We start from the raw sequence: 115,343 nt of genomic DNA, 5'->3' as shown, positions 1-115,343 counted from the left end.
CCTGAATCACCCAGTTCAGACAGTCGGCCTTGCAGGTCGGCCCCGCGTGCGGCACTTCCACCCGATGCAATTGTTTGTAGCGCCGACGCATGCGCTCGACTTCATCGATGGTGCGCTGATCGTTGACGTAGGTGCCGACGAAGACCACGTAATTCTGGTAGTCCAGGGTCGAGACCATGTTCTCGATCATCGGCGCGATGACGTCGTATTCCAGCCAGGCCGGGACCATGATCGCCAACGGCTGCTCATCGCGCGCCATCAGTTGCTCGGCAGTCAACGGGCGGTAGCGCCGCTCCGCCGTGAACTTGCGGTACAGGCGCCGCGCCCAATACCACAGGTCGATGAACAGATCGTCAAGGCTCGACACCAGGATGATCGCCGCGACCACGATGGTCGCGACTTCGAGCGCGCTGTAGTAATGGGCCAGCCAGTAAGGCCAGTAAAGCGAGGTCATCGCCGCTCCTTACTGTCGATTGCGGCGGGCGCGACGGCCAGCCAGCAACAGCACGAGGAAGGCAATGATCGCGGCCGGAATCAGCCACAGCGCCGACGGTTTGCGCCAGGCATCCAGGCCTTTGGGTGCCTCATCGTCGATCATCTGACTGCCGGTCGGGTCCTTGGCGTCGAAGGTGGTCAGCGGCCCGCTGTCGCCCAGAATCGTGACGTTGCCACGCTCCAGCAATACCGGACGGGCGAAATTCGGCGCCTGACCGCCCAGGGTGTGATAGACCATGCCGTGCTGGCTGCCGGACTCGATCACCTGTAAGGCCGCAAGATGATTGAGCGACGCCAGATCCAGCAGCGTCTGCTCCTTGTGATGAATCAGCAGATGACCTTCGTAGTCCACCTGCACCGACTCGTTGCTGTCCTTGACCGGCACTTCGAAGGCGAGGAACGCCTTGTCCGGCGCAATCGCTGCCTTGGCGTCTGCACTGACCTTGAGCTCTGCACGCAACGGCGACACCCCGCTGGCACTGGCGATACGGATCAGCTGCGGCAGGCTGCTGGCCGGGCGATCCAGATAGCCCTGCGGCACCAGCAGTTCGGTGCCGGTGGCGAAACGCGCGGCCATGCCGGAGAAGTCGTCGTCCAGCGCGCTTTTCTCCAGGGTCAGATGGCTGCTGGGCAGTACCGCAACCGGAAACGCCTGCGGGGTTTCCCGACACAAGTCACTCACCGGCTGGCGCTGGAACGACACGCGCAAGGTGTTCTGCGCGGCCAACGCGTAACGCGGGATGCGCGCTTCGATGCGTTCTTTCTGGCCGTCGGCGTCCAGTTGTTTCGCGCCGATCAGGTAATCGTTGAGGAACAGGCTGGCCACCGGCGCGGTACCTGAAGCGCCCGGCGAGGCGGAGACATCGACCGCGGCGTGAGTCGGGATGCGGCCGTCATAGGCCACGCTGCCCAACGGAAAACTCGCGCTCCAGTCGGCCTTGGCCAGCACGTCGACGCTGCCGGGCTTGCCGCCCAGTCGAGTTAACGCCACGCGACCGTCATCGCTGATCGGCATGTTGGCTTCTTCGCCCACGGTCAGCTGGCGGGTACGAGCGAGTTTGTTCCAGGCCGCGCTGAACAGGCCAATAGCCTTGCCCGCGGCGTCCTGATTAATCATCAAAAGCGGATGCGCGCCGAGCAACGCCAGGCGCACATTGTCTTTGCCCGACGCATTGAGCGCTGGGTTGACGTGGCGTTCGCGCCACTGCGAGAACGCATTGCCGGCCGCAGGATCGACGCTCTGCACCTGCTGTTGCAACGCATCCAGCGAATCGTTGATCGCCTTGAGCAGTTGCGGATCACTCACCGCCAGATCAGCGTTCAACGCCGGGGTCTGCCCGAGCATCAACAGCGCGCCGATCTGCGCCGGATCGTCGAGGGTGTGCAGGCCTTTGCCGTCAAGGCTGGCGAACGCCGGAATCTGCTTGAGCTCGGCGGGAATCTTGAGATCGCCCAGATCGATGCTGTCCTTTACAGAGGGGAACGGCACGATTCGCGCCTGTTTGCCGATGCGTTCAAGCGCCACGCCCAGCCGCCAGGCCGCGTCGTAACTGGCGCTGGACAGCGGCCCGGGAGCGATGAGGATTCCAGGTTTGCCGGGCAGTGCATTCCACGCCGCGCCGACGTCCTGCAACTGGCTGGCGTCGTAGCTGTAACTCAGGCGACTGTGAGGATCGATGCGCAACACGTTGCCGATGGCACGCTCGTCTTCACACTGCACGCGGGAAATGATCGACGACCAGGCGATACCCAGGCGAACCGAGCCGCTGTCTCGCGCCGCCTTGTCCACGCCCAGTACCGCGCTGGCATCGCCCTCTTCTTCATTGAGCCCCAAGGCCCGCACCGGGTACCCGTCCAGCGACAGCAACAGGGTGTTTCGGCCGGCATCGCCGTTGAGGTAACTGGCATCGAAATGCAATGTGGCATCTGTCAGCGGTACGTCTGCAGGCACCGGCAGATACAGTTCACGTCGGGCATCACTGGCGTTGAGAATGATCGGTCGATCAATGCCCAGATCCTGCAATTCAACGGTACGTTGCTGACGCGTATCGGCATTCAGACGGCTGATCGCCTGGCTCAGAGGGCTCTCGGCGGCGGAGGCAAAGGCAGGCACAACGGCCATCAGACTCAGGCCGCAGGCAAGGACGTGCAGCGTGCCCGAGGGAACGGAAACAGAAGACTTCATTCAGTCAGATCTCTTCAATACGAATGTTGCGTGGGAGACTGGCGAACGGCTAGCGCGACCAGCGCGTGGCTCGCGCCTGTCCAGGATGGATCCGCTCCCACGGGGATTTCAGCGGGCCGCCATGGTGATGGCGGGCCAGGGTGCGCAGCGGTCACTAATGCAGACTGGAGACCGACCGCAGTTGCGCCGGCAGGCGTTGCGCCTCACTCGGCTCAGAACGTTTGGCAGGGAGTTCGACCACGAACTCATCCACCGGACGCCCCATCAAGGCATCGACGATGCGCGCACACGCCTTGCCGTCGCCGTAAGGGTTGGCCGATTGCGAGGCCATGCGCCACAGTTGTTCGTCATCGAACAAGGCGCAGACGCCGCGCACGATGGCGTTGGGATCGGTGCCCACCAGGCGCACCGTGCCGGCGGCTACGGCTTCCGGGCGCTCGGTAACATCGCGCATGACCAGCACCGGTTTGCCCAGCGAAGGGGCTTCTTCCTGCACACCGCCAGAATCGGTCAGCACGACATGCGCCAACTGCATCAGGCGCACAAACGACAGATAGTCCAGTGGCTTGATCAGGTGAACGTTTGCGAGGTCACCCAGTTGCTCGGTCACCGGCCCCAACACATTGGGGTTCAGGTGCACCGGATAGACGATCTGAATGTCATCGCGGCTGGCAAGGGTTCGCAGCGCCTTGCAGATGTCGAGGAAGCCCTCGCCGAAGTTTTCCCGACGATGGCCGGTGACCAGCAGCAGCTTGCGCGACGTGTCCAGAAAGCCGAACTGGCGATCGAGGGCCACGCGCAACTGACGGTTGTTGTCGATGCGTTCGGCGGTCATCTTCAGCGCATCGATCACCGTGTTGCCGGTGACGAACGAGGTGCCCTGTAAACGCTCGCCGAGCACATTGCGCCGGGACTGCGCCGTGGGCGTGAACAGGTGGTCGGCGATCAGATCGATGCTGCGCCGGTTCATTTCTTCCGGCCACGGCTGATGAATGTCGCCGGTGCGCAAACCGGCCTCGATGTGCGCCACGGGAATGCGCCGATGGAACGCCGACATGGCCGCGACCATCGCCGACGTGGTGTCGCCATGCACCAGCACCTTGTCCGGCTGCGCCTGTTCCAGCACCGGGTCGATGGCGGCGTAGAGCGCGGCGGTCAGGGTATTGAGCGTCTGACCCGGGGTCATGACGTCGAGGGTGTAATCGGCCTTGAGGTCAAACATGTCCAGCACTTGCTGCAGCATGCTCTGGTGCTGCCCGGTGATGCAGATTTGCGAATCGATACCCGGTTCCGCAGCCAGCGCTTTTACCAGCGGAGCCATCTTGATGGCTTCAGGGCGTGTACCAAAAATCGAAAGGACTTTCAGCTTGGGGTGAGCTCGAGCCATTCATATTCCTCCCGCGCATTTGCATGCGCCGCACGACAGCGTACTTGCACCGCAGCCGGCCAAGTCGCTCGAAAGTGTCAGTAATGGTCGGACGGCAACAATCGGAGAGTCGATTCGATGTTCACTTCATTGTGAAATTGAGGCGTCCCTAGTGCCCGAAACAGCGAAGATTATTAGCAGATAAAAACACCAATGCAAAAGGTTTTATAACCTGCTTAACAACATTGGTTGTTTTTTAAACTTTTATAAAAGAGGGAGGTCAATCTCAGATTTTGCGACGCTTAACCAGCTGGTAAATCCCGCCGTAGAGCGTTAAAGAGTGTGCACCAGCCCACATCAAAGTGTAAAGCGTTGAACTTCTGAATAGAGCCTGCTGTCCGCGAGCCGCGACCGCTCAACGGGTGCGAATTACAATTGACTGTAGCAGCGATATCCCTCAACAGGATCCAAAACTAGACGAGAGGGAGTAATAAAATCAACTTATTGACGCCACATTTGTGACATTGGCAAAACTGTATACAGATGCAGAAATAATTAAGAACCCTTCGAATCGCGAAGACGAAACAATGCGCGATTCAATCGGTCATGCACATAAGCACAACTTTCTAGTTGCGCGAAAAGTTAACGGACAGTTCCAGTTCTCCGGTGGATTGATCGCGGCCTTGCACGGTCGATGGACCGTGCATTTTCGCCAAGTGAGAGAGGGCATGCTGCAAACGTGACCTGGCAACCGCTTCAGACCAGGTATTTGTTGAACCAGGCCAGCGTGCGGTCCCACGCCAGCCTTGCCGCCGCATCGTCGTAGCGCGGTGTCGAGTCGTTATGAAAACCGTGGTTGACGCCCGGATAGATGTGCGCCTCGTAAGTCTTGCCAGCGGCCTTGAGCGCCTGCTCATAGGCCGGCCAGCCGTCGGTGATCGGTTTGTCCAGTTCAGCATAGTGCAACAACAGTGGCGCCTTGATGCGGGCCACATCCTCAGCCTTGGGTTGCCGTCCGTAGAACGGGACCGCAGCAGCGAGTTCCGGATACGCCACCGCTGCCGCATTGGCCACACCGCCGCCGTAGCAGAAACCGGTGATGCCGACCTTGCCGGTGGATGCGTGATGCGCCATCAGCCATTCGATGGCGGCGAAGAAGTCATTCATCAGTTTTTCAGGGTCGACCTTCTGCTGCAGCTCGCGGCCCTTGTCATCGTTGCCGGGATAACCGCCGACCGAGGACAACCCGTCAGGTGCCAGCGCTACAAAGCCGGCCTTGGCCACGCGGCGGGCGACGTCTTCTATATATGGGTTCAGGCCACGGTTTTCGTGCACCACCAATACCGCAGGCACCTTTGCGCTGGCTTTCGCGGGGCGCACCAGATAGCCGCGGACCTGGCCATGGCCCTTGGGAGACGGATAGGAAATGTATTCGGCGGCGATGTCAGGGTCGGTGAACTCCACCTGCTCGGCCAGCGCGTAATTGGGGCTCAGCGACGCTAGAATCGCCGTAGCGGTCAGGCCACCCAGGGTGAACACCGCAGCCCGGTCGAGAAACTCCCGACGGTTGATCTTGCCGTGAACGTAGAAGTCGTAAAGCTCGAGCAATTCAGGGGCGAAATCCTTGGCAGTGAGACGGGTCATCTGTGCACTTCCTCATCGATTGACGGCTTGCCACCGAGCCTGATTGCCAAGATTCGGTGGCGCGAGCGGGAACCCTTATTAAAGCAGCGTTTGATGACTTTGGCAGCCGCGCGAGTGAATGGGCTGGCTGGGCTCAACAGGCGCAACTTGGTTATTCAACAACCTCATCAATAGCCGCTATAAAAACAATAGCGGTCGCAGTGTGCAACCACACAAACGCTACTTTCTTACTTGCGCGCCCCGTCCAAAACAAACAACTCAACTCTGCTGTTGCAGCGTGACCTTCGTTAGCCCATAACGCCTCTTTATGCTTCGAACTGATCACGACATACGGTACTTAGCAATTTGTCTGCCAATCCTCCACCGACAAATCTCCACTCCATCAACCCCTTGATTGAGATGAGAATTCGCCTTTCATCCTTACGGCAGTAGCGGACCTATCCCCCAAAAGCGGGGAAGCAACACACCCACTTTTCCGGTTTTAACCGCGCACTTCCCCACCCTGGAACCCAATAACTAAACTCACCATCGACCCGATAAAAATATTTAGAAATATATCTTCCAATTTTTTCTGGCAGCGCTATTGTCATTCTCAGCAGCCTCTGTCCTCGCGACAGCACTTGAATCGGCAACCGTAAACGCCAACGTGTCGTCTGCACCCTGCCATCTAACTTCCAGTCGACGTGTTCAACACGCGGGCCGCAGTTTCTTTGGCCGGAATTTCATAAAAGAACAAGAACAGCTCCGCGAGCCTTCACTCATCGAGAGTGCCGACACCATGAATGACCTGATCAGTTTTAGAAGCCTGCGTCTGACCTGCGCCCTGGCGGCAAGTCTGGTGGCGGGTTCTGTATCCGGGCCCGGCGTCTTCGCCGCCACGCCAGTAGAAGTGGTGGATCCAGCGCTGGACATTCCGACCCTGGCATCCATGCGCGGCCTGACGCCCCCCGACCCGTCCGGTACAGAAGGCGGTCGCAAGGTCGATCTGATGGGCGACTTCGTCCTCAACCGCGATGCCGCGATCCGCCTCGGCAAGGCCATGTTCTGGGATCAGGATTTTGGCAGCGACGGCTTCACCGCCTGTGCCTCATGCCACTACCACGCGGGGGTCGACCATCGCATCACCAACCAGCTCAACCCCGGCCAGGCCCACACCAATGCCAACTCGGCGTCGTTGTTCAACAAGCCGTTCATTGCGCCGAACATTCCGGGGGATACGCCCTCCTACGCCACGCTCTCCGGCGGCAAGGGCGGCCCGAACTACACGCTGAAAAAAACCGACTTCCCGAACCATGTGCTGGCAGACCCGCTGGATCGCAACTCGCCGATCGTCTATTCCAGCGACGATGTGGTCGGCTCTCAAGGCGTGTTCGAGGCCAACTACGTGCGCCCGCGCCAGCCGCGTTTCGACCGCTGCACCCCGGTGACTGACGCGTTATTCGCGGTCAACAGGATCAGCGTGCGGCGCAGCACCGCACGCAACGCGCCTACGGTGATCAACGCTGCGTTCAACGTGCGCAACTTCTGGGATGGCCGAGCGAACAACGTGTTCAACGGTTTCTCGCCGTTCGGTAACCGCGACCCTGATGCCGCAATTTTCGTGACCACTGAACGCAACCCAGTGGCAATCAAGGTCAGGCTGGCGCTCAACGACGCGTCGGCGGCGTCTCAAGCGGTGGGACCTCCCGGCAGCCCGGTCGAGATGTCCTGTGGCGGGCGCACCTTCGCCGACATCGGTCGGCGCATGCTCGATTCGCTGGTGCTCAGCCATCAACGCATCGCCTCCAATGATTCGGTGCTGTCATCGATCGCCGTTCGCCGCCCCAGCTACCGCGACCTGATCAAGGCCGCGTTCCACCCACGGCTGTGGAATGCCTCACAACCGGTGTCACTGGGCGGTGTGGATTACGCGCAGATCGAGGCCAACTTCCCGCTGTTCTTCGGGCTGGCGATTCAGCTGTACGAGTCGACTCTGGTCTCCGACCAGACCCCGCTGGACGCCTATCTGCAAGGTAACGCCCAGGCCATGGATGCGCAGGCCGTTCAGGGCATGAACCTGTTCACCGGCAAGGGCAAATGCGTGGCTTGTCACGCCGGTCCCGAGCTGACCAACGCCGCCACCCGCCTGCGCCTGGAGCCCCGTGAACGCATCGAGCGGATGGTCATGGCCGACAATCTGATCACGCTTTACGACAACGGTTTCTATAACACCGGCGTGCGGCCCACCGAGGAAGATCTGGCGCTGGGCGGCAGCGACGCCTGGGGCAATCCGCTGTCGTTCACCCGTCAGTACAACACGCTGCTGCAAGGCCTGAGCGTTCCAGACCCGTTCGAGGTCGATGTGTGCAAATTCGAAGCGCCGCTGAGCCCGGCGATCCCTTGCGATGCCACGCTCAGACCCAACGTCGGTTTCCGCGACTCGGTGGACGGCGCGTTCAAGACGCCGACCCTGCGCAACATCGCGCTGACCGGCCCGTACTTCCACAACGGCAGCCGCTCGACGCTCAAGCAGGTGGTGGAGTTCTATAACCGTGGCGGCGACCGCCGAGGCGAAGATGCGAGCAACACCAGCGGCTTCGATCATCCGAGCGTGAACCAGCACAACGCCTCCAACCTGGACCCGGACATGACCGCGTTGAACCTGACGCCGAGCGAGATCGACGCGCTGGTCCGCTTCATGGAGGTCGGCCTCACCGATCCGCGCGTGGCCTGGGAACAGGCACCGTTCGATCACCCGTCGCTGACCCTCGCGCAGGGTGAAGTCGGCGACGAGAATTCGGTGGTCGTGCGGCCGGTGGACGCGAAATCCACCACCCCACGGGCCAAGGATGTGGAGATCCTGCTCAACGCCATCGGCGCTACCGGACGCAGGCCAAGCGATGGGCCGCTGATGCCGTTTGCCAGTGATTTGCAATAACCACGTCCTGTATCAGCACAGCTTGCCGGCGGTGGCGTATTCAAAAACGCCACCGCCGGCTAACGGCTCGTCAGAATGAAATTTTTGTCACGCCTGCAACTAGTCCTCAAACCCACAGTCCTATCCGCGCCCTGACGTTCGCAGCCAGTTTCATACTGGCCGCGCACGCCTCAGCTCCCGACCCGCACCCTCCCGTTATGATCATTCGAGCTGTTCGCCTCATGCGCCCACCTGTTCGTCGTTCCCGCCTCGCCCTGCTCTGCCTTGCCTGTTCGCTGTACATCATCGCTGCGCCGGCCCATGCCGACGGCGAGCGGCAATTGGTGCAGGCAATCAACAGCTACCGGGCGCATCCGCAACGCTGTGAAGGCCGGGTTGTTTCGGCGCTGGCACCGCTGTCGCTCAAGGCCAGCGTTGCCTTGCCGGTTGGCTATGGCGGGAGTTTGCGGGAGGGCTTGAAAGCCGCCGGTTATCAGGCTGCCAGCGTGCAAAGCATTCAACTGGTCGGCGCGTGGGACGCCACCGCGGCGTTCGCCATGCTGCAACGGGAATACTGCGATTCGATGCTCGACACGCAGGCCGCAGACATCGGCGTCAGTCACGCAGGCGGTCACTGGCAACTGGTGTTGGCCAAGCCATTGCTCGATACACACCTGACCGATGTGCGCAGCGCAGACAACGCCTTGCTGGCACAAGTCAACGCGGCTCGCGCTCAACCGAGAATGTGCGGCTACCGCCGCTTCGCCGCCGCGCGTCCACTCAGTTGGAGCAATGCATTGGGAACGGCCGCCCAAGGCCACAGCAAGGCGATGGCCAACGACAACTATTTCGCTCATCAGGACCCCGACGGCGACACTCCTGCTGACCGGGCACGAGTCGCTGGTTACCGGGGGCGGCAGATAGGCGAGAACATCGCCGCCGGCCAGGGCTCGCCCACTCAGGCGATGCAAAGCTGGCTGGCCAGCCCCGGTCATTGCGCCAATCTGATGAACCCGATGTTCACCCAGGTCGGCGCGGCTTATGCGACCAATACACGCAGCGATCTGGGCATCTACTGGACCATGCTGTTCGGGGCGCCCTGAAATTTCCCTACAACGCCTCCAACCCCCACAACACCTCCAGCACGTGCTCAGTCGAGCGTTCGACTGCTCCGCCACGATGGGCGATGCCCAGTTCTCGCCATAAGGTCGGTTGTAACGGGCGCATGGCGATCCGGTTTTCCGGCAAGGGCGTCGATGCTTCATGGGGGAGTAATGTCGCGCCATACCCCGCTGCCACCAGGCTCTTGATCGCATCGTTGTAATTGAGCTGAATGCGCGGCGTCGGCTGCGGCCCTTCGCTGGCGAACCACTCCCCGACCTGACGTGACAGCCGCGTGCTGTTGTCGTTGAGAATCAGCGGCTGCCCCGCGAGCCAGCTCGGTGTGATCACGGGCGGGCAATCCCAGCGCGCCGGCAGGAACGCCATGACCGGATCCCGTCGCCACGGCTTGATCTGCAAGCCCTTGACCGGTGCCTGAGGCAACGCGATCACGCCGATGTCGAGACTGCCATCGGCCAGCTTCTGCAAGGTCTGCTGCGAGGTGAGCACAGCCACTTGAACGTCGATGTCCTCATGGTCCCGAGTCAGGGTTTCCAGCGCATGGGGAATCAGTTGCGCGATGACGCCGGTTGATGCGCCCAGACGCACACGCCCCGCCAGCCCCTGCACTTGCCGCTGCACATCTTCCAGCGCTTGATCGGCATCGCTCAGCAGCCGACGGGCGCGCTCGATCAGGGTTTCGCCAATGGCCGAGGGCTGCACCCGACCTCGAGTACGCGACAGCAGGCTGGCGCCCACCCGCTCCTCCAGATCGGCGATGTGCAGGCTCACCGTCGGTGGCGCCAGGTTCAGCACCCGCGCCGCTTCGGCGAACGAGCCAAGGTCGGCAATCGCCACCAGGGTGCGCAGACGGTCCAGGCTGATTTCACGCATGGTATTTTCTCTTCAGAAAAACTGAATCTGACGGTTATTAAATTCAACTTTTCCTATCTTACGCCCTGCTCGAAGATGATCGCCATTGATGACTTCTTCGAGAGCACTTGCATGTCCATTCCAGTTGTTTTCATCGACGGCGACCAAGGCACCACCGGCCTGCAGATCCACCAACGGCTGCAAGGCCGCCGCGACCTGAAACTGGTAACGCTGCCGGCCGATCAGCGCAAGAACGCCAAGAGCCGTGCGGTGGCGATCAACGCCTGCGACATTGCCGTGTTGTGCCTGCCGGACGACGCCGCCCGCGCCGCCGCGCAGAGCATTGAAAACCCGGACGTGCGGGTGATCGACGCCAGCTCGGCCCACCGCACCGAGCCGGATTGGGTGTACGGTTTCGCGCAGATGAGTCAGCAGCAGAAAGCCACCATCGCCAGCGCCAGCCGGGTCAGCAACCCAGGCTGCTACCCGACCGGCGCAATCGGCTTGCTGCGCCCGTTGCTGGATGCAGGACTGATTCCCCATGACTACCCGATCAGCATCAACGCCGTGTCGGGCTATTCAGGCAAGGGGCGTGCCGGTGTCGATGAGTTCGAAGGCCCGGACGCTGCGCAGGCAACGCCGTTTCAGGTGTATGGCCTGGGTCTGGCGCACAAGCACATTCCGGAAATCCAGCAATACAGCGGCCTCAGCGAGCGGCCGGTGTTCATTCCGGCCTACGGCTCGTTTCGTCAGGGCATCGTGCTGACCATCCCGTTGCAACTGCGCCTGCTGGCACCGGGTGTAACCGGTGCGAAACTGCACGCCTGCCTGGAACAGCATTACGCGGGCAGCGGGTTTGTCGAGGTCATGAAGCTGGATGAGTCGAAAGCGCTCGGCGGTCTGGACCCTCGGGTGCTGAACGACACCGATAAACTGCGGCTGATGGTGTTCGAAAACGCCGGGCACGTGTTGCTGGCGGCGGTGTTCGACAACCTCGGCAAAGGCGCCGCAGGGGCAGCGGTGCAGAACCTCGACCTGATGATCGCTGGCGCCTGAATCACGCCAGTTCGGTACGCAACCACTCCACCAGCAGGTTCGCCTCTTCCCGGCGCGCCTGCCCGTGGCGACGGTAGACCGACAACGCCTCGGTCAGATGCACGGTCTCGCGCAATGGCGCCACCAGCACGCCGCTGTCGAGCATGCGCTGTGAGGTCCGCCGCCACCCCATCGCCAGCCCGTGACCTTCGACCGCCGCGTGCAGCATCAGCGAGTAGTTGTCGAACGATAACCCGCGTGCACTGCGCGGGACCTCATGCCCGAATGTCGCCAGCCACGTATCCCACTCCAGTTGATAGGCTGGCAGCGCGTCGTGATACAGCAACGTGTGGCCGGCCAGATCTTCGAACGTGCTCAACGGTGCGCGACTTTGCAGGTAACGCGGGCTGCACACCGGAAAGACCTCGTCCGCCGCGGTGAACAGCAATGGATGCAGGCCGTGATCACGGTTGCTGCTCTGCATCGCTACATCGAAATAGCCCTGGAAGTCGGTCAGCGGATTGGCCCAGGTGACCATCTTTAGCTCGATTTCCGGGTACCGCTGGTGGAAGTCAGACAACCTCGGCATCAACCAGTGAAAGGCCTCGCAGGGCTGACACAGCAACACCACCTCATTGTTCCCCGCCACTCCGCGCAGGCGATCTGCGGTGCTGGCGACATCGCGCAGTGCATTACCCAGCGTAAGGCTGAACTCCCGACCGGCATCGGTGAGGAAGACCGCCCGGTTGCGTCGTTGAAAAAGCGCGATGCCGAGGTTTTCCTCCAGGGCTCGTATCTGCCGGCTGACCGCCGCCTGCGTCAGGTTCAGCTCCTCGGCGGCACGGGAAAAACTCAGCAAGCGGGCCGCGGCCTCGAACGGCAACAGACTGGCCAGCGGTGGTAGCGATTTACCGAGCTTATTCATAATTTCCAGTAATGCATGGTGACGAAGACATCATTTGTAGCACAGCCGGAGTGGTCGGCAAGATGAGCGCCAGTCTCGTGGCATATCACGCGACCAGAAACCCTTGGCAAGGCCTGGATCCCGCCCCTTTATCAGGAGTCCACATGCGCTCATCGCGTTCGATCATCTGGCAAGGCGTGGGTTTCGCGGTACTGGCGACCTTGAGCTGGGCCTGCAATTTCATCGCGCCCTACGTGCTGCAGGGCTACAGCATTGCGGACTTCATGCTGGTGCGCTTCATGATGGCCGGTGTGCTTGGCGTCCTGTTGCTGCCGCTGTACCGCTCACAATTGCGCGGCCTGCGTCCACGGCAGTGGCTCATCGGCATGGCCCTCGGCGTGCTGGGGTATCTGGCCTACAGCAGTTGTATTGCAGGCGGCGTGATTTACGGCGGGCCGCTGATGATCGCCGCGTTCATCGGCGCCGTTCCGGTGTTGCAGGCACTGCTGGGTAACGCCACCCACCGCGCGCTGCGCTGGGGTCAGTTGCTCCTGCCGATCTCGCTGCTGTGCCTGGGGCTGGTGATGATCAACGTGCAGGTGCTACGCGATCCCCCCGGCGCGGGAACGGTGTTGTGGGCCGGGCTGGTTTTCTCTCTGGGCGCAGTGTTGATCTGGCTGTCGTTCAGCGTGATCAACCAGATGGCGATGGAGCATCTGCACACAGGCGCTACCAGCGCCTGGACCTGCCTGATGATGATCGGCGCAGGCCTCGCCGCGCTGATGCTGACGCCACTGGCCTGGGCCATGGACTTGTTACGCCTGCCAACACTGGGCTTCGCCACGCCCGAGGCCTGGCACCTCTATGGCTGGGCGCTATTGATCGCGCTGTTGTCTTCGGTGATGGGTGCCGGGGCCTGGAACCTGGCGTCACGGCGCCTGCCGATGGTGCTGTCAGGCCAGTTGATCGCGCTGGAATCCTTCTTCGCCACGGTCTTGGGGCTGGCCTTTCACGGTCGCTTGCCGAACATGGCCGAAGTCATCGGGCTGGTGCTGATTCTGTTCGGCACCGCGTACTCGGTGCGCATCATCCTCGCCCCGGCCCGCGACGATACCCAGTGCCCTTCAATCCTCTGAACCGCGAGTTTTCTGCCCAAGGAGCATCGCCCATGAACGCCATCGCCGACTACCGAACCTATCCGTTGATCAGCCCACTGCTCAGCGCGCAGCTGGCCCCGGACCTCATCGAAGTCACCTGGGCGGACCAGCGCCGCAGCCCCTTTCATCACCTGTGGCTGCGTGACAACTGTCCATGCTCGCAGTGCGTGTACAGCGTGACCCGCGAGCAGGTGTTCGAAATCGCCGACGTGCCCGAGCATCTTGAGCCGCTGAGTGTCGAGGTCGATGATCAGGGCGCGCTGCGGGTGCAATGGGAAGACGGTCATGACAGCCGCTACGACCCGGGCTGGTTGCGGGCACACGCCTACGACGATGCGTCACGCGCAGAACGACAGGCAACACGTGCGCGCAAACAGCGGTGGGTCGCAGGGCTGACGCTGCCCGTCTTCGAATACTCGGCGGTGATGAATGACGACAGCGCCCTGCTCGACTGGCTGCTGGCTGTGCGCGACATCGGCCTGTCTCAGGTGCGCGGCGTGCCGACAGAGCCGGGCTCGTTGAGCCTGCTGGCCCAGCGCATTTCATTCATCCGCGAGAGCAACTTCGGCGTGCTGTTCAACGTGCAATCCAAGGTCGACGCCGACAGCAACGCCTACACCGCTTTCAACCTGCCACTGCACACCGACCTGCCGACTCGCGAGCTGCAGCCGGGTTTGCAGTTTCTGCATTGCCTGATCAATGACGCGGAAGGTGGCGACAGCCGTTTTGTCGATGGTTTTGCGATTGCACAAACCCTGCGTCAGGAAGACCCGCAGGCTTACCGTCTGTTGTGCGAAGTGCCTGTGGAGTTTCGCAACAAGGATCGGCGCAGTGACTATCGCTGCCTGGCACCGGTCATCGCGCTGGATGTCACAGGGGAAGTTGCCGAGATTCGCATGGCCAACTTCCTGCGCGGGGCGTTCAACATCGAGCCGGATGTGATGCTGCCGTATTACCGGGCGTATCGGCACTTCATTGCCATGACCCGCGAGCCACGCTTTCAGTTTCGTCAGCGCCTGGAAGCCGGGCAGCTGTGGTGCTTCGACAACCGCCGCACCCTGCACGCCCGCGACGCCTTCGACCCCACCAGCGGCGCCCGGCATTTTCAGGGGTGTTATGTGGATCGGGATGAGTTGCTGTCGCGGATATTGGTGTTGCAGCGATGAGTTGCCAATCGACAGTGGCGAAGCGGTGGGTCAGGCAGTTCGATGCTGACTGACACGCCGCCTTCGCTGCCGTCGTGACCTCCGGCGTCTCCCACAGGATGTGCTGCGTTTGCATGAACAGCGCCCGACTCGAAACATCCCGCATGCACAGCGCCCGACCTCAAGACACCCCGGACCCTGTGGGAGCTGCTGGAGGTTACGACAGTGGCGAAGCGGTGGTTCAGGCAGTTCGATGCTGGCTGACACGCCGCCTTCGCTGCCGTCGTGCTGGAGGTTACGACAGTGGCGAAGCGGTGGTTCAGGCAGTTCGATGCTGGCTGACACGCCGCCTTCGCTGCCGTCGTGACCTCCGGCGTCTCCCACAGGATGTGCTGCGTTTGCCTGAACAGCGCCCGACTCAAAACATCCTGCATGCACTACGGCCGACCTCCAGACACCCCGGACCCTGTGGGAGCTGCTGTGAACTGGAGGTTACGACAGTTGCGAAGCGGTGGGTCAGGCAATTCGATGCTGACTGCCACGCCGCCTTCGCTGCCGTCGTGACCTCCGGCGTGTCCCACAGGATGTGCTGCGTTTGCACGAACAGCGCCCGACTCAAAACATCCTGCATGCACAGCGCCCGACCTCAAGACACCCCGGACCCTTTGGGAGCTGCTGGAGGTTACGACAGTGGCGAAGCGGTGGGTCAGGCAATTCGATGCTGACTGCCACGCCGCCTTTGCTGCCGTCGTGACCTCCGGAGTGTCCCACAGGATGTGCTGCGTTTGCCTGAACAGCGCCCGACTCAAAACATCCCGCCGAGCTCCAGACACCCCGGACCCTGTGGGAGCGGCTGGAGGTTACGACAGTGGCGAAGGCGGCGCCGGATCAATCCAGGGTCTACCCACCCATCAAAAAATTCCCCGGCCGCACGCCTTGGCCTTCTTCCAGCACCGGCACCTGGGCGTCGTCCTTGAGGTTCACCCCGGACAACTGCCGACGCCACGCCTCGCGCATCAAATAGAGCAACTTGTGCGCGGCCATGGCGTAGCTCATGCCTTCGAGTCGCACATTGGAAATGCAATTGCGTGACGCGTCGTTCAGGCCGACCCGAGGTGCGTAGGTGAAATACAGGCCCAGGCTGTCCGGAGAACTGAGGCCCGGGCGCTCGCCGATCAAAATCACCACCATCCGCGCCTTGAGCAGTTCGGCCACTTCATCGGCCACCGCGACGCGACCCTGCTCAACCAGCACCACCGGCGCCACGCTCCAGCCTTCTGCCGCGGCCAGTTCGTCGATGCGTTCGAGCATCAACGGGCTGTGGCGCTGAACCGCCAGTGAGGACAAACCGTCCGCCACCACCACTGCCAGATCGAAGCCCTCGGGATGTGCCTCACCATAGCTGCGCAGCTGCTCGACCGAATCGGCCGACAGCCTGCGCCCCAGATCAGGCCGCTGTAGATAGATGTTGCGATCCGTCGCCGAGCTGTGAACGGCCAGGCTATCACGCTGACGGCCAGCGAGCTGTTCACTCAAGGCAGCGTGATCGAACGGCAGATGCACGGCGTCCCGGGCCTGGGCGTGGGCGAACTGGAAATCCAGTTGCGCGGAAGTCGGCAGACTGGTGCCAGCATGGCCAAGGGCAATGCGCGCGGAGGTCAGCGAACGCAGCTGTCGCCATGCATCGACGTGCGCGGGCGATTTGTTGTCATCACTCATGACCGATGTCCTTCTTCAACGGCTGTTTCAACGGCTATTTCAGCTGCGCCAGCGCTTTGCGGAATAACGGCGGAACACCCTGCCCCAGCCGCACGCTGTTGTCGTCCTGACGCAGGATATCCATGCGCGTCAGCCACTCTTCGAACTCCGGCGCCGGGCGCAAGCCAATGGTCTTGCGCGCGTACAACGCGTCATGGAACGAGGTGGTCTGGTAGTTCAGCATCACGTCGTCGGAACCGGGAATGCCCATGATGAAGTTGATGCCCGCAACCCCGAGCAGGGTCAGCAACATGTCCATGTCGTCCTGATCGGCTTCGGCATGGTTGGTGTAGCAGATATCGCAACCCATGGGCACGCCCAACAACTTGCCGCAGAAGTGGTCTTCCAGGCCGGCGCGAATGATCTGCTTGCCGTTGTACAGGTATTCCGGGCCGATGAAGCCGACCACGGTATTGACCAGAAACGGATTGAAATGCCGGGCGACGGCATAGGCGCGGGCTTCGCAGGTCTGCTGGTCGACGCCGTGATGGGCATTGGCCGACAGCGCGCTGCCCTGCCCGGTTTCGAAATACATCAGGTTGTTGCCCAACGTGCCGCGATTGAGGCTCAAGCCCGCTTCGTAGCCTTCCTGGAGAATATCCAGGCTGATACCGAAGCTGCTGTTGGCCGCCTCGGTGCCGGTGATGGACTGAAACACTAGATCAACCGGCACGCCCTTTTCAATGGCCGCCACCGACGAGGTGACGTGGGTCAGCACGCAGGATTGAGTGGGAATCTCGTAATGACGAATCACGCCGTCGAGCATCTTAAGCAGCTCGGTGATGGCGCTGATGCTGTCGGTGGCCGGGTTAATGCCGATCATGGCATCGCCGTTACCATACAACAGACCGTCGAGCACGCTGGCGGCGATGCCTGCGGGGTCGTCGGTCGGATGATTGGGTTGCAGCCGGGTGGACATCCGCCCGCGCAATCCTACGGTATTGCGGAACCGCGTGACCACGCGGATCTTCTGCGCCACCAGCACCAGATCCTGCACACGCATGATCTTTGACACCGCCGCCGCCATTTCCGGCGTCAGCCCCGGCGCCAATGCCTTGAGGCTGGCTTCGGTGGCGTCGTCGCCCAGCAGCCAGTCGCGAAAGCCGCCGACGGTCAGGTGACTCACCACCGAGAAGGCGGCCTGATCGTGACTGTCCACAATCAGGCGCGTGACTTCGTCCTGCTCGTAAGGGATCAACGCTTCGGTAAGAAACCGCTTGAGCGGCACGTCGGCCAGGGCCATTTGCGCCGCCGCGCGCTCGGCGTCGCTGCTGGCGGCGATTTCCGCGAGGAAGTCACCGGAGCGCGCGGGGCTAGCCTTGGCCATGAGTTCGCGCAGGCTGTCGAAGCGCCAGACCATGCCACCGATGCTGTGGGAAAAACTCATAAGCCCTCATCCTTATCGATCCACCACGTATTGACCAGCAACTACAGCCTAACTCGCGACTGCAACAACCGCGCCGCGACTGCGGACCACTTTGCAGAACAGCGCGCCCGCTGCCATCAGACAGAGGAAGATGCCGCAAATCACCAGATTGAACCAGACCATCGCCACCAGGCAGACCACCGCCAGCACCAGCGCGATGCCCGGGACGATCGGGTAACCCGGAGCGCGGAAGCTGCGTTCCAGATTCGGTTCGCTGCGACGCAGTTTGAACAGGCTGAGCATGCTGACGATGTACATCACGATAGCGCCAAACACCGACATGGTGATCATCGCAGCGGTCAGCGTCATGCCTTGCAGGTTGACCAGGCCGTCACTGAGGATGGCCAGAATACCCACGACGCCGCCCGCGAGAATCGCACGGTGCGGGGTCTGAAAGCGCGACAGCTTGGCCAGGCTTGGAGGCAGAAAACCTGCGCGGGCCAAGGCAAAGAACTGACGGGAATAGCCAAGAATGATGCCGTGAAAACTGGCGACCAGACCGAACAGGCCGATCCACACCAGCATGTGCATCCAGTTGGAGTTGTTGCCGACCACTGCTTTCATTGCCTGCGGCAGTGGGTCGTTGATGTTCGACAGTGCGCGCCAGTCGCCCACGCCGCCCGCAAAAATCATCACGCCGATGGCCAACACCACGAGGGTCAGGATGCCTGCGACATAAGCGCGAGGGATCGTGCGTTTCGGGTCTTTCGCCTCTTCGGCGGCCATGGCCGCGCCCTCGATGGCGAGGAAAAACCAGATGGCGAACGGGATGGCCGCGAAGATGCCGCTGATCGCAGGCAGGCTGAAGGTGTCGGAACCGGCCCAGCCGCCCAGCACGAAGTTGCTGAAGCTGAAGCCGGGTGCGACCACGCCCATGAACACCAGCAGTTCGGCCACGGCCAATACCGTCACCACCAGCTCGAAGGTCGCGGCAATGCTGACGCCAAGGATGTTCAGAGTCATGAATACGATGTACGCGCCGATGGCCGCGACTCGCGGGTCAAGGGACGGGTACTGCACGTTGAGGTACGCGCCGATCGCCATGGCGATCGCCGGCGGCGCGAAGACGAACTCGATCAGCGTTGCCAGCCCGGCGATCATCCCGCCAGTCACGCCAAAGGCGCGCAGGCTGTAGGCGAACGGCCCCCCGGCGTTGGGGATGGCGGTGGTCAGCTCGGTGAAACTGAAGATGAAGCAGGTGTACATCACCGCCACCATCAGCGTGGTGACGAGGAAACCCAGGGTGCCTGCGGTGCCCCAGCCGTAACTCCAGCCGAAGTACTCGCCGGAAATCACCAGGCCCACGGCCAGTCCCCACAGATGCAGGGTTCCCAATGTCGGTTTGAGTTGTGTAACAGTCATGAGTGTGCACCCCGGTAGCCAAGCGACGGTATTTGCCTGACGTCGAGCATAGCCACAGGTTTACCGGCAAGGCTTGACCGCACAGGACGCGCGGTGTCGTGTGCGGTCAAGTTTTGCGACTGATTGGCGGTGGTGCGCCAACCCGGCGCGCGATCGGGGGCCTGTGCTTCATTTCGAGTCAGGGATGGATGGGGTCGTGCAACCTCAGTTCCCAGATCGATTCTCACGTGATGGGTCGTCAGGTAGCAAATCCTCGACATGCCCGCAAAGGTCCGCCTCGACATACTGGGTGGGAGGGAGCTTGCTTGCGAAGAAGCCGGTACATTCGGCACATCCATAGGGCCCGCACCCAAGCTTTCGCGAGCAAGCTCCCTCCCGCAAATGGGTGCGCTCGCGTTTCGCGAACTTTCTCCAACCCGTAACAAGGTATGACATTTGCTTGAATAAAATTCATACACACCCTGACGGCCCTTCATTTCAATGCTGCAGACCATGCTTCCCACAACGGCTTCCACCCCTTCCGCCGCCAGCAATCGCGGCGTGTTGTCGGCTGCCGCCAATGGGCTGGATGGCTTTATCGTGCAGCAAGGTGGTGATCTGGACCGCGTGTTCGGCTGCGCCGGCATCGACCCTGAACAATTGCTGCATCCGACCCTCAGCCTGCCGCTGACCAACTACTGCAAGGTGCTGGAAGAAGCGGCACGGCAGACCGGTTGCGACAACTTCGGCCTGCGTTACGGTCAGCAGTTTCAGCCTCAGGCGCTGGGCCTGCTGGGCTACATCGGCTTGTGTTCGGCCACGCTGGAAGACGCGCTGGTCAACTTTTCTCAGGCCTTTCCCTTCCATCAGCACAGTACGTTGATCGAACTGGTGGACCAGGGCGAGTGTTACCGCTTCGACTATCAAGTGCGACACGGCGCGATCCATGAACGCCGCCAGGACGCCGAATTGACCATGGGCATGGCGATGAATCTGGTTCGCCATGTGCTCGGCCCCGACTGGGCACCTCGGCAGGTGGCGTTCGAGCACGCAAGGCCTGAAGACTGGCATGAACACCGCGAGGCCTTTCACGCCGACGTGAGGTTCGAGCAAGGCTGCAATTCCCTGCTCATCCCCAAACGTGAATTGATCGGCAAGGCCATGCCCGGCAGCGACCCGATTCTGCTGATGCTGATCAAGGACGCCATTCGCCAACTGGGTGATACCGGCGGCGAAACCAGCGTGCTGGATCGCGCTCGTCAGACCATTCTCGCCACCCTCCATCTGGGCGAACCGGCCCTCGACGAAATCGCCCACAACCTCGGCCTGTCGGAATGGGCCCTGCAACGCAAACTCCGCGAATATGGCCTGAGCTTCACGCAACTGGTGGATCAGATCCGCCAAGAGTCGGCGATGGCCCACCTTAAGCAACAGCACCTCAGCGTCACGCAATTGGCCTCGATGCTTGGATACTCAGAGACCAGCGCCTTCTCCCGCGCCTTCAAGCGCTGGTTCGGACTGAGTCCAAAGCAGTGGCGCAGCGCGTCCGTCACCGCTCAGTAAGCACGCCTACGGAATGCACCTCTAGCAGAACGGCTTGCGGCCGGGAGCGCCTGTGAAATTGCTTCCGTCGGCAAGCCGGACTGCTACAAGGGTCAGCCCCGGCCTGCCGATCTCGATTACCGACAATAAAGACCACTGGTCAGACCGGTAAGATCTTTCTTTCACTCCCCTCTTGTTCTGTGTGTTTTTTCGGGCCTAAACTGCATGGGCATTGGACATACCGGTAAGACCACAATAATTAAGTCCGGGCATCAGGCCACCGCGTCTGGGTCAGGACACCGACTAGAGATCCTCATCATGCTCAAATGGTGCTCCCGTTCGATATTCCTTCAGGTCGTCATTGGATTGATGCTCGGCATCATCTGCGGCCTGGCCCTTCCCGAATTCTCTTCGCAACTCAAACCGCTGGGTGACGGCTTCATCAAGCTGATCAAGATGCTCATCGGCGTGATTGTGTTCTGCGTGGTGGTCAGCGGCATTTCCGGCGCTGGCGACCTGAAAAAAGTCGGCCGCATCGGCCTCAAATCCGTGCTGTATTTCGAAGTCCTGACCACCATTGCGCTGGTCATCGGCCTGATCGTCGCCTACGGCACGGGGCTTGGCAACGGCGCCAACATCCATCTGGACCAACTCTCGGTCGCCGACATGGGCGACCTCACCGAGCGCACCAAGCAGATTCACGGCGCGTCGACCTTTCTCATGGATCTGATCCCCACCTCGGTGATCGGCGCGTTCGCCGATAACAACATCTTGCAGGTGCTGCTGTTCGCCGTGCTGTTTGGCAGCGCCCTGAATCTGGTGGGTGAATCGGCCAGCGGCATCTCGCGGCTGATCAACGAACTGAGCCATGTGATCTTCCGCATCATGGGCATGATCGTGCGCCTGGCGCCCATCGGCGTGTTCGGCGCCATCGCGTTCACCACCAGCAAATACGGGGTGCAGTCGCTGCAGCATCTGGGCAGCCTGGTGGCGTTGTTCTACCTGACCTGCTCGGCCTTCGTGCTGCTGATTCTGGGCGGCGTAATGCGCGCTTCGGGGCTGAAGATCCTGCCGTTTTTGAAGTACCTGCGTGAAGAACTGCTGATCGTTTTGGGCACGGCATCTTCTGACGCAGTACTGCCGCAGATCATGCGCAAACTGGAGCACATGGGCATCGGCAGTTCGACGGTCGGCCTGGTGATTCCCACCGGCTATTCGTTCAACCTCGACGGCTTTTCGATCTACCTGACCCTGGCCATCGTGTTCATCGCCAACGCCACCGGCACGCCGCTGGCCTTCACCGATCTGCTGACCATTCTGCTGGTGTCTCTGATTACCTCAAAAGGTGCCCATGGCATTCCGGGGTCGGCACTGGTTATCCTCGCCGCAACCCTGACCGCGGTGCCGGCAATCCCGGTGGTCGGTCTGGTATTGGTGCTGGCGGTGGACTGGTTCATGGGCATCGGGCGGGCGCTGACCAACCTGATCGGCAACTGCGTCGCCACTGTCGCCATTGCCCGCTGGGAAAGAGACATCGACGTGAAACGCGCCAACAACGTATTGGCCAGCAAACAGGGGTTTATCTTTCAAGCGAAGAAAAACGCCACACCCGTTCACCACCAGGAATTCTGAAGCCGCCTCCCCGGGCGCTCACGAGGCGCCCTCCCCGGTTTCATTGACCACTCAGGAAAAACAGGATGATCAGCTCATCGACCGTCGTTAACTCCGTGGTAGAAAAACTGCGGGCAGCGCTTGCCCGTGGGCAATGGCGCTCCGGCGACATGCTGCCAGGCCAGCGCGAACTCGCCGAGCAACTGGGCATCAGTCGTCCCAGCTTGCGTGAAGCCGTGATCGTGCTGGAAACACTGGGGCTGGTGCGTTCGATGCCGGGCAAAGGCGTGGTGGTGCTGGACGAACCGTCTGCATCATCCAGCGCATCGGTGGCTTCCGTTGGCGTGGCCAATGCCACCCTCGCCGACGTCATGCAACTGCGCTATACCCTGGAGCCGTTCATTGTCGGCCTGCTCGCGCAATCGATCAGCCAGAAGGAAATCGCCGAACTGCGCCTGACCCTGATGGACATGCGCGAGGCCCTGGAGGATCACGACAGCGAGTCGGGCAGCAACGCTTACATCGCTTTCCATGAACAGTTGTTCGCCCTGACCTCGAACCCGATCTTCAGCAGCATGGTGCAGCAGACCAGCCAGGCCCTGAAACAATGCGCGCCGACTCTGCGCAACACCCCCGAGCACCTCGCCGCAAGGCTCAAAGAGACCGAAGCGCTGGTGCGCGCAATCCGCAACAAGGACAGCGCGGGGGCCAGCGAACTGATGCGTCAGCACATTCTGCAAGAAGGCCAGCGGATGGAAGTGGAGCTGGACATTCCGGGGCAGGATTGAAATCCAGTCGTCTTAGCAGCAAGGCTTGCCGGCGGTGGCGCCCTCGTAATCGCCACCGCCGGCAAGCCGGACTGCTGCGGATGGATCGCGATATACCGGGCACTCTGTTCCGTTAAACGGTCGCCCGCTGTAACTCCAACCGCCGCAGCCGGCCCATGCTCAAGAACGCCAGCGCACCCACCAATGCATGCGCCGCGACCACATACATCGCCCCCGAGAACGAACCGGTGGACTGCACGATGTAGCCGATGACTATCGGCGTGAAGATGCCGGACAGGTTACCGAACATGTTGAACAGACCACCTGCCATGCCGGTGATTTGCTTTGGCGATGTGTCGGACACCAGGGTCCAGTCCACCGCCACCACACCCTTGCCGAAGATCGCCAGCGACATGAGAATCGTCACCACCCACATCGACTCGGTGAAGTTGCAGAACACCAGCGTAGCGCCCATGGTCATGCCGCACACCAATGGAATCTTGCGCGCCACCGACAGCGAAAAGCCCTTGCGAATCAGGTAATCGCACACCGCACCGCCGCACAATGCGCCGAGCAAACCGCAGATCCCAGGGATCGCAGCAATCGCGCCGGCTTCCATGATGTTCAGCCCGCGACCCTTGACCAGATAAACCGGGAACCAGGTCAGAAAGAAATACTGCAGCGAGGTATCGCAGTATTTACCCAGATAGATCGACCACATCATCGGGCTTTTCAGCAGCACTTTCAGGTCCGAGAAACGCGGCACGAATGCACCCTTGGCCTTGGGTTTGTCCATGTCGACCTGAGCGCCGCCGTCACGCAGGTACGCAAGCTCGGCGCTGTTGACCATCGGGTGTTCGGTCGGCGGCTTGACCAGCTTGAACCAGATCAGACTGACCACGATCCCCAGCCCGCCCATGAACCAGTACACGTGCTCCCAACCATAGCGGTGGGCAATGAACCCCATCGCGGGCGCCAGCAGCACGACCGACATGTACATCGAGGAATTGAAGATCACCGTCGCCAGCCCGCGTTCCTGCAACGGGAACCACGCCGCGACGATGCGGCTATTGGCGGGGTACACCGGCGCTTCGATCAGCCCCAGCAGGAAGCGCAGCACGAACAGCGTTGCGATGGCGACCGGCACCGAAAAGAAGCCGATCATGCCCTGCGCTACAGTGATGGTGGACCACAGGAACAGCGACAGGCCGTAAACCTTGACCGAGCCGAACTTGTCCAGCAACCAGCCGCCCGGCAACTGCCCGAGCACGTAGGCCCAGGCGAAAGCGGAGAACATGTAGCCCAGGGTCACCGAGTTGATGCCCAGCACTTCGGTCAGTGCGGAGCCGGTGATGGAGAGCGTCGCGCGGTCGCCAACGTTGATGGCGGTGACGATGAACAGCATCGCCAGAATCGAATAACGCACCTTGCTGCGTACGGCGGTGGCGACAGCCGGGGCGGCTGCGCTTGCGGCGTTGGAGTGTTCCACATGAAAGCCCTCATTTTGTTTTTATAGATCGGCCAGCAAGAGCACCTCGCAGGAGGCGCTCCCGGTCATGTACAGACGATGTCGTTGCGGCGGCGAATCAGGGTCGGGAACCGACCTCTGCGACCTGCGCGGTCCAGGCCTTGACCTGCTCACTCAGCGACAGGCCCAACCCAGGGCGGGTTGGCACCAGCATGCGGCCATTGCGGGTTTCCAGACGCTCGTTGAACAGCGGTTCCATCCACTCGAAATGCTCGACCCACGGCTCAGTCGGATAAGCCGCAGCCAGATGCACATGCAGTTCCATGGCGAAGTGCGGCGCCAGCATCATCCCCGCCTGCTCGGCCATCGCCGCGACCTTCAGATACGGCGTGATGCCGCCGACCCGTGGCGCGTCGGGCATCAGGAAATCAGCGCCACGCAGCTTGATGAACTCGGCATGCTCGGCAACGCTGGTGAGCATCTCGCCCGTGGCAATCGGCGTGTCGAACTGGTGAGCCAATGCCGCATGGCCTTCGGCGTCGTAGCAATCCAGCGGTTCTTCGATCCAGATCAGGTTGAATTCTTCGAAACGACGGCACATGCGCTGCGCGGTCGGCCGGTCCCATTGCTGGTTGGCGTCGACCATCAAGGGGAAGTCATCGCCCAAATGCTTGCGCACCGTCGCCACGCGATGCAGGTCGATGGCGCAATCGGGCTGACCGACCTTGAGTTTGATGCCGCCGATGCCCTTCTCCCGGGACATGTCGGTGTTGTGCATCAGTTGCTCCAGCGGCGTGTGCAGGAATCCGCCGGAGGTGTTGTAACAGCGAACCGAATCCCGATGGGCGCCGAGCAATCGGGCCAGCGACAGATTGGCGCGCTTGGCCTTGAGGTCCCACAACGCCACGTCGAAGGCACCGATGGCCTGGGTTGACAAGCCGCTACGTCCGACCGAAGCACCGGCCCAGCACAGCTTGGTCCACAGCTTGGCGATGTCACTGGGGTTCTCGCCGATCAGCGCTGGAGCGATCTCCTTGGCATGGGCGAACTGGCCGGGGCCGCCCGCGCGTTTCGAGTAGCTGAACCCCATGCCGCGATGGCCATCCCGGGTTTCGATCTCGGCCACCAGAATCGCGATTTCGGTCATCGGTTTCTGCCGTCCGGTCAGCACCTTGGCGTCGCTGATCGGGTTGGCCAGCGGCAGAAAAACCGAAGACACCTTCACCCAGGCGATCTGGTCATTATCGGAAGACGTGCTGTTTTGTTGTTGTTCGAGCATGGGTTAGCGCCCCTGAATCCGCTGATGTTTTAATTGATGATTGCGCAATCATACGAACCGGTAAAAAAGGTGATCGGCTTCGGAAAGACAATCACCATGACCCGGATATTACACTGATTGCGCAATCATTCAATACAACGCCTGTCGGACAATCTGAAATTTCAGGGGATAGCAGCGATCAGGTGCTGGCGCGGTCAATGAGCGTGAAGCCGGTATCGACCCTTATCGGCGTGGCGCTTGAGCTGTGTTCCTGAAAGCGGTCGAGCAAGGCCTGAGCGACTTGCAGGCCAATACGATTACCATCCACGCGCACCGTCGACAACGCCGGATAGACGTGCGCGGCACTGCTCAGATCGCCGAAGCCCATCACCGCCAGGTCTTGCGGCACGCGCAAGCCGCGACTCGCAGCCTCTGCCAGAACGCCTTGGGCAACGGTGTCCGAACTGCACACCACCACATCAGTGGCGACGCCACGATCCAGCAAACCGGCCAGCCCTTCCCGCCCGACCTGCAGCGTTGCGGGGGGTGGGAGCAATTCCATGGGAACGTCGTCGATGCCGTGCTTCTTCAATTCGGCAATCAGGCTGTTGCAACGTCGCAAGCCGCGAGGGTCGCCGATGGTCACCACTGAGAAGCGTTTGTAACCCTTTTGCAGCAGATGCCGCGCGGTTTCTTCGCCGACTTTTTCGTGGGAGAAACCGACCAGCATGTCGATCGGGTCCTCGCTCAAGTCCCACGCCTCGACCACCGGAATGCCAGCCTGGGCCAGACGCACCCGGCTGGACTCGGTGTGCAGCGTACCGGTCAGCACGATGCCGTCAGGGCGCCGACCGAGCACCGCTTCCAGCAGCTTTTCTTCCTGCTCGGCGTCATAACCGGTCAAGCCCAGCAGCGTCTGATAGCCGGCCTGAGTCAGCCGGTCCATCAACGCCTGAACCGTGTCGGCAAAGATCGAGTTGGCGATGGTCGGCAAGAAGATCGCCACCAGCCGGCTCTTGTTGCTTGCCAGCCCGCCCGCCAGCATGTTCGGTACGTAACCGGTCTTGCGCACCGCCTCCCGCACCTTCTCCCGCGTGTCCTCGCTGACCAGATCCGGACGATGCAAGGCCCGGGACACCGTCATGGGCGACACACCCGCCACTTTGGCGACATCGATCAGCGTAAGGCTGGAGGCCTTTTTTGGCACGGACGACGACACGTGCTCGGCAGACCTGCCTGGTTTTTTCGGCATGAAGGGTTCCGGATTCAGCGCTTGGGGTCTGGCGCCGCGAAGAAGCACGCGGCGCCGGGAGGGAATTTAACAAAGGTTGGGGTTACAAGCACTGGGGTAGAGGCGCAAAGCCAATTGCGGGCCAGGCGTTAAGGCGCGTCCTGTTTGAATCCATTGTTCCGGGACGCCGCGTAATGCCGAGTCTGGTAGGGCAATAGGGTTTGTACTTTCAAACCAAGCCCTTCAGTCAGCCCCCAAGACACTGCAAGCTCATCGCGAAGCTCACGCAGCCGCGTGCCAGCAGGGGCCTCCAGTTCATGCTGACGGGGAAAGCGCTGCGCCAGCAAGCTCACTGCATGTAACGTTTCAACGGCTCGATCATCAGGGAGACAAACAAAACGAGTCAGCTTTTCCAGCAAGTAACCCACTCTTCTCGCCTCAACCTCTCCAGGGCCGCTTGCAAGGTAATGACAAAGCTCGGACTCGACGCTCGAATGCTCGTACCACACTTCATGGGCGAGGCTCACCAGTAAGTCATTGTCGGCCTGATTGAGCGGCATTTGCCCCAATCTGTTCAATGTTTCGGAAAGAACATGACCGTCAGCTTGGTTCACCATCACTGATCTCCAGGTAGTCCTGCAGGATATTTCTCAGAATCGATGTGGGTGGCTCGTGATTGCCAACATAACAATCTATGGCCTGTAGAGCCAAGCGTTCGAATTCCGAAGCAAGGATGAAGCCGCTACGCAGCAGCGCAAATATATCGCCGATGTCTTGATCGCTCGCCCGTCCGAGCTTGGAAATAGCGAGATCAACAGGCGCTGCAATCAGGAGCTGAAGCGGCGAGCCAGGGCTGAACCCTTCTAGAGGTATCCCTCTATCCAAATAATCTTCATGCAACGGTCCCAGGCCTGTGGAGAACTTCAAGTCAAAAGACAATTCAATAAGACGGCCTCTTGACGCATCGATGAATTTCTTCTGCGGCGCTACCATCAACATCGCACGCAGGTTGATGGTTGACGGCAGATCCACCGAAAAGAACTCGGCATCAATGTCCATCGACACCCGATGACTGGTGTAGAGATGAACCGCGCCCCCCCCCCCCAAAGACGATGACCTTGAGCGCTCCGGGCAGCGCGTTTTCAGCGATCAGTTCGCGCTCCAGAGAGACGAACATCGCAATCAACGCCTGCCCCAGAGCGGTATCACAATTGAGTACAGCCGGCCTTACCTCACCTGATTGGTCGCTTTTCATTGTTCGTCCCTGCCCCGAAAATTGATCGGTCAGAAACGTAACAACGCCAGCGAAACCGGTAAGTCAGGTGACACCCCGGTCTTTTGTAGGAGAGACCTCAAATGGTGGCAGGCAAAAACGCCCTACGAAAACGCCTCATCCACCCCCATCAACACACTCCGGTCCAGCTCATCCAGGCTGCAAATCCCCAACATGCCCATGTTCCGGCTCACTTCCTGTGCCAGCAGTCTGGCGGCGTGGAGCACGCCTTCTTCGCCACCCACGGCGGCGGCGAAGTTGAAGGGGCGGCCGATGAAGACGAACGCGGCGCCCAGTGCCAGTGCTTTCACCACATCGCTGCCGCGCCGGATGCCGCCGTCGAGCATCACCGGCACGTCCGGGCAGGCGGCGATGATCGCGGGCAGGACGCGCAGCGGTGCGACAGAGCCGTCCAGTTGCCGACCGCCGTGGTTGGAGACGATCAGCCCGTTGGCGCCAGCCTCCACGGCGCGTCTGGCATCGTCGGGGTGAAGAATGCCTTTGACCACCAGCGTACCCGGCCACAGCGCGCGGATCAGGCTCAGGTGCGACCAGTCCAGATGCCCGCGATCCGAGAAATCGCGCTCCACGGAGGGCGAAATGATCGGCGCGCCGCGATGGGCGTAGTTGTTTTCAAAATGCGGAATGCCGTGCTTGTACAGCGTGCGCAGGAAGGTCCAGAGCAGCCAGCGCGGATGGGTGATGCCGTCCCAGGCCAGTCGCAGGCTGGGGCGCAAGGGCGTTGAAAAACCTGCTCGGACGTTGTTCTCGCGGTTGGCGGCAACGGGCGTGTCCACGGTAATCACCAGCGTCTGGAAACCGGACGCGACCACTCGGGCAATCAACCCTCGAATGTTCGCTTCGTCCCCCGGCAGATAGGCCTGAAACCAGGCGTTGGGGTTGGCCTTGACCACTTCCTCCAGACGAATCAGCGAAGAGCCGCTCATGATCATCGGCAGGTTCATCTGCCCTGCGGCCTGCGCCAGCACGATATCGCCACGGTAGGCCGACAGTGCGCTGATGCCCATCGGCGCAAAGCCGAAGGGCCAGGCATAGGAGTGGCCAAACAGGCTTCTGGCCCCGCTGCGCCCGGAGACATTACGCAGCACCCGTGGCACGAACGCATAGCGCTGGAACGACTGCGTGTTGGCCAGCAGCGAGCGGTTGTCTTCCACCGCACCGGCAATGTACTCGTAGATCGGACGCGGCAAATGCCGTTTGGCCGCGCGCTGGAAGTCATCCAGATTCAACAGTTTGCTCAGTCTTGTCGTGCCCAACCTTCGCTCCTTGCTCCGCGATCGCGGATCCAAATCAACTCACGACTGCTTGCGCCCCAGATCCTGCAACCAGTCACTCATGTTCCCCGGTAGCAACAATTCGTGCCGCGCCCGCGAACTGGCGGTGTAGAGCAGCGAGCAGACACTGGCCAGCGAGTGGGTCGAGCCTTGACGGGGCGGACGCATCAGGTCGCGGGACAGCAGCACGGTGTCGAACTCCTGGTTCTTTACGTCTTCGACTTTCGCCAGTTTGATGATAGCGGCCGGGTCGCTGCAGAAACGCTGGGCGGTCTCGACGAAATCCTGCAGCGTGTTGCCCTGCCCCAGCCACTCGTGCATGGCCTTGAATTCGTGGCTCGCGCCCATCGCCGAAGCCAGGGCATCCCAGTACGCAAAACGGAAAATCAGGCGATGCTGTGGCCGATGATCCTCGCGGTACAACTGATCGACGCCTTTGACGAACAGGGTCAGGTGCTCCAGCGTTCTGGGCGGCAGATTGAAATGCGCGCCGGCTTCGGTCAGGCGCCTGAACCAGGCAAACAGGCCCCATTCGTTGGCGACCAGAATCGTCGTGGGCTTTTCCGGGATCGGCATCACGCTGTGGCCGATGATCCGGGTCGGATGCGGCGCGCGTCCGACGAAGCCTTCCTTGATGTCGCTGGGGTGCAGCTGGATCAGCGGGTCGAGCACCTCGGCCATCTGCTTGCCGGCGCGGATCGACTGGGTCATGAAGCGCTGGCGAATGAACCCGCCGTGGCGTGGGGTCTTGCCGCTGAGCTGCTGGAATTCATCGCCCAGGGTGATCACCGCCTGCGGGCTGCGATCAAGGATCTGCACCATGGGCGCGGTGAGTTCGTGGCTTTCGTCGATGATGATGTGGCTGTAGTTCTCGAAGATGACTTCCGAGGTCAGCGACAGGAATTTGATGCGCTGGCTGTTGCGAATCGGCAGACGAATGTGCGGCGCGGAGGGACGGACCGTTTCGCGCCACAACAGGCGGCTGTATTCCAGCAGCATGGCGATATCGGCCTGGCTCGCAGCGTGGCCCAGCGAGGGCAGATGTCGCGCCTCGATAGTCGGCAGCGGCGACAGGCAATAGCTGTGAACGGTGCTGCGGCAGACCCGCGCCACGTCACGGGGCTGCAGTTTCCCGACGGGTTGCAGGTTCAGCCACTGCGCAACCTGCTGATCGGACACCAACGAGCTTGCGCTGGTGCGCTGCATGTCGCTGTTACGCCAGCCCTTGGCCGTCAGGTCGCGATTGAGCAGCAGGTTAGCCATGTGGCCGAAGGTGCAGGCGTTGAGCCGACCGATCGGATTGGCCTGCCTGATGCGTTCCTGCAAAGCGGTGACTTGCCCTGGGAAGGTCGCCATAAGCAAGGTCTTTTCCGGGTCCAGCACTTCGAAGAACTTCGCCAACAGGAACGTCTTGCCCACCCCGGCATAGGCTTGCAGATGGAAGGACTCGTCCTTGCACACCTGAAACTCGTCGAAAATCCGGCTCTGCTGATCGCTCAGGCGCAAGGTATCGCCAGTCGACAGCGTGATCTCGCGGGTCATCGGTTCAAGCTTCTGGCGCTGACGTTTGCCGAAACCGAAGTCCCAGTGCCCCTCTTCGTCCAGATATTCCCGATCCTCGACTTCGTGCTGTTCCAGCAGGCTGACCCCGGCAATTTCCAGAACACTCAAACCCGCGGCCAGGTTGTCGGCGTTGAAACGCATGCGCACCAGATCGGCAAACGCACCGCCACCCTCCTCCACCGATAAAGCAGCACGCAGGACGTCGTCGAGCATCCGTTCCAGTTTTTCGATGGAGGTGTTCTGCGCGACCAGGGACTTGAGATTGAGCAACAGCATCAACGCGGCGAGTTGCGGCCGGGTCGCCTCGCTCAGAAACTCGTCCAGTGGCTCGCCCGCAGCCAGTGCCCTGGCGACCTCATCGGTCAAGGGCAAGAACAGCGAGGGCGGCGGAGCGAAGGAATCGGGTGAACTCATTGCGGGGAAATCGTCCTGATGAACGCGACGGCGCGGAAGGGGCGGCACGTGATGATATGCCAAACACACCCAAACTGCGCCATACCTCCTGACTCGCTCCAGTCCCTGTAGCTGTCCGGCTTGCCGGCGGTGGCGATCTCAAACGCCCTGCCGCCGGCAAGCCGTGATGCTACAGAGGCGTGCACGGTTCAAGCTCAATGCCTTACACCTGGTTCCACTTGCCTATCGCAGTGTGCTCGGAGCCACCTTCAGCCACTACCTGGCCACGGCTTTCGATCCACATCCCCAGCGGGGTCTTCTCGGAGCCGTTTTCGGCCACTTTGGGCGCCAGCTGGAAGCAATGGCTGTCGTCGGCGCAGCTTTTCTGCGCGGCAGCGTTGGCGTGCACGGCGAACCCGGCGAAAGCAAAAGCAAGGGCGGTCAGGCTGGTTTTGAAGTGTTTCATGGCGAATTCCTCAAGGGTGGTCGAAACAAGGCTTTACTGAGTTCAGCCTTTGCAGGCTCAAGTGGCCAGGTGCTGCCAGGATCAGTTGTCCCCGGCGCAGCCCTGGGCGATGGTGCGGTAGTTCAGGGTCTGCTTCTGGCCGTGGGAGTCCACGTAGTTCAGGTGAGTGCCGACCACGCCGCAGGTTGGTGTCGCATCGACTTCGGTCGACAGGGCCCGGGCGATGTCCAGGTGCTCGCCGTACATGTAGTTGTGCGCCGGGACGCTGTCCTGAGCCTGAGCAGACAGGGCACCGAAGCTCAGCGCGGCAAACAGAGTGGCGAGAGCGATTTTCTTTGCGTTCATGATGTTCTCCAGGATTGAAGGTTTTCAGTGGTCAAGGGTTGAATCGTTGATTGGGTTCGAGGCGGTACGTGTTGTCTCGATGGGTCCCATTGAATGCCCCTGAGGTATCCCGGATGTGTCGCGAAACGGCGGAAAGTAATCACTAAGTGTCATAGCGCTGCCTGGATACAGAGCGATACATTCGCACTGAAAAATCCGCTTTTTGCATCCGCGTGTATGCGTCGCGGTGCCAGATACAGTGCAATACAAAGGGTGGCAGGCAAGCCGCGCGCGGCTGGTTAAGATGCGCCACACGTCAATGAATTCGGGGAGTTGAAGCAATGGAGCACGTCGACCACATTCTGATCGTCGATGACGATCGCGAGATCCGGGAACTGGTGGGCAACTACCTCAAGAAGAACGGCCTGCGCACCACCGTGGTCGCCGACGGCAGGCAGATGCGCTCGTTTCTGGAATCGACGCCGGTGGACCTGATCGTGCTCGACATCATGATGCCCGGCGACGATGGCCTGCTGCTGTGCCGCGAACTGCGCACAGGCAAACACAAGACCACCCCGGTGCTGATGCTCACCGCCCGCAGCGACGAAACCGACCGCATCATCGGCCTGGAAATGGGCGCCGACGACTATCTGGTCAAACCCTTCGTCGCCCGCGAACTGCTGGCGCGGATCAACGCGGTATTGCGCCGCACGCGGATGCTGCCGCCGAACCTGATCGTCAGCGAAAGTGGCCGCCTGTTGGCCTTCGGCAAATGGAAACTCGACACCACCGCTCGCCATTTGCTGGACGCGGCAGGCACGGTGGTCACCCTCAGCGGCGCGGAATATCGCCTGCTGCGCACGTTTCTCGATCATCCACAACGGGTGCTGAGCCGTGATCAGTTGCTCAACCTGACCCAAGGCCGCGACGCCGACCTGTTCGATCGCTCCATCGATCTGCTGGTAAGCCGTCTGCGCCAGCGTTTGCAGGACGACGCCCGTGACCCGGCCTATATCAAGACCGTGCGCAGCGAGGGTTACGTGTTCACTTATGCCGTGGAAATCCTCGGGGACGACGCATGAAACTCAGCTTCGGATGGCCTCGGACCCTGACCTCGCGGCTGTCGTTGATTTTCCTGATCAGTCTGGTGCTGGCCCACGGTTTGTCATTCGGCCTGCAGTTCTATGAGCGTTATCAAAGCGCGATGACGCTCATGCTGGGCAACCTGGAACAGGACCTGACCACCACCGTCGCGGTGCTGGAACGCCTGCCCGCCAACGAGCGCGAAGCCTGGCTGCCGCGCTTCGAACACCCCAACTACCGCTACATGCTGGGCACCGGTCAGCCAGGCACGCCCATGGACATGAGCAAGGCGCCGGTCTCTGTGCGTTCGATGCAGGCCACCCTGGGCCGCGAATACGAACTGAGCTTCAGCAATATCGCGGACGTGCGCCCGCACTATCAGGCGCATCTGACCCTGAGCGACGGCAACCCGCTGACCATTGACGTGCGCCCGGCGATCACCCCGCTGTCGCCCTGGCTGCCGCTGCTGCTGATCGTGCAACTGGTGCTGCTGGTGACCTGCACGTGGCTGGCGGTGAGGACTGCGATTCGGCCGCTGACCCGGCTGTCCCAGGCCGTGGACAATCTGGACCCGAACGGCGAAGGCATACGTCTGGACGAGAACGGCCCGACCGAAGTGGCCTATGCGGCCGTCGCGTTCAATACCATGCAGCAACGCATTGCGGCCTACGTGAAGGAACGCATGCAGCTGCTCGCGGCGATTTCACACGACCTGCAAACCCCCATCACGCGGATGAAGCTGCGCGCCGAGTTCATGGACGAAGGCATCGAAAAGGACAAGCTGTGGAACGACCTCAGCGAGATGCAGCATCTGGTACAGGAGGGCGTGGCCTACGCTCGCAGCATGGACACTTCCACCGAAGCGCCGAAACGGGTGGATCTGGACTCGTTCCTCGACAGCCTGGTGTTCGACTATCAGGACATGAACAAGCAGGTGCAGTTATGCGGCAAGACCAGTTCGGTGATCGACACACGGCCTCATGCCCTGCGCCGAGTGCTGGTCAACCTGACCGACAACGCGCTGAAGTTCGCCGGTGCGGCAGAGCTGAAAGTGCTCGCCAATGACAACAAGGGCCTGTCGATTCAGGTGCTGGATCGCGGCCCGGGGATTGCCGAAGCGGAACTGCCGGAAGTGCTGAAACCGTTCTACCGCGTCGAAAGCTCGCGCAACCGCGACACGGGTGGGACGGGGCTGGGTCTGGCGATTTCCCAGCAACTGGCCCTCGCCCTCGGCGGCACGTTGAGCCTGTCAAACCGTGAAGGTGGCGGCCTGTGTGCCGAGCTCAAGTTGCCGATGAAGGTGGGGTGATCTACATCCCCCCTGGGGGTAGCATGGCTTGCGAGCGGTAGCGATTCTGAAAATGCCACCGCCGGCAAGCCGGGCTGATACAGGGATTTGCTCGTCTGAAATGGAAAGCGTTAATGGTGCAGCTACTTGAGCATGCGCACCGAACTCGTCGCATCACGCACCATCCGCAGTTCTTCTCCCTTGAGAAACTGCCCATAGTGCTCTTTCAGCTCCTCTTCCCAACCGGCCACTTCCTCAAGCACTTGCTCGGCTCGATCGCGAGAAAGCGCGAAATGCGCGTGATGACTGAGCAGGTTGGAACGACTGATCCCACTCCCCTCGCGCCCAACGGCCATCGCGAGGGTCTGCGCGGGGCCTTCGTCCAGCATAGGCAGCACGTCGTACATGGGTGACAGGCGCCACCGGCCTCCAACCCAGAGCACGGCGTGGTTTCTTGGGTGGTCATCCGAGTTGCCGCTCAGCGCGTTGTAGCACATGCGCTTGAACAGCTCCTGCAGGTCTTCGTCCGGCACGCCGCGACGTCGCATTTCATCGGCCACTGCCGCGTAACGCCAATCACGATGGTGCGCGCCGTTCCACTCTGAATCCAGTAGCGTCAGGGCACTGAGCATCGGAATACGTCTGGCACCGTCGGCAATGGCTGTGCGATCAAATCGCTCAACCAGCAGCGTTGAAGGATCTTCAGCATGCAAGGCGGTATTGGCGACCTTCAACCCCTTGCTCGAGGCGAACGTCATGCAGGCATGCTCGATGGACGGAAAGTCAAACTGATCGTATCGGTCCCGCGGCTTGGCCAGTATCAGCATGCCGTTATCCTGCAGTGTCCGCTTGGGCCGCGCACCGCCGAGTGCGGAACGCTGCTGGCGAATACTGAGTGTGGTCACCGACTCCCCATCCAGCTGGCCGTCGTAGACCGCTTCACAGGCCTCGACGAATTTCGCCAGCCCCTTCAGCGTAGGAATCGGGCCATCGCCCAAGCCAGGCGTGGGAACTGTCGACGTTCCGGCCATGAGATTGCCAACACGGTCGTTATTCGGCGATTTGAGGAGGTAGTCGATGGGCGCCAATTCCTGACCGTAGGCACGATGAAGCAGGCGCTCGCCCCAGCCGTCGGGCATGGCGTCGTGGATAAACCCGGGGATTCCACGGTTCTTGGCAATCCCGGTGTAGGGTTCGGCACGGAGCGGGTAATTGATGGGGTCGGGCACCCATCCGCCACTGTCTACATAATCGGGGGCGTAGATGAACTCACCGAATTTCCCGTTCAAGGTCAGCCTTCCAAGGGTGCCGACCTCGCCTGTCTGGGGGTGCTCCATGTAGATATAGGCGCGGGACATCAGAAATCCTCCGGCTTGGGTTTCGCCAGCCGCACTCGTCTGGAGGCAAGACTCTGGTGGGTGATCTCATCATCAGCATAACGGGTGATTTGCGAGGTTTTCTCCAATCCATCCAGCGAGGCAAAAACCGTTTCAGTGATACCCAGGCGCCACAACACCAGCATGAAGGATCGCAGGTCTACCCACTCTGACCCTGTTTCAATCTTGCGCAGCGTATGGGGAGACACGCCGAGGGACGCCTTGAAGTCGGCCTGACGAATGCCCAGCGCAAGGCGCCTGGCTTTCACTAAAAGGCCTATTTTGCTGAGAGCGTCCGAGCATACAACGGGAAAAAACTCGTTCATAACACTCACCATAGTGAACACTAAATCACTTAAAGATCACCTATGTGAACTTTAACGTCAATAAATTGTTAATTAATATACGTCCTGACGAGCATTAAGCCAATTAAGGCTGATGGAAATGAGCTTAATCTTGCGCCTCACAGCGATCTTCTGCAGTTTTGGGGCCAACTGCCATCAATCTGCTTCGCTTGAGACACCCTGTATCATCCGCCCCTCGCTTCACCCTCTCTCTACGTAGCGAAATCAAGGATTGTTCATGCGTATCCGCTCTCTGACTCCTCTTGCATTGATCATCGGCGCGACCTTCGGCGGGCAGGCGCAGGCCAGCGGTGATGATTCCTGCTACCCCGCGTGGTCGTTGCTTCGCGATTCGCTGGACGTGTGCAACAACCTGGTATTCCTGAGCCCCGGCAATGACAGCCGAGTGAATCTGCGGCTGTTGCTGGCTGATCGCAAGGCGCTGGAGCTCAAGCCCAACGCGTTGACCGAGGATGAGATGGCCGAGGGTTATGGACCGGTGCCTTTTGCCGTGGCGCGGCTCGACACGGGAGAGATCGGCGGCGACGAAAGCGAGGAGTCTGGTGCGGCGGCACTGAGCGTTCTGCTGGACAAGCTTGGCCTCAAACGCGACAGCACCGACAGCGCCGGGCAGGCGTTTCTGCAGGGTGAAGGCAGCCGTTGCCGCAGCAATCGCGACGACAGCGCGGCGCAGTTCATCGAGCAGCTGGTCGCCACTGCATCTCTGCCTGAGACCGAGCGCCAGTCGCTGGCACGCAGCCGGCTGCAACTGCTCGACGCTTGCACTTGGGACGCGGAAAAACAGGCAGGGCTGTTGCCGACTGACGTTCAATCCGCCGAGGGCAAGGCTTTCGTCAGCTATCTGCAAGCCGCGTCGGATTTCTACAGCGGCCGCTTCATCGAGGCGGAAAACGGCTTTGCCAGCCTGAGCGAAACGTCGCAGCCGTGGCTCAAGGAAGTAGCGAGCTACATGATCGCCCGCACCCGCCTCAACGCCGCGCAGCAGGATGCGTTCGACGAGTACGGCACGCTCAGGCAGGACAAGATCGACAAACCCGCTTATGCCAGGGTCGCCGAAGCCTTCGATCACTATCTCGGTGCTTATCCCCAAGGTCGCTACGCATTGTCGGCCAAGGGCCTGATGCGCCGGGTTCACTGGCTGTCGGGGGACCTCGACAAACTTGCTGACGATTACAACGCGCAGCTGACTCAAACCCGCGACGAGCAGCGCAACGTGCCGATGGATGCGCTGATTCAGGAAACCGACAACAAGTTACTGATGAGCATGGCTCAGGCGACCCCGTCGGCACTGATGACGGCCACCAGCGACCTGATGCTCATGCGCCCGGACACACCGGCGAAGCTCACCCGCGATACGTTGCTGGCACAGAAAGCGGTATTTGCCGAGCGACCGGCAATGTTCGACTACCTGCAGGCGGCGTTTGCCTTTTACGTCGACAAACAGCCCACCAACGCGCTCAAGCTGCTGCCCAGGGATATCCCCGCCACGCTCGATTACTTTGCCTTCAGCCAACAGACCTTGCGTGGCTTGGCGCTGGAAGCCAGCAACGATCTGCCGGCGGCCCAGTCGCTTTGGCTGAAATTGCTGCCGCTGGCGAGGCAGCCGTTGCAGCGGGAACAGCTGGAACTGGCGCTGGCAATGAACTATGAACGCAGCGACCAGCTGGATAAGGTGTTCGCGACCGCCTCGCCGATCCAGTCGGCGCAGGTGCGCTTGATCCTGCTGGACAAAGTGGCCAGCGCCCCGCTGTTGCGTCAGCAGATCGAGCAAGGCATCAACGACACCGAAAAGCGCACCGCGCAATTCGTGCTGCTCTATAAGGAGCTGCTGCACGGCCAGTACGCAGCCTTTGCCGACGACCTCAAGACGCTGCCGGAAAAGCCCGCTGAAGACAAACTCGGCACCAGCCTGGGTTACGTCTACGGCACCGGGCAGACTTTGCAGCTGTTCCAGTGGAGCGGTGCCAAGGCCGACTCCGGTTATGCCTGCCCGCCCGTCGCTGAAATCGCCTCGCTGTTGCAGGCCAACGACAAAGATGCCAAAGGCCTGAACTGTCTCGGCGAGTTCATCCTGCGCAACGGTCTGGACAGCATGCCGCTGGACCAGCGCCCCGGAGCGGGACAATTGGGCAGCACCGGATCGGGTTTCAGAGGCGAGCTGTTCTCGCGCCTCAACGGTTATCAGACCGTCATCGCCGACTCCAAGGCAGCCCGCGAGGACAAAGCCTATGCACTGTTCCGCGCTATCAACTGTTACGGGCCATCGGGTTACAACAGTTGCGGCGGCAGAGACGTCGCGCAATCGGTGCGCAAGGGCTGGTTCAAGCAACTGAAAACCACCTATGGGAGCACGTCGTGGGCTAAATCGCTGCAGTATTACTGGTGATGAAAGAACATCTGCTGCGGTCCGCGCTGATCTGGCTGCTGTGCAGCGGCTCGGCCTGGGCCACGGTGGATGCGCGGGATCACGATGCGTTCTGGCTGTGGAGCGGCGTCGCCCCGCAACCGGTGCTGAATCAGGCGAAGACGCTTTATGTGCTGCAAGGCCAGATCAGCGCGCCACGGCGGGAACGCCAGAACGTGGCGCTGATTGCCCAAGGCATGAGCGTGAGCCGTTTGCCGCAGCAGGATCTCTGGATCGTCTATCGCGCCCACACGCTGCGTTGGCCGGAGGGGGTTTACACGCAATTGCTGGGGCAGGTTCGGCGCTGGCAACAGGCGGGCAATGCGATCACTGGCGTTCAGATCGACTTCGACGCCCGAACCCGGTACCTGCAGGATTACGTGGCGTTTCTGAAGGACCTGCGCCAACGCCTGCCAAGCCAATACAAATTGAGCATCACCGGCCTGATGGACTGGAGCAGCAACGCCGATCCTCACGCCATTGGCCAGTTGAAAGGCGTGGTGGATGAAGTGGTTGTGCAGACGTATCAGGGCCGGCGCAGCATCCCCGATTACGCGGCGTACCTGCCGCGGATGAGTCGACTGGGGCTGCCCTTCAAGGTGGGGCTGATCCAGGGCGGCGAGTGGTCGGCGCCGGACTATCTGAAAGACAGCCCATGGTTTCGCGGGTATGTGGTGTTTTTGCGTAATCCGACATGATTTGATGCCGCAAAGCCTGAGATGCCAGCTTCACTCACGCCCCTCTTGCCGGGCCCCCACAGACTCTTGGGACTTCTTCGGCGTCTTGGGCTTCGCGGACTTACTGGGCTTCGTTGGCTTCGTTGGCTTCAAATAGGGACAGGCTGCAGCGGCTCCGCCACCCAACTCACTTTCAACAGCCTTCGCCAGCAGATCCCGCTTTGTCGAAAGCGAATAGATATTCTGCTTGTAGGCTTGCGCTGTTTGCGTCCCAAACACGGCTGCGGCAAGTACCCGGTCCGCGAGAATTCGCGCTAATAGAAGCCGAGCGTCGTCCAGCGTCGGCGCCGCTTCCGAAACGATGATATGCGTCTCGTGAAATTCCGGCTTCATCTGCGACTTTATGATCTGCTCGTGTGCGCTTTCTTGTGAAACCGTCCAGATACATTGAAGGACCACATACATCTTGTCCCAGGTTGCCTGGCCGACGCTGCTTCGCCACGCTTGCAGCTTCGTCTTCATGGCTGCAACTTGTTCTACCGCCGCTGCTGTCTGATTGACAAGGATATCCGAGCCTATGCTGGTGCAGAACGTGATGTAGTCAGCAATAGTGAAGTCGCCCCGACCCACGACTTTGGCGATGAAATCAATCGACTCACGCAGAATGTTGGTGCTGGACGTCAACGCTGGCCCGGAAATGTCCAGTTGGTTCAGGCGAAGCTGTACAGCTTCTACTTGCAACCCAAAGGCTTTCAATGGCTCTAGCCACTGACGATTAAGAGGATATTCAGCGTAAGGAAATATGATCGAGTAAATCGCCAACGGGATGTGAGCAATGGCTTTTAGCTCTGTGTAGAGGTGATTGATTTCCTCAAATACGTAGGTCGTGTGCTCATCTTCACAGAATGTGTAGCGCCCGCCGTTGAATGTCGCTTCGGCGTACAGAATCGGATAAAGCGTTTTGGCCAGGACTTGCAGATTACCTGCATAGTGCCGACGCATCGCGATATCGATATCCACCGCAAACTGATGCGCCTGCAGCTTCTGATTCCCAGCGGCCATTGCGATTTCGGGAGGGGTATAGGGGTAGCCATCAGCGGGATCGAGAGCCATTGATCGAAGTCCTTTTCAAGCAGCCATTCAGCGTGGAACAAGAGACCGAGTTCCACGTGATCGTTACTTAATCAATAGCACCCCAGACAGCCGTCGCTATAACGTTTCGAAATTGCCGTAATCGCCAAAAATTTAGCCAAGCTCGATATCCAGCAGCGCCGCGCCCAGTGCCTTGCCGTGAGCATCCAGTGCCAGCGAGCGGGTCACGCCGCCTTTGAGGATGCCGGGCAAGACGAAATTCAGTGCCTGCACATTCGGCAATTCATAGCGCCTCACTGGGCCGGCTTTCGGGTCGAGCAGCTCGGCGAAGTGCTCGGTCACCCGCGCCACGGTCAGCTGTTCAACCAGCCGCGGAAAGTCTTCGGACCTGAAGGCGATCACCGAGATGTTCGAGGTATCGCCCTTGTCCCCGGTCCGCGAATGGGCGAGTTCTCGCAATTTGATCGGGCTCACGATGCGTCCTCCAGATGTACCTGTGCGTTGACCGCGTCACGGGGCAACAGCAAAGACGCCACCGCCACTACCTGCCGCACCGCCTTGGTCGCCCCGCCGCCGCCATAAGGGCCGTTGGTGTAGAGAGTTTCCACCTCGTTGCCGACGCGCACCGCTTCGGCTTTGTCGGCGCACCGGGCGGCAACGCGCAAACGCACTTCCCACGGCTCGCCACCGCTACGGGCGCCCAGCGTCGAGCCATGCAGCGAATCGACACCGATCAGCTCGGCCCGCACTTCGTCGCAAGTCACACCGGTGAGTTTCAGCCGCTCCAGCACCACGTCCCGCGCCAGTTGCGCACGGGCCAGGGCACCCGGGCCGCCGTAGGAAATCTGTCCCTCGCCGATCCAGCCATCCAGATAACCGACCGAGACCTTGAGCGTTTCAGGCCGCGCGCGGCCGTCAGCGCCCTGCGCACGTACTTCGTCGGGCGCGACCACGCTGAACGACACCCCCGAAAAATCAGCCGTCACATCCGGCGTCAGATAGGCCCTTGGATCGTGCACCTCGTAAATCATCTGTTCGGTGCAGGTGGCGGTGTCGATGCGCCCGCCGGAACCCGCGACCTTGCTGATCACAGCCCTGCCTTCGCTGTCCACTTCGGCCAGCGGGAAACCCAGCCGAGCAAGGTCGGCCACGTCCTTCACACCGGGGTCGGCGAAGTAGCCGCCAGTGATCTGCCCGGCGCACTCCAGCAGATGGCCGATCAACGTGCCGCGGCCCAGGCGCATCCAGTCATCCTGCGCCCAGCCGAACGTGAACAGCTGGGGCGCGAGAAACAACGAAGGGTCGGCGACGCGGCCGGTGATCACCACATCGGCATCGGCTTTCAATGCCTCGACGATGCCCTCGGCGCCCAGATACGCATTGGCAGAAATCAGCCGATTGCCCAACGCCGCGACCGTCAGACCGTTATCCAGCAAGTGCTCGGCATTTAACTGCGCAAGCACGTCATCGCCGGTCAGCGCCGCGATTTTCAATCCGTGCACACCCAACTCGGCCGCAATCCGCCGGACCTCTCGCGCCGCTGACAACGGATTGGCCGCGCCCATGTTGCTGATGATGCGCAGCCGGCGCTGCCCCGCTTCACGACCCCGGGCCACGAACGGCAACACGCGACACATGCGTTCGCCGAGTAACGGATCGAAACCGGCTTCGGAGTCCGCCAGTCGTGCTTGTTGCGCCAGGGCGATGGTGCGCTCGGCCAGGCATTCGAAGACCAGAAAGTCCAGCTCGCCCTTGTCGGCCAGTTCCACGGCAGGTTCCATACGGTCGCCCGAATAACCGGCGCCAGAGCCGATACGTAAGGTTTTCATTCAAAACACTCCCAGCAGCAGTGCGGTCAGGGTCATCAGCACCGATGCGCCAAACAGAAACGGGATGGTGAAACGTTGATGGTCGGCCAACTCGACCTTGCACAACCCCACCAGCAGGAAAGTCGCAGGGGTCAGAGGGCTGACCGGAAAACCGGTGGTGTGCACGCCCAGCAACGAGGCCTGGGCCACCTGCAACGGATCGACGCCCAGCGCCCGGCCGACTTCGGCAATTACCGGCATCACGCCAAAATAGAAGGAGTCAGGGTCGAACAGCAGGCTCAGCGGCATGGACAGGAAGCCCACCACCATCGGAATCAGCTTGCCGTGCCCGGCCGGTATCTGCGCCACCGCCACTTCCGCCATGGCTTTGAGCATGCCGGTGCCTTGCATGATTCCGGTAAACACGCCCGCCGCCAGAAGAATGCTGGCCATGGTCAGCGCGGTCTTGGCGTGGGCATCGATACGCGCACGTTGCGCGTCGACGTTCGGGTAGTTGATGCACAGCGCCAGCACCGTGCCGACCATGAACATCACCACCGGATCAACCCAACCGGCGATCATCACTGCCATGACCACGATGGTCAGCAGCAGGTTGAGCCAGAACAGACGCGGGCGGCGCAGCACCTCTTCCTGCTCGCTGAGAATGCGCTCCGGCACCACATCGACCTTCGCGCCAGCGCCCAGACCCAGGCGTTTTTCTTCACGACGCCCCAGCAGCCAGGCACTGACGAACACGAACGCCAGACCGACGATCTGCACCGGAATCAACGGCTGGAACAGCTCGGCCACCGGCACGTGCAGCGCGGCGGACGAACGCAATACCGGCCCGGTCCACGGCAGGAAGTTCACCCCTGCAGCCATCGCTGCCACACAGGCCAGAATCCGCCGATCAATGCCGAGCCGTGTGTACAGCGGCAGCATCGCCGGAATCGTCACCAGAAAGGTCACCGCGCCCGAGCCGTCCAGATGCACCAGCAGCGCCAACAGCGCAGTGCCTACGACAATCCGCGTAGGCCGTGTTCCCACCGTGCGCAGGATGCGGTCGATGATCGGATCGAGCATGCCGGCGTCGGTCATCACCCCGAAGAACAGGATGGCGAACACGAACATGCCGACCACAGGGGCGACGTTCTTGATACCGGTGATGATGAATCCGCTGGTCTGCAGCCCGAAGCCGCCGATCAACGCGGCGATGATCGGCAAGGCGATCAGCGCAACCAGAGGCGAGAGGCGTTTGCTCATGACGGCGGCGAGCAAACAGAGAATGGTAATGACACCCAGAGTGGCGAGCATGCAGTGGTCCTTTCGTCACCCCTGGGCCGAGAGGCGGGATGAGCTGTTGTTGTTTTCATCGAGTATCGAAACGAGGGTAAGCTTTGTAAATTGAAATGTTCGGCGCCTTGCATTCGGAAAAACTGAACAGTCCATATTGACGAGTGGTACTCATGAAAAACTCGATTCAGCACATCCGCGCCTTTCTGGCAGTGGCCAATAGCGGCAGCTTTGCCAAGGCTGCCATCGAGCTGAACCTGTCACCCTCGGCGTTGACGGTGCAGATTCAGCAACTGGAAGAGTGGCTGGGCGTCACGCTGCTCGAACGCAGCCCGCGCCAGGTCAGCCTGACTGCTGCGGGGCAGAACAATCGCGGGGCGATGGAAAAACTGTTGCTGGACCTGGACAACATCGTCAGCGGCTCGCGGGACCTGGCCGCGTTACGCCGTGGCGTGGTCACCATCGCCGCCCTGCCCTCGCTGTGTTCTGGCGCCTTGCCACCGATCCTCAAGGCCTTCCGCGAGCAGTTCCCCGGCGTCGAAATACGGTTGCGCGATGTGGTGGCGCAACGCATCGACGCGCTGGTGCGCGAGGGCGAGGTTGATTTCGGTCTGGGTGTACGGGCGCGAATGAGCCACGGGCTGGATTTTCAGGTGGTAATGGTCGACCGCTTGAACCTGTTCGTGCCCTTGGATCATGCATTGGCCAAACGTCACTCGATCACCCTTTCGGAGCTGTCCGGGGAGCCGATCATCCTCACGGGACGCGACAGCAGCGTACGCGAGCGGGTCGAGCAATTGTTCTCGGACGGTGGCCTGACCCTGACGCCGGGGCTGGAAGCCAACTACATGTCCACGGTCATGGCTCTGGTGCGTCAAGGGCTTGGGATGACGTTGCTGCCGGAATCCGCTGACGAAGGTCGTGGCGATCTGGTGCAGGTGCGGGTCGAGCATGGCGGCGTGAACAGGGAGATCGGGTTGATCAGTCGCGCGGGGTTCGGTTTGAGCCCGGCAGCGCAGAGGTTCGTGGAAATGATGAGAGCGAGTCTGTCAGCCCAGCCTCTGCCGACTGGCTGAACGCCACCTGAACACCTGCACAAAAACTGGAAAAAGCAAAAAAACAAGTATGCTCATTCAATAATGAGTATCATTATGTTACACATTGGCTGAATGCGAATGGCTCTATAACGCATTCACGCCGCACACCCTATCAGATTTCCACCGGTGATAAATGCTCGTTCCTTTTTTGATCATGCTGCGCGAAGGGATTGAAGCCGCGCTTATCGTAGGCATCATTGCCAGTTACCTCCGTCAGACCGGCCGTGGCGAGTGGATGCCCGCCGTCTGGATCGGGGTTTTCCTCGCCGCAGCGCTGGCGTTGTTCGTCGGTGGCGGCCTGGAGATGGTCAGCGCCGAATTCCCGCAGAAACAACAGGAACTGTTCGAAGGCCTGGTCGGCCTCCTCGCCGTGATCATCCTCAGTTCCATGGTGTTCTGGATGCGCAAGGTCGCGCGCTCGATCAAGCATGAACTGCACGAATCGCTGGATGCCGCCCTCGCCGGCTCGAAAAACCAGACGTACGCCCTGATCGGCATGGTGTTCTTCGCCGTGGCTCGCGAAGGCCTTGAAACCGTGTTCTTCCTGCTCGCGATCTTCCAGCAGAGCGAAGGCGTAGGTGCTCCGCTTGGCGCGCTGCTGGGCCTGATCATTGCCGTGGGCATCGGCTTTGCCATCTACAAAGGCAGCATGCGCCTGAACCTCGCACGCTTCTTCCGCTGGACCGGGCTGTTCATTCTGGTGGTGGCAGCCGGGATTCTCGCCAATTCGGTGCAGGCGCTGCACGAAGCTGGCCTGTGGAATCACTTCCAGACTGTGGTCTTCGACATCAGCTCGATTCTGCCGATGGACGGGCCGACGGGTTCGGTGCTCGCCGGTATGTTCGGGTATCAGGATGCACCGACCGTCAGCGTGCTGACCGTTTACCTGGCGTATCTGATCTTCGCGTTGGTGCTGTTCTTTCTACCGCAGCCGCGGGTGGTGAGTCTGCCCACCCGCCCTGCGCATGAACACGGCCACTCCTCTTCAGTTACGAACAAATAAGGGCACCCATGAACAGCAGTCCTTCCGGGCTTACTCCCAAGCAAGCCAAGCCTCCCCGCGCATTGCGAATGGCCGTCGCCGGATCGGTGATCCTGATGATCGCTGCCGGTGCCATGTTTTACTACGCCTCGCAGCAGGCGCAGAAAAAACGCCTGGCTAACAACAGCGCCGAAACCGTGGTCACCATCCACCCCAAGAGCTGTGAGCCGAACGCAATCACGGTGCCAGCCGGGAAAAATGCCTTCCGCATCGTCAACGCCTCCGAGCGTGCCGTGGAGTGGGAAATCCTCGACGGTGTGCTGGTCATCGAAGAGCGCGAGAACATCGCACCCGGCCTGAGCCAGATCATCAACGCCAACCTGCAACCCGGCGATTACGCGATCACCTGCGGCTTGCTGAGCAACCCGCGTGGCACCCTGCACGTGACCCCGACCGCTGAATCCGACGCCGCCGCCAAGGCTCGTCCTTCGATGGTTGCGTTCATTGGTCCGCTGTCCGAGTACCGCGTGTACCTGAGCACCAAGAGCAGCGCCCTGATCCGCGCCGTGAACGATCTGCAGCAAGCCATCGAAGCCGGCGATCTGGCCGCCGCTCAGCACGCCTATGCACCGGCCCGTGCCGCCTACCAGCGCATCGCCCCGGCCGCACAGCGCCTGGCAGAACTGGACAACGCGATCAACGCCCGCGCCGACTACTTCGAGAAGCGCGAACAGGACCCGGGGTTCAGCGGTTTCCATCGCATCGAGTTCGGTCTGTTCTCGCAGAAGTCCGTCGACGGCCTGGCGCCTGTCGTACAGAAGCTGCAGAGCGACATCGCATCGCTGAAAGAACAACTGCTGGCCCAGAGCATTGCCCCCGAGCAACTGGCGAGCATGGTCGTGCGCAACATGCGCAGCCTGGCCGACATCCGCAGCAACGGTGAAGAAGAGCGCTACAGCCACATCGACGTCACCGGTTTCGCCGCCAATCTGGAAGGCACCCGCAAGGTCATCGAACTGCTGCGTCCGCTGCTGGCCAAGACCTCCGGCGACGTGCAGAAGAAGATCGACGAGGCGACCACCGCACTCGACGACCAGTTGCTGATGCTCAAGACCGACGACGGCTTCACGCCGTACGACCAGGTCAGTACCGAACAACGAAAACAAATCGCAGACAAGGCCAAGGCGCTGGCCGATGCACTCGAAGGAATCGATCCGGCCCTCGGCCTCACCGGCCTTTAAGCGTGCCCTGGCGGGTGCCTGATGCGCCCGCCCGGCCCTGAAACCAGAGCGAAGTAGCATTCACATGAAAGACTCCGATTCATCCAACGCCCCGATTTCCGCCGAACGCCGCCGTGTCCTGATGGGCCTGGGCGCCGCGGGCGCTGCCATCGCTGGCGCAAGCCTTGCCGGCAACGCTCTGGCAGCCCCTGCCCCGGCGCAAGTGACCGAAGCCCCTAAAAGCGAGAAGACCCAGGACCACAACGAGTTCCATGGCGTGCATCAGAGCGGCATCGTCACGCCGCGCCCGACCGCGGGCATGATGGTCTCCTTCGACGTATTGGCGCAGGACCGCGACGATCTCGAGCGTCTGTTCCGCACCCTGAACGAGCGCATTACCTTCCTGATGACCGGCGGCGCAGTGCCGCAGGTCGATCCGAAGCTGCCCCCGCTGGACTCCGGCATCCTCGGCCCGGTGGTCACCCCGGACAACCTGACCATTACCGTTTCGGTGGGTGATTCACTGTTCGACGAGCGCTTCGGCCTGGAACAGGTCAAGCCCAAGCGCCTGCAACGCATGGTCGGTTTCCCCAACGATGCGCTGGAAGCCGACTGCTGCCATGGCGACCTGAGCATCCAGTTCTGCTCCAATGCCCCGGACAGCAACATTCACGCCCTGCGCGACATCGTGAAGAACCTGCCCGACCTGCTGCTGGTGCGCTGGAAACAGGAAGGCACGGTACCGGCCCAGGCACCGCTCAAGCCCGGCCAGACGCCTGAAAGCGCGCGTAACTTCCTCGGTTTCCGCGATGGCTCTGCCAACCCCGATTCGAACAACCAGAAGACCATGAACGAGCTGGTCTGGGTGCAACCGGGCAGCGACGAACCGGCCTGGGCTGCCAACGGCAGCTATCAGGCGGTGCGGATCATCCGCAACTTCGTCGAGCGCTGGGACCGTACTCCGCTGCAGGAACAGGAAGCGATCTTCGGCCGGGTCAAGACCACCGGCGCGCCGATGGATGGCAAGACCGAAACCGACGTCCCCGATTACAAGAAGGACCCGGAAGGCAAGGTCACCAAGCTCGATGCGCACATCCGCCTCGCTAATCCGCGCACCGCGCAGAGTCAGCGCAACCTGATCCTGCGTCGTCCGTTCAACTACTCCAACGGCGTCAACAAGAACGGCCAGCTGGACATGGGCCTGCTGTTCATCTGCTATCAGTCGGACCTGGAAAAAGGCTTCATTACTGTCCAGACCCGCCTCAACGGCGAGCCGCTGGAGGAGTACCTCAAGCCGATCGGTGGCGGGTACTTCTTCACTCTGCCAGGCGTGGTGGACAGCAACGATTACATCGGCCGGTCACTGCTGGCTGCTGCCTCTGCTGTAAAAACAAAAACTACCTGACAACCCTTACCTCACAGGAAGAGCTCCATGAAAAAGTCGCCTCTCGCGTTGTTGGTTACCCTCGGCTTGTTGCAGACCCCGATGTCCGTGTTCGCGGCAACGGCACCGCTGGATCTGGTAACGCCAGTTTCCGACTACAAGATTTACGTCACCGAAAACGTCGACAAACTGGCTGAAGACACCCAGAAGTTCACCGACGCCGTCAAGAAAGGTGACCTGGCGACTGCCAAGAAGCTGTTCCCGACGACGCGTATTTCCTACGAATCCATCGAGCCTATCGCTGAGCTGTTCAGTGATCTGGACGCTTCGATCGACTCCCGCGAAGACGACCACGAAAACGGCGTGAAAGCTGACGATTTCACCGGTTTCCACCGTCTGGAATATGCACTGTTCTCGCAGAACACCACCAAGGATCAGGCTGTTTTCGCTGACAAGCTGCTGGCTGACGTCAAAGAGCTGCAATCGCGCATCGCCGACATGACTTTCCCGCCAGAGAAAGTGGTGGGCGGTGCTGCTGCGCTGATGGAAGAAGTGGCTGCGACCAAGTTGTCCGGTGAGGAAGACCGTTACAGCCACACCGACCTGTATGACTTCCAGGGCAACGTTGACGGTTCGAAGAAGATCGTCGATCTGTTCAAACCGCAACTGCAGAAGTCTGACGCAGCGTTCGTGAGCAAGGTGGAGAAGAACTTCGCGACCGTGGACAAGATCCTGGCCAAGTACAAGACCAAGGATGGTGGTTACGAGACCTATGACAAGGTCAAGGAAAACGACCGTAAAGCCCTGGCCGGCCCGGTCAACACCCTGGCTGAAGACCTGTCGCAGATGCGTGGCAAACTCGGTCTGAACTGAGCCTGAGCGCAATGAGAAGCCCGCTTTTTGAGCGGGCTTTTTTATGTGTGAGTGACGGGTCTGGGGGTTGGGGCTCTGGCTAACCGGTAACGCCAGACCTGTTTCGCCTTCGGCGAGTTACTTTTGAAAAGCCTCCGGCTTTTCACAAACCTCCACCCAAAAAAAACGCCCCGAACCATTCGGGGCGTTTTTTGATTCAGCTTGCGGCGTGCAGCTAACGGCCCGCCGCTGCCTCTATCTTACTTCGGGAAAGCCGGTGGGTTGACGCCCGCCATGTCTTCCATCACACGAACCACCTGGCAGCTGTAACCGAATTCGTTGTCGTACCAGACGTACAGCACAACGCGGTTATCCATGCAGATGGTCGCTTCGGCATCGACCACACCGGCGTGGCGGGAGCCGACGAAGTCGGTGGATACCACTTCCTGCGAGTTCACGAAATCGATTTGCTTGTGCAGGTCCGAGTACAGCGCGGTTTCGCGCAGGTATTCGTTCATTTCTTCGCGAGTGGTCGCGGTGCCCAGGTTCAGGTTCAGAATCGCCATCGACACGTTCGGCGTCGGAACGCGAATCGCGTTGCCGGTCAGCTTGCCGGCCAGCTCAGGCAGCGCCTTGGCAGCGGCAGTGGCAGCGCCGGTTTCGGTGATGACCATGTTCAGCGCGGCGCTACGGCCACGGCGATCGCCCTTGTGGAAGTTGTCGATCAGGTTCTGGTCGTTGGTGTACGAGTGAACCGTTTCAACGTGACCGTTGACGATACCGAACTTGTCGTTGACGGCCTTGAGGACCGGCACGATGGCGTTGGTGGTGCAGGACGCAGCCGAGATGATCTTGTCATCGGCAGTGATCTGCTGGTGGTTGATACCGTGAACGATGTTCTTCAGCTTGCCTTTGCCCGGCGCGGTCAGCACCACGCGGTCGATGCCAGGGCACTGCAGGTGCTGGCCCAGACCGTCGGCATCACGCCATACACCGGTGTTGTCGACCAGCAGCGCGTCCTTGATACCGTACTGGGTGTAGTCCACCTCGGTCGGGTTCTTGGCGTAGATCACCTGAATCAGGTTGCCGTTGGCGCTGATGGTGTTGTTGGCTTCATCGATGGTGATGGTGCCGTCGAACGGGCCGTGAACCGAGTCACGACGCAGCAGGCTCGCGCGCTTGACCAGATCGTTCTCGGCGCCTTTGCGCACGACGATGGCACGCAGACGCAGGCCGTCGCCGCCACCGGTTTTTTCGATCAGGATGCGGGCCAGCAGACGACCGATACGGCCGAAACCGTACAGCACGACGTCAGTGCCCTTGCGAGCGCCGGAGTTCTGTTGGCCAACGATTTCAGCCATTTCTTCACGGACGAACTGCTCGGCAGTACGGCCATTGGCTTCGGCCTTGTATTTGACGGCCAGCTTGCCCAGGTCGACCGAAGCGGCACCCAGTTTAAGCTCGCTCATCGCTTTGATGAGCGGGAAAGTCTCGTGTACGGACAACTCGGTCGCGTCGGCTTGACGATGACGCGCAAAGCGGTGCGCCTTGAGAATCGCGATGACGGAACGATTGATCAGGGTGCGGCCATAGATCGAACTCACCACGTTGTTATTGCGGTAGAGCTGACCGATTAGCGGGATCATCGCCTCGGCGAGCGCTTCACGATCGATCCATTCACCAAGACACTGGTCGGGCTTCTGAGTCACGGGAACCTTCCACATGTAGGGGCTGAAAAAAGGGACTACATTATGCCCAAGCCTTTGTTTATGAGCAATCCAGTGTTTTGAAGAAGACTGGCACTACATAATTGCGTGAGCGTAAAACTGACAGCGGATTCCCGATTTAGTTACAATCCCCGGCTTTGCCGCAACGCCTGGAGCTTTATCTTCCGTGCCCGTTCTGCGCCTACCGATTCTCCCTGCCGCTGCAGGCAAACAACATTGGGGCAACCTGCCCGGTGCCGCTCAGAGCCTGGCCATCGCCGAGGCCGCCAGCGCCGCGAAACGCTTCACCCTGCTTTTGACCGCCGACAGCCAAAGTGCCGAGCGTCTGGAACAGGAACTGAAGTTTTTCGCCCCTGATCTTCCGGTGCTGCATTTCCCCGACTGGGAAACCCTGCCCTACGACCTGTTCTCGCCGCATCAGGACATCATCTCCCAGCGCATCGCCAGCCTTTACCGGCTGCCGGAGCTGGAACACGGCGTACTGGTCGTGCCGATCACCACCGCCCTGCACCGACTGGCGCCGACCAAATTCCTGCTCGGCAGCAGCCTGGTGCTCGACGTCGGCCAGAAGCTTGATGTCGAGCTGATGCGCACGCGGCTTGAGGCCAGCGGTTACCGCTACGTCGACACGGTGTACGAGCATGGCGAGTTCACGGTACGCGGCGCGCTGATCGACCTGTTCCCGATGGGCAGCAAACTGCCCTACCGAATCGACCTGTTCGACGACGAAATCGAAACCCTGCGCACCTTCGAGCCGGAAACCCAGCGTTCCATCGACAAGGTCGATTCGGTGCGTCTGTTGCCGGCCAAGGAATTCCCGCTGCAGAAGGAAGCCGTCACCCGTTTCAAGGCGCGTTTTCGCGAGCGCTTCGATGTCGACTTCCGCCGTAGCCCGATCTTTCAGGATTTGAACAGCGGGATTACACCTGCGGGTATCGAGTACTACATCCCGTTGTTCTTTGAAGAAACCTCGACCCTGTTCGACTACCTGCCGCAGGACACGCAAGTGTTCTCCTTGCCAGGCATCGAGCAGGCCGCCGAGACCTTCTGGAAGGACGTGCGCAATCGTTATGAAGAACGCCGCGTCGACCCTGACCGTCCATTGTTGCCGCCCGATGAACTGTTCCTGCCGGTGGAAGACTGCTTCGCACGTCTTAAAACCTGGCCGCGGGTCGTTACCAGCCAGGACGACGTGGAGACCGGCGTCGGACGCGAACGATTCCCGGCGCAGGCCCTGCCGAATCTGGCGATCGAGGCCAAGGCCAGCGAGCCATTGGCGGCGCTGTCGAACTTCCTCAACGATTTCCCCGGGCGCGTGCTGTTCACCGCCGAATCCGCCGGCCGTCGCGAAGTGCTGCTGGAGTTGCTGGAACGGCTGAAGCTGCGCCCGAAAACCCTCGACAGCTGGCTGGAGTTCGTCGACAGCAAGGAGCGGTTGGCAATCACCATCGCGCCGCTGGACGAAGGTCTGCTACTGGAACAGACAGCGCTGGACCAAACGGCGCTGGCACTGATTGCCGAAAGCCCACTGTTCGGTCAGCGAGTGATGCAGCGCCGTCGACGCGAGAAACGCGCCGACGGTCACTCCAACGATGCGGTTATCAAGAACCTCGCCGAACTGCGCGAAGGCGCGCCGGTGGTGCACATCGACCACGGTGTCGGACGCTATCTGGGGCTGGCCACACTGGAAGTCGAAAATCAGGTCGCCGAGTTCCTGATGCTGGCATACGCCGAAGAGGCCAAACTGTACGTCCCGGTCGCCAACCTGCACCTGATCGCCCGCTACACCGGCAGCGATGACGAACTGGCGCCGCTGCACCGGCTGGGTTCCGAAGCCTGGCAGAAAGCCAAGCGCAAAGCGGCCGAGCAAGTACGCGACGTGGCCGCCGAGCTGCTGGACATCTATGCCCGCCGCGCCGCCCGCGAGGGGTATGCGTTCGCCGATCCGAAGCTGGACTACGAGACCTTCAGCGCCGGCTTCCCGTTCGAGGAAACCCCGGACCAGCAGACCACCATCGAAGCCGTGCGCCACGACATGCTGGCACCCAAGCCGATGGACCGCCTGGTGTGCGGTGACGTCGGTTTCGGCAAGACCGAAGTGGCGATGCGTGCTGCGTTCATTGCCGTGCACGGCGGCAAGCAGGTGGCGATTCTGGTGCCGACCACCCTGCTCGCCCAGCAGCACTACAACAGTTTCCGCGACCGCTTCGCCGACTGGCCGGTGACCGTTGAAGTCATGAGCCGCTTCAAATCGGCCAAGGAGATCAACGCCGCCGTGGCCGATCTGGCCGAAGGCAAGATCGATATCGTCATCGGCACGCACAAGCTGTTGCAGGACGACGTCAAAATCAAGAATCTGGGGCTGGTGATCATCGACGAAGAACACCGCTTCGGTGTGCGTCAGAAAGAACAGCTCAAGGCGTTGCGCAGCGAGGTCGACATCCTGACCCTGACCGCCACGCCAATCCCGCGCACGCTGAACATGGCCGTGGCCGGCATGCGCGACCTGTCGATCATCGCCACCCCGCCCGCCCGCCGGCTATCGGTGCGCACCTTCGTCATGGAGCAGAACAAGCCGACGGTCAAAGAGGCGTTGCTGCGTGAGCTGTTGCGCGGCGGTCAGGTCTACTACCTGCACAACGATGTGAAGACCATCGAAAAATGCGCCGCCGACCTCGCCGAACTGGTCCCCGAAGCTCGCATCGGCATCGGCCACGGGCAGATGCATGAGCGCGATCTCGAACAGGTGATGAGCGATTTCTATCACAAGCGTTTCAACGTACTGATCGCCTCGACCATCATCGAGACTGGCATCGACGTGCCGAGCGCCAACACCATCATCATCGAACGCGCCGACAAGTTCGGCCTGGCCCAGCTGCACCAATTGCGCGGCCGTGTCGGGCGCAGTCACCACCAGGCTTACGCCTACCTGCTGACGCCGCCGCGCAAGCAGATCACGCCCGACGCCGAGAAGCGTCTGGAAGCGATCGCCAACACTCAGGACCTGGGCGCAGGCTTCGTGCTGGCGACCAACGACCTGGAAATCCGCGGTGCGGGCGAGCTGCTCGGCGAAGGCCAGAGCGGGCAGATCCAGGCCGTGGGTTTCACCCTTTATATGGAGATGCTCGAACGCGCGGTGAAGTCGATCCGCAAGGGCGAGCAGCCGAATCTGGATCAGCCGCTGGGCGGCGGTCCGGAAATCAACCTGCGAGTGCCCGGGCTGATTCCGGAGGATTACCTGCCGGACGTGCATGCGCGCCTGATCCTCTACAAGCGCATTGCCAACGCCGCCGACGAAGAGGGCCTCAAAGACCTGCAGGTGGAAATGATCGACCGCTTCGGCCTGCTGCCGGAACCGACCAAGAATCTGGTGCGCATGACCTCGCTCAAGCTCAAGGCCGAGCAGCTGGGGATCAAGAAGGTAGATGCTGGCCCGCAGGGTGGACGAATCGAATTCGCGGCCGATACTCCAGTAGATCCGCTGACATTGATCAAGCTGATTCAGGGGCAACCCAAGCGGTACAAATTCGAAGGTGCCACATTGTTCAAGTTCACGGTGCCGATGGAACGTCCCGAGGAGCGCTTCAATACGATTGAAGCGCTGCTTGAGCGCCTGACCCCGCAGCCCTCCAAAAAGTCGGTTTAAGGATTCACCATGCGTCTGTTTCGCTCGCTCACCCTGCTGCTGGTGCTGATCGCTCCTGCGGCCTTCGCCGACGGCACCTATCAGGTGGAAATGATCCTGTTTCGCCAGAACGGCGAACCGGCGGCCACCAACCAGCCTGCCCCGGAAGACTGGGCCGCTGGCGCGCAGAAACTGGGGGCCGACAACCAGACCGCTACCGCGCTCGACGGGCTGGTGAGCAAGCTGGAATCCAGCGACGGTTACAAAGTGCTGCTGCACCGAGCCTGGCAACAGGACCTCAGCGCGACACCGAGCAAGGTTGCGATCAGCAGCGGTCAGGAACAGTTCGGCCACTTTCCCATTGAGGGAACACTCAGCCTGGGCCTTGCACGCTTCACGGACATCGACGCCAATTTCTGGGTCAACCAGCTCGACGACCACGGCGTGCTGGTCACCAGCGAGCGGATGCGTCAGGCGACTCGGGTTCGCAACGGCGAATTGACCTACATGGACAACGGAAGTCTGGCCATGTTGATCAAGGTTTCTCCTCTTCAAGCACCGCGTTGACGTAGGGCAAGACGTGTCATCCCTATTGGAAAAAGCCCTGGCCCTGCCATGGGAACCGTTGTTCAAGGCGCAGAGCGTGGAACGCGGGCTCGACTATGCGCGGCAGAAACGCGTGTCGCTGCAGCACCTGAGCCCCAATCTGGTTCGCACTGTGTGCCGTGGCTCGAGCCTGGAAATCTACACCCAGACCCTGCAGTTCAAAGACCCGGAGCGCACGCGCAACTTTGTGGTGGGCAAATGCACCTGTCCGGTCAGGAACAACTGCAAGCACTGTGCGGCGGCGCTGTTCTTCCTGCAGGATCCCGAAACCTTGCCCGAGCTTCTGGCAAACGTGGACCGACAATCGTCCACCCTCGCGCCCAAGCCCGAAGAAAAGCCAGCCTTGCCTGAACGCATCATCAGCGATATCGAACCCAAACCCCGACTGATCCTCGCCAGCTTCGAGTTCAGCGCCTACGAGCCGCGCAACGGCAAGATGCAGCGGCACATTCAGCACCGCGCCGCACTGGCCTTTGGTTACGGCGAGTTCTACGCCTCGGGCATGCCCAGCCCCGGCCGCTCCAGCGATATCGTGCGCCACCTGACAGACGAGACGCTGCGTCTGCGTCGTCATATGGACCGCGAAGGGCAATACCGCAGGCAGTTGCAGGACATCGGTTTCCGCATCGCCACCCGCCAGAGCAAGGCGTTGCCCGACAGCGCCGGGGAAATGTTCGAACTGCCCAACGACAAGGCCTGGCTGAGCTTCATGCTCGATGAGTTGCCGGTGCTTCGTGATCACGGTTGGGACGTCGAGATGCACGATGATTTCGGTTTCGACGTGACGCCGGTGGACGACTGGTATGCGGTCGTCGACGAGGAGCCGGAGCGAGACTGGTTCGATCTGGAACTGGGGATCATCGTCAACGGCGAGCGCCTGAGCCTGCTGCCGATCCTGATCAACTTGCTGCGCACGCACCCGGAGCTGATGACCCTGGCCGGTATCGCCAAGCGCCGCGACGATGAGCAACTGCTGGTGCAACTCAACCATTTCACCCAGCGCGGCGGCGGACCGATTCAGGTCGCACTGCCCTACGGCCGGTTGAAAACCGTGTTGGCCACCCTCGGCGATTTCTATTGGCGGGAGGAAGGCAATGACGCCATTCGCCTGAACACTGCTGACGCCACGCGCCTCAAGCAGCTCGACGACATGCCGCTGGTGTGGCAAGGCGGCGACCGGCTGCGACAGTTCTCCGAGCGGCTGGTGAACATCAAGAACGCCAGCGTCAAGGTGCCCAAAGGGCTCAACGCCAAGCTGCGGCCTTATCAGCTCGAAGGCCTGAGCTGGATGCAGGCGCTGCGCGAACTGGAAGTCGGCGGCGTGCTGGCCGATGACATGGGCCTGGGCAAGACCCTGCAAACCCTCGCGCATCTGCTGGTGGAAAAACAGGCCGGGCGCCTGGATCGTCCAGCGCTGGCGGTGATGCCCACCAGTCTCATCCCCAACTGGATGGACGAGGCGAAGCATTTCACGCCGCAGCTCAATGTGCTCGCGCTGTATGGCGCCAACCGGCATCAGGAATACCAGAGTCTGGAGGACTACGACCTGATCCTGACCACTTACGCCTTGCTGCCAAGGGATGTGGAGCTGCTCAGCAAACAGCTGCTGCATGTGCTGGTGCTCGACGAAGCGCAGTACATCAAGAACCCCAACAGCAAGGCGGCCCAGGCGGCGCGCCAGCTCAACGCCCGGCAACGCCTGTGCCTGAGCGGCACGCCGCTGGAAAACCATCTGGGTGAACTCTGGTCACTGTTCCATTTCCTGATGCCAGGCTGGCTGGGCGACGCCAAGCAGTTCAGCAGCAACTACCGCACGCCCATTGAAAAGCTCGGCAACGAAGCGCGCTTGCAGCATCTCAATGCCCGGATCAAACCCTTCCTGCTGCGCCGCACCAAGGAGCAGGTGGCCACTGAGCTGCCGCCCAAGACCGAAATCGTGCATTGGGTCGAACTCAACGATGCTCAGCGCGACGTATACGAAACCATGCGTCTGGCGATGGACAAAAAGGTGCGCGACGAGATCACCCGCAAGGGCGTGGCGCGCAGTCAGATCATCATTCTGGAGGCGCTGCTCAAGCTGCGCCAGGTCTGCTGCGACCTGCGTCTGGTCAACAGCGTGCCGCTCAACCCTCGACATTCCAGCTCGGCCAAGCTGCAAAGCCTGATGGAAATGCTGGAAGAACTGCTGTCGGAGAACCGCAAGATCCTGCTGTTCTCTCAGTTCACCTCGATGCTCGAACTGATCGAGGTGGAACTGCAACAACGCGGCATCGAATACGCCTTGCTGACTGGCCGTACCAAAGATCGACGTACGCCGGTGCAGGACTTCCAGAGCGGCAAGCGTTCGATCTTCCTTATCAGCCTCAAGGCGGGCGGGACGGGTCTGAACCTGACGGCGGCGGACACGGTGATTCATTACGACCCATGGTGGAATCCCGCTGCGGAAAATCAGGCCACTGACCGCGCCTATCGCATCGGTCAGGAAAAACCGGTGTTCGTCTACAAGCTGATCGCCCGCGGCACGGTGGAAGAGAAAATCCAGCACCTGCAGCATGAAAAGTCAGCCTTGGCGTCCGGCGTGCTGGACGGGAGGACTTCCGGGGACTGGAAGCTGCAGGATGAGGAAATCGAAGCCTTGTTCGCGCCGCTGCCGCTACCGCCGAAGAAGGTGAAGCGCTAATGCCCAGACATCCCCATCTGTAGCAGCACGGACTCTGTGGGAGACGTCGGAGGTCACGACGACAGCGATAGCGGCAGATTTGTCAGACGGCTGTCGACTGACACACCGCATCCTCTGCCCACCGCACATAACACACCACCACCGGCATCTCGTGCTCGGCGCAGAAATCCAGCCAGCGCAACTGATTGTCCTGCAAACGATCGCCGGGGCCTTTGACTTCGATCATCCGGTAGCTGCGCTGCTCGGGGTAGAACTGGATCAGGTCGGGCATGCCGGTGCGATTGGCCTTGATGTCTTGCAGCAGGCGACGGAACCAGCGCTTGAGATGCGCCGCAGGCAGGCAATGCAGCGCCTGATCCAGTAACTCCGGGGTCAACGTGCCCCAGAACACAAACGGCGATTGCAGGCCGAACTTGCTGACGTAATGCTGGCGAATGACCGTTTGATAACCTTCGTCGTCCAGTTGCGCAAGGCACGCATCGAACATCGCGGCTCGACGCTGATAGAAATCCGGGCTGTAAAGATCGCTCGGCGCGCTGTGAAACGGATGAAAGAACGCCCCTGGCAGCGGTGCGAAAATCGCAGGCCAGCAGAGCAGCCCGAACAGTGAGTTGATCAGCGCATTTTCGACGTAATGCACCTCGCTGCCCTCTTCGGCCAAGTGCAACTGAATCAGCTGTTCGACGCTGTATTCCGGCAACGGCACCACACTCAGGTCGAGCCGGGTGACCGCCCGCTTCGCCCTGCGTCGTACGCTGGCATCGCCTAACTTGCGTTGCAGGCGCGGTGCGATCCGCAGCAGGTGTTGGGTTTCTTCGGCGTTTTCTGGCGCAGACTCGGCCTGCTGCAACAGCGCCATCGCCTCGATATATTGCTCGCTGCGCTCCAGTACTCGAATCCTGCGCACTCGGGCGCCGGGATAACTGGATTGCGCATAGACACACAACGCCAGCGGCAACTCCTGCTCACGTTCAGCCTGATAGCCGATCTGGAACAGCAGCTTGGCCCGACGCATCGCAAGCCAAGGGTTTTCAGTGTGGATGGCCAGTGCCTGGGCGGCCAGTTCGTCCAGGGCAACGCCCTCATCCAGCGCCTGACGGCAATTGTGCAGATGCAGGCAGGTGTCGATGTCCGCGCGCTGGGTGATGCCGCGAGACTCGACAGAAAACTCGACCTTTTCGTAGCGATAGATGCCCAGATCCGCGAGCACGAACTCTGACCATTCCTGATACAGGTTGCCGAAATACAGCAGCCGCAAGCGGTCGCACAGGGGCATTACCTGTAGCCCAAAAATGATCTCATCGAACCCCGAAAACCATTCCTGCAAAGGCTGCGGCGCTTGATAAAAGGGCAGCAGACGCTCAAGCAGATCGGCTTTCTTTTCCGCGCTTCTGACGCCGTGGGCTTTGAAGCAGAGGCTCAACTCATCCTTGCGCAGCAAAGCAAACAGGGTTTGAAGATCCAGATGCGGTTCGCCATGCACCCAGCCATATTCGAGCAAGGGCGCGGCGGCGAGGCGAACGTCGCCGATTTCGGCGTAATCCAGTTTGCTCGCCCGAAACAAGGTGCCTTTGCGCATGACCATGCGCACCAGCAGCGCCTGGGCCGGTTGCGGCAAACCCGCGAATTCGTCGATGAAACGCCGCTCCTCGTCGTCGAGCAGATCATCGTAGCGTTGGGCAATCCAGCCCAGTACCTGGCGAAAGTTCTCCAGGTAATAGAACGGATTGTCGAGGGGAGAAGTGCTCACGGCGATGTCACGTAACGTCTGGCGGAAAAGGCGTCAGGATACTGTTTATCCGTACAGATTCCAGCCCCTTTTTTGAGCTGTCCGCACTTGCCTGATCAACGGCATCGCGATCAGCCGTTAGACTCTCGGCATCCGCCCCAGAAGGAAAACGCCATGCCCTCCTCCAGCAAACCACGCATCTACCTGGCCGGCTTCGATGTATTTCGTGCCGACGCTATCGAGCATGGTCGTTATCTGAAAGCCCTGTGCGACGCCCATGGCCTTGAGGGGCTGTACCCGTTCGACAATGAGGTGGCGCAGGGTCTGCCGCCTGAGGAAACCGCTGCGCTGATCTGCAAGGCCAACATCGAGATGATCAAACGCTGCGACGGAGTATTGGCCAATCTCAATGTGTTTCGCGGGGGCGAGCCGGATTCCGGGACAGCGTTCGAGGTGGGCATGGCCGTCGCGCTCGGTAAACCGGTGTGGGCGTACTTCGAGGACTCGGGATCGCTGCGTGACCAGATCGAGCACGATGCTGAAGGCTTCGATGCACAGGGGTTTCAGGTGGAGGATTTTCAGTTGCCGAAGAATCTGATGCTGGCCTGCACCTGGGCTGGAAGCAGCGAAACGGCGGAGGCAGGGGTTGAGGCGCTGGCACGATTTTTCGCGTCTCGTTCAGATATGAAGTAACGCCGAACGCTGAACCCGTGGGAGGGAGCTTACTGGCGAAGGCACAGTGCCTGTGATTGATCAGCTCACTGACACAACGCATTCGCGAGCAAGCTCTCTCCCACATTTTGTTCATTGACCGTGAGATTTATGATCGAGCAGAAATCGCTCGATCATCAGCCCAACGTCGAAGACCCGATATCCAGCTTGTCCGAATCCTCGAACTCATCCAGCCGCAGATCGCCCAGGTCCAGATCGCCTTCCGGGTCGCTGTCTTCATCGGCATCGGAGTCGTTGAGCGGCGATTGGTCGCCTCCGAAATGCTGGTCTTCGTGGTTCAGAAAGTACGATGGCAGATTGTGCTTGCCGCGTGTGTGAGGCTGTACGTGCATCTGTGTTCTCTCCCAGATCTGTCCAATCGGTTTCAAGGCTACTCCACAAAACGCCGCGATCACACCCAGCTGAAAAACGATCCGCCGTCATCGCGGAGCATTTGCGCCATGGCATGAGCGGCCGGTGAAAGGTAACCCTCGCGACGCAGGATGACGCAGATGGTCCGCGCCATGGTGGTATGTTCCAACGGCACTTCGCGCAGATATTGCATGTTCTTGCCATATTCCAGGGTTTCCCGGGCAATGAAGCTCAACAGGCGGGTCTGGGCGATCAGGCGCGGCAACAGGGAAATGGAATTGGCCTCGATCTGCACCACCGGCAGCGGCAGGTTATTTCGGGCGAACGCGTCATCGACCCACATCCGCGACGACACGCCGGGCGGGGGTAGTACCCAGCGGTAATTGCACAGGTCACTCATCTGAAACGGCGCGTTGAAGATCGGGTGATTGCGGCTGGCGATGACCACTGCCTCGTCGGTCAGGATCGGGTGGGCTGTGAATTCATCTTCGATGGCCCGCTGGGAGCAAATGATCATGTCCAGATGCCCCGAGCGCAGCTGTTCGCGAAGCATGTCGTCCTGGCCGATCACCAGCTTCAGGGTGATTTCCGGCGCGCGTTTGAGCAGCGCATTGGTCAGCTCAGGGAGCAGGTATTCCGCCATGGTCGAGGCACAACCCAGGCGGATTTCGCCCACTGCGCCGCTGGCGAAGTCACGCACTTCGCGCTGGGTCTGAGCGATGCTCTGTTGCAGCATCTTGCCCCGTGCCTGCAGCAGTTCACCGACCGGCGTCAGCTTGATTCGCCGTCCGTCGCGCTGAAACAGCTTGGTGCCGAACGACTCTTCCAGACGCTGAATGCTTTTGGTCAACGCAGGCTGGCTGCGGTTGAGCTTCTCCGCGGCGCGCCCCAGATGCCCAAGTTCGGCGATGGTTTCGAAATAGGTCAGGTCGCGCAGGTCCATATATCAACCAAAGTTATCAATTCATGATTATTAGAAAATAGACTTGATCGATTGCGCTGTCGATAATTCCCGGCATTGGACGATCTTCCCTCAGGAAAAAGCCCATGCTCTGGAGATCCTCGTTGTCGCGCCCCGCCTCGTTTTCCCTTGGAACCCTGCACCCATTGCTGCAATGGACGCTGCTGATTCTTCTCGCCGGTAGTGCCGGTCAAGCCTTCAAATACTTTCACGTCCCCGCCGCGCTGTTTCTCGGCCCTATGCTGGTAGCGATCGGTTTCGGTGTTTCCGGGGCCAACATTCGCTTGCACAAGCATGTGTTTCGTCTGGGTCAGGGCTCGGTCGGCGTGCTGGTCGCGCATTCGATGACCATGGGCGTGCTGCTTACCGCTCTCCACTCATGGCACGTCATGGTGTTTGCGACATTGCTGACCGTGGCGCTCAGCGCTCTGGTGGGCATTGGGCTGGCGCGCTGGGGCGGCATTCAGGGCAGCACGGCGGCCTGGGGCACTTCGCCGGGCGCGGCATCGGCGATGGTGGCGATGTCCGAGGATTACGGCGCCGACTCCCGCGTAGTGGCGACCATGCAATATGTAAGGGTGGTCTGTGTGGTGATGGTCGGCGCGCTGGTCAGCCGCCTGATTGGCGCCGACGTCGGTGGCACCGATGCCCACAGCAGCGACGCATTGCTGCAAGGGGCCAACCTGCTCAACCTCGGCCTGAGTCTGCTGGTGATCGTGGTCGGCGTCACGCTTGGATCGAAGGTGCCGGCGGGCGCACTGCTGGTGCCACTGATTCTGGGTGGTGCGCTGCAATTGAGCGGCGTGCTGCAGATCGTCATGCCGACCTGGCTGCTGGCAATCGCCTACGGTGCCATCGGCAGTTACATCGGCCTGCGTTTCGACCGGGTGACCATCGGCTACGTCTGGCGGCGTCTGCCTGCGATGATTTTCGGCGCACTGCTGTTGATTCTGCTGTGCGCGATTTCAGCCTGGGTCATCGCCGAGATGATGGGCAAGGACTTCCTGTCGGTGTACCTGGCCACGAGCCCCGGCGGCCTGGACGCCATGGCGATCATCGCCATCGACACCCACTCGGATGTCGGCTTCGTGCTGGCGATGCAGACCCTGCGCTTGTTCGGCGTGATCGTGACCGGCGCGTACATCGCCCGGCAGGTGATTCGGGTGACGCAGCGGTTGGCATAATTTTACTGCCTCACGCCACAATCAAAGGCAGCACGCTGGATGCCTCAGGTTTTCACCACCTCGGCATCGAACACCTCACCTCGCCGGATAATCGAGGCCTTGGCCAGCAACGTACCCGGCGCCAGCACGGCATTGGCGCCGACCCGTGACCGATCGCCGATCAACGCGCCGAACTTGTCGCAACCTGTAGCCCGCAAACGGCCGTCGACGCGTACGCGCACTTCCTTGTCGTCGCGCTCGTTGCGGTAATTGCAGACGATGCTGCCCGCTTCCAGATTGACTCCGGCCCCAAGAACCGAGTCGCCGACGAAATTGAAATGGGCCAGCTTGGTGCCGTCGAACACGAACGAAGTCTTCAACTCCGCGCCGGGGCCGAAGATGCAACGCTCGCCCACCCAGCAACCTCCACGCAGGTAAGCGCCGCTGGCGACGAAGCAATGTGGCCCGATGATCAGCGGCCCCTTGAGCACTGCGCCCTCCTCCACGATCACCGTCTTGTGTAGCGCGATGTCGCCGCGAATTTCGTACTCATCGCCCAGGGTCACCAGCACTTCGCGAACGATCTCGCTGGCACGGGTCACCAGTTCCCACGGCGTCAACGACGCCCAGCGAGAGAGCGCGGAGGTGTCCATCGATTCGATGTAGTCGCCGATCCTGATCACTGCAGATGCTCCAGTGCAGTCGCCAGACTTTGCGCCAGTGGCAGAACCGGCAGCAGCGTCGCCTGATAGGCATGATAGAGGTCAGGCTTGCCCGGCCAGATGTCAGCGCTCGGCTGATTCTGCGGGTTCAGCTCATGGCGCCAGCTGCCGTTCTGGTAATCGATGAACAGGGTCGCGTTGAATTCCCAGAACGTGCGGTACCAGGTTTCGTACTGTTGCTCGCCGGTACGCTGCAACAAGGCCGCCGACGCCGCGGCCGCTTCGGCGTGGGTCCAGTGCAGACGATGGCGCACCACCGGGCGGTTTTCCCAGTCCAGGGTGTAGACGATGCCCGGCGCACCATCGACATCCCATCCGTAGCGACAAGCGTTTTCGAACAGCATGCGGGCGTCTTCCACCAACCAGGCCGGGGTTTCCAGCTTGGCTCTCTGCCGCGCGGCCTCCAGATGCAACACCAGCCGCGCCCATTCGAAGGCATGGCCCGGCGTGGTGCCATAAGGGCGGAAACCGTCGTCGGGCTTGTCGGCGTTGTATTCGCGCACCGGCTGCCATTGCAGGTCGAAGTGCTCGATCACCTGATGATCGTTGGCCGCGGCGTGCTGATGAATGACGCGCTCGACGATGCGCAGTGCACGATCCAGCCAGCGCGCATCGCCGGTAACATCGGCCAGTGCCAGGAAGGCTTCGGTGCTGTGCATGTTGCTGTTGGCGCCGCGATAGCTTTCTTCATCGCTCCAGTCGCGGGCGAAGGATTCGCGCATGGCGCCCTCTTCCTCGCTCCAGAAGTGCTGGGAAATGACTTGAATCGCCTGCTCCAGCAGCGCCTTGGCGCCGGGACGTTGGGCCACCACCGCAGAGGATGCGGCCAGGGCAACGAAGGCATGCAGGTAGGCGGCTTTACCGGTATCGGTGCTGTGTTCAAGGGGCTTGGCGAACCAGCCGCCATGCTCGGCATCGCGCAAGGGCCCGGCCAGCGCGGCAACCCCGTGATCCACCAGTTCGGCGCAACCGGGAATGCCACTGATGTGGGCCATGGCAAAGCTGTGGGTCATGCGTGCGGTGTTCATGGTCTCGGCGACGGCATCGGCGGGCAGACGCCCATGTTCGTCCAGATTGCCAAAGCCCTGAGGCAGCTTCGCCGCCTTGGCGAACGCCAGCAGGCGATTGCCTTCCTGCATGAGCCACGCCGTGTGTCCGGGGGCGCGCAGCCAGCTGCTGAAACCGTGGTTCACATCATCCATTGCCTTTCACCTATCTGCTCGGCAGGTTCAGCCCGCCAGGAATTATTAGTCGGGGAGAATCATGCAAGCCAAGGACAGGTGCAGGCAAGTGAATGAGGTGAAACGATTATGCAAAGGCGATGCTTGAAGCCCCCACAAGTTGTGTGCGGACAGCAGCACCGGTGATCAAAGACTGGCGAGTTGTAATGTGGAGGGAGCTTGCTCGCGAATATGGCGGGTCAGTTAACAGATCAAACATCCCGCATGCACAACGCCCGACCTCCAGACACCCCGGACCCGGTGGGAGCTGCTGTGAACTGGAGGTTACGACAGTGGCGAAGCGGTGGTTCAGGCAGTTCGATGCTGGCTGACACGCCGCCTTCGCTGCCGTCGTGACCTCCGGCGTCTCCCACAGNCTGGAGGTTACGACAGTGGCGAAGCGGTGGTTCAGGCAGTTCGATGCTGGCTGACACGCCGCCTTCGCTGCCGTCGTGACCTCCGGCGTCTCCCACAGGATTCGCGGCGTGTGCATGAACAGCGCCCGACTCAAAACATCCCACATGCACAGCGCCCGATCTCCAGACACCCCGGACCCTGTGGGAGCTGCTGGAGGTTACGACAGTGGCGAAGCGGTGGGTCAGGCAATTCGATGCTGACTGCCACGCCGCCTTCGCTGCCGTCGTGACCTCCGGCGTGTCCCACAGGATGTGCTGCGTTTGCATGAACAGCGCCCGACTCAAAACGTCCTGTTTGCTGCGTTTGCCTGAACGGCGCCCGACTCAAAACGTCCTGCATGCACAACGCCCGACCTCCAGACACCCCGGACCCTGTTGGAGTTGCTGGAGGTTACGACAGTGGCGAAGCGGTGGGTCAGGCAATTAGATGCTGACTGTCACGCCGCCATCGCTGCCGTCGTGACCTCCGGCGTCTCCCACAGGATCCGCGGCGTTTGCATGAACAGCGCCGGCCTTCAAACGTTTCGCGTGAAAAACTCGGACCTCCAGACACCCCGGACCCTGTGGGAGCTGCTGGAGGTTACGACAGTGGCGAAGCGGTGGTTCAGGCAGTTCGATGCTGGCTGACACGCCGCCTTCGCTGCCGCTGGAGGTTACGACAGTGGCGAAGCGGTGGTTCAGGCAGTTCGATGCTGGCTGACACGCCGCCTTCGCTGCCGTCGTGACCTCCGGCGTCTCCCACAGGACTTGCTGCGTTTGCATGAACAGCGCCCGACTCATTGCCTGACGCCCTGCATTCGCGAGCAAGCTCCTTCCCACGGGTCATGTGTCTTACGTGGAAGGTTTGTAGCTCGGCTCTTACACGCGGAAACGTGTCACGACCAGATTCAACTCCCCGGCCAGGCGCGACAGCTCGTTGCTCGATGCGCTGATCTGGTTGGCCCCGGACGAAGACTGCAGCGACAGATCGCGGATGTTGACGATGTTGCGATCCACTTCCCGCGCCACTTGCGCCTGTTCCTCGGCGGCGCTGGCGATCACCAGGTTACGCTCGGAAATCTCATGAATCGACGAGGTGATACGCGTCAGCGACTCACCGGCGCCTTGTGCCAGCTCAAGGGTTTCCGAGGCCCGTGAGCGGCTGACCAGCATCGATTCGAGCGCTTCGCTGGAACCGCTGCGCATGGTGGTCACCATCTTGTCGATTTCCAGCGTCGACTGCTGCGTCCGGTGCGCCAAAGCGCGGACTTCGTCGGCGACCACGGCGAAGCCCCGCCCCGACTCACCGGCGCGTGCGGCTTCGATCGCGGCGTTCAGCGCCAGCAGGTTGGTCTGCTCGGCAATGGAGCGGATCACGTCCAGCACCTTGCCGATGTCCTGAGACTGATCGGCGAGGTTCTGCACCAGTACCGACGTGTGTTGCACGTTGCTGGAGAGGTTCTGAATCGAGGTCACGGTTTCGATCACCCGCGCCTGGCCGTCCTGGGCCGCGTCGTTGGATTCACTCGAAGCCTGTGAAGTGGAAACCGCGTTGCGCGCGACTTCCTCGACCGCCGAGGTCATCTCGTTGACCGCCGTCGCGGCTTGCTCGATTTCGGCGTTCTGCTGATGCAGCCCGCGATGGCTGTCTTCGGTGACCGAGTTCAGTTCGGTGGCCGCCGATGCCAACTGGCTCGCGGAGTTGCCGATCAGGCTCAGGGTGCTACGCAGGTTGTTCTGCATCTGTTGCAGGGCGTGCAGCAGGCGAGTGACTTCGTCCTTGCCTTCGACGCGAATGTCGTGGGTCAGATCGCCCTTGGCCACGAACTCGGCAGCGCTTACCGCTTCTTCCAGAGGCAGGATGATGCTGCGAGTCAGCCACAACGCGAGGATCACGGTGGCCAATGCCGCGATCAACACGAACACCAATACCACCGTGCGCGACTGCACGTATTGCGATTGGGCCGCCACGCCTTCCCGTTCAACCTGGCGCGAATAGAAATCCGCCAGATCGCCCAGCTGTGAACCGGAGTTGTCGACTGCGGTTTTCATGTCGACCAGCAGCAGTGTGTTTAGCGCCTTCAGATCGCCGCTTTCCGCCAGCACGAACGACTGCGCCAGGCCACGCTGATAATCGGCGAGCGTGCCGCGAAACTTGTCGTACAGGCCTTTTTCTTCAGGGGTGTCGATGAATGTGTCGAGGCTCGTCAATTTGTCGCTGAGGACCTTGGCCCGAGCGTCCATCTGGCCTTTGTAGACGCTGACGTTCTTGGGGTCGGTGTCCAGCGCCATGCGCAGAGAGATCGTACGAATGCGCAACATCGCCTCGCGGATGTCGTTGACCAGACGCATGCTCGGCATCCAGTTGCTCTCGACCGCGACTTCACTCTGGCGAATGGTGGACATCTGCGTCAGGGCAAACCAGCCGAGCAATGCGACAAGCAGGGAGATAAGCGTGAATCCAAGGCCCGCGCGGCGGGCGATGGTCAAATTGCGTAGGTTCATGACCGTTGGCTCGTTGTTTTTAGTGGCAGTGGTCGTAAAAGTCGTCGTACGACTATCGGATATCGACGCCTCTCAGGGCTTCTTGAGGGCTCGGCTTCATGAAGTTTCCGAACAGCTGTTCGAGAAAACTTCGAACCTGACGCCGTGGCGCGGTCTAGACCTATTAGTCGATAAACACGAAGGAGACGACGCCATGCATCTGGAAGGTTCATGCCATTGCGGCGAGGTGGAGTTCAGTCTGACCAGCGCCCACCCCTACCCTTATCAGCGTTGCTACTGCTCGATCTGTCGCAAGACCCAAGGCGGTGGCGGCTATTCGATCAACCTGGGCGGCGACGCGAAAACCTTGAAGGTGAAAGGCAAAAGCAGCATCGCCATCTATCACGCGAAGATGAGGGACGAGCACAATCACCACGTCCACACCAGTAGCGCCGAGCGGCACTTCTGCAAACACTGCGGGAGTGGGCTGTGGCTGTTCAGCCCAGAATGGCCGGAGTTGATTCACCCGTTCGCCTCGGCCATCGACACGCCCCTGCCGACCCCGCCGGAACACACGCATTTATTGCTGGACTCCAAGGCGTCGTGGGTCGAGGTAGAAGCCGGGCCGAAGGATCAGCAGTTCGAGCAATACCCCGAAGAGTCGATTGCCGACTGGCATGAGCGGCTGGGGTTGGAGCGCTGAGCAGATTCTCTGAACCTCTTCGCGTGCGGCCTACTCCCAAAAGAAAGCCTGGGAGTAAGTCACATGCCAATGCATCGAGTCGCGAGCCTGGCCGATCTTCGTCGAGATCGCGGCATTCAGGTTGAAGTGGGCGAGACGAAAGCGGTGCTGGTTCGGCATGGAGAAGAGGTACGCGCCTATCAGGCCGAATGCCCCCACGCAGGTGCGCCACTGGCGGACGGCGCGGTGTGCAACGGCCATCTGATTTGCCCTTGGCACAAAGCCGAGTTTTCAGTCGAGGACGGCCATCTGTGTGAACCACCGGCGCTCGATGGACTGATCCGCTACCCGACCCAAGTCATCGAAGACCAGATTCATGTGGACGACCAGCCCATGCGGCCCGAGCCAGAAGTGCTGCCTGACGACGACCGATGTTTTATCGTCATTGGCGCGGGCGCTGCGGGAACCGCCGCTGCCTGCGCATTGCGAGAAAAGGGCTTCAACGGACGTCTGCAGTTGATCGACCGGGAAACCGATCCTGGGTACGACCGCACAGCTCTGAGCAAATTTGTCATTGCCGCCGACATGCGCCCCGATGAAACCCCGCCGCTTCGCGAAAACGATTTCTATCACAACAACCGAATCGAACGGATTCAGGGCGAGGTGATGAAATTGGACGTCACCAACAAACGCCTGACGCTGGCCGACGGACGTCGTTTTGCCTACGACGCAGCGTTGATTACCACCGGTGGAGAGCCTCGTGCCCTACCGCTGATTGGCGCCGATCTGCCGCAAGTGCTGACCCTGCGCTGCCGTGACGATGCGAAGAAAATTCTCGCCGTCGCCAAACCCGGGCGCCATGCACTGATCGTCGGCGACAGCTTCATTGGCCTGGAAGCGGCATCCGCGTTGCGCAAGCATGGGCTCAACGTGACGGTAATCGCGCGCCACGAAGTGCCCTTCGCCGAACAACTGGGCGAACGAATCGGCAAGGCCATTCGCGCGTTGCACGAAAAAAACGGAGTGCTGTTCCGCACCCACGTCGACGTCACTCGTTTCGAAGGCGATGGGCACAAAGGCAAGAAGCGTTTGCAGACCGCCGTACTCAGTAATGGCGAGCGGCTGGCGGTGGATCTGGCGCTGATCGGCATCGGCGTCAGCCCGGCTACTCAATTTATCGATGGCCTCGAGCTGGAAGAAGACGGCTCGCTTTCGGTGGATTCCGGCATGCTGGCCGGCAAGAGTTTATGGGCCGCCGGGGATATCGCCACCTTTCCTGTCAACGAAAAACCACAGCGCATCGAACACTGGCGCCTGGCCCAGCAACAGGCGCGAATCGCTGCCAGCAACATGCTCGGTGGCGACCAGCATTACACCGACGTGCCGTACTTCTGGACCTACCATTTTGAAAAGCGTCTGGATTACCTCGGGCACGCTGAAGAGTGGGACGACATCGTGTACCTGGGAGAGCCGGAGTCCTTCGAGTTTCTGGCACTGATCTGCAACCAAGGTGTAGTGGCCGCAGTCGTCGGTTGCGAGCGCGAGCGTGAAGTCGCGCTGTTGGCCGAACGGATGAAACAGCCCTTGTTCAAAGATGAAGCGCTGATGTTGATCAGGCAAATGAGTGAGTGCGCGTGAACACGCGCAAAGGAGAACAGGCAATGCCAAAAGAATCCAGCCGCGAAGACCTCGACCACAAGCCGGAAAACGCGGGCAAGGTCGGCGAGCAGCACAAACAGGCGAATCAGGAAGGTGAGCAACCTCGCCATCCGACGCCACCCGAGGGCGGCGAACGCGACAAGGACGGCAATCACAACAAACCCTGATCGCCTCGGATTACCCCCTGCTGGCGGCCTGCTGACGATTGCAGCGCCGTCCGCAACGGCGTGGCTTTTCGATCTCGACCGCCTTTTCGACCTTCAACCACCAGGCCTCAGCGCGGCTTGGATACTGAACGTAGAACGGCTGGCCCATCTCCGGCGTGGTGATGGAAATACTGCGATCCCAGGCCAAGGCCAGAATGCGGTCGAAGGGCTCGTGCCAGGCGTGCATCGCCAGGTCGAACGTGCCGTTGTGAATCGGCAGCAGCCATTTGCCACGCACATCGATGTGCGCCTGCAGCGTTTCTTCGGGCTGCATGTGCACGTCCGGCCAATCGACGTTGTAGGCGCCGGTTTCCATGAGCGTCAGGTCGAACGGGCCGTATTGCTCACCAATCAGCTTGAACCCGGTGTGATAACCGGTATCGCCACTGAAGAATATTCGCTGCTCACCGTCGATCATCACCCACGAAGCCCACAACGTCTGGTTGCCGTCCTTCAGACTGCGGCCAGAGAAATGCTGCGCCGGGGTAGCGACGAAACGAATGCCCTGGATTTCAGTGGACTGCCACCAGTTCAGTTGCTGCACCTTCTCTGCAGCCACGCCCCATTTGATCAGCGTGTCGCCCACGCCCAACGGCGTAATGAAGTGCTCGGTCTTGTCCTTGAGCACTTGGATGGACATATGGTCCAGATGGTCGTAGTGGTTGTGCGAGAGAATCACGGCCTTGAGTGGCGGCAGGTCTTCGAGGCTGATCGGCGGCTGGTGAAAGCGCTGCGGCCCGGCCCATTGAATGGGTGAGGCGCGCTCCGCGAACACGGGGTCGGTCAGGAAGTATTGGTTGCGCAGTTTCAACAAAACGGTCGAATGGCCCAGGCGATACACCGTGTTGTTTGGCGCCGCCAGCAATTGCTGGCGGGACAACGGCTGAACCGGAATCTCACCTACCGGGCGGGTATGGCGCGGTTTGTTGACCATGGCATTCCAGAAAATGCGCAGTGTCTTGAGGAACCCGGAGCGCTGCATCGGCTTGTGATTGAGATAACGGCCTTCTTGCCGGGACAGGACAGGCAATGCGGGAGCGGTATCGAGGTTTTTTTCGATCGAGGCCATGATGTGCTGACTCCATGAAACGGGTGGAGGATTCTGCAACGGCGAGCGCATTGCAGAATGTTGCATACGACGCGTAGAAGTAAGCGGGAAGTTGTAACAGTGTTTTACACTACACAGTGTAGTTTCTAGCTTGCACGATCGTCAAAGAGAAGTAAACTGCTCGGTGTAATTTTCTTGCCGGGATCGTTTCCCGGTCCGCTATATCCTCTAGAAGCGAAGCCATGACTGCCCCCCTGCGACTGACCGACCGAAAACGTGAATCCATTGTTCAGGCAGCGATTGCCGAATTCCGCGACAACGGTTTCGAGGTCACCAGCATGGATCGCATCGCGGCGCGGGCCGAGGTTTCCAAGCGCACCGTCTACAACCACTTCCCCAGCAAGGAAGAGTTGTTCGCCGAAATGCTGCAGCGATTGTGGGCCAGCGCCACCGCCCAGCCGGAAGCCGTTTATCGGCCCGCCATGGCGCTGCGCGAGCAGTTGCGCGACCTGCTGAACGCCAAGATGCAAACCCTCGGCGACAGCAATTTTATCGATCTGGCACGGGTCGCGATCGGCGCCACGATTCACTCCCCCGAACGCGCACAGACCTGGGTCAACCGCCTCAACGAGCGCGAGGAAACCTTCACTGTCTGGGTGCGCGGTGCCCAACAGGATGGGCGCCTCAAGGCTGTCGATCCGGTGTTTGCCGCGTCGCAGATCCATGCCCTGCTCAAGGCGTTTGCCTTCTGGCCCCAGGTGACCCTCAACAAGCCGCTGCTGACGCCGGAAGAACAGGTGACCGTGGTGGAGTCGGCGCTGGATCTGTTCCTGTGCTGGTACGAGATCCCCGCCAACCGCCCCTGCGCTTAACGTTTGGCCGCAACGACCCGATCGACGATCTGCTGACGCACCACCAGCCCCGGCGTCGCCCTTTCGGTGGCGATGGCCAGCACGTGAGCCGGCGCGGTATCCGGGCGACCCGCGTTGAAAGGCGGCGCGGGCGCATATTCCAGCTGCAGCTGGATGGTCTGGGATTTATCGGCATCGAAGATTTCGCTGATCAGCGTCAGGGCAAAGTCGATCCCTGCCGTGACACCGCCGCCGGTCATCAGGTTGCCATCACGGACCACGCGTTCCTTGACCGGGATCGCGCCGAACTTTTCCAGCAGACCGTGGGACGCCCAATGGGTGGTCGCGCGCTTGCCTTCCAGCAGGCCAGCCGCGCCGAGTACCAACGCGCCGGTACAGACCGATGTCACATATTGCGCGTTCGACGCCTGGTGCTTGATGAAAGCGAGTGTTTCCGGGTCCTCCATCAGCGCGTCAACCCCCACGCCGCCGGGTACGCAGATCACGTCAAGGTCCGGGCAGCTTTCGAAGGTCTGGGTCGGCGTCAGCGTCAGCCCGCTGCTGGACTGCAGCGATTCGAGGTTCTTCCAGACCAGATGCACAGTGACGCCGGGCATGGTGGCAAAGACGTCGTAAGGGCCGGTCAAATCCAGTTGTTGGACCTTGGGAAATACCAGCAGGCCGATGTGCAGGGTCATAAGAGGTCACTCCTTCGCATGTGATTCTGTGTGTGTGTGGACGAATTCACTGTAGCCAGATACGCTCTGGCGGATACGCCATAACACCCACAATTTCCGCCAACCTCAATTACAAGGCCGAGCCATGTCCGATCAGCCTCGGCCGATACACATTCTGGCCTTCCCCAATGTGCAGTTGCTCGACGTCAGCGGGCCATTGCAAGTGTTCGCCTCGGCCAACGTGCAGATGCAGGAAAACGGGCAGGCGGCGCCCTACTCCCCCATCGTCATTGCGCAGCAGGACGGCAGCATCGTGTCGTCGGCAGGACTTGGCCTGCACACCCATCCGCTGCCAAAAACGCCTTCGGACACGCTGATCGTCGCGGGTGGGCGCGGCGTACACATCGCTCTGCAAGATCCGCAACTGTTGCAGTGGGTTCGGCAACAGGCCGGCAGCGCGCGCCGGGTAGCATCGGTCTGCACCGGGGCGTTCATGCTGGCCGAAGCGGGCGTGCTCGACGGGCACCGCGTGGTCACCCATTGGGACAGCTGCGACGAACTGGCCCGGCGTTATCCGGCACTGCACGTCGATCCCGAACCGATCTTCATCAATGAGGACTCACTGTGGACCTCGGCCGGGGTGACAGCGGGCATCGACCTGGCGCTGGCACTGGTCGAGGCTGATCTGGGACGCAACATCGCCTTGGCGGTGGCGCGGGATCTGGTGGTATTCCTCAAACGGCCGGGCGGTCAGTCGCAGTTCAGCACGGCGCTGTCGATGCAGCACGCTACCCGCAGCCAGGACAGCCGCTTCGGTGATCTGCATGCGTGGATTCTCGACAACCTGGCGAGCGATCTTTCCGTTGCCACCCTCGCCGCTCAAGTGGGCATGAGCGAGCGCAGTTTCGTGCGCCATTACCGCGCCCATACCGGCAACACCCCGGCGCGGGCTATCGAGCAGTTGCGTGTCGAAGCGGCGCGACGGTTGCTCGGCGACAGCGCGCTGCCGATCAAACGGATTGCCGATCGTTGCGGGTTTGGCACTGAGGAGACCTTGCGCAGGAGCTTCTTGCGCGCCGTGTCGGTGACCCCACAGGCTTACCGGGAGCGGTTCAGCACCGGTTGAGCACTTTCAATAGCCCGAGGGCGCGACCCCGAAGGCACTGCGGAATGCCCGGTTGAAATGGCTCTGGTCGTAGAAACCAACGGCCATGGCAACCTGAGCAATCGACGTCTCAGAGCGCGCGAGCAAGGTACAGGCCCGTTCAAGGCGCAGGCGCACCAGCCAGGCGTGAGGGGTCATGCCAACGGTGTGTTTGAAGCGACGCAGGAACTGGAACCGACTCAAGTCGCAGAGCTGCGCCAGTTGTTCGAGGGTGATGTTGTCCTGGATGTGCGCGTGGCAGAAATCGCGAACCTGCAGCCAGTGGGCGCGGGACAGCCCACCCTCGATCTCCAGCGCTTTGTGTTCGCTGGTCTGCCGGATCAGATGCTCCACCAACTGCAGCCAGTTTTCATCCACCGCCAACTGCGCCCGGCCCTGTTGCATCGCGCCGTGCAACCGCAGCAAGTGCCTCGACAACTGCGGCTGCTCGATCACCGAGCCCACCCAGCGGGCTTCTCCGCGCCGGCCGCTGACTTCCTCGTTCAGACCATCGATCACCCCTGCGGACAAGCGAAACGTCTTGAGCACGTAGCCTTCGCCATCGACCCCGGCACCGTCATGAATCTGCCCCGGCGGCATGATTGAAATCCGCCCCGGCGCCAGCACCTGTGCCGCGCCATTGAAGCGCTGGCGTTGTGCGCCTTCGGGGATGACGCCGATGTGATAGTCCAGATGGTAATGCGGCGCGAAGCGGTATTCCGAAAACCGCGCCTCGCCCAGAACCAGACCAGGCATGGCGGGCGCACGGTGATAGCGGACGTGGTCTTTCATGGCAGGCGCCTGAAGCTTCGGTGAGTGGGTTGGACACATATAACCCGCGTGCTTGCAGGCGTCTTGTACTTTATTGCAGCAACCCTCGGAGCTGTAGGGATGAGAAATTAATTTTCATTAATTGATATTTTTATACGTTTTCGTGTAATTTAATTTTCATCACGAAATCAGAGATAAAAATAATGCCTGCCTGTGATCGTCGTTCCCCGACCCGTATTTCACCTTGCATCTCCTTAGCGACACCCTCTGCCGAGACCGTTTTCACCGCTTGCCTGCGCGTGGGCTGACACCCGCGCCGCCAAGCCCTGACTCTCACCAATCTCTGCAAGGAACCGTTGCATGCCACCGTCTACCGGGCTGTCCCTGTTGGTCTATGCCGCCATCGCGATCATCGCCCTGATCGTGTTGATCGCGCGCTTTCGTCTCAATCCCTTCGTTGTCATCACGCTGGTTTCGGTGGGCCTGGCGCTGGTCGCCGGCATGCCCGCGAACGCGGTGGTCGCCTCCTATGAAGGGGGCGTCGGCAAGACTCTCGGCCATATCGCGTTGGTCGTTGCGCTGGGCACCATGCTCGGCAAGATGATGGCCGAATCCGGCGGCGCCGAGCAGGTAGCGCGGACCTTGATCGACCGCTTCGGCGAGCGCAATGCGCACTGGGCCATGGTCTGCATCGCGTTTCTGGTGGGTTTGCCGCTGTTCTTCGAAGTCGGCTTCGTATTGCTGGTGCCGATTGCCTTCACCGTAGCGCGTCGAGTCGGGGTGTCGATTCTGATGGTCGGCCTGCCGATGGTCGCCGGCCTGTCGGTGGTTCACGCCCTGGTCCCGCCGCACCCGGCAGCGATGCTGGCGGTGCAGGCGTATCAGGCGTCGGTCGGGCAGACCCTGTTCTACGCAATCCTGATCGGTATCCCGACGGCGATCATCGCCGGCCCCATTTACGCCAAATTCATCGTTCCGCGCATTCAGCTGCCGGATGAGAACCCACTGGCCAAACAGTTTCTGGACCGCGAGCCGCGCAAGCAATTGCCGGGATTCGCGATCACCATGGCGACCATTCTGCTGCCCGTTCTGCTGATGCTGCTGGGTGGCTGGGCCAATCTGATTTCCACGCCGGGCAGCGGCTTGAACAGCTTCTTGCTGTTCATCGGCAACTCGGTGATCGCCCTGCTGCTGGCGACCTTGCTAAGCTTCTGGACGCTGGGCATCGCGCAGGGTTTCAATCGCGACTCGATCCTCAAATTCACTCAGGAATGTCTGGCACCCACGGCGAGCATCACCTTACTGGTGGGCGCCGGCGGCGGGCTGAACCGGATTCTGGTCGACAGCGGCGTGACCAACGAGATCGTCGGTCTCGCTCAGGACTTCCACCTGTCACCGCTGCTGATGGGCTGGTTGTTCGCGGCATTGATGCGGGTCGCCACCGGCTCGGCAACCGTGGCGATGACCACCGCGTCCGGCATCGTCGCTCCCGTGGCCATGGGCCTGGGTTATCCGCACCCCGAATTGCTGGTACTGGCGACCGGCGCGGGTTCGGTGATCTTTTCCCACGTCAACGATGGCGGCTTCTGGCTTATCAAGGAGTACTTCAACATGACCGTGGCGCAAACCTTCAAGACCTGGACGGTGCTGGAAACGCTGATCTCCGTGATCGCGTTCGTCCTCACGCTCGGTCTGGCGCAGGTGCTCTGAGTGGACATTCTTTACCAGATCCGCGCGCGTCAGGATTCGTTCAGCGCTGGCGAGGGCCGTATCGCAAAACTGATTCTCAGCGATGTCGCCTTTTCCGCCAGCGCCAGCCTCGACGAACTCGCCGCCCGCGCCGAAGTCAGCAGCGCCACGCTGTCACGTTTCGCGCGCACGGTTGGCTGCAAGGATCTGCGCGACCTGCGCCTGCAACTGGCCCAGGCCAGCGGTGTCGGCAGTCGTTTTCTCAACCCTGAGCAGGCGCCGGAACAATCGGCTTTTTTCACGCAGATCGTCGGCGATATCGAGTCGACCTTGCGTCAGCATCTGGCCGGTTTCGACGACGCGCGTTTCAAAGCGGCGGTCGCCCTGCTGACCCCGGCACGCATGATCCACAGCTTCGGCATGGGCGGCTGTTCCAGCCTGTGCAGTGAAGAATTGCAGACCCGCCTGGTGCGCCTCGGCTACCCCATCGCCGCCAGCCGCGACCCGGTGATGATGCGCCTGATCGCCGCGACCCTTGGCCCCGACCACAGCCTGATCATCTGCTCATTGAGTGGCCGCACCCCGGAACTGCTGGACGTTGCGCGGCTGGCACGCAGCTACGGCACGAGGATCCTGGCGATCACCCTGCCCGACTCGCCACTCGCCGATCAGGCTGACGTGGTATTGCCGCTGCAGATCGCCGAAACCAATTTCATCTACAAACCCACGGCGGCGCGCTACGGCATGCTGCTGACCATCGACGTGCTCGCCACCGAACTGGCGCTGATCGCCCCTGACGACAATCAGGAGCGGCTGCGGCGTATCAAACTGGCCCTCGATGACTACCGCGGCGGCGCCGATGGCCTGCCGCTTGGAGACTGAACCATGCTTTACGACCTGATCATTCGCGACGCGCTGGTGATCGATGGCAGCGACACACCGGGCTATCGCGCTGACGTTGCCATTCGCGACGGGCGTATCCAGCAGATCGGCGAATTGAGCGGCGCCTCGGCCAGCGAAGAAATCAATGCCGCTGGCCGTGTATTGGCACCGGGATTTATCGACGTGCACACCCACGACGACACCGTGGTCATTCGCCAGCCGCAAATGTTGCCGAAAATCACTCAGGGCGTGACGACCGTGATCGTCGGCAACTGCGGCATCAGCGCATCCCCTGTGACATTGGCGGGCGATCCGCCTGACCCGATGAATCTGCTTGGCCCGGCCACGGCCTTCGTCTATGCGCGTTTCAGCGATTACCGCACTGCGGTGGAAAAGGCACGCCCAGCGGTCAACGTCGCGGCGCTGATCGGCCACACCGCGCTGCGCAGCAATCATCTGGACGACCTGTTCCGCACGGCGAAAGCCGATGAAATCGCCGCGATGCGCGAACAGCTGCGCGAGAGCCTGCAGGACGGCGCGCTGGGGCTTTCCACCGGTCTGGCCTACGCCTCGGCTTACTCGGCTGAAACCGACGAGGTCAAGCAACTGGCCGAGGAGCTGACGGCCTATGGTGCTGTATACACCACACACCTGCGCAGCGAGTTCGAGCCCGTGCTGGAAGCCATGGACGAAGCTTTCGACATCGGTCGCCACGCGCGATCGCCGGTTGTGATTTCTCATCTCAAGTGCGCGGGTGCAGGCAACTGGGGCCGCAGTCCGCAGCTATTGGCATCGTTGGAAAAGGCCGCGCTGACTCACCCGGTCGGCTGTGATTGCTATCCCTACGCTGCCAGTTCCTCGACGCTGGATTTGAAACAGGTGACCGATGCTCATCGCATCACCATCACCTGGTCGACGCCGCATCCGGACCAGGGCGGTCGCGACCTCAAGGACATCGCCGCCGACTGGGGCCTGTCCCTGGAAGACGCAGCTCGCAAGCTGCAGCCAGCAGGCGCCGTGTATTACGGCATGGATGAGAATGACGTGCAGAGCATCATGAAGCACCCGCTGTCGATGATCGGCTCGGATGGCCTGCCGGAAGATCCGTTCCCGCATCCGCGTCTGTGGGGCGCATTCCCACGGGTCCTGGGGCATTTCAGCCGCGATATTGGATTGTTTCCCCTGCACACCGCCGTCCACAAGATGACCGGCCTGACCGCCACTCGCTTCGGCCTGCATGAACGCGGGTTCGTGCGTGAGGGTTACTGGGCGGATCTGGTGCTGTTCAACGCTGAAACGGTGCGCGATGTCGCGGATTTCAAAGAGCCAAAACGCGCTGCCGAAGGCATCGACGGGGTTTGGGTCAATGGGCACTTGAGTTACGCCGACGGTAAACCGCAGGGCGAACGACAAGGCAGGTTCCTGCCTCGTGAAGGCTCGTTGGTCTCAGGATTCAAGCCAGTCTGAATGCCGAACGGATTTCGGGAACATGAACCTGTGGAAGGGAGCCTGCTCGCGAAAGTAGCGGTACATTCGACACATTTCTGTCGGTTGTACCTCCTTCGCGAGCAAGCTCCCTCCCACATGGAGCGCGGCGCCTCAAGTCTCGATATTCGGCATATGAGCCGTGTTTACCCCACCACCACCCCACGAACCTCACCAAACCCGATACTCACCTCACCCTCCCGGCGGCACCGCGCCTTGAGAATCACCTCATCACCTGCCTCAAGGAACGTGCGGGTCTCGCCGCTCGGCAATTCGACCGCGTGTTTGCCGCCTTCGGTCATCTCCAGCAGGCTGCCCAACTGCCCGGTTTGCGGGCCGGACAACGTACCGGTGCCGAACAGGTCTCCCGGTTGCAGCTTGCAGCCGTTGACGCTGTGATGAGCGACCATCTGCGCCACGGTCCAGTACATGTTCAGCGTATTGCTCAACGCCAACCGCTGCGGCGCCATGCCCTGCTCTTTCATCTGCGCCGTCAGCAGCAAGACTTCAAGCTCAATATCCAGCGCACCCTGCTGCTGGTCCTGCTCATCGAACAGGTAGTCCAGCGGCTTCGGGTCACCCTCCGGCCGTTGCGGCTGCGCGCTGCGAAAGGGCGCCAGGGCTTCGGCCGTCACCACCCAGGGTGAGATGCTGGTGGCGAAGCTCTTCGACAGAAACGGCCCAAGCGGCTGGTATTCCCAGGCTTGCAGATCACGGGCCGACCAGTCATTGAGCAGGCAAAAACCGGCGATATGCTCAGCAGCATCGGCGATTGAGATCGCCTCGCCCGTTGCGTTGCCCTGCCCCATCCACACGCCGACTTCCAGTTCATAATCCAGCCGCTTGCACGGCCCGAAGGTGGGAACTTCGGCCCCGGGGGCCAGGGTCTGGCCGTTGGGCCGTTTGACTGGTGTGCCCGACACACACAGCGTTGAAGCCCGACCGTGGTAGGCGATCGGCACGTATTTGTAGTTAGGCAGCAACGGATTGTCCGGGCGGAACAGCTTGCCGACATTGGTCGCGTGATGAATACCCACGTAGAAGTCGGTGTAATCGCCCACCTGCGCCGGCAGGTGCATCTGGCATTCGCTCATCGGCTGCAGCAGGGTTTTACCCAGCCCTTGCAAGCGTTCGCGCTGCGGGCTGTTTTCCCCCAGCAAGTGCAGCAGTTCGGTTCTTAATGCCTTACGCGACGATGGGCCCAAGGCGAATAAGTCGTTGAGTTGGCCGCCACTCGCCGCCTCGGCCGCCAGTCGAGCGGCGCCGTTGAACAGGCTGGCGTCGAGTGCAGCCTGCAAATCGAAAATGAAGTCGCCGATGGCTACGCCGCCGCGCTTGTCCTTACCCATACCCGTGCCCGGGTGACTGAACACGCCAAACGGCAAGTTCTGCAGCGGGAAATCAGGGTGATCGTTGGCAGACGTCACCCAACTGCGCGGGTGCTTGAAAGTGCTCATCGTTGGCTGTCCGTATCGAATGGTTTGAAGGTTCTGGCGATGCCGTTCCAGCAGGCATCGTAGTCACTTTGCAATTGCGGGCATTCCAGCGCGTGGCGGCTGGGACGCAGAACTTTGCCGGTCTCGAACATGAAGGCCATGGTCTGTTCGATCTTGTGCGGCTTGAGGTCCGCAGCCATGGCTTTCTCGGCAGTGGCGTTGTCCGGGCCGTGGGCGCTCATGCAGTTGTGCAGCGACACACCGCCGGGCATGAAACCTTCGGCCTTGGCGTCGTAGGCGCCGTCGATCAGGCCCATGAACTCGTTCATGAGGTTGCGGTGGAACCACGGCGGACGGAAGGTGTTTTCCGCCACCATCCAACGCGGCGGGAAGATCACGAAATCGACGTTGGCCTGACCGTGGGTCGCACTCGGCGAAGTCAACACAGTGAAAATCGACGGGTCCGGATGGTCGTAACTGACGGTGCCGATGGTGTTGAACAGGCGCAGGTCGTATTTGTACGGCACGTTATTGCCGTGCCAGGCGACCACGTCGAAGGGCGAATGGTCCAGCTGTGCAGCCCAGAGTTCGCCGAGGAATTTCTGCACCAGTTCGGTGGGCTGCTCGCTGTTTTCGAAGCAGGCAACCGGCGCCTGAAAATCCCGGGGGTTGGCCAGCCCGTTGCTGCCAATCGGCCCCAGGTCGGGCAGGCGCAATGCACAGCCATGGTTCTCGCAGATGTAGCCGCGGGCCTCGCCGTCGAGCAATTGCACGCTGAATTTCAGGCCTCGTGGCAACACCGCGATTTCCTGCGGCTCGATGTCCAGCAGTCCCAGCTCGGTGATGATGCGCAAACGCCCCTGCTGCGGGACGATCAGCCATTCGCCATCGGAATTGAAGAACGCGCGCTGCATCGAACGGTTGGCTGTGTACACATAAACGCTGACGCCTTCGGCCTGATCCGCTGCCGAGGTGCTGGCAAGGGCAATCAGGCCGTCGATGAAATCGGTCGGTTCAGCGGGAACATCGAAGGCGTTCCAACGCAAGCGATTGGGAGTGATCGGACCTTGCTGCTGGCCGGTGATCTGTCGTTCAAGACGCTGGAATCGGGGGTGGGCCGCCGAGGGCTTGATGCGGTACAGCCAGGTGCGCCGGGCTTCTGCGCGAGCAACGGTAAAGGCTGTGCCGGAGAATTGTTCGGCATAGAGCCCAAGGGGATGACGCTGCGGCGAGTTCTGCCCGGTTGGCAAACCACCTGGCACGGCCTCACTGCTGAATTGATTGCCGAAGCCGGATTGGTATCGCAAGGCTTCTGACGCAGGTGCTGAGAACATCTCGACCTCTTGTTTTTGTGTTGTCGACTTCGACTGGCGTTTTGAAGCAGCCCGGCGTGCCGGCGGCATCGACCTCAAGCGCCACCACCGGCAAGCCGGAGTGCTACAGGTCATCCTGCGACCCCGCACTGCTTTTTACGTAATCAGGTTACGCATAACGTAATTTGAGTTTGCCGGACGGTCAAGCTATAAAGCAGCCTTTCCAGACCGGCGCACGCCTCGCTCATGACTGAAGAATCCGCAAATCCTCCAGGCCCGCGCCAACAGAAAGTGCAGTCCGCCGAAGTCGGCGTGGGCATTCTCAAGGCACTGGCCGAACTCGCGCCGGCCACCTCGCTGTCGAAACTCGCCGAACACGTCGCCATGCCCGCCAGCAAAGTGCATCGCTACTTGCAGGCACTGGTGGACAGCGGTTTCGCCGAGCAGGACCCGGTGACCAACCACTACCGCCTGGGACGCTCGGCGTTGCAGGTCGGTCTGGCAGCCTTGAGTCAGCTGGATGTATTGAAAACCTCCGCGCCAGAACTCATCGCGCTGCGCGACAACCTCAACGAGACCTGCTTTCTCGCGGTCTGGGGCAACAAGGGGCCGACCGTGGTGTACGTCGAGCAATCCCTGGGCGCGGTGACGCTGGTCACGCAGATTGGCTCGGTGTTGCCGCTGCTCAGTTCCTCCACGGGCCTGGTGTTCGACACGTTCCTTTCCAATGCAGAAACAGCCGCATTACGTGAAGTGGAGTCCACATCGCTGAACGCCAGACAGCTCAAGGAAATAGAACGCCACATCAAGGAAATCCGCAGCACCGGCGTGCACCAGATCCACGGTCTGTTGATGGCAGGGGTCAACGCGGTGTCTTCTCCGGTATTCGCCATGGGCAACAAACTGGTGGGCGTCGTCACGGTGGTGGGTTCGGCGTCGGTGTTCACCGATGAACGCCAGGCCGGCGCGGCGCAGAAGCTGTTGAGCACCGCCCAGGCCATCAGTGCCCGGATGGGCGGTGAAATGCCCAAATCTTGATCACGCAAGTGTTCCAGCAGCAGTCCGGCTTGCCGGCGATGGCGATCTTAAATGAGTCTCCGCCGGCAAGCCGGACTGCTACACAGATGTACGGTATACCCAGCGGCTTAGCTGGGCTGCGCAATCAATCCGCGGTTAAAACCCCGCGCCGCAGTTGATCGCGCTCGATGGATTCGAACAACGCCTTGAAGTTGCCTTCACCGAAGCCGTCATCGCCCTTGCGCTGAATGAACTCGAAAAATACCGGGCCCATCAGGGTTTCCGAGAAGATCTGCAGCAGCAGTCGTTTGTTGCCCCCTTCCGAATTGCCGTCCAGCAGAATGCCCCGGGCCTTCAATTCGCTTTCCGGCTCGCCATGATTCGGCAAACGACCTTCGAGCATCTCGTAATAGGTCTCCGGCGGTGCGGTCATGAAGCGCATGCCCAGCGCTTTCAGACGGTCCCAGGTGTCGATCAGGTCTTCGGTGAAGAACGCCACGTGCTGGATGCCTTCACCGTTGAACTGCATCAGGAATTCTTCGATCTGCCCGGCGCCCTTGGACGACTCTTCGTTCAACGGGATGCGGATCATGCCATCCGGCGCAGTCATGGCCTTGGAGGTCAGGCCGGTGTATTCGCCCTTGATGTCGAAGTAGCGAATTTCGCGGAAGTTGAACAGCTTCTCGTAGAAGTTCGCCCAGTAGGCCATGCGGCCTCGATAGACGTTGTGGGTCAAGTGATCGATGAACTGCAGGCCCGCGCCTTGGGGATGACGCTCGACACCTTCGATGAACACAAAATCGATGTCGTAGATCGACGTGCCTTCGCCAAAACGGTCGATCAGGTACAAGGGTGCGCCGCCAATGCCCTTGATCGCCGGCAGACGCAGCTCCATCGGGCCAGTACCGATTTCGATGGGCTGTGCGCCCAGATCCAGCGCGCGTTTGTAGGCCTGTTGCGAATCCTTGACCCGGAACGCCATCCCGCACACGGAGGGACCGTGCTCAGCGGCGAAGTAGGATGCTTCGCTGTGAGGTTCGTTGTTGAGGATGATGTTGATCGCGCCCTGGCGATACAGCGCCACGTTCTTGGAGCGGTGATTGGCGACTTTGGTGAAGCCCATCATCTCAAAGACGGGTTCAAGGGTATTGGGGGTCGGCGAAGCGAATTCGATGAATTCGAAGCCCATCAGGCCCATCGGGTTTTCATAGAGATCAGTCACGGTCTTGCTCCTGCTAAAAAGTGAAATGCACAGCGGCGCGAATCACAGTTCAGCGGGTGGCGCACAGGGAATGCCCCGAACGCTGCGGGCGAGGAAGTCGCCGAAGATCAATTGCAGACCGAAGATTTTCATGTAGGAAACGTTACTCCGGTTTGTCTGATTGCGCATCAGGGTGCGCTTTTTTGAAGGCTGGATGCTCCAGCGTCAGCCTCTCGACCCGGCAAATGCGCGGGAAGGCACTTAGATCGACGTTGAACCGCCGCGCCGCATAAAGCTGTGGCAGCAGATAGGCATCGGCCAGCCCGACCTCGCCAAAACAGAATCCCTTGTCGCCAATCAACGCTTCCACAGCCGTAAACCCTTGGCTGATCCAGTGCCCGATCCAGGCGGTCACGTTGCCTTCGTCGTGCCCGAGACCGCGCAAGCGATTAAGCACCGCAACATTGTGCAACGGATGAATGTCGCAGCCGATCAGCGCCGCGACTTCCCGATGGCGGGCGCGTGCGAGCAGGTCTGTGGGGAGTAAAGCGGGCTGGGGAAAACGTTCTTCGAGGTATTCGATGATGGCCATCGACTGGATGATCACCTCGCCGCCGTCCAGACGCAGCGCAGGCACTCGGCCTTGCGGGTTGATCGCCAGATAGCCAGCCTTGCGGTGCTCACCGCCGTCGCGAATCAGGTTGACGGGAACGGCGTCGACCTCAAGGCCCTTCAACGCCAGGGCAATGCGCACCCGGTAGCTGGAGGTGGAACGGTAGTAGGTGTAGAGATCCACGTGCAGGCCCTGCTTCTTGTTATTTTTCGTAAACGGTTTACGCAATGCGTAAGTTGCGACATAAGCCTGTGACTGTCAAGGTCAGACCCATCCCTCCAGCCGCAACGTCGCCCGCACCAGCCTTTGCTCCTCGTTTTCGATCTCACGCAAGCTCTCGCAGATGCTCTGGATATGCGCCACCGCTGCCTTGCGCGCCTGTTCTGGCAGCCGTCCGGTCACGGCGTTGTAGAGTCGCGCATGATGCCGGTCGATCTGACGCTTCTGCGCCTCCCGATGGTAGAGATTGTTGACCGAGGCGAAGACAGTGTTGAGCAACAGGTCGGTCAGTGAGCGCAGGGTCTGCACCAGCACCGGGTTGTGGGACGCTTCGCTGATCGCCAGGTGAAAGGCGTGGTCGAGGTGCGCATGTTCGGATGCGGCCAGTTCGTGGTCGTGGGCCGCGACCAGTGCGTCATACGCGCGGGTGATCAGTACGAAATCCGCGTCGGTGCCCCGCAACGCAGCCAGCCGTGCAGACTCCCCTTCCAGCAGGCTGCGTACTTCGAACAGGTCGTACAGCGTGCGCGGTTGCGAGGCGAACAGATGCATCAAGGGTGATGAGGCGGTCAGCCCCAATCCGCCCATCTGCGCGACAAACGAACCCTTGCCCTGACGGGTTTCGATGATGCCCCGGGCGCGCAGCAGCTTGAGGCCTTCGCGCAGGGCGGTGCGAGAGACGCCGAGCTTTTCGGTCAAACGGCGCTCGGACGGCAGCAATTGCCCGACCTTGAGCACGCCATCGACGATCAGCCGTTCGATACGTTCGCTCACCACGTCGGCAACTTGCGGGGCGCGTTTGTCTGTCGCGTTTTCCATCAGGCAAAGCTCCAACGTTGTTCTGGATTGTTACAGTCCCTGTAGCAGCACGGCTTGCCGGCGGTGACGTCCGCACAATCGCTGCCGCTGGCGAGCCGGACGGTGACAGATGGTGGCAGATCCAACCATAACTGGTATGACCAGCCTCACTCCCAAGAACGGCTAAATCTTATATTCGTAGCAATATTCTGATTAATAACGGTTTTTACAAAATCAGCTGTGCAATAGCCAAAAAAAACTGGTTCGACCAGTGCTTTCAGACATGGACAGTAAAGGCCGCCGGGCCAATGATGCAAGTCAGCCGTAGAACGTTCAGTGCCTGGACGGGCCATATAGAAACGCCCTTTATAAAAACAACAGGGTTGCGAACCCACATGAATATTCTGTACGACGAACGCGTCGATGGCGCGTTGCCTGACATCGACAAGGCCCAGCTGCTGCAGGCCTTGCAAGCGCGACTGCCTGATCTGGACATCCTCCATCGCGAGGAAGAACTGCGACCTTACGAGTGCGATGGCCTCTCCGCCTATCGCACCACGCCAATGCTGGTGGTATTGCCGCAACGTGTCGAACAGGTGCAAACCCTGCTCAAGGTCTGCCATGAGCGAGGCGTGCCTGTGGTGGCCCGCGGTGCAGGGACGGGCCTTTCCGGCGGCGCTCTGCCACTGGAAAAAGGCGTGCTGCTGGTGATGGCCCGTTTCAACAAGATCCTGCATATCGACCCGGCCGGGCGTTTCGCTCGCGTGCAACCCGGTGTGCGCAATCTGGCGATCTCCCAGGCTGCTGCGCCTTACGACCTTTATTACGCCCCCGACCCTTCTTCGCAGATTGCCTGTTCCATCGGCGGCAACGTCGCGGAAAACGCCGGCGGCGTGCATTGCCTCAAATACGGCCTGACCGTGCACAACCTGCTTAAGGTCGACATCCTTACCGTCGAAGGCGAGCGCATGGTACTGGGGTCGGACGCGCTGGACACCCCTGGCTTCGACCTTCTGGCGCTGTTCACCGGCTCCGAAGGCATGCTCGGCATCATCACCGAAGTCACGGTCAAGCTGCTGCCCAAGCCGCAAGTGGCGCGGGTACTGCTGGCGGCCTTCGACTCGGTGGAGAAAGCCGGCCGCGCCGTGGGCGATATCATCGCTGAAGGCATCATTCCTGGCGGGCTGGAGATGATGGACAACCTGGCGATCCGCGCTGCCGAAGACTTCATCCACGCAGGCTATCCGGTGGACGCCGAAGCCATTCTGCTGTGTGAACTCGACGGCGTCGAAGCCGATGTCCACGACGATTGCGACCGCGTGCGTGCAGTGCTGGAAAAAGCCGGTGCCACCGAAGTGCGCCAAGCCAGGGACGAAGCCGAGCGCGTGCGTTTCTGGGCCGGTCGCAAGAATGCCTTCCCGGCGGTGGGTCGTCTCTCGCCGGATTACTACTGCATGGACGGCACCATTCCGCGTCGGGAATTGCCTGGGGTGTTGAAGGGCATTACCGCGCTGTCCGAGGAATACGGCTTGCGCGTGGCCAACGTTTTCCACGCAGGCGACGGCAACATGCACCCGCTGATCCTGTTCGATGCCAACCAGCCGGGTGAACTGGACCGGGCCGAAGCATTGGGCGGCAAGATCCTCGAACTGTGCGTGAAGGTCGGCGGCAGCATCACCGGCGAGCACGGCGTGGGCCGCGAGAAGATCAACCAGATGTGCGCGCAGTTCAACAGTGACGAACTGACGCTGTTCCATGCCGTGAAAGCGGCGTTCGACCCCAGCGGCATGCTCAACCCCGGCAAGAACATTCCGACCCTGCATCGCTGTGCCGAATTCGGTGCGATGCACGTGCACATGGGCAAGCTGCCCTTCCCTGAACTGGAGCGTTTCTGATGGGTGCCGAACGGCAATCACACTTCAGCCAGCAGGATCGAGACGCCAGCGATGAGCTGCAAGAGCAGGTCAATCAGGCCATTCAGAGCGGTCTGCCATTGCGCATTCAAGGCGCCAACAGCAAGGCGTTTCTCGGTCGTGAAGTGGCAGGCGAAGTGCTCGATACCCGTATTCATCGCGGCATCGTGACTTACGATCCCACCGAGCTGGTGATCACCGCCCGCGCCGGAACCCCGCTCAGCGAACTCAACGCGGCATTGGATGCCGCCGGGCAAATGCTGCCCTGCGAGCCGCCCACCTTCAGTGACGGCGGGGTCGGCGATGCCACGGTGGGCGGCATGATCGCCGCCGGGCTGTCCGGCCCGCGTCGGCCGTGGTCGGGCTCTGTACGGGACTTCGTGCTCGGCACGCGCGTCATTACAGGGCTTGGCAAGCATTTGAAATTCGGCGGCGAGGTCATGAAGAACGTCGCCGGTTACGACCTGTCGCGCTTGATGGCCGGCAGCTTCGGCTGCCTGGGGCTGATCACTGAAGTTTCACTGAAAGTCCTGCCAAAACCTCGCCTGTGCACCAGCATCGCGCTGGAAATGGACAGCGCCCGCGCCCTCGCCCGCCTTGCCGAGTGGGGTCAGCAGCCGCTGCCGATCAGCGCCGCGAGCCATGACGGTGGCGTGTTGCGCTTGCGTCTTGAAGGCGGCGAAGGCTCGGTGGCTGCGGCCCATGACCGGCTCGGCGGCAAATCCATCGACCCGGCATACTGGCAAGCACTGAACGAACACCGTCTGGATTTCTTCACCGATGGCCGCCCGTTGTGGCGCCTGTCGCTGCCGACCAACACGGCAGTTCTGGACCTGCCCGGCGATCAGTTGATCGACTGGGGCGGCGCACAACGTTGGCTGAAATCCGATGCCTCGGGCAGCGACATTCGCGCCGTCGTCAGTGCGGTCGGCGGGCACGCGGTCTGCTACAGCCGCGGTCTGGATGAAAGCCCGTTCCAGCCCCTGGCTGCGCCGCTGATGCGCTATCACCGCCAGCTCAAGGCGCAACTCGATCCGCACGGAATTTTCAATCCGGGCCGAATGTACGCAGAGATCTGAACCATGCAGACCACCCTGAGCGAACACGCCAAAAGCCTGCCCCGTGGCGAAGAAGCCGAAAGCATCCTGCGCAGTTGCGTGCACTGCGGTTTCTGCAACGCCACCTGCCCGACGTACCAGTTGCTGGGCGATGAACTGGATGGCCCGCGCGGTCGTATCTACCTGATCAAGCAAGTGCTGGAAGGCAAGGAAGTCACCGAAAAAACCCAGTTGCACCTGGACCGCTGCCTGTCCTGCCGCAACTGCGAAACCACCTGCCCTTCCGGGGTGAATTATCACAACCTGCTGGACATCGGCCGGGCCGTGGTCGACGCTGCCGTGCCTCGGCCGATGAGCCAGCGTCTGCTGCGCGAAAGCCTGCGGGCGGTTGTGCCGAATGCCGGGTTATTCAAAACCCTGACGCAGATGGGCAACTCATTCCGCCCGCTGCTGCCAGGCAGCCTCAAGGACAAATTGCCCGGCAATATTCGTCCAGCCAAGGCGCGCCCGACCCAACGGCATGCGCGCCAGGTGTTGATCCTCGAAGGCTGTGTGCAACCGGGGTTGTCGCCCAATACCAACGCGGCGACAGCGCGGGTACTGGACAGGTTGGGCATCAGCGTCAAATCGATCGCGCAGGCGGGTTGCTGCGGCGCAGTGGATTACCACTTGAACGCACAGGAACAAGGCCTTGAACGCGCCCGTCGCAACATCGATGCCTGGTGGCCAAGCCTTCAAGCGGGCGCCGAAGCCATCGTGCAGACCGCCAGCGGTTGCGGGGCTTTCGTTAAAGATTACGGCCACTTGCTGCGCGACGACCCGAAGTACGCGGAAAAAGCCGCCAGGGTCAGCGCGCTGACCAAGGATCTGGTGGAGGTCATGCGCGCTGAACCCCTGGAAAAACTCGGCGCCTGCACCAGCGCGAAACTGGCGTTTCATTGCCCTTGCACCCTGCAGCACGCGCAGAAACTTGGCGGCGCCGTGGAAGCGGTGCTGACCCGCCTGGGTTTCAATCTGACCACAGTGCCCGACAGTCACCTATGCTGTGGCTCGGCCGGCACGTACTCGATCACTCAACCGGAGCTGTCGAAACAGCTGCGCGACAACAAGATGAATGCGCTGGAAAGCGGCAGACCGGAAGTCATCGCTACCGCCAACATCGGTTGTCAGACCCACCTTGCCAGCGCCGGTCGCACGCCGGTCAAACACTGGATCGAACTCATAGAGGACGCCCTGCATCCAAGTTGATCGCAGGCCGCCTTGCCCCATTACAACAAACTGCCTTCAGGAGAGCTTCATGAAAACCAAATCCGTACTGACCCAGACCGAAGTCACCCAGATCCTCGCCGCCGCTCGCGCCGAAGCTCAGGCCAACGGCTGGGCGGTGTCCATCGCCGTGACCGACGACGGCGGCCACTTGCTGGGCTTCGAACGCCTGGACGGCTGCGCGCCGATTGGCGGCTACATCGCCATCGAAAAAGCCCGCACGTCGGCGCTGGGTCGGCGCGAATCCAAAGGTTACGAAGAAATGGTCAATGGCGGCCGCACCGCGTTCGTCACCGCGCCATTGCTGACCTCGCTGGAAGGCGGTGTGCCGGTGATCGTCGGGGGCGAAACCATCGGCGCGGTCGGTGTATCGGGGGTTAAAGCCGATCAGGACGCACAGGTGGCCAAGGCCGGTGTTGCAGCGGTGAACGTGGGGTGAACAAACGCCTCTGTCTCGTGGCTGAGATCGGATAAAAATCTCGATAACCACTGGAGATCAACTGTGGGAGGGAGCTTGCTCGCGAATACGGCCTGTCTGAAACAGCCAATCTGACCCACCGCTTTCGCGAGTAATCTCCCTCCCACAGGGTTCCATGTACGCCGTAACGCTTCATAGCGGCTTGAAACCACAACCGCAAAAAACATATTTCATGATGGAGAGCCCGAGATGACCGAATTCGTCAACTGCCACAACCTCAAGGTGGCAGCCAATCTGAAACGCTTTGTCGACGAGGACGTGCTTCCCGGAACAGGGCTGGACCCGGAGGTCTTCTGGGCTGACTTCGACTCGCTGGTCCACGACCTGGCGCCGGTCAATCGCGAGCTGCTGGCCGAGCGTGACCGCATTCAGGTGCAGATGGACAAGTGGCACAAGTCCAATCCGGGGCCGGTCACTGACATGCCCGCCTACATTGCGTTTCTGGACTCCATCGGCTATCTGCAACCGGTGCCGGCCGAGGTTAAGGCCACCACCAGCAAGGTCGATATCGAAGTTAGCGAACAGGCCGGCCCGCAGTTGGTCGTGCCCGCCGCCAACGCTCGTTATGCGCTCAACGCCGCCAACGCCCGTTGGGGCTCGCTGTACGACGCGCTGTATGGCACCGATGCGATTTCCAGCGCCAACGGCGCCGAAATCAAGGCCGGTTACAACCCGCTGCGTGGTGCCAAGGTCATCGCTTTCGCCCGCGCCCTGCTTGACGAAGCCGCGCCGCTGGCGTCCGGCTCTCACGTCGACGCCAAGGCTTACGCGGTCGACAGCGGTGAGCTGCTGGTGACCCTCGCCGACGGCAACCAGTCGCGCCTGGCCCAGCCGGAGAAATATGTCGGTTATCAGGGCGAAGCGCTGCAACCCAAGGCGATTCTGCTGAAGAACCACGGCCTGCACATTGAAATCCAGATCGACCCCACCAGCCCCATTGGCAGCAGCGACCCGGCAGGTATCAAGGACCTGCTGATGGAAGCCGCGCTGTCGACGATCATCGACTGCGAAGACTCGGTCGCCGCCGTGGATGCCGACGACAAGCTGGTGATCTACCGCAACTGGCTGGGCCTGATGAAGGGCGATTTGAGCGAGGAGCTGGTCAAGGGCGGCAAGACCATCACCCGCCGTCTCAATGCGGACCGCGAATACACCGCCGCCGACGGCAGCCGCATCACCCTGCACGGTCGCTCGTTGCTGTTCATCCGGAACGTCGGCCACCTGATGACCAATCCGGCAATCGTCTACGACGGCAACAAGGAAATCCCAGAAGGCATACTCGACGGCGTGATTACCAGCCTGATTGCCCTGCACGATCTGCATAATCGCGGTAATTCGCGCTCGGGCAGCGTGTACATCGTTAAACCGAAGATGCACGGCCCGGCAGAAGTAGCGTTCGCCGACCAGCTATTCAGCCGCATCGAAGACGCTCTGAAGATCCCCCGCAACACTTTGAAAATGGGGATCATGGACGAAGAGCGGCGCACCAGCGTCAACCTCAAGGCCTGCATCAACGCAGCCTCGGCGCGGGTTGCATTCATCAACACCGGTTTCCTTGACCGCACCGGCGACGAGATGCACACCTCGATGGAAGCTGGCCCGATGCTGCGCAAGGGCGACATGAAAGCCACACCGTGGATCAAGGCCTACGAGCGCAGCAACGTGCTGGTGGGTCTGGCGTGCGGCCTGCGGGGTCGCGCGCAGATCGGCAAGGGCATGTGGGCCATGCCGGACCAGATGGCTGACATGCTGGAGCAGAAAATCGGCCACCCGAAATCCGGTGCGACCACTGCCTGGGTCCCCTCCCCGACTGCAGCCACGCTTCACGCACTGCATTACCACAAGGTCGATGTGAAAGCTGTGCAACAAGAGCTGGAAAAGGTCGACCTGGACAGCGTCAGCGAAGACATCCTGCTCGATCTGCTGAGCATTCCTGTCGTGGCCGAGGCCAAGTGGACCGACGACCAGATTCGCGAGGAGGTCGAGAACAATGCGCAGGGTCTGCTGGGCTATGTCGTGCGCTGGGTCGAGCAAGGCGTGGGCTGTTCCAAGGTGCCGGACATTCACAACGTCGGCCTGATGGAGGACCGCGCGACGCTGCGTATTTCCAGTCAGCACATCGCCAACTGGCTGCGGCACAAGGTGATCGACGACCACTATGCGATGGAAACCCTCAAGCGCATGGCCAAAGTGGTCGACAAGCAGAACGCCGGGGATTCGGCCTACAAGCCGATGGCGGAAAACTTTGACAAGTCTGTGGCATTCCAGGCCGCCTGCGCGCTGGTGTTCAAGGGGCGCGAGCAGCCGAGCGGCTACACCGAGCCGTTGTTGCACGAGTTCCGGCTGGCGTTCAAGAAAGAGGCTTGATCGGGGGAGAAATCGTTCGGTAGATGATCGTGCCCACGCTCTGCGTGGGCATGCATCATGTGTCACTCTGCGTCACCACGGCTGGACGCAGAGCTTCTAGGGCGGCGTTACCACGCGGAGCGTGGGAACGATCAGATCAGCGGTTTGATCGAGTCAGAAATCGTCCGCGATGACACAATACCTGTGGGAGCTGCCGGAGGTTACGACGGTGGCGAATGCGGTGTCACTGACACACCGCTTTCGCCACCGTCGTAACCCCCAGAAACTTCCACAGAGTTGTGCCCCCCCTGAAATCCGGGCGGTCAGGAGATCAGAGTCAGGTACTCTCCCGCACCACCAACTCAAACCCCAGATCCACCTGAGCCTGCTGCACATTGCCATCCAGCAGCCCCAGCAGCAGTTGCGCGGCGCGCTGGCCCACTTCTTCACGTGGCGTACGAATCGACGTCAGGCGCGGCACCATGTGCGCAGAGCCTGGCAGGTCATTGAAACCGATCAGCGACACCTGTTCAGGAATTTTGATCCCACGGCGCAACGCCTCGAGAGCAGCCCCTTGAGCCAGGTCGTCGTTGCAGAAAAACACCCCGTCAACGTCTGGGTGCTCAGCCAGCAGACGCGCAAACAACTCCCCTCCCAGGCCGATTGACGAAGGCAGCGGCGAGGCCATCTGCAAGGTTTGATCGTAAAGCCCTTCGGCTTCCAGCGCCGTGCGAAACCCCGTACCGCGCTGAATCACCCGTGGATCCAGCTGCGCCGACACATAGGCCAGACGCCGACGTCCGCGGCTCAACAGATGCCGAGCCGCTTCAGCACCGGCTTGTTGTTGAGAAAACCCCACGCACGGCTCGGCGCGGGTCGGGTCCAGTTCCATCATGTGTACGCAGGGTACGCCGCTGGCGGCGAGCAACTGTTGCGCCGCCTGACTGCGGTCGAAACCGGTGAGCAGGATGCCACGCGGGCGGTTCGCCAGATGACTGCGCAAAAGGTTCTCTTCTTCTATAGGCGAGTAGTGATAGTTGCCGATCACCACTTCCAGCCCGCGCGGGCGCAGCACGGTCTGAATCGCCTCCAGGGTTTCGATGAACAACTGGTTGGACAACGAGGGCACCAGCACCACCACCGACTGACTTTGCGACGACGCCAACGCTCGCGCGGCAGGGTTGGCGACATAGCCTAGACTTTGCGCAGCAGTGCGGACTTTCTCCACCAGCTCCGGTGCCACCGTCGCCACGCCACGCAGGGCTCTGGAGGCGGTAATCGGGGAAACTGCGGCCAGTTTCGCGACTTCGTTGAGAGTGGGACGACCGGTGGAGCGGGAACCAATGCGTGTCATGCGTTGCCAACTGATTGGAAGGAAAAGCTGAAGGGGTTGCGATTGTCTCGGATGGGCTCTAAGGTAGCGCTATCTCACGGAGGCCCGCAACTTTCTTCGATCGTCCAACGACCGGTGTAAAAGTGCATCTCATGGATCAGCGAGATACCCATAACAATGACTACACCCGGAAACAGCCTTGCCGGTCTTGCACACCATCCGGCAAAGACAGCGCTGTCTTCGGGACGAGGTTTTTATGACTACTGCTCCAAATGCAATATCCGCCGTCGTGGTAATGGGTGTTTCCGGCTGCGGCAAAAGCGCCGTCGGCGCTGAAATCGCCAAGAACAGTGGTGGCCGCCTGATTGAAGGTGATGCCTTTCACCCGCAGGCCAACATCGACAAGATGAGCGCTGGCCATCCTTTGAACGACGATGATCGCGCCGGCTGGCTGACCCGCCTCGGCGAAGAAGTCGCAAAGGCCCTCAGCAATGGCGAAAAGCCGATCCTGACTTGCTCCTCTCTCAAGCTCATTTACCGCGACCGTCTGCGCGCTGCCGTGCCGGGCCTGGGTTTCGTGTTTCTGGAGCTGACCAAGGAGCTGGCGACCGAGCGTTGCTCGCACCGTCCGGGGCATTTCATGCCGGCCAGCCTGGTCGACAGCCAGTTCGCGACGCTCGAAGCCCCTTACGGCGAAGACCGCACGCTGGTCGTCGATGCCACCAAATCGATCGAAACCATCGGTGCCGAAGCGGCCACCTGGTGGCAGGCATCGCAAACCGAATCTGCCACCGCTCTCACCGGCTCTTGAGCGTCAGTCCGGCGTGAGCGACAAAGATAGCGCTGTCTTTTGTGTGCACAGGGTAGTGAACGGCAGCGTTGAGCAGTAGCTCCAAAAAAACAAAATACAACGGAGAGACACCCCATGTTTGGTATGACTCAAGACACGTATCTACTCGTCGATGCGTTGGTGACCATCATCGGCCTTGTGCTGCTGATCACCAAGTTCAAAGTCCACCCTTTTATTGCACTGACCATCGCCGCGGGTTTTCTCGGGCTGACCTCCGGGATGCCGGTCGACAAAGTCATGAAATCGTTCCAGGACGGCTTCGGTGGCGTATTGGGCTTCGTCGGTATCATCCTTGGCCTGGGCACCATGCTCGGTAAGCTGATGGCTGATTCCGGCGGTGCCGACCAGATCGCACAGACCCTGATCCGCCGCTTCGGCAAGGATAAGGTGCACTGGGCCATGATGTTTTCGGCCTTCCTGGTCGGTATCCCGCTGTTCTTCGAAATCGGCTTCGTGCTGCTGATCCCGCTGGTGTTCATCGTTGCCCGTCGCAGCGGCGTGTCCATCGTCAAGATCGGTATCCCGCTGCTCGCCGGTCTGTCCGCCGTTCACGGTCTGGTGCCGCCGCACCCGGGCCCGTTGCTGGCTATCGGCATCTTCAATGCTGACATCGGCAAGACCATTTTCTACGGTCTGATCGTCGCATTTCCTACTGCGATTATTGCCGGTCCGATCTACGGCAAATGGATCGCCAAGTACATTCCGGGCAATCCTTCCAAAGAGCTGATGGACCAGATTGCCAAAGAGTCGACCAACGAAAACCTGCCAAGCTTCGCGATCACCCTGATCACGATTCTGCTGCCGGTGTTCCTGATGCTGCTGAAGACCTTCGCCGACGTCGCGCTGCCGACCGGCCATATCTTCCGCATCTGGATGGACTTCATCGGTCACCCGATCGCTGCCCTGCTGTTCGCCCTGCTGCTGGCGTTCTACACCTTCGGCTCGGCTCGTGGCTTCAGCCGCGACCAGATCATCAAGCTGCTGGACCAGAGCCTGGCGCCAGTGGCTGCTATCGTGCTGATCGTCGGTGCGGGCGGTGGCTTCAAGCAGATGCTGGTAGACAGCGGCGTCGGCAACCTGATCGGTCACATGGCCGTACAGGCGCAGATCTCGCCGATTCTACTGGCGTGGCTGGTGGCTGCGGTCATCCGTGTGGCAACCGGTTCGGCAACCGTGGCAACCATCACCGGTGCCGGTATCGTCGCGCCGGTCGTGGCGATGGTGCCGGGCGTAAACCGTGAGTTGCTGGTCCTGGCGACTGGCGCGGGTTCGTTGATCCTGTCCCACGTCAACGACGCTGGCTTCTGGCTGGTGAAGCAATACTTCAACATGACCGTGACTGAGACCCTGAAGACCTGGACCGTGATGGAAACCATCCTGTCCGTCGTCGGTATCATCCTGATCATGCTGTTGTCGCTGGTGGTCTGATTCCCTGACTGCTGCACCCATGCCCACCCTTGAGGTGGGCATGTCGTTTCTGCCCCGCTCAAATCCCTTCGATTACTGCGCCGATACGCGCAATCCGACAGCTTGTCGCTGATTCGCTTAAACTTATGTCACTTTGCCCTCGCGCAATTCGGAACTCTCCTACACTCCTCTAGGAGATCACGTACATGGCAATCTAATGAAAATTTCATCGCCGCTTGGCACGAGTTCTTTGCAATAAATGCGAAAGGAGTGTGCAATAGGCGCCGCCCCGGACTCGGCTATCAGGGTTATAGCCAATCGCTACGGGGATTTGCTGCCAAAAGCAGGCAACATTCGCATGCCGTTTGGCCTCAGGAGAACCCAAACCAATGACAAGAAGATGAACCTGGGGAATTAAAAGCGTGCCAAGGGCGTCATACTGACAGACGCATTTGGATGCACTCGGCAACACCATCACCCAAAGGCTAACGCCAGCCTCCTGGTAGAGGCGCTTCAAGAGGCCATCAAGGAAAAGATTATGTTGATACTCACCCGCAAAGTCGGCGAAAGCATAAACATCGGTGACGAAATCACCGTCACCATTCTGGGCGTACAGGGTCTTCAAGTGAGACTCGGCATCAACGCTCCGAAAAATGTTTCAGTACACCGCGAAGAAATCTACAAACGTATTCAAGCCGAGATCGCACCGAACCAAGAGCCCCAATGAAGCCCCCGGTTCATCCTCTTAGTCGCTAGTCTGCCGTTACCCGACGGCAGCTAAAATCAAACGGCGTTCGCCCAGGCGCCGTTTTTTTTCGTCTGAACTTTTGGATCCATTAACGTTCGTTTATTGAATGGGTTGCTGACCAAGTAAGCAGGCTGGACGTTACTTGTGCGTTTCCAATTCCTCAACCGCTCTATTCCGCGGCTCGACGATTACGTCCTACACGTTAATACACTTTTTTCCTAAACGACGGGCACAAAAAAACGGCTGTTCTTCCGTGGAAAACCAGCCGCTTCAGCATTCGTTGATAAAAGATATATCAGCCTGTAGAGGTCACTTGCTGGACGATCTTGTCTTTGGCCAACAGCCGCTTCTCCTTGAGTTTTTTCAACTGATCATCTGATACATCGCCTGCCGATCCGGCTTCCGCCTTGACGATGTCGGCGTCGATCGCATCGTACTGATCGACCAGATGGTTGAGCTTGGCATCCTTACCGCGCAGCTTGATCAACTCATCCTTGGTGATACTCAAATCCGCATACAAATCGTGCTTGACCGGCATGGTGCGCTTCTCCTCTGACAACTGATGTTGAATTATTGAGGGTAGCTCACCGCAAAGGTTCGGCGTTTCTGCATTTAGTTCGACGCACTGACGATCACACTCCGCGTCGCATTTCGACATACTGCCGCCACCGAGCTGATCCAGAAGGTCGCCAAACAGCACGACGTCACCTTGAACCTGGAGCCGGGTCGTCCGGCGGATGGCTTGGTGGTCTGGCGCAAAGGCAGCGCTATAGCGGTGGTCGAGGTCAAGGGCAAGGCCTCTCATGCCGGAGTGGCACCAGAGCTTGGGCGTAATGCGGCGATGGAGGTCGCGCACCAGATTCTGCAATTGGGCAAACTGGGGGACGCAGAGAAGAAAACCACCATCAACTTCACCGTGCTCAATGCAGGCGACCGGGTCAACGTGATTCCGGATCAGGCCACCGCCAAGGCCGACGTACGCGCGGCAGTCCCTGAAGAGTTCGATCGGATCGAGAAGGATCTGGCGCGGGTTTCAGCCGACAAGCTGATTCCTGAAACCGAAGTCACCACTCATTTGCTCAGAGGTCTGCCGCCGATGCCGCAGACGCCGGAGTCGGACAAACTGGTGGCAATGGCCCAGGGCATCTACGGCGAAATCGGCAAGAAGCTGACCATCGAGGGCAGCGGCGGCGCGGCGGATGCCAGTTTGTCGGCGGGGGTGGGCGTGCCGACGCTGGACGGCTTCGGCATTGTCGGCGGCAATATTCATACGCCGGAGGAATACGCCGAGGTGGACAGCGTATCGCCGAGGATTTATTTGCTGACGCGGATGATCATGGAGCTTGCAAAGGCCAAGTGATGTGATTCACAGCTTGAAAGTTCTGTAGCAGCACGAGTGGTCGGCGGTGGCGATACCTCAAGCGTCACCGCCACCAAGACGGACGGCTACGGATCATTCGTAATTTCTCTTGATCACCCCTCTTCCCTCACCCGCCGCGCTTCATAGGCCTTGAGGTGCAGATACACGAAGTCAATCGCCGTCAGGCCCTTGGCATGTTTGTCAGAACTGGAACGCCGGGCAATCATGTCGCCGATCACATGCTCGACCTCGATCGGCGCGCCACGCTCGATATCCCGCAGCATCGACGCCGTCATCTTTGAGCCTTTGGTCGTCAGCATGTTCTGGAACCGCTGACGGACGTCGCTGCGGATTGCGTAGCCCGCATGCTCGGCCACACTGGCGCATTCAGCCAGCAGCTTGAGCACCAGCGCTTCGCCATTACTGGAGATCACATCACCGATACTGGCGCGCATCGAACCGGTAATGCCCGCCCCGGTCGCGATGAAACACCACTTTTCCCACATCTCCTGAACAATCTGCTGACTCAGGTTGGCGTCAAAGCCCGCGTCGGCCAAGGCTTCCGCCACCTTCAGGATACGGGGGGTAAGCGCTCCGCTCAGTTCGCCGAACGACAACTGGTTGGTGTCATTAAGATGCAGAATCGCCCCGGATGCATCGCGATCCAGTGAAATCAGGCATTGCCCACCCAACACATGCTCTGGCTCAAAGCGCTCGGCCAGACGGTCCAGATGGGCCATGCCGTTAAGCAGCGGAAGAATCAGCGTGTCGGGCCCGACAGCGGCGGCGAACGAGTCCATGGCGCCATCCAGATCATAGGCCTTGCAACTGAGCAGGATCAGATCGAACGTCTGGTCCAGCATCGGCGTCATGACGTGGGGCGGCGACGGATAGAGAATATTGCCCAAGGGGCTACGGACGACCAGGCCGTCGCGATCAAGCTCCTCGGCCCGCCCGGGGCGGACCAGAAATGTGACATCGCGTCCGGCCTCAAGCAGCCGCCCGCCGAAATAGCCACCTATCGCTCCCGCACCCACGATCAAAATACGCATGTTCTGTCGGTTCCTTGTCGAGTCAATCAGAGGGGTCCGAACAACCCAGAATAGATGAATGCGCAGACTCTATCCAAAAGCTGAATGATGACCAACATATTGTTTTTCCAGACGGTGCAGTTGCGCGTTGCGGGAAAACCAGACAAAAAAAAATCCCGGACCGCTCGATGGCGGTCCGGGACACAGGTCATGCAGTGCTCGTCAGGATTGCGCGTTGGCCATGGCCGGCCAGAGGAATGGCAAACGCTGTTCTTCGCGATTGGCTACCAGTCGGCGAGCGAGGCTGATCGGCTGAATCACCGGCTGCTGCAGACGCGCCAGCACGGCATCGATCACTGCGCCGCTGGCATCATGATGGAACTGCCAGACGCCATAGATACGACCATCAAAGGACGCCTCACTGCCCAGGCGCGGATCGACACCCAGGCCCGCACCCAGACCAAACAGATGCAGGCCGTAAAGACGCTGACCATTGCTGTCGAGCGGGCACCCGGACGGATCGGAATCCAGCCCGCCCTTGACTTCCATCAGGCTGATCGCTCCACCGCCGACATAATTCAAGGCTGGCAGCAACGGCTGATACCCGGTGCATTGCACTACCACCTCGGACTCGGCCAAAGCTTGGCGCGCGCTCTCGAAGTGACCTTCCGGGCCGTTCTGGGTCTGCAGCAGCTTGACCCGCACGCCGGTTTTGCCGATATGCCCGTTCGCCAGAGCCTCGCGCCCTACATCCAGCGCACGGTAGCGCAAACCGCCGGAACGATTGACCCGACCGGAAACCGGGCAGACGTCTTTCAGCGGATCAAACGCATAACCCGCTTGGGCAGCCGCTTGAGCAGTCTCGTAAAACAGCCTGATAGGTGACCGATGCACCAATGTCACCTCTTTGAGCCCCGCAAACTCCAGCGCATCGGCAAGGTTCTCCAACACAGAGAACGCGCTGTGAGAGCCACCCACGACACTCACCCGCCCATTGCGCGCCAGGGTCGCTGCAAAGTAATCGCGCAACTGTACCCCGTTCATGCGCAACAGCGCATCCGCGCTTTGCACCTTGGCAGCAGGCGACACGGCCAGGCCCTGATCGGCCAGGCTATTAAGCAGATGTTGCGGGTCCTGGCGGCCACCCAGATTGAGGACGACAGCACGGCAGCGAATACGGCGGGTTCGGCCTTCGGACTCTACCCACACCTGATATTCATCGTCTTCCTGTACCACTTCGGTAATGGTGGTACTGGTCCACAACTTGACCCCGTAATGCTCGACGATGAAGTCCAGCACCAAGGTCGAGGCTTCGGCCAGGAGCTCAGCCACATCCGCCAACTGCGGAGCGCTTTGCGCCTGACGGCGGATACGCCAGTAGGCCGGTGAATGCTCAAGCGGCTCGAATACGTCGCGCAATGCGGGATCGCGCAGGCAATCAAGGAAGACGTCGCCCACCGAGTTGGCGGTGATCCGGTATTCACCCAATCGCCCAGTACCGGGATTGGGGCTCGCATCGACAATGATTAGGCCTTCCTTGGCCAGCTCAGGCATGGCACCGCTCTTCAAGGCATTGAAAAGCAACCCCATCCCTGCTGGTCCGGCTCCCCCTACTACGCAACCGCAAACGGTTTCCAGATGATCTCCATACATAATCGTGACTCCAAACTGTCGATGCATTAAGCGCAGCCCAAAATAGTTCCGGGCCCTGAATAACAGGCACAGCCAGCTGCCCGCCCTGACGCGACTTCTGTTTATTTATGTGGAACTGGATACAACTAACGAACAGCAGAACGATGAGGCATGGCTACCGCACAGCTGAGCCTGTCGGTCGCTGGCTAAGAGAGAACGCAATAGCGCCACATGTTCAAACGGCGAGGTGAGCCAACATTCGCGGACAACACGGGGGAAGGCCCGCATGTAACGAGTGTCTGAGAAGGGGATAGATAGCGCCCTACCAACTTCTGCACCCTGAGTTCATCCGCTTGCGGACGCTACCGCCATTTCGCCAAGCGCCCTGGATCAAGCATTTCGGGTGTGCAGTCGATGGACCGCGCGATCTATTACAAACTATTACAAGAGGAAAAACGTAGAGTGATAATTTCAAAAAAGTCCGTGAGTGTCAAATTTTCGAGAAAATCGAGAAAATATGAATCAAGGCACGCAACTAACTGTTTTAACAGGAGATTATTTATTGACGCCGGGATTATGTAGCTTCGAATGATCGTCATGCATTTATAAAATCAAAAATGGACACTTCCGCCGATTGAAAACTAAGACGCGATGTTTCCTCACGCATCCGTTACTGCAACTTGCCGGAATTTTGTCGCCGCTTAAAGTTATAAATTTTCAAACGCGAAACTTTCTCTTTAGTTGAACTAAATACGCCGACTCTTCAAAATAATGACGCCAGTTTTTCACTCGATGCCGAGCCGCCAGCGAGGGACAACTCACCTGGACATTGAAGGCCGATGAACGGTCACACCTGCGGTAAAAAAAACAGAACTATTTCAAGCAGATCCCGCTCCATTATCAGGCTTAGGCTCACTTTTGAATTGATATGGAGGTCGTCGCCATGAATGCTGATAGAAATCGTCGGTCCAGCATTGCCGAAATCGACTACTCACGAGAGACACTCTTCGGTCCCATCCCCATGCAGGCGACTTGCAGGGTCAGGCTGGCAACCGTCGAACAGGACGGCCATACGCTGCGAGAGCTTACAATCATCGGAGACGTGCCGGACTATCTGTCTAAATCCGCCATCATTCGCATAGCAATGGATGGCCGCATCGAGGCAGGGCCGATTCGCGAGCATTACGCAATCGACGATGGAGGTGAGGAGCATTTCAAGTTGCTGTTCGAGAACCAGCACCGCCGTCGGGTGCACTGAGGAGGCGCTACGGGCGTTGGCCGGTCTGGAGAGCGTCGGCACGCAGGTCGTTGCCCTGAAGCATCACCGCCTCGCTGAGTGGCACATGACCGACGTGCTGTAAGTCTTCCGGGGTGGTGATGTCACCCGCTTTGAGATCCAGCTGATTGCCGTAGCGCAGGCCATCGATCATGGGCGCCGCTTGAAGGACTGGATCCTGGGGCAGCAGACGTTGGCGCTCCAGCTCAGTCATCGGCGGTTGGAAACTGGCGTTCCTGGCTTCCAGGCGTTGCAGCATCAACACAATGGCCGCCACGCAGACCACGACAATTGCCAGCAGCAATCCGAGGCATACCATCACCTTGCGTCTTCGGAGCACCCGCTTGATATCGATACCCTCTGGCAGTCCATGGGTATCGGGCTGAGAGTCAGCCATGCATTCCCCTTGAATCGAAGTCGACGGTTGCCCGCCCATGCGGCCTAAAGATAAAAGGTTCATGCGTCCTTTACCATAGCAATCTGCGGCTCGACCTTCAGTACGCTCGACTGATTGCCAGGTGTGTCTGACCAGACACAATTCGCTCAACAAATAACCCGTATGTCACGTTCATCCATTAGGGAGCACGATACTACGCAACGCGTGACAGAGCCGACCATCCAAATAAGGCAAAGTGGAAGCTGCCGTTGTAGCAATACCCGCCGTGGAGAAGAAGTTATAACTACCGTTAATTAAAACGCCCATGACGCAAAGTGCACCATGGGCGTTTACTCCATATAATGCGGTACGTGCGACTTAACTGGCCAGCGCGTGCCGATGCATGAGTTGAGTGTTGTGCAGGTCGGCGCGCAACTCCGAGATCAGTTCACAGAGTGCGCGACTGGTGTCCAGGCGATCCAGCGCTATACCGCTTGCCAGAAGCTCCACACGCTCGGTGAGAGGGTCGATGACTTCTACCGTCATGGTGTCGTCAATGACCATGCAGTTGCAGCGCATGGGCAGGAATGCACTTTCGATAATACTGCGCAATTCAAGATTGGAAAGTGTGCATGCAATCATTGGGTAATACCTCCAGAGGCGGTCCCTGTCACCACTTGCACAGTCGCTCGCCTAACGTGTCATAGCCGCTTCCTTATAACAAACAGCTCATCCCGATTCGTCACATAAACCTCGTGGCCATTGGCGAATGCTCTAAGTTATACGCCTCGCCCCAAATTGAAGCAACTTGGGGAGTGGCCGTGCTATGAGGCGGGGAAATAATAAACAGCGGCCCTGAAAAAACGTTTCATCAGCGTCAACCCGCGGAAAAAACAAGGCGTTTATTACGAAAGCCAGTGATCGGCAGCGTCGAAAAGTCGCGCGCAGGCTTCTTTTGAGGGCATCCATTCGTCGGCAACTGTAAAGCTGGCCGACGAATGACGTGACGGGTCTCAGCCGTGGGGCAAACGCAGATGGATCAACGCCACCCGATTGCCTTTCTTGTCCAGGCGCTCCTCGATCGCGAAGGGCTTGAAACCCAGCTTCGGATAGAACAGGAGCCCAGGCACGTTGTGATTGAAGCAGGATGCGGTCAACTCCTTGGCCTCGTGCTTGCCGAATGCCAGCTCCATCATGCAGCCGATCATGTAGCGACCGACCCCTTTGGAGCGGGCGTTAGGGGCGATAATCACATTGCCCATCGAGCAACGCCCGCGAAAGTCATAGCGTGAGAAATTGGCGAACCCCACCACATTCCCATCCAGTTCGATCACGGTGTTGTCCGAGCGCTGCTCGATCGCATCGCTCAGCTGCTGGGGGGTCAGCGGGAAAACCGCCTTGGGGAACATGTAAAAAAGCTCGTCGACGCTCTGTGGCATATCGCACACCGCCGGGATGTCTTTTTCTTCCAGGGGACGATGTAGAAACATGACTATTACCTCTCGAAGAAACGGGAGCCGAGCGCAAACTATAGGCTATACACTGGCACCAAGACATTACTGCAGCAGGGTAAACGCACATTTATATGTCAGTGCGGCTGTCACCGGTTGCACTGCAGACCGCATCAGACAACGAATCTGGAAAAATAGTCCCCAGATGTTTCCAACGGTTGCGTGGGCACACGAAAAACCCATTGCAAGCCACTGACCAGATTGAACTTCCACGGACCGGGCAGAACGCCCGTGGTGTGCGAGGCTTTCATGCAAAATGCATGAACCGGTCGTTTCAGAAAATTCATAACCAGTTGATAACCAAAGACATTTATTCACAAACAGAAATGGCACGGGCGCTGCAATCTTTCCTGCGAAGTCATAAAACTACTCGCACGGAGCAGCACAACAATGAACGTCACCCCTGATTCTTATCCTGCCGCTGTAGAAGAGTCTGCCAATACCTCGGGTGTGTCCTGGGGTGCGATCTTTGCCGGTGCCGCGGGGGCCGCTGCGTTATCCCTGATTCTCGTTCTGCTGGGCTCCGGGCTGGGCTTTTCGGCGATGTCGCCGTGGGCCAGCGAAGGCGCAAGCGCGAAAACAATTGGAATTTCAACCGTAGTCTGGCTGGCGCTGACGCAAATCATCGCCTCTGGTCTGGGCGGTTATCTGGCCGGTCGGCTGCGGGTGAAGTGGTCGAACATGCACGGTGATGAAGTGTACTTCCGCGATACCGCTCACGGCTTCCTGTCCTGGGCAGTCGCCACTTTGGTTGCGGCAGTCCTGATCGTTGGTTCGGTCAGCGGCATCGTCGGCAGTGGCGTCAAGGCCGGGGCAAGTGCGGTGGCCGGAGTAGCCGGTACTGCAGCCGTTGCAGCTGGCAGCGCCGCAGGCAACACCAGCAGCGATCAATATGGCTACTTCGTTGACACGCTGTTCCGCGACGATCGCCCTGCCGCTGTCAGCGACGACGCCGCTCGCGGTGTAGTGGTGCGCATCTTTACCAAGACCCTGGCCAACGACGGCAACCTGGCAACTGAAGATCGCAATTATCTGGCGCAACTGGTGGCGCAACGGACCAACCTCAGCCAGGCCGACGCACAGGCGCGTGTCGATCAAGTTTATGGCCAAGCCAAGCAAGCTGTGGCAGACGCCAAGCTGAAAGCGCAACAGGCTGCTGAAACCGCCGCCAAAGTTGCGGCCATGAGCGCCTTGTGGACCTTCGTCGCCCTGCTCTGCGGTGCCTTCGTCGCCAGCCTTGCAGCGATCTGGGGTGGCCGTCGTCGTGACGCGGTGACCTACGTCGAGACCCGTGCCTACACCACCACTTCCAACATCCGCTGAGTATCAAGGAGAATTGTCATGCGCTCATTACTGCTGTGGTTCCTGGGTGTGCCAATCCCGGTGATTATCCTGATTGCACTGTTCATGCATTGACCGAGTCGTAGACGATCCGCGCAGCGCCCTGAGTTCGTTTCGGGTCTGCGCGGATTTTTTATGACTGGCATTTTTAGATCAGTTTCCGGTCATCTCGCCTTTCATGTACTCCACCAACGTGCGCTGTACATCGGTCAATAAACGGCTCCCTGAGATCAACGCCAGTTCGCTGGCAGGGACCGGTGCAAACCCTTCCTCCACGCTCAGTAATCGGTGATCCGCCAGCATGGCCGATGCCGGTAGAAGACTGATCCCCAACCCTGCCGACACCGCCGCCTGAATGCCCACCAGACTTTGACTGGCGAACGCAACGCGCCAGCTTCGACCGGACGACTCCAGTGCATGAACGATGCGATTGCGGTAAATACAGCCCTGGGGATAGACCACCAGGGGCACAGGATCCTCAATGCTACGCAGCTTGCTCCCGGCGACCCAATTCACCTGCTCCGGCCAGCTGGCCAACGCAGGCTCCTGTTTTGCCAACCGATCACGCTTGAGCAGCGCCAGGTCGATTTCCTTGCGCTCAAGCCGTTCGTGCAGATCGACACTTAGCCCGTTGACCGTATCCAGACGGATGCGTGGGTATTTCTGCGCGAAGCCGGACAACAGACCCATCAAACGCTGCACATCGAAGTCTTCCGGCACGCCGAGTTTCACGACACCGGTTTCATCACCGCGACACAGCACGCTGTGAGCTTCCAGTGACAACGCCACCAGACGCCGGGCATAGCCGATCAGGCGCTCACCGTCCTCGGTCAGCTCGATGTGTTTGCTGGCGCGCTGGCGCAACAACAACGGCCGGCCCAATTGCTCTTCAAGCTTGCGGATCTGCTGGCTGACCGTCGACTGAGTGCGATTGACCCGCTCTCCCGCCTTGGTGAAACCACCGGCATCAACCACCGACACGAAGGTGCGTAGCAGTTCCAGGTCAAACATGACGCCACCGTAAATTTGTTTATCGAATTAATTTACGACTTTAATTTAATTTTACGATTATCGCCACGGCTCCTAGAGTGACTCGACACCCGCATAAAAAGGAGCCACCCATGAACCCTTCCCTGCCACGTCCGCGCTGGCTGACCTTTGACTGCTACGGCACGCTGATTCAGTGGGATGAAGGCCTGCTGGACTGCGTGCGCGAGCTGCTCGCCCGTAAAGGCAACACCGCGCCGGACGTCGACCGCTTCATCGAGGTTTACGATCGCCATGAACATCGCCTGGAGCAGACGCCGCCCCATCGCTCATTCGCCGATATCTCACGCTTGTCGATGTCGCTGACACTGGGAGAACTGGGCATGCCTTTCGAGCCCAAAGACGCCGATCTGCTGATCGGCCGCATCGGTCAGATGCCGCCTTTCCCCGAAGTGCACGGCACGCTGAAATGGCTCAAGGAGCAAGGCTTCATGCTGTGCATCGTCTCCAACACTGACGACGACATCATCGCTGGCAACGTCGCCCAGCTCGGTGGCTACATCGACCGAGTGATCACCGCGCAGCAGGCCCAGGCTTACAAGCCCGACCATCGGCTGTTCCTGCATGCGCACGAGCAACTGGGCGTGGGCGTCGAAGACGTACTGCACATCTGCGCCAGCCCGCATCTGGATCTGGAAGCGGCCAAGGAAATGGGCTTTCGTTGCGTATGGATCGACCGCGGGACCAAACGCAAGCCGCTGCCGGACTACACTCCTGACGCGACCCTGCCGGACTTGTCCAGAGTCCCGGACTACATTCGCAGCAAGGGCTGGGCGAACGAATAAGGAGAGTCTTATGGCGCATGATCTGCGCAATGTCCTGCGAGGCGACAGGCAGTATCACGATCTCGATAACCCTCAAGTGCGGGCGGCTCGCATCGATCTGGCCGCGAGCCTGCGCATGGCCGCGCGGCTGGGGCTGAGCGAGGGCATCTGCAATCACTTTTCAGCGTTGGTACCGGGGCATCCGGAGTTGTTTCTGGTCAACCCATACGGGCTGTCGTTCGAGGAGATCACGGCGTCGAGCCTGTTGATCTGTGACTTCGACGGCAACGTGGTGATGGGCGATGGCAAGCCGGAGGCCACTGCCTTTTATATCCATGCGCGTCTGCATCTGCAAAAGCCTGGCGCGGCAGCTGCATTTCATACCCACATGCCGAACGCCACGGCGCTGGCGATGATCGAGGGCGAGCCGCTCGCCTGGGCTGGGCAGACGGCGTTGAAGTTCTACGGTCGGGTGGCGGTCGACGAGCATTACAACGGCCTGGCGCTGGACAATCAGGAGGGGGATCGCATTGCCGCGTCCATGGGGCAGGCCGATATCGTGTTTCTAAAGAACCATGGCGTGATGGTCACGGCGCCGAGCATCGCGCAGGCCTGGGATGACGTGTACTACCTGGAACGCGCGGCAGAAGTGCAGCTCAAGGCAATGAGTACCGGGCGGCCGTTGAAGGTCATCGATCCGGAGATTCTTGTGCGTACGGCTCGGCAGATGAGCGAGGAAGATGCTGAAAGCGCGCGGTTGCACCTGGAGAGTGTGAAGCGGATTCTGGCCAGGCATGAGGCGGATTTTGCGGAATAAATGGGTGGCGTTGGCTTGGGGTCTGATTTGGGTAATGCCTAACCAGTTTCGCCGGAGGCGAAATGCTCTGCCGTCAGGCAGAAAAAGCCCGGCGCCGCCATTGCGAATAACGGATATACACCCAAAACCCAGCCCCAACCCAAGCGCCCCACAAGGTCAAATCCCGCTGAACCAGTTATACCCCTGATCCTCCCAGTACCCCCCCGGATAATCATTGGTCACGAAGATCTCGACGATGTGCTTGGGATTCTTGAACCCCAACTTCGTCGGCACCCTCACGCGCAATGGATAACCATACTCCGGCGGCAAGGCCACCTCGCCGAAATCCAGGGCCAGCAAGGTCTGCGGATGCAACGCAGTCGGCATATCCAGGCTTGAGTAATACCGATCCGCGCATTTGAACCCCACGAACTTCGCCGTGGTATCAGCGCCCACATGTTCCAGAAACGTGCGCAGCGGCACGCCGCCCCACTGGCCTATCGCGCTCCAGCCCTCGACGCAAATCAGGCGCGTGATATCGCTGCGCTGCGGCAGTTTGCGCAGACCCTCCAGTGTCCAGGGCGCCTTGTCGCGAACCAGACCACCCACACCGAGTTTCCAGTCCGCCACATCCAGATCCGGAATATCGTCCTCGGCGTAAAACGCATTGAACGGAAACGGATTGCGGATCTGCTCCTTGCGAAAGGTCGGCGCCAGTTTCTGCCCGCTGAACAGCCAGGCCTGAACCCGATCGTTCCAGCGCGACATGGCCCACAACACCTTGTCCACCTGATCGCCGTCCTGCAGATTGCAGCCGGTGAGCATCGCCATCGCGCCCACCGTCAACCCGCCTCTTAGAAAATTCCGGCGTTGGATGCTTTCCAGCTGAGTCTGTTGGGCCGGTTCCAGCTTGATGCGCAGGATCGCGCGTTTTTTTGGTTCAATCATGTTCGACCTTTCCACTGGCAACCGGCTTCACACCGCCGGTAATCATCGGCAACAGGGTTTTGGGCACCAGCAGCACCAGCGCCAGATGCACCACCACGAACGCTCCAATGGCCGTCATGGCGCCAAAATGCACGAAGCGCGCGAAGTCGTAACCGCCGAAAAGCGCGGTGAGTTCCTGCAGTTGAATCGGTTTCCAGATCGCCAGCCCCGACACCACGATCAACACGCCAGCCGCCAGCACCAGCCAGTACATCAGGCGCTGCACAGCGTTGTAGACGCCCTTCTCATGCTTGAGACGAAAACGCAGGGCGTCGGCCAGGTCGCGTTTGACCGCCGCCGGGGTGACGGGCAGAAAGTCGCGCTTGAAGTGCTTGCTGAACAGGCTGTACAGGACGTAGATCAGGCCGTTGATCACCAACAGCCACATCACCGCGAAGTGCCAGGCCAGCGCGCCGCCGAGCCAGCCGCCGAGGGTGAAGTCCCGGGGGAAGGAAAAGCGAAACAACGGCGAAGCGTTATAGATGCCCCAACCGCTCATGAACATGCAGACCATGCCGAAGGCGTTGATCCAGTGTGTCAGGCGGATGGGCCATGGATGAATTCTGGTTTTTTTCATGGTGTAAGGCTCGTCACGGCGGTGGTAACACCTGTAGCAGTACGGCTTGCCGGCGGCGGCGTCAATCGAATCGCCGCCGGCAAGCCGGACCGCTACGGATTTGATTCAACGCGACGTTACATAGGCGGCTGGAAGCCATCCTTGCCGACCGCTACACCGCGCGCAGTCTTGCCGTCTTCAGCGGGAAACACCACGACCTTGGCGCCCTTGACCAGTTGCTCGACCTTGCCGGCTTCGACGTAAGCAATCGGCACGTCTTGCGGCACGACCAGCTGCTTCTCGCCGCCCTTGTAGCTAACGCTCAGGGTCCGGCCATTGGCCTTGGTCAGCTTGCCCACGGTGCCATTGGTCATGGTTCCGGTGCTGCCATCGGCGTTCTGCCAGCCGTAGTGACCTTCGCCGCTGCCCTTCAGGCTCGCTTCGAACACGGTGACTTCCAGCGCTTTCAGCGTGCCGTCAGCCTGGGGTGTCGCGGCCGAGCCGATGAAGCTATCGGACTTGATCGAGTCGATGTCGGTCTTCGACACCAGGCGCACGCCGGTCTTGTCGCTCAGGCCGATGCTTTGATGAGCGCCGGAGCGGGTGGTGAAGTTCAAGGTGTTGTTTTCGACGCTGTCCACGGTGCCGCGCAGAGGCTTGACCACCGGCATGTCAGCGGCCGAAGCCATGACCGCGGCGCTGAGCATCAGCAGGCCAAAGGTGGTGGACAGTGCAGTCTTCATCTTCATTGTGAGGATCCTTGTCGATTGGAGGTGCGGGTTGAATGACGACCATCCTCGACCCCGAACCGGCACTGCACAATGACCGGGCGATGACATTTTTGTCATTCGCCCTGACGCCGAACGCCCCAGACGCCGATGACAAAAATGTAACCGACCGAAAACCTCCCGTTGGTTACACTCCGCACACGACGCGGCATTCAGCCGTTTGACGACGTTTCGACCCGGGCCTCACCCACGATGCACATCCTGCTTATCGAAGACGACACCAAGACTGGTGAGTACCTGAAGAAGGGCCTCAGCGAGTCCGGCTACAAGGTCGACTGGACCCAGCACGGCGCAGACGGCTTGCACATGGCGCTGGAGCACCGTTACGACCTGCTGGTGCTGGATGTGATGCTGCCGGGCATCGACGGCTGGCAGATCATCGAAGTGCTGCGCGCCAAGCAGGACGTGCCGGTGCTGTTTCTCACCGCTCGCGACCAGCTTCAGGACCGCATTCGTGGCCTGGAACTGGGCGCCGACGACTATCTGGTCAAACCCTTTTCCTTTACCGAACTGCTGCTGCGGATTCGCACGATCCTGCGCCGTGGCGTGGTGCGCGAGGCCGATCACTTTCATCTGGCTGACCTGGAACTGGACCTGCTGCGCCGCCGCGTCACTCGCCAGCAACAAGTGATCACCCTGACCAACAAGGAATTCGCCCTGCTGCATCTGTTCCTGCGCCGCGAAGGCGACGTGCTGTCCCGCGCGCAGATCGCCTCGGAAGTCTGGGACATGAATTTCGACAGCGACACCAACGTGGTCGACGTCGCGATCAAACGCCTGCGCAGCAAGGTCGACCTGCCCTACCCGGTCAAACTCATTCACACCGTGCGCGGCATCGGTTATGTCTGCGAGGTGCGGCCATGCGAGCCCGACGCCAGCCTTCCCTGACCCTGCGCTCGACCCTGGCGTTTTCGGTGGTGGCCATGCTCGCCGTGGCCAGCGCCGGCATGTACCTGTACGAGACCATGAAGGCCTCGGTGATGACCCGCAGCGACCACGCGGTGCTGGCGCGCCTCGATCACTTTCGCAAACTGCTGCAATACGACCTGACCCTCGACACCTTGCGCAGCAGCCCTCAACTCTTCGAGAACATGCTCGACAGCGAAGACGACATCTTCATCATTGCCGAGCCCGGCAAGTCGCCGGTGATCATGGTCAATCCCCTGCATGCGCCGCTGCCCGAGATGCCGGTGGTCGAGGCCAACGCCCCGCTCAGCTCGGACGACCTGCGCAGCGCAATGGTCAACGGGGACGTGCCCATGCGCGCAGCCACCGTCGAAGCGCTTTCCGGTGGCAAGGTGGTTCACCTGACCGCCGCCCATCTGGCGGTCAAGGAAATGGCCACGCTGGCCAATTTCCGTGATCGCATTCTGTTCGCAGTGGCGCTGGCGTTCGTGCTGACCGCCGTATTGGGTTACCTGTTGCTGCGTCGAGGTCTGCGCCCCCTGCGCAAAATGGCCGACCACGCCACTGCCATCACCCCGGCCCGGCTGGACAGCCGCATGGACAGCCGCGATACGCCGGTGGAACTGCAGCAACTGAGCGACGCCTACAACGCAATGCTCGACCGCCTGGCCGACGGTTATCAGCGCCTGACCCAGTTCTCCGCCGACCTCGCCCACGAGATTCGCACGCCCGTGGGTTCATTGATGGGCCATTGTCAGGTCGCATTGCGCCAACCGCGCAGCGCCGACGAATACCAGACACTGCTGGCCTCGAACCTCGAAGAGCTGGAGCGTATTTCGCGGATGGTCGAAAGCATCCTGTTCCTCGCCCGCGCCGACGACGCGCAGGCGGCGCTCAATCGCCAGACGCTGGACCTGGAAGATGAACTGCAGCGGGTGACCGGCTATTTCGAAGGCCTGGCTGAGGAACGGCAAATGACCTTGCGCAGCTTGGGTAACGGGAAGCTCAACGCCGATCCACTGCTGTTGCGCAGGGCCTTGAGCAATCTGGTGGCCAACGCGATCCGCTACGCCGATGAAGGCAGCGGAATCGAAATCCGCGTGGTCGACGGCGCAGGCCAGCGCCGCATTGAAGTGGAAAACCAGGGCCCGGTCCTGAGCGAATCAGCCCTCGGCAAACTGTTCGACCGCTTTTACCGCGGCGACGCCTCGCGCCATCAAAGCTCGGACTCCAATGGCCTGGGCTTGGCGATCGTCGCCGCGATCATGCAGTTGCATGGAGGTGAAATTGCGGTGAATCAGCCAACGCCGGGCAAGATCTGTTTTGCGTTGGTGTTTCCTGCTGCAAGGTCGAAAACCTTGTAGGAGCGCCCTTGCCCGCGATTGCGTTTTCCCAGTCAACAAGGGTGAGCCTGACACACCCTGATCGAGTTCAAGCGCGCTCCTACAGGTATCAACCCGCAGCAGAGATTGGCATCAAGCCTTCGGATCGTGGGCGATCTGCAATTTGTAGAACGTCGCTGCTCCACCTTCGGTCGCATACCCGGTGTTGTCCTGGGTGTACACGCCCGCCTTGAAATACAGCTGTTTGCCATTCCAGGTCGCGTCGAGCCTGGTGCTCCACTGCATCTCATGGGCGTTGACCGTGAGGTTGCCGGTGGGCGTCAGGTGGATGGTGTAGGTGAAGCGCTCTTTGAGAAGCACGCCGGTGGCGATCTGAATGACTTCCGGCTCGGACGTAGGCGTCAGGCGAAACTTGGCGACGATGTTGCCGGTCTGGGTTTTTTCCTTGAACTGGTATTCGAGCTTGATCAGCGGCTCGGTGCTGCCGTAGCAGTGGATCTGGCCAATGACGATCTTGCCGGACGATGGCACCTGGTCAACGGTCAGCGCTGCACGCAGGAAATTGTCCGCCTGGGTGTAGGTCCAGTTATGCACGGCGCCGTTCGCGTAGGTCTCACGCAGTTCGGTGCGCGGGTAAATGGCGTTGTCCGTCCTTGAGCCGGTTACTGGCGCCCAAAAGAACAAGGTGTCCCCGGAGCGAAAGTACCCATCCTGGTAACCGCCGACCAGTTTGGGTGTGTCCACAGTGACGGCAGGAGTACCGACCGGTACGGAGAGATTCCAGGTGGCGAGATCGATCATGTTGCGACTCTTGGGTGCGCATGCGCACCAGCAAAGGGATGTGTCTGGAACGGGGCTTGTGCCCCTGTTCCTGTCGCCTTTGCTATCGGCTGAATCGGTTGATCTTTAACTCGGCCAGATAGTCAAGAAACCGCCGAAACCACCCGGGAAATAGCGATAGCCACCATCGCGATATCACTAATCACGCTCGTCTAATTGTGCGTTTTTTGAGCAGCTTGGCGGAATCCGGGCATGCCTCAGTGAAACATTGACGCCATTTTTTTGGAGAAGCTCGAAAAGAAATCCGTCATTAAGTTCATAAATCAGCCAAAAGTCCGACAGGCGGTATCTTTTTCAGGCCCACATAGCCAGATCCGACATAGATAGGTGGTGGTCGCAAGCCTTTCCTCTCCCCACCCACCATTCATCCATTTTTCATTTGACGTTCAACTTTGTAACTTGATATTAATAGTTAGCAACCTAATAATACTGAGACTAATCATTAACTGCCTAACCAAACCTTTTTCGTCGAATCAACCCAGTGGCACCCTCATGACTCTAGACTCACTGCAAATGCACATCACAGGCGGCGTCGTCGCGGCGTCTCGCCAATGGCGCCGCGTGTGTCAAACCACATTGATGAACTACGGCGTGTCCGAGGCCTGCGCGGGTCCCCTGTTGATGATCGCGCGACTGGGGGAAGGCGTGCGCCAGGTCACCGTGGCTCAGGCCTGCGGGCTGGAAAGCCCTTCGCTGGTGCGCCTGCTCGATCAACTGGGCAAGGCTGATCTGGTGCAGCGCACTGAAGACCCGACCGACCGCCGCGCCAAGGCCCTGAGCCTGACCGATGAAGGACGCGCTTTGGCCAACTCGATAGAAGAAGAGCTGATCCGCCTGCGCCGTGATGTGTTCAGCAACATCGACGCAGCTGATCTGGAAGCCACGCTGCGGGTATTCAAAGCTTTCGCCAATGCCAGCCCTGTGGGGCCGGAGCTGTCATCTTGAACGGAATGTTTAAAGGTTTCTTCGACGGTGTTCCGCCGTCCCGTGACTGGTTCTACGGCATCCGCACCTTTGCAGCGTCGATGCTGGCGCTTTACCTTGCGCTGATTTTCGAGCTGCCGCGCCCTTATTGGGCGATGGCGACCGTGTACATCGTCTCCAGCCCCTTCGTCGCGCCGACCAGCTCCAAGGCGCTGTACCGCGCGGCGGGGACCTTGCTTGGCGCCACTGCATCGGTGCTGCTGGTGCCGATGTTCGTGCAGACGCCGTTTCTGCTGGCAGTGGTCGTGGCGCTGTGGACCGGCACCCTGCTGTTCCTGTCCCTGCACCTGCGCACCGCCAACAGTTACGCGCTGATGCTGGCGGGCTACACCATGCCGCTGATTTCCTTTCCGGTAGTCGACAACCCGCAAGCGGTGTTCGACATCGCGGTATCGCGCACTGAAGAAATCTTTCTGGGTATCGCCTGCGCGGCAGTGGTCGGCGCAATGTTCTGGCCGCGGCGTCTGGCGCCGGTGGTGGTGGACTCCATGGGCAAGTGGTTCAAGGACGCCTCGACCTACAGCGACCTGTTTCTCTCCCGCAGCGCCACACCTGAACAGGTCGGTGCCCTGCGCACGGCCATGGTCGGCAACTTCAACAGCCTGGAGTTGATGATCGGCCAACTGCCCCACGAAGGCGCCCATCGCCAGACCGTTCGCAACGCCAAGGAACTGCGCGGCCGGATGATTCATCTGTTGCCGGTGATCGACGCCCTCGACGATGCGCTCTGGGCCCTGGAACGCCGCACGCCGGAACTGGTGGCCGATCTTGCGCCGCTGATCATCGAATGCCGCGACTGGGTGGAAAAGACCGCCCAAGGCGCGCCGGTCAAATACTGGCAAGCGTTGCACGACGAACTCGATCGCCTGCAACCGACTCCGG

At 60.5% G+C, this 115,343-nt stretch carries 100 protein-coding genes and 1 pseudogene (2 of these 101 cut by a window edge); 49 read left to right on the top strand and 52 right to left on the bottom strand.

The window, feature by feature from the left end; genetic code table 11:
- The 4 genes from BWR59_RS28660 to yghX form a co-directional block, all read right to left on the bottom strand.
- Positions 1-454: the beginning of a glycosyl transferase family protein gene (locus BWR59_RS28660; protein ID WP_081569053.1), read on the bottom strand. Its footprint begins 1,667 nt before the window's first position; 454 of the gene's 2,121 nt are visible here — the first part of the coding sequence; its start codon is at positions 452-454; its stop codon lies off the left edge, out of view.
- A 9-nt stretch (positions 455-463) separates the two neighbouring features.
- Entirely contained in the window at positions 464-2,680 is a 2,217-nt protein-coding gene (locus BWR59_RS28655) for a cellulose biosynthesis cyclic di-GMP-binding regulatory protein BcsB (protein ID WP_081569052.1), read from the bottom strand.
- Positions 2,681-2,834: 154 nt separating this feature from the next.
- Complete coding sequence (gene wecB / locus BWR59_RS28650) at positions 2,835-4,067, bottom strand: UDP-N-acetylglucosamine 2-epimerase (non-hydrolyzing) (RefSeq protein WP_081569051.1); 1,233 nt, start codon at positions 4,065-4,067, stop codon at positions 2,835-2,837.
- A gap of 735 nt (positions 4,068-4,802) precedes the next feature.
- Positions 4,803-5,690: a YghX family hydrolase gene (yghX, locus tag BWR59_RS28645; protein WP_081569050.1), complete on the bottom strand. Its 888-nt coding sequence runs from the start codon at positions 5,688-5,690 to the stop codon at positions 4,803-4,805.
- A gap of 778 nt (positions 5,691-6,468) precedes the next feature.
- Between yghX and BWR59_RS28640 the strand changes: the two genes are divergently transcribed.
- Together BWR59_RS28640 and BWR59_RS28635 are read left to right on the top strand one after the other, a co-directional pair.
- A complete protein-coding gene (locus BWR59_RS28640) occupies positions 6,469-8,607 on the top strand; it encodes a cytochrome c peroxidase (RefSeq protein WP_081569049.1) in 2,139 nt (712 codons plus the stop codon).
- A gap of 221 nt (positions 8,608-8,828) precedes the next feature.
- Complete coding sequence (locus BWR59_RS28635; RefSeq protein WP_081569048.1) at positions 8,829-9,689, top strand: CAP domain-containing protein; 861 nt, start codon at positions 8,829-8,831, stop codon at positions 9,687-9,689.
- 7 nt (positions 9,690-9,696) lie between these two features.
- Here the strand turns inward: BWR59_RS28635 and BWR59_RS28630 are convergent, their stop codons facing one another.
- Positions 9,697-10,581, bottom strand: a complete 885-nt coding sequence (locus tag BWR59_RS28630) for a LysR family transcriptional regulator (protein ID WP_081569047.1) — start codon at positions 10,579-10,581, stop codon at positions 9,697-9,699.
- Positions 10,582-10,692: 111 nt separating this feature from the next.
- Here BWR59_RS28630 and argC point away from each other — a divergent pair, with 111 nt between their 5' ends.
- Positions 10,693-11,616 carry an N-acetyl-gamma-glutamyl-phosphate reductase gene (argC, locus tag BWR59_RS28625; protein WP_081569104.1) on the top strand — a complete coding sequence of 308 codons (924 nt, stop codon included), beginning with the start codon at positions 10,693-10,695 and terminating at the stop codon, positions 11,614-11,616.
- A gap of 1 nt (position 11,617) precedes the next feature.
- Here the strand turns inward: argC and BWR59_RS28620 are convergent, their stop codons facing one another.
- Positions 11,618-12,520 carry a LysR substrate-binding domain-containing protein gene (locus tag BWR59_RS28620; protein ID WP_081569046.1) on the bottom strand — a complete coding sequence of 301 codons (903 nt, stop codon included), beginning with the start codon at positions 12,518-12,520 and terminating at the stop codon, positions 11,618-11,620.
- A gap of 143 nt (positions 12,521-12,663) precedes the next feature.
- Between BWR59_RS28620 and BWR59_RS28615 the strand changes: the two genes are divergently transcribed.
- Together BWR59_RS28615 and BWR59_RS28610 are read left to right on the top strand one after the other, a co-directional pair.
- Positions 12,664-13,635, top strand: a complete 972-nt coding sequence (locus tag BWR59_RS28615) for a DMT family transporter (RefSeq protein WP_081569045.1) — start codon at positions 12,664-12,666, stop codon at positions 13,633-13,635.
- A 32-nt stretch (positions 13,636-13,667) separates the two neighbouring features.
- A complete protein-coding gene (locus tag BWR59_RS28610; protein WP_081569044.1) occupies positions 13,668-14,822 on the top strand; it encodes a gamma-butyrobetaine dioxygenase in 1,155 nt (384 codons plus the stop codon).
- A gap of 879 nt (positions 14,823-15,701) precedes the next feature.
- Here BWR59_RS28610 and eutC read toward each other — a convergent pair.
- The 3 genes from eutC to eat are packed head-to-tail and all read right to left on the bottom strand — an operon-like array spanning position 15,702 to position 19,347.
- Positions 15,702-16,520 carry an ethanolamine ammonia-lyase subunit EutC gene (gene eutC / locus BWR59_RS28605; protein WP_081569043.1) on the bottom strand — a complete coding sequence of 273 codons (819 nt, stop codon included), beginning with the start codon at positions 16,518-16,520 and terminating at the stop codon, positions 15,702-15,704.
- 34 nt (positions 16,521-16,554) lie between these two features.
- On the bottom strand, positions 16,555-17,946 hold the full coding sequence (locus tag BWR59_RS28600; protein WP_081569042.1) for an ethanolamine ammonia-lyase subunit EutB: 1,392 nt from the start codon (positions 17,944-17,946) through the stop codon (positions 16,555-16,557).
- Between the two features lie 48 nt (positions 17,947-17,994).
- A complete protein-coding gene (eat, locus tag BWR59_RS28595; RefSeq protein WP_081569041.1) occupies positions 17,995-19,347 on the bottom strand; it encodes an ethanolamine permease in 1,353 nt (450 codons plus the stop codon).
- Between the two features lie 492 nt (positions 19,348-19,839).
- Here eat and BWR59_RS28590 point away from each other — a divergent pair, with 492 nt between their 5' ends.
- The 3 genes from BWR59_RS28590 to BWR59_RS28580 all read left to right on the top strand — a co-directional run bounded on the left by BWR59_RS28590 (position 19,840) and on the right by BWR59_RS28580 (position 23,267).
- Positions 19,840-20,889 (top strand): AraC family transcriptional regulator, encoded by a 1,050-nt coding sequence (locus tag BWR59_RS28590; protein ID WP_230982107.1) that lies wholly within the window; start codon positions 19,840-19,842, stop codon positions 20,887-20,889.
- A 297-nt stretch (positions 20,890-21,186) separates the two neighbouring features.
- Positions 21,187-22,500 carry a C4-dicarboxylate transporter DctA gene (locus tag BWR59_RS28585; RefSeq protein ID WP_081569039.1) on the top strand — a complete coding sequence of 438 codons (1,314 nt, stop codon included), beginning with the start codon at positions 21,187-21,189 and terminating at the stop codon, positions 22,498-22,500.
- A gap of 65 nt (positions 22,501-22,565) precedes the next feature.
- Complete coding sequence (locus BWR59_RS28580; RefSeq protein WP_081569038.1) at positions 22,566-23,267, top strand: FadR/GntR family transcriptional regulator; 702 nt, start codon at positions 22,566-22,568, stop codon at positions 23,265-23,267.
- A gap of 112 nt (positions 23,268-23,379) precedes the next feature.
- Here BWR59_RS28580 and BWR59_RS28575 read toward each other — a convergent pair whose 3' ends face one another.
- The 10 genes from BWR59_RS28575 to BWR59_RS28535 form a co-directional block, all read right to left on the bottom strand.
- Complete coding sequence (locus tag BWR59_RS28575; protein ID WP_081569103.1) at positions 23,380-24,651, bottom strand: MFS transporter; 1,272 nt, start codon at positions 24,649-24,651, stop codon at positions 23,380-23,382.
- 181 nt (positions 24,652-24,832) lie between these two features.
- On the bottom strand, positions 24,833-25,993 hold the full coding sequence (locus tag BWR59_RS28570) for a mandelate racemase/muconate lactonizing enzyme family protein (RefSeq protein WP_081569037.1): 1,161 nt from the start codon (positions 25,991-25,993) through the stop codon (positions 24,833-24,835).
- Between the two features lie 178 nt (positions 25,994-26,171).
- Positions 26,172-27,224 carry a LacI family DNA-binding transcriptional regulator gene (locus BWR59_RS28565; RefSeq protein ID WP_081569036.1) on the bottom strand — a complete coding sequence of 351 codons (1,053 nt, stop codon included), beginning with the start codon at positions 27,222-27,224 and terminating at the stop codon, positions 26,172-26,174.
- Between the two features lie 128 nt (positions 27,225-27,352).
- A complete protein-coding gene (locus BWR59_RS28560) occupies positions 27,353-27,820 on the bottom strand; it encodes a hypothetical protein (RefSeq protein WP_081569035.1) in 468 nt (155 codons plus the stop codon).
- The gene (locus tag BWR59_RS28555; protein WP_230982106.1) at positions 27,804-28,262 is read right to left on the bottom strand and encodes a DUF6036 family nucleotidyltransferase; all 459 of its coding nucleotides are present in this window, start codon (positions 28,260-28,262) and stop codon (positions 27,804-27,806) included. The genes BWR59_RS28560 and BWR59_RS28555 overlap by 17 nt, the downstream gene beginning before the upstream one ends.
- Positions 28,252-28,458 carry a hypothetical protein gene (locus tag BWR59_RS32975; protein ID WP_230982105.1) on the bottom strand — a complete coding sequence of 69 codons (207 nt, stop codon included), beginning with the start codon at positions 28,456-28,458 and terminating at the stop codon, positions 28,252-28,254. The genes BWR59_RS28555 and BWR59_RS32975 overlap by 11 nt, the downstream gene beginning before the upstream one ends.
- 122 nt (positions 28,459-28,580) lie before the next feature.
- The gene (locus BWR59_RS28550) at positions 28,581-29,753 is read right to left on the bottom strand and encodes an alpha-hydroxy acid oxidase (protein WP_230982104.1); all 1,173 of its coding nucleotides are present in this window, start codon (positions 29,751-29,753) and stop codon (positions 28,581-28,583) included.
- Between the two features lie 39 nt (positions 29,754-29,792).
- Positions 29,793-31,748 (bottom strand): AAA family ATPase, encoded by a 1,956-nt coding sequence (locus tag BWR59_RS28545; RefSeq protein WP_081569033.1) that lies wholly within the window; start codon positions 31,746-31,748, stop codon positions 29,793-29,795.
- Positions 31,749-31,950: 202 nt separating this feature from the next.
- Positions 31,951-32,193, bottom strand: coding sequence for a hypothetical protein (locus BWR59_RS28540; RefSeq protein ID WP_081569032.1), 243 nt, complete (start codon positions 32,191-32,193; stop codon positions 31,951-31,953).
- Between the two features lie 81 nt (positions 32,194-32,274).
- A complete protein-coding gene (locus BWR59_RS28535; RefSeq protein ID WP_081569031.1) occupies positions 32,275-32,538 on the bottom strand; it encodes a DUF2790 domain-containing protein in 264 nt (87 codons plus the stop codon).
- 320 nt (positions 32,539-32,858) lie between these two features.
- Between BWR59_RS28535 and BWR59_RS28530 the strand changes: the two genes are divergently transcribed.
- Both BWR59_RS28530 and BWR59_RS28525 read left to right on the top strand, forming a co-directional pair.
- On the top strand, positions 32,859-33,599 hold the full coding sequence (locus tag BWR59_RS28530; protein ID WP_081569030.1) for a response regulator: 741 nt from the start codon (positions 32,859-32,861) through the stop codon (positions 33,597-33,599).
- On the top strand, positions 33,596-34,909 hold the full coding sequence (locus BWR59_RS28525) for a HAMP domain-containing sensor histidine kinase (RefSeq protein WP_081569029.1): 1,314 nt from the start codon (positions 33,596-33,598) through the stop codon (positions 34,907-34,909). The genes BWR59_RS28530 and BWR59_RS28525 overlap by 4 nt, the downstream gene beginning before the upstream one ends.
- 122 nt (positions 34,910-35,031) lie before the next feature.
- Here the strand turns inward: BWR59_RS28525 and BWR59_RS28520 are convergent, their stop codons facing one another.
- Together BWR59_RS28520 and BWR59_RS28515 are read right to left on the bottom strand one after the other, a co-directional pair.
- The gene (locus BWR59_RS28520; protein WP_081569028.1) at positions 35,032-36,246 is read right to left on the bottom strand and encodes a type II toxin-antitoxin system HipA family toxin; all 1,215 of its coding nucleotides are present in this window, start codon (positions 36,244-36,246) and stop codon (positions 35,032-35,034) included.
- Positions 36,246-36,590 carry a helix-turn-helix domain-containing protein gene (locus BWR59_RS28515; protein ID WP_081569027.1) on the bottom strand — a complete coding sequence of 115 codons (345 nt, stop codon included), beginning with the start codon at positions 36,588-36,590 and terminating at the stop codon, positions 36,246-36,248. The genes BWR59_RS28520 and BWR59_RS28515 overlap by 1 nt, the downstream gene beginning before the upstream one ends.
- A 256-nt stretch (positions 36,591-36,846) precedes the next feature.
- On the opposite strand from BWR59_RS28515, the gene BWR59_RS28510 reads away from it, so the two are divergent.
- Positions 36,847-39,015, top strand: a complete 2,169-nt coding sequence (locus BWR59_RS28510; RefSeq protein ID WP_081569026.1) for an outer membrane assembly lipoprotein YfiO — start codon at positions 36,847-36,849, stop codon at positions 39,013-39,015.
- Entirely contained in the window at positions 39,015-39,731 is a 717-nt protein-coding gene (locus BWR59_RS28505; RefSeq protein WP_081569025.1) for a DUF3142 domain-containing protein, read from the top strand. The genes BWR59_RS28510 and BWR59_RS28505 overlap by 1 nt, the downstream gene beginning before the upstream one ends.
- A 30-nt stretch (positions 39,732-39,761) precedes the next feature.
- On the opposite strand, the gene BWR59_RS28500 is transcribed toward BWR59_RS28505, so the two are convergent.
- From BWR59_RS28500 to BWR59_RS28485, 4 genes are all read right to left on the bottom strand, one after another.
- Positions 39,762-40,823 carry a hypothetical protein gene (locus tag BWR59_RS28500; protein WP_081569024.1) on the bottom strand — a complete coding sequence of 354 codons (1,062 nt, stop codon included), beginning with the start codon at positions 40,821-40,823 and terminating at the stop codon, positions 39,762-39,764.
- Between the two features lie 132 nt (positions 40,824-40,955).
- Positions 40,956-41,267 carry a hypothetical protein gene (locus tag BWR59_RS28495; protein ID WP_081569102.1) on the bottom strand — a complete coding sequence of 104 codons (312 nt, stop codon included), beginning with the start codon at positions 41,265-41,267 and terminating at the stop codon, positions 40,956-40,958.
- Between the two features lie 5 nt (positions 41,268-41,272).
- Positions 41,273-42,631, bottom strand: a complete 1,359-nt coding sequence (locus BWR59_RS28490) for an acyclic terpene utilization AtuA family protein (RefSeq protein WP_081569023.1) — start codon at positions 42,629-42,631, stop codon at positions 41,273-41,275.
- Entirely contained in the window at positions 42,632-43,924 is a 1,293-nt protein-coding gene (locus tag BWR59_RS28485) for a citrate:proton symporter (protein ID WP_081569022.1), read from the bottom strand.
- A gap of 152 nt (positions 43,925-44,076) precedes the next feature.
- On the opposite strand from BWR59_RS28485, the gene BWR59_RS28480 reads away from it, so the two are divergent.
- From BWR59_RS28480 to efeO (BWR59_RS28460), 5 genes are all read left to right on the top strand, one after another.
- Positions 44,077-44,979, top strand: coding sequence for a LysR family transcriptional regulator (locus BWR59_RS28480; protein WP_081569021.1), 903 nt, complete (start codon positions 44,077-44,079; stop codon positions 44,977-44,979).
- A gap of 154 nt (positions 44,980-45,133) precedes the next feature.
- The gene (efeU, locus tag BWR59_RS28475) at positions 45,134-46,003 is read left to right on the top strand and encodes an iron uptake transporter permease EfeU (RefSeq protein WP_081569020.1); all 870 of its coding nucleotides are present in this window, start codon (positions 45,134-45,136) and stop codon (positions 46,001-46,003) included.
- An 8-nt stretch (positions 46,004-46,011) separates the two neighbouring features.
- Positions 46,012-47,223: an iron uptake system protein EfeO gene (gene efeO / locus BWR59_RS28470; protein WP_081569019.1), complete on the top strand. Its 1,212-nt coding sequence runs from the start codon at positions 46,012-46,014 to the stop codon at positions 47,221-47,223.
- A gap of 64 nt (positions 47,224-47,287) precedes the next feature.
- Positions 47,288-48,607, top strand: a complete 1,320-nt coding sequence (gene efeB / locus BWR59_RS28465) for an iron uptake transporter deferrochelatase/peroxidase subunit (RefSeq protein WP_081569018.1) — start codon at positions 47,288-47,290, stop codon at positions 48,605-48,607.
- 27 nt (positions 48,608-48,634) lie between these two features.
- Positions 48,635-49,459, top strand: coding sequence for an iron uptake system protein EfeO (efeO, locus tag BWR59_RS28460; RefSeq protein WP_081569017.1), 825 nt, complete (start codon positions 48,635-48,637; stop codon positions 49,457-49,459).
- Between the two features lie 239 nt (positions 49,460-49,698).
- Here efeO (BWR59_RS28460) and BWR59_RS28455 read toward each other — a convergent pair whose 3' ends face one another.
- Positions 49,699-51,162, bottom strand: coding sequence for a glyceraldehyde-3-phosphate dehydrogenase (locus BWR59_RS28455; RefSeq protein ID WP_081569016.1), 1,464 nt, complete (start codon positions 51,160-51,162; stop codon positions 49,699-49,701).
- 169 nt (positions 51,163-51,331) lie between these two features.
- On the opposite strand from BWR59_RS28455, the gene mfd reads away from it, so the two are divergent.
- From mfd to BWR59_RS28440, 3 genes are read left to right on the top strand one after another with little or no spacing between them, the layout of a single operon-like run.
- Positions 51,332-54,811, top strand: a complete 3,480-nt coding sequence (mfd, locus tag BWR59_RS28450; protein ID WP_081569015.1) for a transcription-repair coupling factor — start codon at positions 51,332-51,334, stop codon at positions 54,809-54,811.
- A gap of 9 nt (positions 54,812-54,820) precedes the next feature.
- A complete protein-coding gene (locus tag BWR59_RS28445) occupies positions 54,821-55,357 on the top strand; it encodes a CsiV family protein (protein ID WP_081569014.1) in 537 nt (178 codons plus the stop codon).
- A 13-nt stretch (positions 55,358-55,370) separates the two neighbouring features.
- The gene (locus tag BWR59_RS28440; RefSeq protein ID WP_081569013.1) at positions 55,371-58,076 is read left to right on the top strand and encodes a DEAD/DEAH box helicase; all 2,706 of its coding nucleotides are present in this window, start codon (positions 55,371-55,373) and stop codon (positions 58,074-58,076) included.
- 82 nt (positions 58,077-58,158) lie between these two features.
- Here the strand turns inward: BWR59_RS28440 and BWR59_RS28435 are convergent, their stop codons facing one another.
- Positions 58,159-59,826 carry a VRR-NUC domain-containing protein gene (locus BWR59_RS28435; protein WP_081569012.1) on the bottom strand — a complete coding sequence of 556 codons (1,668 nt, stop codon included), beginning with the start codon at positions 59,824-59,826 and terminating at the stop codon, positions 58,159-58,161.
- Between the two features lie 153 nt (positions 59,827-59,979).
- Between BWR59_RS28435 and BWR59_RS28430 the strand changes: the two genes are divergently transcribed.
- Entirely contained in the window at positions 59,980-60,498 is a 519-nt protein-coding gene (locus BWR59_RS28430) for a nucleoside 2-deoxyribosyltransferase (protein WP_081569011.1), read from the top strand.
- Positions 60,499-60,653: 155 nt separating this feature from the next.
- Here the strand turns inward: BWR59_RS28430 and BWR59_RS28425 are convergent, their stop codons facing one another.
- Complete coding sequence (locus BWR59_RS28425) at positions 60,654-60,869, bottom strand: hypothetical protein (RefSeq protein ID WP_081569010.1); 216 nt, start codon at positions 60,867-60,869, stop codon at positions 60,654-60,656.
- A gap of 59 nt (positions 60,870-60,928) precedes the next feature.
- A complete protein-coding gene (locus BWR59_RS28420) occupies positions 60,929-61,831 on the bottom strand; it encodes a LysR family transcriptional regulator (RefSeq protein WP_081569009.1) in 903 nt (300 codons plus the stop codon).
- A gap of 122 nt (positions 61,832-61,953) precedes the next feature.
- Here BWR59_RS28420 and BWR59_RS28415 point away from each other — a divergent pair, with 122 nt between their 5' ends.
- On the top strand, positions 61,954-63,033 hold the full coding sequence (locus BWR59_RS28415) for an AbrB family transcriptional regulator (protein ID WP_081569101.1): 1,080 nt from the start codon (positions 61,954-61,956) through the stop codon (positions 63,031-63,033).
- 44 nt (positions 63,034-63,077) lie between these two features.
- Here the strand turns inward: BWR59_RS28415 and BWR59_RS28410 are convergent, their stop codons facing one another.
- The 3 genes from BWR59_RS28410 to BWR59_RS28395 form a co-directional block, all read right to left on the bottom strand.
- Positions 63,078-63,695 (bottom strand): LpxA family transferase, encoded by a 618-nt coding sequence (locus BWR59_RS28410; RefSeq protein ID WP_178111252.1) that lies wholly within the window; start codon positions 63,693-63,695, stop codon positions 63,078-63,080.
- A complete protein-coding gene (locus BWR59_RS28405) occupies positions 63,692-64,936 on the bottom strand; it encodes an AGE family epimerase/isomerase (protein WP_081569008.1) in 1,245 nt (414 codons plus the stop codon). The genes BWR59_RS28410 and BWR59_RS28405 overlap by 4 nt, the downstream gene beginning before the upstream one ends.
- Positions 64,937-66,228: 1,292 nt before the next feature.
- Positions 66,229-67,854, bottom strand: a complete 1,626-nt coding sequence (locus BWR59_RS28395) for a methyl-accepting chemotaxis protein (RefSeq protein ID WP_081569006.1) — start codon at positions 67,852-67,854, stop codon at positions 66,229-66,231.
- Positions 67,855-68,047: 193 nt separating this feature from the next.
- On the opposite strand from BWR59_RS28395, the gene BWR59_RS28390 reads away from it, so the two are divergent.
- The 3 genes from BWR59_RS28390 to BWR59_RS32505 all read left to right on the top strand — a co-directional run bounded on the left by BWR59_RS28390 (position 68,048) and on the right by BWR59_RS32505 (position 70,341).
- Positions 68,048-68,536: a GFA family protein gene (locus BWR59_RS28390; RefSeq protein ID WP_081569005.1), complete on the top strand. Its 489-nt coding sequence runs from the start codon at positions 68,048-68,050 to the stop codon at positions 68,534-68,536.
- Positions 68,537-68,599: 63 nt separating this feature from the next.
- Positions 68,600-70,153, top strand: coding sequence for an FAD-dependent oxidoreductase (locus BWR59_RS28385; RefSeq protein ID WP_081569004.1), 1,554 nt, complete (start codon positions 68,600-68,602; stop codon positions 70,151-70,153).
- A 23-nt stretch (positions 70,154-70,176) separates the two neighbouring features.
- Positions 70,177-70,341 carry a hypothetical protein gene (locus tag BWR59_RS32505; protein ID WP_168184545.1) on the top strand — a complete coding sequence of 55 codons (165 nt, stop codon included), beginning with the start codon at positions 70,177-70,179 and terminating at the stop codon, positions 70,339-70,341.
- A gap of 10 nt (positions 70,342-70,351) precedes the next feature.
- Here the strand turns inward: BWR59_RS32505 and BWR59_RS28380 are convergent, their stop codons facing one another.
- Complete coding sequence (locus BWR59_RS28380; RefSeq protein ID WP_081569003.1) at positions 70,352-71,449, bottom strand: MBL fold metallo-hydrolase; 1,098 nt, start codon at positions 71,447-71,449, stop codon at positions 70,352-70,354.
- Between the two features lie 221 nt (positions 71,450-71,670).
- Between BWR59_RS28380 and BWR59_RS28375 the strand changes: the two genes are divergently transcribed.
- Positions 71,671-72,300 carry a TetR/AcrR family transcriptional regulator gene (locus BWR59_RS28375; RefSeq protein WP_081569002.1) on the top strand — a complete coding sequence of 210 codons (630 nt, stop codon included), beginning with the start codon at positions 71,671-71,673 and terminating at the stop codon, positions 72,298-72,300.
- Here BWR59_RS28375 and BWR59_RS28370 read toward each other — a convergent pair.
- Positions 72,297-72,977 (bottom strand): DJ-1/PfpI family protein, encoded by a 681-nt coding sequence (locus tag BWR59_RS28370; RefSeq protein ID WP_081569001.1) that lies wholly within the window; start codon positions 72,975-72,977, stop codon positions 72,297-72,299. The two genes, BWR59_RS28375 and BWR59_RS28370, sit on opposite strands and share 4 nt — an antisense overlap.
- 124 nt (positions 72,978-73,101) lie before the next feature.
- Here BWR59_RS28370 and BWR59_RS28365 point away from each other — a divergent pair, with 124 nt between their 5' ends.
- Positions 73,102-74,082, top strand: a complete 981-nt coding sequence (locus BWR59_RS28365) for a GlxA family transcriptional regulator (protein ID WP_081569000.1) — start codon at positions 73,102-73,104, stop codon at positions 74,080-74,082.
- 6 nt (positions 74,083-74,088) lie between these two features.
- On the opposite strand, the gene BWR59_RS28360 is transcribed toward BWR59_RS28365, so the two are convergent.
- Positions 74,089-74,892, bottom strand: a complete 804-nt coding sequence (locus BWR59_RS28360; protein ID WP_081568999.1) for an AraC family transcriptional regulator — start codon at positions 74,890-74,892, stop codon at positions 74,089-74,091.
- A gap of 339 nt (positions 74,893-75,231) precedes the next feature.
- Here BWR59_RS28360 and BWR59_RS28355 point away from each other — a divergent pair, with 339 nt between their 5' ends.
- Genes BWR59_RS28355 through BWR59_RS28345 form a run of 3 tightly spaced genes read left to right on the top strand, consistent with a single transcriptional unit; the run spans position 75,232 to position 78,909 of the window.
- Complete coding sequence (locus BWR59_RS28355) at positions 75,232-76,581, top strand: gluconate:H+ symporter (protein ID WP_081568998.1); 1,350 nt, start codon at positions 75,232-75,234, stop codon at positions 76,579-76,581.
- Positions 76,582-77,442, top strand: a complete 861-nt coding sequence (locus tag BWR59_RS28350) for a MurR/RpiR family transcriptional regulator (RefSeq protein ID WP_081568997.1) — start codon at positions 76,582-76,584, stop codon at positions 77,440-77,442.
- Between the two features lie 3 nt (positions 77,443-77,445).
- Positions 77,446-78,909, top strand: a complete 1,464-nt coding sequence (locus BWR59_RS28345) for a D-aminoacylase (RefSeq protein WP_081568996.1) — start codon at positions 77,446-77,448, stop codon at positions 78,907-78,909.
- Between the two features lie 164 nt (positions 78,910-79,073).
- Here the strand turns inward: BWR59_RS28345 and fahA are convergent, their stop codons facing one another.
- Together fahA and hmgA are read right to left on the bottom strand one after the other, a co-directional pair.
- The gene (fahA, locus tag BWR59_RS28340) at positions 79,074-80,384 is read right to left on the bottom strand and encodes a fumarylacetoacetase (protein WP_081568995.1); all 1,311 of its coding nucleotides are present in this window, start codon (positions 80,382-80,384) and stop codon (positions 79,074-79,076) included.
- Entirely contained in the window at positions 80,381-81,697 is a 1,317-nt protein-coding gene (gene hmgA / locus BWR59_RS28335) for a homogentisate 1,2-dioxygenase (RefSeq protein ID WP_081568994.1), read from the bottom strand. Before hmgA ends, fahA begins: the two co-directional genes overlap by 4 nt.
- Positions 81,698-81,922: 225 nt before the next feature.
- On the opposite strand from hmgA, the gene BWR59_RS28330 reads away from it, so the two are divergent.
- Positions 81,923-82,714 (top strand): IclR family transcriptional regulator, encoded by a 792-nt coding sequence (locus BWR59_RS28330; RefSeq protein WP_081568993.1) that lies wholly within the window; start codon positions 81,923-81,925, stop codon positions 82,712-82,714.
- A gap of 124 nt (positions 82,715-82,838) precedes the next feature.
- Here the strand turns inward: BWR59_RS28330 and hppD are convergent, their stop codons facing one another.
- The 3 genes from hppD to glcC all read right to left on the bottom strand — a co-directional run bounded on the left by hppD (position 82,839) and on the right by glcC (position 85,545).
- Positions 82,839-83,915, bottom strand: a complete 1,077-nt coding sequence (hppD, locus tag BWR59_RS28325; RefSeq protein ID WP_081568992.1) for a 4-hydroxyphenylpyruvate dioxygenase — start codon at positions 83,913-83,915, stop codon at positions 82,839-82,841.
- A gap of 142 nt (positions 83,916-84,057) precedes the next feature.
- On the bottom strand, positions 84,058-84,690 hold the full coding sequence (maiA, locus tag BWR59_RS28320) for a maleylacetoacetate isomerase (protein ID WP_081568991.1): 633 nt from the start codon (positions 84,688-84,690) through the stop codon (positions 84,058-84,060).
- Between the two features lie 81 nt (positions 84,691-84,771).
- The gene (glcC, locus tag BWR59_RS28315) at positions 84,772-85,545 is read right to left on the bottom strand and encodes a transcriptional regulator GlcC (protein WP_081568990.1); all 774 of its coding nucleotides are present in this window, start codon (positions 85,543-85,545) and stop codon (positions 84,772-84,774) included.
- Between the two features lie 374 nt (positions 85,546-85,919).
- On the opposite strand from glcC, the gene glcD reads away from it, so the two are divergent.
- The 5 genes from glcD to BWR59_RS28290 all read left to right on the top strand — a co-directional run bounded on the left by glcD (position 85,920) and on the right by BWR59_RS28290 (position 92,606).
- Positions 85,920-87,419, top strand: coding sequence for a glycolate oxidase subunit GlcD (gene glcD, locus BWR59_RS28310; protein WP_081568989.1), 1,500 nt, complete (start codon positions 85,920-85,922; stop codon positions 87,417-87,419).
- The gene (gene glcE / locus BWR59_RS28305) at positions 87,419-88,516 is read left to right on the top strand and encodes a glycolate oxidase subunit GlcE (protein ID WP_081568988.1); all 1,098 of its coding nucleotides are present in this window, start codon (positions 87,419-87,421) and stop codon (positions 88,514-88,516) included. The genes glcD and glcE overlap by 1 nt, the downstream gene beginning before the upstream one ends.
- A gap of 3 nt (positions 88,517-88,519) precedes the next feature.
- Complete coding sequence (glcF, locus tag BWR59_RS28300) at positions 88,520-89,743, top strand: glycolate oxidase subunit GlcF (RefSeq protein ID WP_081568987.1); 1,224 nt, start codon at positions 88,520-88,522, stop codon at positions 89,741-89,743.
- Positions 89,744-89,792: 49 nt separating this feature from the next.
- Entirely contained in the window at positions 89,793-90,200 is a 408-nt protein-coding gene (locus BWR59_RS28295) for a heme-binding protein (protein ID WP_081568986.1), read from the top strand.
- Positions 90,201-90,428: 228 nt separating this feature from the next.
- Positions 90,429-92,606, top strand: coding sequence for a malate synthase G (locus BWR59_RS28290; protein ID WP_081568985.1), 2,178 nt, complete (start codon positions 90,429-90,431; stop codon positions 92,604-92,606).
- Between the two features lie 316 nt (positions 92,607-92,922).
- Here BWR59_RS28290 and BWR59_RS28285 read toward each other — a convergent pair whose 3' ends face one another.
- The gene (locus BWR59_RS28285; RefSeq protein ID WP_081568984.1) at positions 92,923-93,939 is read right to left on the bottom strand and encodes a LacI family DNA-binding transcriptional regulator; all 1,017 of its coding nucleotides are present in this window, start codon (positions 93,937-93,939) and stop codon (positions 92,923-92,925) included.
- Positions 93,940-94,213: 274 nt separating this feature from the next.
- Here BWR59_RS28285 and BWR59_RS28280 point away from each other — a divergent pair, with 274 nt between their 5' ends.
- From BWR59_RS28280 to csrA, 3 genes are all read left to right on the top strand, one after another.
- Positions 94,214-94,729 (top strand): gluconokinase, encoded by a 516-nt coding sequence (locus tag BWR59_RS28280; RefSeq protein WP_081568983.1) that lies wholly within the window; start codon positions 94,214-94,216, stop codon positions 94,727-94,729.
- Between the two features lie 114 nt (positions 94,730-94,843).
- On the top strand, positions 94,844-96,196 hold the full coding sequence (locus BWR59_RS28275; protein WP_081568982.1) for a GntP family permease: 1,353 nt from the start codon (positions 94,844-94,846) through the stop codon (positions 96,194-96,196).
- Positions 96,197-96,713: 517 nt separating this feature from the next.
- The gene (csrA, locus tag BWR59_RS28270) at positions 96,714-96,902 is read left to right on the top strand and encodes a carbon storage regulator CsrA (RefSeq protein WP_062380972.1); all 189 of its coding nucleotides are present in this window, start codon (positions 96,714-96,716) and stop codon (positions 96,900-96,902) included.
- Between the two features lie 316 nt (positions 96,903-97,218).
- Here the strand turns inward: csrA and BWR59_RS28265 are convergent, their stop codons facing one another.
- Positions 97,219-97,461: a DUF465 domain-containing protein gene (locus tag BWR59_RS28265; protein WP_081568981.1), complete on the bottom strand. Its 243-nt coding sequence runs from the start codon at positions 97,459-97,461 to the stop codon at positions 97,219-97,221.
- A 126-nt stretch (positions 97,462-97,587) separates the two neighbouring features.
- Here BWR59_RS28265 and BWR59_RS28260 point away from each other — a divergent pair.
- A pseudogene (locus BWR59_RS28260) lies at positions 97,588-98,283 on the top strand (M20/M25/M40 family metallo-hydrolase); the annotation flags it as partial.
- A gap of 113 nt (positions 98,284-98,396) precedes the next feature.
- Here BWR59_RS28260 and BWR59_RS28255 read toward each other — a convergent pair.
- On the bottom strand, positions 98,397-99,335 hold the full coding sequence (locus tag BWR59_RS28255; RefSeq protein WP_081568980.1) for a ketopantoate reductase family protein: 939 nt from the start codon (positions 99,333-99,335) through the stop codon (positions 98,397-98,399).
- A gap of 201 nt (positions 99,336-99,536) precedes the next feature.
- The gene (locus tag BWR59_RS28250; protein WP_081568979.1) at positions 99,537-100,967 is read right to left on the bottom strand and encodes a pyridine nucleotide-disulfide oxidoreductase; all 1,431 of its coding nucleotides are present in this window, start codon (positions 100,965-100,967) and stop codon (positions 99,537-99,539) included.
- Positions 100,968-101,889: 922 nt separating this feature from the next.
- Between BWR59_RS28250 and BWR59_RS28245 the strand changes: the two genes are divergently transcribed.
- On the top strand, positions 101,890-102,204 hold the full coding sequence (locus BWR59_RS28245; RefSeq protein WP_081568978.1) for a hypothetical protein: 315 nt from the start codon (positions 101,890-101,892) through the stop codon (positions 102,202-102,204).
- 7 nt (positions 102,205-102,211) lie between these two features.
- Here the strand turns inward: BWR59_RS28245 and BWR59_RS28240 are convergent, their stop codons facing one another.
- The 3 genes from BWR59_RS28240 to BWR59_RS28230 form a co-directional block, all read right to left on the bottom strand.
- The gene (locus BWR59_RS28240; protein WP_143490973.1) at positions 102,212-102,619 is read right to left on the bottom strand and encodes a hypothetical protein; all 408 of its coding nucleotides are present in this window, start codon (positions 102,617-102,619) and stop codon (positions 102,212-102,214) included.
- Between the two features lie 357 nt (positions 102,620-102,976).
- Positions 102,977-103,240, bottom strand: coding sequence for a DUF1652 domain-containing protein (locus BWR59_RS28235; RefSeq protein ID WP_081568976.1), 264 nt, complete (start codon positions 103,238-103,240; stop codon positions 102,977-102,979).
- A 371-nt stretch (positions 103,241-103,611) separates the two neighbouring features.
- A complete protein-coding gene (locus BWR59_RS28230) occupies positions 103,612-104,088 on the bottom strand; it encodes a GNAT family N-acetyltransferase (RefSeq protein WP_081568975.1) in 477 nt (158 codons plus the stop codon).
- A gap of 411 nt (positions 104,089-104,499) precedes the next feature.
- On the opposite strand from BWR59_RS28230, the gene BWR59_RS28225 reads away from it, so the two are divergent.
- Positions 104,500-105,432 carry a hypothetical protein gene (locus BWR59_RS28225; RefSeq protein ID WP_081568974.1) on the top strand — a complete coding sequence of 311 codons (933 nt, stop codon included), beginning with the start codon at positions 104,500-104,502 and terminating at the stop codon, positions 105,430-105,432.
- Positions 105,433-105,603: 171 nt separating this feature from the next.
- On the opposite strand, the gene BWR59_RS28220 is transcribed toward BWR59_RS28225, so the two are convergent.
- Positions 105,604-106,461, bottom strand: coding sequence for a LysR substrate-binding domain-containing protein (locus BWR59_RS28220; protein ID WP_081568973.1), 858 nt, complete (start codon positions 106,459-106,461; stop codon positions 105,604-105,606).
- A gap of 110 nt (positions 106,462-106,571) precedes the next feature.
- Between BWR59_RS28220 and BWR59_RS28215 the strand changes: the two genes are divergently transcribed.
- Together BWR59_RS28215 and BWR59_RS28210 are read left to right on the top strand one after the other, a co-directional pair.
- The gene (locus BWR59_RS28215; protein WP_081568972.1) at positions 106,572-107,282 is read left to right on the top strand and encodes a haloacid dehalogenase type II; all 711 of its coding nucleotides are present in this window, start codon (positions 106,572-106,574) and stop codon (positions 107,280-107,282) included.
- Positions 107,283-107,292: 10 nt separating this feature from the next.
- Positions 107,293-108,078 (top strand): aldolase, encoded by a 786-nt coding sequence (locus BWR59_RS28210; protein ID WP_081568971.1) that lies wholly within the window; start codon positions 107,293-107,295, stop codon positions 108,076-108,078.
- 156 nt (positions 108,079-108,234) lie between these two features.
- On the opposite strand, the gene BWR59_RS28205 is transcribed toward BWR59_RS28210, so the two are convergent.
- The 3 genes from BWR59_RS28205 to BWR59_RS28195 all read right to left on the bottom strand — a co-directional run bounded on the left by BWR59_RS28205 (position 108,235) and on the right by BWR59_RS28195 (position 110,343).
- Positions 108,235-109,005 carry a molybdopterin-dependent oxidoreductase gene (locus BWR59_RS28205; RefSeq protein ID WP_081568970.1) on the bottom strand — a complete coding sequence of 257 codons (771 nt, stop codon included), beginning with the start codon at positions 109,003-109,005 and terminating at the stop codon, positions 108,235-108,237.
- Positions 108,998-109,621, bottom strand: a complete 624-nt coding sequence (locus BWR59_RS28200) for a cytochrome b/b6 domain-containing protein (RefSeq protein ID WP_081568969.1) — start codon at positions 109,619-109,621, stop codon at positions 108,998-109,000. The genes BWR59_RS28205 and BWR59_RS28200 overlap by 8 nt, the downstream gene beginning before the upstream one ends.
- Before the next feature lie 116 nt (positions 109,622-109,737).
- On the bottom strand, positions 109,738-110,343 hold the full coding sequence (locus BWR59_RS28195; protein ID WP_081569099.1) for a hypothetical protein: 606 nt from the start codon (positions 110,341-110,343) through the stop codon (positions 109,738-109,740).
- A gap of 41 nt (positions 110,344-110,384) precedes the next feature.
- Between BWR59_RS28195 and BWR59_RS32670 the strand changes: the two genes are divergently transcribed.
- The 3 genes from BWR59_RS32670 to BWR59_RS28185 are packed head-to-tail and all read left to right on the top strand — an operon-like array spanning position 110,385 to position 112,658.
- Positions 110,385-110,552 (top strand): hypothetical protein, encoded by a 168-nt coding sequence (locus BWR59_RS32670; RefSeq protein ID WP_218191290.1) that lies wholly within the window; start codon positions 110,385-110,387, stop codon positions 110,550-110,552.
- 28 nt (positions 110,553-110,580) lie between these two features.
- Positions 110,581-111,276, top strand: coding sequence for a heavy metal response regulator transcription factor (locus tag BWR59_RS28190; protein ID WP_081568968.1), 696 nt, complete (start codon positions 110,581-110,583; stop codon positions 111,274-111,276).
- On the top strand, positions 111,249-112,658 hold the full coding sequence (locus BWR59_RS28185; protein ID WP_081568967.1) for a heavy metal sensor histidine kinase: 1,410 nt from the start codon (positions 111,249-111,251) through the stop codon (positions 112,656-112,658). The genes BWR59_RS28190 and BWR59_RS28185 overlap by 28 nt, the downstream gene beginning before the upstream one ends.
- 111 nt (positions 112,659-112,769) lie before the next feature.
- Here BWR59_RS28185 and BWR59_RS28180 read toward each other — a convergent pair whose 3' ends face one another.
- Entirely contained in the window at positions 112,770-113,438 is a 669-nt protein-coding gene (locus BWR59_RS28180) for a polysaccharide lyase family 7 protein (RefSeq protein ID WP_081568966.1), read from the bottom strand.
- A gap of 531 nt (positions 113,439-113,969) precedes the next feature.
- Here BWR59_RS28180 and BWR59_RS28175 point away from each other — a divergent pair.
- Both BWR59_RS28175 and BWR59_RS28170 read left to right on the top strand, forming a co-directional pair.
- Positions 113,970-114,422 carry a MarR family transcriptional regulator gene (locus BWR59_RS28175; RefSeq protein ID WP_081568965.1) on the top strand — a complete coding sequence of 151 codons (453 nt, stop codon included), beginning with the start codon at positions 113,970-113,972 and terminating at the stop codon, positions 114,420-114,422.
- 5 nt (positions 114,423-114,427) lie between these two features.
- Positions 114,428-115,343, top strand: the 5' end (the start) of a protein-coding gene (locus BWR59_RS28170; protein WP_081568964.1) for an FUSC family protein. Its footprint extends 1,175 nt past the window's final position; 916 of the gene's 2,091 nt are visible here — the first part of the coding sequence; the start codon lies at positions 114,428-114,430; the stop codon falls past the right edge of the window.

It is taken from the genome of Pseudomonas sp. Bc-h, from assembly GCF_002080045.1.
GTDB lineage: Bacteria > Pseudomonadota > Gammaproteobacteria > Pseudomonadales > Pseudomonadaceae > Aquipseudomonas.
The sequence above is the reverse complement of the archived record's forward strand: the minus strand, read 5'-3'. Positions and strand labels throughout refer to the sequence as shown.

Excerpts from the sequence above, each read along its gene's own strand:
- BWR59_RS28655 (WP_081569052.1), bottom strand. The coding sequence starts at position 2,680 with ATGAAGTCTTCTGTTTCCGTTCCCTCGGGCACGCTGCACGTCCTTGCC.
- wecB (WP_081569051.1), bottom strand. The coding sequence starts at position 4,067 with ATGGCTCGAGCTCACCCCAAGCTGAAAGTCCTTTCGATTTTTGGTACA.
- yghX (WP_081569050.1), bottom strand. The coding sequence starts at position 5,690 with ATGACCCGTCTCACTGCCAAGGATTTCGCCCCTGAATTGCTCGAGCTT.
- BWR59_RS28640 (WP_081569049.1), top strand. The coding sequence starts at position 6,469 with ATGAATGACCTGATCAGTTTTAGAAGCCTGCGTCTGACCTGCGCCCTG.
- BWR59_RS28635 (WP_081569048.1), top strand. The coding sequence starts at position 8,829 with ATGCGCCCACCTGTTCGTCGTTCCCGCCTCGCCCTGCTCTGCCTTGCC.
- BWR59_RS28630 (WP_081569047.1), bottom strand. The coding sequence starts at position 10,581 with ATGCGTGAAATCAGCCTGGACCGTCTGCGCACCCTGGTGGCGATTGCC.
- argC (WP_081569104.1), top strand. The coding sequence starts at position 10,693 with ATGTCCATTCCAGTTGTTTTCATCGACGGCGACCAAGGCACCACCGGC.
- BWR59_RS28620 (WP_081569046.1), bottom strand. The coding sequence starts at position 12,520 with ATGAATAAGCTCGGTAAATCGCTACCACCGCTGGCCAGTCTGTTGCCG.
- BWR59_RS28615 (WP_081569045.1), top strand. The coding sequence starts at position 12,664 with ATGCGCTCATCGCGTTCGATCATCTGGCAAGGCGTGGGTTTCGCGGTA.
- BWR59_RS28610 (WP_081569044.1), top strand. The coding sequence starts at position 13,668 with ATGAACGCCATCGCCGACTACCGAACCTATCCGTTGATCAGCCCACTG.
- eutC (WP_081569043.1), bottom strand. The coding sequence starts at position 16,520 with ATGAGTGATGACAACAAATCGCCCGCGCACGTCGATGCATGGCGACAG.
- BWR59_RS28600 (WP_081569042.1), bottom strand. The coding sequence starts at position 17,946 with ATGAGTTTTTCCCACAGCATCGGTGGCATGGTCTGGCGCTTCGACAGC.
- eat (WP_081569041.1), bottom strand. The coding sequence starts at position 19,347 with ATGACTGTTACACAACTCAAACCGACATTGGGAACCCTGCATCTGTGG.
- BWR59_RS28590 (WP_230982107.1), top strand. The coding sequence starts at position 19,840 with ATGCTTCCCACAACGGCTTCCACCCCTTCCGCCGCCAGCAATCGCGGC.
- BWR59_RS28585 (WP_081569039.1), top strand. The coding sequence starts at position 21,187 with ATGCTCAAATGGTGCTCCCGTTCGATATTCCTTCAGGTCGTCATTGGA.
- BWR59_RS28580 (WP_081569038.1), top strand. The coding sequence starts at position 22,566 with ATGATCAGCTCATCGACCGTCGTTAACTCCGTGGTAGAAAAACTGCGG.
- BWR59_RS28575 (WP_081569103.1), bottom strand. The coding sequence starts at position 24,651 with ATGCTGTTCATCGTCACCGCCATCAACGTTGGCGACCGCGCGACGCTC.
- BWR59_RS28570 (WP_081569037.1), bottom strand. The coding sequence starts at position 25,993 with ATGCTCGAACAACAACAAAACAGCACGTCTTCCGATAATGACCAGATC.
- BWR59_RS28565 (WP_081569036.1), bottom strand. The coding sequence starts at position 27,224 with ATGCCGAAAAAACCAGGCAGGTCTGCCGAGCACGTGTCGTCGTCCGTG.
- BWR59_RS28560 (WP_081569035.1), bottom strand. The coding sequence starts at position 27,820 with ATGGTGAACCAAGCTGACGGTCATGTTCTTTCCGAAACATTGAACAGA.
- BWR59_RS28555 (WP_230982106.1), bottom strand. The coding sequence starts at position 28,262 with ATGGACATTGATGCCGAGTTCTTTTCGGTGGATCTGCCGTCAACCATC.
- BWR59_RS32975 (WP_230982105.1), bottom strand. The coding sequence starts at position 28,458 with ATGAAAAGCGACCAATCAGGTGAGGTAAGGCCGGCTGTACTCAATTGT.
- BWR59_RS28545 (WP_081569033.1), bottom strand. The coding sequence starts at position 31,748 with ATGAGTTCACCCGATTCCTTCGCTCCGCCGCCCTCGCTGTTCTTGCCC.
- BWR59_RS28540 (WP_081569032.1), bottom strand. The coding sequence starts at position 32,193 with ATGAAACACTTCAAAACCAGCCTGACCGCCCTTGCTTTTGCTTTCGCC.
- BWR59_RS28535 (WP_081569031.1), bottom strand. The coding sequence starts at position 32,538 with ATGAACGCAAAGAAAATCGCTCTCGCCACTCTGTTTGCCGCGCTGAGC.
- BWR59_RS28530 (WP_081569030.1), top strand. The coding sequence starts at position 32,859 with ATGGAGCACGTCGACCACATTCTGATCGTCGATGACGATCGCGAGATC.
- BWR59_RS28525 (WP_081569029.1), top strand. The coding sequence starts at position 33,596 with ATGAAACTCAGCTTCGGATGGCCTCGGACCCTGACCTCGCGGCTGTCG.
- BWR59_RS28520 (WP_081569028.1), bottom strand. The coding sequence starts at position 36,246 with ATGTCCCGCGCCTATATCTACATGGAGCACCCCCAGACAGGCGAGGTC.
- BWR59_RS28515 (WP_081569027.1), bottom strand. The coding sequence starts at position 36,590 with ATGAACGAGTTTTTTCCCGTTGTATGCTCGGACGCTCTCAGCAAAATA.
- BWR59_RS28510 (WP_081569026.1), top strand. The coding sequence starts at position 36,847 with ATGCGTATCCGCTCTCTGACTCCTCTTGCATTGATCATCGGCGCGACC.
- BWR59_RS28505 (WP_081569025.1), top strand. The coding sequence starts at position 39,015 with ATGAAAGAACATCTGCTGCGGTCCGCGCTGATCTGGCTGCTGTGCAGC.
- BWR59_RS28500 (WP_081569024.1), bottom strand. The coding sequence starts at position 40,823 with ATGGCTCTCGATCCCGCTGATGGCTACCCCTATACCCCTCCCGAAATC.
- BWR59_RS28490 (WP_081569023.1), bottom strand. The coding sequence starts at position 42,631 with ATGAAAACCTTACGTATCGGCTCTGGCGCCGGTTATTCGGGCGACCGT.
- BWR59_RS28485 (WP_081569022.1), bottom strand. The coding sequence starts at position 43,924 with ATGCTCGCCACTCTGGGTGTCATTACCATTCTCTGTTTGCTCGCCGCC.
- BWR59_RS28480 (WP_081569021.1), top strand. The coding sequence starts at position 44,077 with ATGAAAAACTCGATTCAGCACATCCGCGCCTTTCTGGCAGTGGCCAAT.
- efeU (WP_081569020.1), top strand. The coding sequence starts at position 45,134 with ATGCTCGTTCCTTTTTTGATCATGCTGCGCGAAGGGATTGAAGCCGCG.
- efeO (WP_081569019.1), top strand. The coding sequence starts at position 46,012 with ATGAACAGCAGTCCTTCCGGGCTTACTCCCAAGCAAGCCAAGCCTCCC.
- efeB (WP_081569018.1), top strand. The coding sequence starts at position 47,288 with ATGAAAGACTCCGATTCATCCAACGCCCCGATTTCCGCCGAACGCCGC.
- efeO (WP_081569017.1), top strand. The coding sequence starts at position 48,635 with ATGAAAAAGTCGCCTCTCGCGTTGTTGGTTACCCTCGGCTTGTTGCAG.
- BWR59_RS28455 (WP_081569016.1), bottom strand. The coding sequence starts at position 51,162 with ATGTGGAAGGTTCCCGTGACTCAGAAGCCCGACCAGTGTCTTGGTGAA.
- BWR59_RS28445 (WP_081569014.1), top strand. The coding sequence starts at position 54,821 with ATGCGTCTGTTTCGCTCGCTCACCCTGCTGCTGGTGCTGATCGCTCCT.
- BWR59_RS28430 (WP_081569011.1), top strand. The coding sequence starts at position 59,980 with ATGCCCTCCTCCAGCAAACCACGCATCTACCTGGCCGGCTTCGATGTA.
- BWR59_RS28425 (WP_081569010.1), bottom strand. The coding sequence starts at position 60,869 with ATGCACGTACAGCCTCACACACGCGGCAAGCACAATCTGCCATCGTAC.
- BWR59_RS28420 (WP_081569009.1), bottom strand. The coding sequence starts at position 61,831 with ATGGACCTGCGCGACCTGACCTATTTCGAAACCATCGCCGAACTTGGG.
- BWR59_RS28405 (WP_081569008.1), bottom strand. The coding sequence starts at position 64,936 with ATGGATGATGTGAACCACGGTTTCAGCAGCTGGCTGCGCGCCCCCGGA.
- BWR59_RS28395 (WP_081569006.1), bottom strand. The coding sequence starts at position 67,854 with ATGAACCTACGCAATTTGACCATCGCCCGCCGCGCGGGCCTTGGATTC.
- BWR59_RS28390 (WP_081569005.1), top strand. The coding sequence starts at position 68,048 with ATGCATCTGGAAGGTTCATGCCATTGCGGCGAGGTGGAGTTCAGTCTG.
- BWR59_RS28385 (WP_081569004.1), top strand. The coding sequence starts at position 68,600 with ATGCCAATGCATCGAGTCGCGAGCCTGGCCGATCTTCGTCGAGATCGC.
- BWR59_RS32505 (WP_168184545.1), top strand. The coding sequence starts at position 70,177 with ATGCCAAAAGAATCCAGCCGCGAAGACCTCGACCACAAGCCGGAAAAC.
- BWR59_RS28380 (WP_081569003.1), bottom strand. The coding sequence starts at position 71,449 with ATGGCCTCGATCGAAAAAAACCTCGATACCGCTCCCGCATTGCCTGTC.
- BWR59_RS28375 (WP_081569002.1), top strand. The coding sequence starts at position 71,671 with ATGACTGCCCCCCTGCGACTGACCGACCGAAAACGTGAATCCATTGTT.
- BWR59_RS28370 (WP_081569001.1), bottom strand. The coding sequence starts at position 72,977 with ATGACCCTGCACATCGGCCTGCTGGTATTTCCCAAGGTCCAACAACTG.
- BWR59_RS28365 (WP_081569000.1), top strand. The coding sequence starts at position 73,102 with ATGTCCGATCAGCCTCGGCCGATACACATTCTGGCCTTCCCCAATGTG.
- BWR59_RS28360 (WP_081568999.1), bottom strand. The coding sequence starts at position 74,892 with ATGAAAGACCACGTCCGCTATCACCGTGCGCCCGCCATGCCTGGTCTG.
- BWR59_RS28355 (WP_081568998.1), top strand. The coding sequence starts at position 75,232 with ATGCCACCGTCTACCGGGCTGTCCCTGTTGGTCTATGCCGCCATCGCG.
- BWR59_RS28345 (WP_081568996.1), top strand. The coding sequence starts at position 77,446 with ATGCTTTACGACCTGATCATTCGCGACGCGCTGGTGATCGATGGCAGC.
- fahA (WP_081568995.1), bottom strand. The coding sequence starts at position 80,384 with ATGAGCACTTTCAAGCACCCGCGCAGTTGGGTGACGTCTGCCAACGAT.
- hmgA (WP_081568994.1), bottom strand. The coding sequence starts at position 81,697 with ATGTTCTCAGCACCTGCGTCAGAAGCCTTGCGATACCAATCCGGCTTC.
- BWR59_RS28330 (WP_081568993.1), top strand. The coding sequence starts at position 81,923 with ATGACTGAAGAATCCGCAAATCCTCCAGGCCCGCGCCAACAGAAAGTG.
- glcC (WP_081568990.1), bottom strand. The coding sequence starts at position 85,545 with ATGGAAAACGCGACAGACAAACGCGCCCCGCAAGTTGCCGACGTGGTG.
- glcD (WP_081568989.1), top strand. The coding sequence starts at position 85,920 with ATGAATATTCTGTACGACGAACGCGTCGATGGCGCGTTGCCTGACATC.
- glcE (WP_081568988.1), top strand. The coding sequence starts at position 87,419 with ATGGGTGCCGAACGGCAATCACACTTCAGCCAGCAGGATCGAGACGCC.
- glcF (WP_081568987.1), top strand. The coding sequence starts at position 88,520 with ATGCAGACCACCCTGAGCGAACACGCCAAAAGCCTGCCCCGTGGCGAA.
- BWR59_RS28295 (WP_081568986.1), top strand. The coding sequence starts at position 89,793 with ATGAAAACCAAATCCGTACTGACCCAGACCGAAGTCACCCAGATCCTC.
- BWR59_RS28290 (WP_081568985.1), top strand. The coding sequence starts at position 90,429 with ATGACCGAATTCGTCAACTGCCACAACCTCAAGGTGGCAGCCAATCTG.
- BWR59_RS28285 (WP_081568984.1), bottom strand. The coding sequence starts at position 93,939 with ATGACACGCATTGGTTCCCGCTCCACCGGTCGTCCCACTCTCAACGAA.
- BWR59_RS28280 (WP_081568983.1), top strand. The coding sequence starts at position 94,214 with ATGGGTGTTTCCGGCTGCGGCAAAAGCGCCGTCGGCGCTGAAATCGCC.
- BWR59_RS28275 (WP_081568982.1), top strand. The coding sequence starts at position 94,844 with ATGTTTGGTATGACTCAAGACACGTATCTACTCGTCGATGCGTTGGTG.
- csrA (WP_062380972.1), top strand. The coding sequence starts at position 96,714 with ATGTTGATACTCACCCGCAAAGTCGGCGAAAGCATAAACATCGGTGAC.
- BWR59_RS28265 (WP_081568981.1), bottom strand. The coding sequence starts at position 97,461 with ATGCCGGTCAAGCACGATTTGTATGCGGATTTGAGTATCACCAAGGAT.
- BWR59_RS28255 (WP_081568980.1), bottom strand. The coding sequence starts at position 99,335 with ATGCGTATTTTGATCGTGGGTGCGGGAGCGATAGGTGGCTATTTCGGC.
- BWR59_RS28250 (WP_081568979.1), bottom strand. The coding sequence starts at position 100,967 with ATGTATGGAGATCATCTGGAAACCGTTTGCGGTTGCGTAGTAGGGGGA.
- BWR59_RS28245 (WP_081568978.1), top strand. The coding sequence starts at position 101,890 with ATGAATGCTGATAGAAATCGTCGGTCCAGCATTGCCGAAATCGACTAC.
- BWR59_RS28240 (WP_143490973.1), bottom strand. The coding sequence starts at position 102,619 with ATGGCTGACTCTCAGCCCGATACCCATGGACTGCCAGAGGGTATCGAT.
- BWR59_RS28235 (WP_081568976.1), bottom strand. The coding sequence starts at position 103,240 with ATGATTGCATGCACACTTTCCAATCTTGAATTGCGCAGTATTATCGAA.
- BWR59_RS28230 (WP_081568975.1), bottom strand. The coding sequence starts at position 104,088 with ATGTTTCTACATCGTCCCCTGGAAGAAAAAGACATCCCGGCGGTGTGC.
- BWR59_RS28225 (WP_081568974.1), top strand. The coding sequence starts at position 104,500 with ATGAACGTCACCCCTGATTCTTATCCTGCCGCTGTAGAAGAGTCTGCC.
- BWR59_RS28220 (WP_081568973.1), bottom strand. The coding sequence starts at position 106,461 with ATGTTTGACCTGGAACTGCTACGCACCTTCGTGTCGGTGGTTGATGCC.
- BWR59_RS28215 (WP_081568972.1), top strand. The coding sequence starts at position 106,572 with ATGAACCCTTCCCTGCCACGTCCGCGCTGGCTGACCTTTGACTGCTAC.
- BWR59_RS28210 (WP_081568971.1), top strand. The coding sequence starts at position 107,293 with ATGGCGCATGATCTGCGCAATGTCCTGCGAGGCGACAGGCAGTATCAC.
- BWR59_RS28205 (WP_081568970.1), bottom strand. The coding sequence starts at position 109,005 with ATGATTGAACCAAAAAAACGCGCGATCCTGCGCATCAAGCTGGAACCG.
- BWR59_RS28200 (WP_081568969.1), bottom strand. The coding sequence starts at position 109,621 with ATGAAAAAAACCAGAATTCATCCATGGCCCATCCGCCTGACACACTGG.
- BWR59_RS28195 (WP_081569099.1), bottom strand. The coding sequence starts at position 110,343 with ATGAAGACTGCACTGTCCACCACCTTTGGCCTGCTGATGCTCAGCGCC.
- BWR59_RS32670 (WP_218191290.1), top strand. The coding sequence starts at position 110,385 with ATGACGACCATCCTCGACCCCGAACCGGCACTGCACAATGACCGGGCG.
- BWR59_RS28190 (WP_081568968.1), top strand. The coding sequence starts at position 110,581 with ATGCACATCCTGCTTATCGAAGACGACACCAAGACTGGTGAGTACCTG.
- BWR59_RS28185 (WP_081568967.1), top strand. The coding sequence starts at position 111,249 with ATGCGAGCCCGACGCCAGCCTTCCCTGACCCTGCGCTCGACCCTGGCG.
- BWR59_RS28180 (WP_081568966.1), bottom strand. The coding sequence starts at position 113,438 with ATGATCGATCTCGCCACCTGGAATCTCTCCGTACCGGTCGGTACTCCT.
- BWR59_RS28175 (WP_081568965.1), top strand. The coding sequence starts at position 113,970 with ATGACTCTAGACTCACTGCAAATGCACATCACAGGCGGCGTCGTCGCG.